The organism is Actinocorallia libanotica (assembly GCF_039525175.1).
Lineage (GTDB): Bacteria > Actinomycetota > Actinomycetes > Streptosporangiales > Streptosporangiaceae > Actinocorallia > Actinocorallia libanotica.
In genome coordinates this window covers 26,327-136,962 of the sequence record NZ_BAAAHH010000001.1, presented here as the reverse complement: position 1 = coordinate 136,962, position 110,636 = coordinate 26,327, and the positions used below count along the sequence as shown (strand labels likewise).

Here is a 110,636-nt window from a genome sequence, read left to right as displayed (position 1 = left end):
CGGGCTCGGACGCCCGTGACGGTTCTTGACTGCGGCGAATCGGAAGAGATTCGCGGTGGGGTCTCCGGCGACGGTCAGGATCAGTGCCGCGTCTTCGGAGACCTGGCCCTTGAGTTCGGCCATCCCCTGCGGGTAGCCCGCCTTGCGGGGGACCATCGTGTGGGCCAGGGCGATCACGGCCGTCTCGTACCGGCCGGCCATCTGCTTGAGGATGTTGGCGGCTTCCTGGTCGCGCTGGTGGCGCTCCCCCTGACCGCCGGAGAGGTCTTTCAGGTTGTCGAGCCAGACGGCCGCCGGCGGGCACCCGTGTACCTCGACCACAGCTTGAACGAGCTCATCGAGATCCGAGAGTGTCGGCCCCGTCTCGTGGGCGAGCCAGAGATGCGAGGCATCACGAGCGATGAGGTCACGGAGTTGCTCCTTAGGCCAGCCCCCGACTTCTTTGTTGGGTCTCCCCGTGAGGATCGACCCCACCTTGATGGAGGACATATGCGGTCCCATGTCGCACAGCACGTACAGCTGAGGGACCTTCATCTGAACCGCGAGCTGGAGGGCGAGGGTGGACTTGCCCCCGCCCGGGGGGCCGGCGATCTGCGCCAGCTCCCCCCGGCGGAAGCGCACGTCCGCTTGCGTGAGCGTGTCCAGCACCCCGGGAAGGGGTTCCCCCGACTCCGTGACCCGGTCCAGGGATCTGAACGCGGGGAGCACGGTCTCTTACTGCTCGTAGACCAGGCCCACGGGGGGCTGCTGCCCCGTCTGCTGGGTGTAGGCCGCCTGGGCGCTCCGGAAGATGGGGGTCCGGCACCAGACGCCCTTGTGGCGCTGGCCCTTCATGCAGTCGTGGACGTTCAGCTTCTTGCCCGCCCGGCTCTCCACCACCTTGTGGACGGTGGGACCGCCGCAGTCGGGGCAGATGCGGTTCTTGCCGCAGGCCCAGCAGTTGCCCGTGTCGCCGGTGGCCGCGGGCGCAGGAGCCGCCGGGGCGGCTCCCTGGGCCTGGGGGTAGGCCGGGGCCTGCGCGGGGGCCTGGTGGACGTAGCCCTGCGCCTGAGGCTGCCCCGCCCACTGCGGGGCGGGCGCCGGAACCATGTCCGGGCCGGGGGCCTGGTGGTAGTGCGGCTGCGCCTGCACCGGGGGCTGGCCGAACTGGTTCGGCCACTGGCCCTGGGCGAGCTGCTGCTCGGGGGTGGGCATCGGCGCCGGAGCCGTCGCCTGCGGGGCGGGCACCTCCGCGATGACCACGGCTCCCAGCTCCTGCTGGAGCAGCTCCACCGCCGTGGCGGGGGCCTCCTTGAGGCCCTGCGCCAGGGCCTTCACGGGGCCGGCCAGCTCCAGGAGGGCCTTGGCGAGGATGGCCTTCGCGAGGTCCACCTCGGCGAGCGTCGTGGGGCGGACGACGACCTGGTATTCGTCGGTGGCGCGGATGGGGGTCGAGAACTGGACGAGGGGCTGGTCGGTCACTGACCGGTCTCCTTAGTTAGAGGTCGATGAAGCGGGTGTCAATGGAGGTCTCGCGTTCGATGGCCCGTGCGAGGAGGTCCATCAGCTCGGGGAGGCCCTCCTCTCGGGCCTCCCTCAGGGCCAGCGCCGCCTTGACGGCGTCGCCCGACTCGTGGAGGACCACCGTCACGGACGGTCTTTCGTTCGGCCCGTGCCGGAAGGGCGTGTTGAACCGGATCTCCATGAGGGCTCCTTGAAGGCGAGGTAGAAGCAGAGGGCGGAGATAGCGAGCAGGGGGCTCGCCCCGTAGAGCAGGGGCAGGAAGTCTGCGAAGGTCACGGCTCGCGCCTCCAGGCGCGGGCCTCCTTGCGCTTGGCGCTGCGCTTGACGTAGCGCGCAGCGGAGCGGGGGTTGCAGCATCGGCAGGTGCGGTACTTCATGGCCGCCACGCGGCCCAGGAGCTTCACTCCAGCCCGGCCTTCTTGCGCCAGAAGCTCGTGAGGCGCTGGGCGCTGGAGCAGTGGGCGGCGTAGCCGCACCGGAAGGCGCACTGCTCGCCGGGGCGGGCGAGGTACTCGCCAGCGTCGGCCTGGGTGATGAAGGTCGAGACCCGCTCCATGGTGTCCGTGACGTGCTCCACGTCCAGGCGCTCCAGGTAGACCTTGTCGCCCTTGCGGCAGTTGAAGAAGGCGCCCAAGGTCGGGCGAACCCCGTACTCGATCTCCATGCAGCCCGCGTAGATGAGCAGCTGGTCCAGCAGGTCCGGAGCGGAGCTCCCGGCCTTGAGGTCGATCACTGCGACCTCTCCGGCCTCGTTGACCATGACCCGGTCCACGTAGGCCCGAAGGCCCGCTCCCCCGAAGTCCTCCAGGTTGAACTCCAGCTCGATCGCCGGCTCCCGGGAGGGGGTCCCCCAGATGGACCACTGGGGGTTCTGGGCCCTCCACAGGGCCCAGTTCTTGGCGTACTGGGGGCCGTTGGCCCGCCAGAAGGCCTCGTCCTCGGTCACCCTCCGGGCGTTCGAGGCGCCGGCCGCACGCCACTCGGAGGTGGCGACGCCGGTCTTCTCCTGCGTCTCCTCGACCTGGCGGTCGAAGAATCCCTTGAAGCTTCCCTCCCACGAGAAGCCCTCAACGGCCTCCGGGGAGGGAGCCGTCAGGTACCAGCGGTCGAACTCCTCGGTCACGGAGTGCACCGCGGTACCGCCTGCCGACCACCAGGCCGGCGTCTCCTTGCGCTTGAGGATCCTGGACTGCCGGAACTTCTCCGGGCAGCTCAGGAAGTCACTGAGCGCGCTGTGGGAGGTCCTGAGCAGTGCGCTGGGCTTCTGCTCGGCCTCCCCGTTGCTTGTCGCTTGGGGCATGTCCAAGACACTAGCGGCACATCACCAGTCGTTCACAACGTCTGGCGCCTTTCGTTACCGGTCCGTTATCAAGTGCCCTGGATCGGGAATGACGAAGCCCCGGCCATAGGACCGGGGCGCTCCTTGCGTGCCTGGTTCAGGCCAGCTCGAAGAGGTCGCAGTCCTCATCGAAACCCGCGCTGACCAGGCGCTGGGGGCTGAATCCCCAGCTTCGGAGGAGCTCGTTGGCCTCCTCCAGATCGGCGACGTAGAGCGCCTGCTCCTCGTCGCCGTCATCGGACCTCAGTAGGTGCAGCGTGACCGCACCGTCATCAACGTCCACCCAGGACCCGTGGGTCAGGGCCCACGTCCCGTCCTGGGTGCACGGCCGCCCTTGCTCTACGGCCATGAGGCCCCTCATCTCTCCCGTGCCCCGGCGGTGAGACCGCCGGCACCTCCGCCCATGCCCATCCCCGAATGCGGAGGCATTTCGGACTGGTGACGGTACTCCTGGGCCTCTTTTGGGACAAGGCGTCTCGGAGAGAGCCCAGTGAACTCTGTTCACCTAGGAGTGATCGAAATGACGTTCGGTCGGCCTCGATACGGTGTGTCCGAAACACAGGGTTGGGAATTTCGGCATCCGGTGCCCACCGGGTAAGCCCTGCCTAACGGCAGGGCGCCCCCTGGCGATGGTCACCTGCGAGAAGGGGTAGACCGAGAGGCCGACCCCGTCCGCAATGGCGGACGATCGGTTACGGACGGGAGCGCCTTTATGGTGCTTCCGTAGCGAGGGCTACTCTCCGGTAAAGATCTCGGCCGCCTGCGTGACGGCCTGGAATCTTTACCTCGCCGTGATGTTCCTTGAGTCCTCAAGTACTGTGTCCGTAATGGACCCAGTCCGTTCCGTAACCATGATGACGACGGAATCGGTCGTCAGTTTGCCCGTTTCGCCCCAGAAAGCAAGAGAGCCAGCCCTCAAGGCTGGCTCTTCCGGCGACCAGGAACTGTTCCCTCGCGCGCGCATGCGCGGGGTAAGGCCCGCCGGAGGCGGGCCGTCCCGGTAGACCCCCGACCCCCAGGGAGGGGGTCGTCCAGGGCCCTTGTGAACACAGAGTCCGGCCCTTGAGGGCCGGAGCTCTCTGATGACCAAGGGGTTCCAGGGGAGAGTCCGGCCTTCAAGGCCGGAGCTCTTCGACGACCAGAAGGTTCTCAGCGGCAGCCCCTCAAGGGCTGGCGCCTTGAGGTCTGGTTCCACAAAATCCCAGGTCGCCTAGCGAAGATCGAAGATCTTCGCGTCTACCCGTGTCCGCCGGAGGCGGACACCCTTAAAAGCAGAGAAGCGGGCTTGATGCCCGCTTCTTCCTTAGAGCCTTTGTTCTTGTTCTCCTGGGCGCCTTGGCCCTTGAGGGGCCAAGCGCCGGTTACCGGGGTTCGGTGTTGGTCTAGGCTCGCTGGGCTCCTGCGTCGCCGACGCTTCGCGCCCCCACCCCCAAACCCCCTCCCCCAGAGACTAGCGGGCATCACCAGCCGTTCGCAACGGCTGGTGAGAATCAGTGCCAGATCTCCCAGGCCGTCAGGCTGTAGGGCAGGACGAAGACGATGAGCAGGAACCAGAAGATCGCGAAGAGCCGCACCAGGGTCCGCTTCATCCGAGCTCCTCAGCTGCGTCGGCCAGGGCCTTGGACCACATCTGGCGGTGAGCCTCGGTCACCGCGAACCCCAACTGCCCCTCTACGGCCCTGAGAGCGTCGTAGAGGGCCTGAACCCATGCCTCGGGCCTCTCCCTGTGGGCAAGGTAGTCCCCGGCCTCCCAGGGCCACGCGGGACGCGTGTAGAGCCCATCGGCCTCGGAGTAGTCCAACACGTCACCGAAGTGCTTGAGGTCCTCCACGAGGCGCTTGCCCCCTTGGGCCCTGGGCGCGCCGGCCTCCAGGAGGCCGGCCTCGGCTCGCTCGTAGGCCGTCGCCAGGTTCCAGTAGTGGGTCCTGGTGTGCTCGGCCTTGATGGGCCCGAGCCTTTCTGCGACCTGGTAGCGCTGCCTGGTGCGGGCTCCCGCGGTGCCCGCCCTGGGCAGGTCCGACCACCCGTAGCGCTTGGCCATGCCCCGGATGGCGGGGGGCGAGAGCGTGATCCCGGTGACCTCCAGGACCTCCGCGGCGACCTCGGCCGCCGTGGCGGGGCGGCCGAGCCGCTCGGCCAGCTTGGCGAACTGCGCCCGGACGATCTCCGGGGCGACTTTGGGCGGGGGTGGCATGGGAAGGAGCCCCTGCTTCCTTGCTAGTCGTCTCAAACGGCTGACACGCAGACACTAACGCTCTGCGTTATTCACCAAAAGACGGGGGTGGTAACAACCGCCCCCGTTATCCAAATGTGACACCACCAGGGGAACCTGCGGGTCCCGGCGGGGCTAGCCTCGCCATCGAGGGCGATATCACCACCCCTAGGCGGGTCTGACCTGCGGTCGGCCTGACTTGAAGGCGGTGTCCCCGGATTTCGAGTAATCCAGGACGAACAGACCGGCTTCCCCTACCCTCGCGGGTGAACGAAAGGAGGCCGGTCCATGAGCAGACCCGCAATTTATCCGATAGTGCCCTATCGGGATCTACGCGGCGCCCTCACCTTTCTGTGCGACGCCTTCGGGTTCACCACGCACTTCCTGGTCGAGGGGCCCGGCGGCGGCATCGAGCACGTCGAGCTCGCACTGGGCGACGGCGGGATCATCATGCCGACGCGCGGGAACGACCCGGCCGCGATGTGGTTGTGCGTCCGGGTCGACGACCTCGACGCCCACCACGAGCGGGCCGTGCGGGCCGGAGCCCGCATCGTCGACGACCTCCACGAGACGCGGCACGGGTCGCGCGACTACAGCGCCCTGGATCCGGCGGGCCACCGCTGGACGTTCACCACCTACGACCCCTACGCGCCGTCCGCCGACGCCTAGGGCGGTCCGCCGGGGCCTAGGGCAGCTCGCGGCAGCGGGCGGCGATCGCCTCGAAGACCGCCGTGTCGGCGTCCCAGGCCGAGTCGGGGCGCGGCCAGTGCAGGGCGATGTCGGTGATGCCGGCCTCGGCGCAGGCGCCGTACAGGTCCTCGAAGGCGGCGACCGAGGCGGGCCACGGGTCGGGGGTGAAGCCGGTGAGCAGGAGCCTGGTGACGGACGCCGGGTCGCGGCCCTCCTCCCCGCAGATCTCGGTGAAACGGGCGAGCTGCGACCTCAGCAGCGGCAGCATGGGCGCATCGGGGCTGCGCGGGTTGGCGATCCAGCCCTGGCCGAGCCGCGCCGCCAGCCGCATGCCGCGGGGCCCCTCCCCCGCGATGAGGAACGGCGGGCGGGGCCGCTGCACCAGCCCCGGGGAGACGGTGACGCCGCGCGCCGTCCAGTACTCGCCCTCATGGGAGACGTCCGTGCCGGTGAGCAGGGCGTCGAGCAGGCCCGTCCACTCGGCGAACCGGTCGGCGCGCCGCCGGGGCGGCCACTCCTCGCCGAGCACGTCGCCGTCGGAGGTGTGCGCCGTGCCGCCCGCGCCGATCCCCAGGGTGAGCCGCCCCCCGCTGATCCGGTCGATCGTCTTGACCGCCTGGGCGGTGGGGACGGGGTGGCGGAAGTTCGGCGACGTGACCATCGTGCCCAGCCGCATCGTCGACGTCACGGCCGCGGCCGCCGCCAGGGAGGTGTAGGCGTCGTCCCAGGGCGTGTGCCCCCGCCACGCCAGATGGTCGTACAGCCACCCGGTGTGAAAGCCCAGCTCCTCCGCCCGCTTCCACTGCTCGCCCATCTCCGGCCAAGGGAGGATCGGCCACATCACCACGCCCACGTTCATGGTCACCATCGTGCCAGGAAGGTGCGCAGCGCCCACCACAGGCGGAGGGCCTCGGGTGCGCTCGGCCGGTCCGCGGCGTGGCCGGTGAGCCGGCGGAAACGGCGCAGCCGGTACTTCACGGTGTTGGGGTGGACGTGCAGCGCCTCGGCGGCGGGCTCGATCCGGCAGGCGTGCTCCAGGTGGGCCAGCGCGGTCGCGGCCAGCGCCCGGTGGAAGGGGTCGGCGGCGTCCAGGCCCGCCAGCAGCTCGCCGGCCAGCAGGGAGCCCAGCTCCGGCTCGGCCGCCAGCGCGACGGGCAGGGCCAGCTCCGCCAGCGGGCGCATGCCGGGCTCGCCCAGCTCCAGGGCCCTGCCGCACAGCCGGTACATGGCGGGGACGCGCTCGGGCGGCACCAGCGGCGAGACCACCCCGCGCGGCCCGCCCTGCGGCATGGCGGCCGGCGGGGCCGGGACCAGCGCGGCCAGCCTCCCGTCGACCAGGCCGGCCAGTCCGGACGGGCCGGCCAGCACCGGCTCCAGCAGCCGCGCCTCGGCCGGGTCGCCGACGTCGGTGACGACCACCCGCCGCGGCCGGTCGCCGGCCTGCTCGCCGTGCAGCAGCCGGCGCAGCCGCTGGACCCGGATGTCGCGGGCGGTGCCGGCCAGCTCCAGTTCGGCGACGCGGTGGGCGTGCACCATCCGGTGCTCCAGCGCCGTGGCGATGGCGTCGATGCGGGTGACGGCCTCCAGCAGGTCGTCGGCGGGCACGCCCTCGCGCCTGCCGCGGTCCACGACCGTGCGCACGAGGAGGGAGCGGCCCGCCTGGAAGCCGTCCAGCAGCGCCACCAGCGGCACGCCCTGCCGGGCGCGGGCGGCGCCCAGCTCCTCGGCCGCCCGCAGGTCCGTGCGCTCGGGGTCGCCCGAGGCCAGCGCGGCGAACGCCGCCCCGACCAGGGCCCGCACGTGCCGCCGCACCTCGTCCTCGGGCAGTTCGGCGACCAGCGGCGAACGGGTCCTGGCCGCCCGTACCGCCTCCTCGACCAGGGCGGGGTCCAGGCCCGCCTCCCCCAGCAGTCCCAGCAGACGTTCCACGACCGGCTCCTTGTCCTCTGCGGACAATCTCACCACCTCGGGTTGGGTGCGCGGGGCCTAGCCAAGCAGCCGCCCATACGGTTCAGTGGAGCTGTAGTTGGACGCCTCAGGACAAAGGAGCCCCGGAGATGTCGCAGGAAGAGGAGTTCCTGAACAAGCTGGCGACGGACCTGGTCTACCGGTTCCCGCCGACCTTCGACAAGGTCGAGGACGAGCGGCGGCACCGCAAGGAGCGCCTGGCGGTCGCCCTGCGGGTGTTCGGGAAGTTCGGGTTCGAGGAGGGCGTCGCCGGGCACATCACCGCCCGCGACCCCGAGCACACCGACCACTTCTGGGTGAACCCGTTCGGGATGTCCTTCAAGCACATCAAGGTCAGCGACCTCATCCTGGTCAACCACGCGGGGCAGGTCGTCCAGGGCCGCTACCCGGTCAACGAGGCGGCCTTCGCGATCCACTCCCAGCTGCACCAGGCGCGGCCTGATGTGGTGGCCGCCGCGCACAGCCACTCCACCTACGGCCGCGCGCTCTCCGCGCTCGGCCAGAAGCTGGCTCCCATCACCCAGGACGCCTGCGCGTTCTATGAGGACCACGGCCTGTTCGACGACTACACCGGCGTCGTCACCGACCTGGAGGAGGGCAAGCGCATCGCCGCCGCCCTCGGCGGGAGCAAGGCGGTCATCCTGCGCAACCACGGCCTGCTGACCGTCGGCGACAGCGTGGACGCCGCCGCCTGGTGGTTCGTCACCATGGAGCGCTCGTGCCAGGTCCAGCTGCTGGCCCAGGCCGCCGGCACCCCGGTGCCCGTCGAGCACGAGAACGCGGTGCTCACCCGCGGCCAGCTCGGCAACGACCTGGTGGCCTGGGTGAACTACCAGCCGATCGCCGACCAGGTCGTCCGGGAGCAGCCCGACCTGTTCGAATGACCCCGCGGACCGGTGGCCCGGCCCGCGGGCCGGGCCACCGGCTCACACCGTGAGCTGCTCCCAGGTGGGGACGGAGGGGGCGACCGCCAGGCGCATCCCGCACTCGTGCAGCAGCACGTCGGCCTTGCGGTGGTTGCAGCGGGTGCAGGCCAGGACGGTGTTCTCCCAGGTCGACTCCCCGCCCCGGGACACCGGGACGATGTGGTCGATGGAGTCGCCGGGCCGCCCGCAGTAGCCGCACCGGCCCCGGTCGCGCTTGTAGACGCCGGCCTTGCTCCAGCCGGGCCGCCGCGAGTACCGCCACCGCATCGCCACGTACCGCACCAGCCGCAGGACCTTCGGCTCGGGGAACGCCCCGAAGCTCCGGCCGTCCACGGCCTCCTCGATGACCGCCACGCCGCGCACCAGCATCCGGATCGCGTGCCTCAGATCCACGCGCTGTAAAGGCTCGTACGAGGCGTTGAGCACCAGGACGCGCGCCATCGTCACACCCCCTTTCCTGGAGAACCCCGTTCGGGGCCCTGAAGCAGGGTGCCGACCGAGGGGGGTTCACGGCAACGGGTTTTTGCCGCGCAGGAGCGTCTCCAGGGGGTCGGCGAGGACGTCGGCGAAGGCGAGCTCGGCGGCGCCCATGAGGATGGCCTCCTCGCCCAGCGCCGAGGTGCGCAGCCGCACCCGCTCCCGGGCGACGCCCAGCCCCGCCAGGGCGAGCCGGCTGCGGACCTGGGCGGCGGCGCCCAGGTAGATGTCGCGCAGCACCCCACCGAAGATCACCATGGCGGGGTTGAAGATGTTCACCAGGTTGGCCACGCCCTGGCCGAGCCAGCCGCCGACCCGGTGCAGCGCGTCCCTGGCCGCCACGTCGCCGCGGTCGGCGGCGTCCACGATGGCGGCGACGCCCTCCCTGCCCCCCGGGCCCCGGCGGCCCGCCGCGTCCAGCAGCGCCAGCTCCCCCGCCTCGGCCTCCAGGCAGCCGCGGGAACCGCAGCCGCAGGGGCGCCCGCCGGGGTTGACGACCATGTGGCCGACCTCGCCGCCGTATCCCCCCTCGCCGCTCAGCAGCCGCCCGCCGACGATGATGCCGCCGCCGATGCCGACGTCGCCGTGCAGGTAGATGAGGTCGTCCAGGCCGGCGCCCGCGCCGCGCTCCCGCTCGGCCAGCGCGCCGAGGTCGGCGTCGTTGCCGACCGACACGCTCAGTCCCATGCCGAGCCGGCGGCCCAGCTCCGCGCCGAACGGCACGTCCCGCCACCCGATGTTGGGGCTGAGCCGCACCACGCCGTCCTCGCGCCGCACGATGCCCGAGAACGCCGCCCCGATGCCCACGCAGACGGTGTCGGGCCGCGCCGCGCGCACCAGCCTGCGCGCCTGGGCCGCCAGCTCGGCCACGACGGCGTCCGGGTCGAACGGGTCGGGCGGGCGTGGCACGTTCCCACGGGCCAGGACCACCCCGCCGAGCCCGACCCGTGCCGCGGTCAGCCGGTCCGCGCCCACGTCCAGGGCGAGCACGTAGACCCGTGAGCTCTCCGGGCGCACCACCAGGGAGGGCCGGCCCGCCCGGCCCGTGGTGCGGGGCAGCTCCTCGCTCACCAGCCCGGCGGCGGTGAGGTCGGCGGTCAGCGCCAGGATGGTGCTGCGGTTGAGCCCCATCCGCTCGGCCAGTTCCGCGCGCGAGGCCTGGCCCGTCAGGTGCACGTGGCGCAGCAGGGTGCCCAGGTTGTGCCGGCGGATCTCCTCGGGCGAGGGCGCGGCTTTCACGGGAGGAGGGTCCTTTCTATCTTCCCGGCAGCGTGCGTTTGCGGGAGAGCGCGTCCACGCCCGCGGCCAGGAGCAGGACCAATCCTGTCACGATGAACTTGGTGCCCGCGCTGTAACCCATGAGGCCCATGCCGTTGTCGATCACCGCGATGACCATGCCGCCGAGCACCGCGTCGATCATCCGGCCGCGGCCGCCGAAGAGGCTGGTGCCGCCGATGACCGCCGCGCCGACCGCCTTGAGCAGCACGTCGCTGCCGCCGGTGTTGGGGTCGACGGAGTTGGCGCGGGACGCGGCGATGAGCCCGCCGACCGCGGCCATCGTCGAGCACAGCACGAACGCCGCGATGCGGATGCGGTTCACGTCGATGCCGGCGCGGCGCGCGGCCTCCTGGTTGCCGCCGACGGCGTAGATGTGCCGTCCGAAGGAGGTCCGCTTGAGGACGAAGGTCCAGACGACCAGCAGCACCGCCACGAGCGGCACCACGATCGGCATGCCCTTGAGCGAGGCGAACGCGGGGTTGCGCCCGCGCTCCATGCTGAGGACGAACACCAGGGCGGCCAGCAGCAGCGCCACCCCGGCGATCCGGAGGCCGATCACCACCGGGCTCTCCGCCGCCAGCCCGCGCCGCACCCGGCCGCGGTGGCGGCCCAGCTGCGCCGCGGCGTAGCCCAGGACCGCCGCGGCGCACAGCGCCCAGCCGAGCACGACCGGGACGTTGTCGTTGGCGATCGCCAGCACCGTCGGGTCCTGGATGGAGATGTTGGTGCCGTTGTCCATGATCTTCAGCGCCACGCCCTGCAGCGCCAGGAACGCCGCGAGCGTCACCACGAACGACGGGATGCCGATGCGCACCACGACCAGGCCCAGCGCCAGGCCGATGACCATGCCGGTGAGCAGGGAGACCGCGACCGCCGAGTACCAGGGCCAGCCCTGCTCGGTGAGGGCGACCGCCAGGACCGCGGCGCACACGCCGCTGGTGAACCCGGCCGACAGGTCGATCTCGCCCAGCAGCAGCACGAACACCAGGCCCATCGCGATGACGATGCCCGCGGCGCCCTGGGTGAAGAGGTTGGCGAAGTTGCCCTGGGTCATGAAGGACGGCTGCGCCGCCCAGAAGAACAGGCACAGCGCGACCAGCGCGGTGACCGCGGGCAGCGAGCCCATGTCCCCGCCGCGGATGCGGTCGAGGTAGCCGCCGGCGAGGCCGGACAGCGCGCCGGTCTCCCCCTCCGGCTTCTGCTTGGCGAGCACGGCGTTCATGCGCCGCCTCCGTTCCCGTTCGTGCCGGTGAGGCCCAGGTCCCCGCTGCGGCCGGAGGTGATCAGTTCGACGACCTGCGCGTGCGTCACGTCGCAGGTCCGCACCTGGGCGGCCGTGCGCCCCAGGTAGAGGGCGGCGATCCGGTCGGACACCGCGAAGACGTCGTTCATGTTGTGCGAGATGAGGACGACGGCCAGCCCCTTGTCGGCCAGGCGGCGGACCAGCTCCAGCACCTGCTGGGTCTGCGCCACGCCCAGGGCCGCGGTCGGCTCGTCCAGGATGACGACCTTGCTGTTCCACAGCACGGCCTTGGCGATGGCGACGGTCTGGCGCTGGCCGCCCGACAGGCTCGACACCTGCTGGCGGACGGACTTGACGGTGCGCACGGACAGCCCGGCCAGCGTCTCGGCGGCCAGCTCCTCCATCCGGTACTCGTCCAGGACGACGCCCTTCTTCTCCTCGCGGCCGAGGAACATGTTCTGGACGATGTCCAGGTTGTCGCACAGGGCGAGGTCCTGGTAGACGATCTCGACGCCCAGCGCGGCGGCGTCGCGCGGGCTGCCCACCTGGACGGGGCGGCCCTCGAAGAGGTACTCGCCGGAGTCGATGGGGTGGATGCCGCCGACGCACTTGACCAGGGTGGACTTGCCCGCGCCGTTGTCCCCGACGAGGGCGGTCACCTCCCCCGGGTAGGCCGAGAAGGCGACGTCGTGCAGCACCTGCACGGGCCCGAAGCTCTTGTCGAGCCCGCGCAGTTCGATCACGGGGGTGCGCGGGTCGGGGGGCGCGGTCATGGGTCTCCTCACGAAGGTGGCCCCGGCCGCCGCGGGGACGGCGGCCGGGGCGCGGAACGGGTCCTACTGGATGCCCGCTTCGGTGCACTTGTCGGCGAAGTCGCCGGTGCAGAGCTCTTCCTTGGTGACGTAGCCGTCGGCGACGACGTCCTTGACGTTCTCCTTGAAGATCGCCTGCGGCTCGAGCAGCACCGAGGGCACGTCCTTGCCGGTCTCGGGGTCCTTGACCGCGTTGTTGGTCGTGCCCTTCTCCCCGGTGGCCAGGGCGATGGCGAGCTCGGCGGCGGCGTCCGCCTCCTTCTTGATCGCCTTGTAGACGGTCATGCACTGGTCGCCCGCGAGGATGTGCTGGAGGCCCTGGACGGTGGCGTCCTGGCCGGTGACGGGCACCTGGCCGTTGAGCTTCTGCTTCTTCAGCACCGCGATGGCGGCGTTGCCCAGGCCGTCGTTGGCGGCCAGCACGCCGGCGATCTTGGGCTCGCTGGTGAGCATCTGCTCGAAGATCGTGCCGGCCTTGGTGTTGTCCCACTCGGGCACCGACTGGTCCGGGCCCTTGACGTACTCGCCGGAGTCGTACTTGGGCTGCAGGACCCCGTCGTAGCCGTTCTTGAACAGGGTGGCGTTGTTGTCGGTCGGGGAGCCGTTGAGCTCGGCGACGATCGGCTTCTCGACCTTCTTGTCGGTCAGGCACTTGACCAGGCCCTCGCCCTGGAGGGTGCCGACCTTGGTGTTGTCGAAGGAGACGTAGTACTGGGCGCCGCCGCCCAGGGTGAGCCGGTCGTAGTCGATGACCGGGACGCCCTGGGACTGGGCCTTGGCGATGACGGCCTTGCCGGTGCCGCTGTCGAGGTTGACGATGAGCAGGACGGTGGCCCCGTTGGTGATCATCTGGTCGGCGATGGTCTGGAAGGCCGACTTGTCGCCCTGGGCGTTCTGGATGTCGGACTCGATGCCCGCGGCGTCGAACGCCTCCTTGAGGTACTTGCGGTCGGCGTTCTCCCAGCGGGCGGAGGACTTGCTGTCGGGCAGGATCACGCCGATCCTGCCCTTCTTCTTCTCGGGTGCGGCGCCGCCCTCGGTGTCGTCACCGCAGGCGGCGACGGTGCCGAAGAGCAGGAGGGTCATGGCGCCGAGCGTGAGGATCCCCTTGCGCATGGTGCGTGGGTCCTTTCGGAGACTGCCGCCGACGGGGGGCGGCGCGGGGGGTGGGTGTCGCCGGTGAATGTTGTTTGCTGCAACTTATGCCAGAGTGACCCGCGACACAACAGGCGGCGGGGCCCAGTTTGTTGTCTCAAATAACAATCGAACAACGCGCCCTCCCCCCTGCCAGGACGCCGGGCGCGGGCACCGGGAAGACGAAGAGGCCGCCGTCCCGGGTGGGACGGCGGCCTCGTGGGGGCGTGCGGCTAGTGCCGTTCGGGCGGCCCGGCCGCGCCGCGGTCGGCCAGGGACGCCAGCGCCAGGCCGATCGCGGTGTCGAGCTGGGGGTCGCGCCCGTTGACCCAGTCCTCCGGGGTCATCACGACCTCCAGGTCCGGGTCGACGCCGTGGTTCTCCAGGCCCCAGCCGTAGGCGTCGAACCAGGTGGCGTAGCGGGGCACGGTGATGGAGGTGCCGTCGGCCAGCCGGTGCCAGCCGTCGATGCCGATGACCCCGCCCCAGGTGCGGGTGCCCACGACCTTGCCCAGGCCCATCACCTTGATCGCGGCGGAGATGATGTCGCCGTCCGAGCCCGCCCGCTCGTCCACCACCGCCACGATCGGGCCGCGCGGGGCGTTCTCGGGGTAGGACGAGGGCAGCGCGCCGCGCGGCACGTCCCAGCCGATGATCTTCCGGGCGAGCTTCTCCAGCACCAGCTGGGAGGTGTGGCCGCCGCGGTTGCCCCGCAGGTCCAGCACCAGGCCCTCGCGCGCCACCTCCACCCGCAGGTCGCGGTGGAGCTGCGCCCAGCCGAACCCCACCATGTCGGGGATGTGCAGGTAGCCCAGCCTGCCCTCGCCGGCCTCCCGGACGTGCCTGCGCCGCTCGGACACCCAGTCCTGGTAGCGCAGCCGCTCCTCGTCCGGCAGCGGCACCACCGCCATCCGGCGCGGCGGCCCGCCCTCCCGGGGCCCGACCGTCAGCTCGATCGGGGTGTCGGCCATGCCCGCCAGCAGCGGCCCCGGACCGGAGACCGGGTCGACCGGGCGTCCGTCCACCTCCAGCAGCGCGTCGCCGGGGCGCACCACGATGCCGGGCCCGGCCAGCGGGGCGCGGGCGCGCGGGTCGGAGGACTCCCCGGGCAGGACGCGCGTGATCCGCCAGACGTCCCCGTCCCGGCGCAGGTCCGCGCCGAGCATGCCCAGCCACTCCCCCTCCCGGTCGTAGCGGGCCCGGGCGACGTAGGCGTGGGAGGTGCCCAGCTCGCCCATCACCTCCCACATGAGGTCGGCGAAGTCGTCGGGGGTGGCCGCCCGCTCCAGGACGGGGCGGTAGCGCTCCAGCGCGGCGTCCCACCCGGCCTCCGCCAGGGCGTTCTCGCTCCAGAACTCGTGGCGCACCACGCGGGCCGCCTCGGCGTAGGCCAGCCGCCTGCGGGCCACCGGGTCGATGGCCGTGCGGGCCCGGGAGAGGTCGACCTTGACGGTGTCGTCGTCGGAGGAGCCGGACGAGGAGACCACCTGCAGCCTGCCCCGGTCGCGGATCACCAGGCGCTCCCCGTCGCCGCTGACGGCGTAGGCGTCCAGCGGGTCGACGATCTCCTCGCACTTGCGCGAGCCCAGGTCGAAGCGCTCCAGGGACGGGCGCAGCGGCGCGGCGTCGGGCTGGGGGCCGCTCTCGCCCAGCGAGCCGGACAGCGGCAGCTTCATCCACACCACCCCGCCCTTGACCGCGCTCATCGCGGCGTAGCGGGACGCCTCCACGGGGAAGGGCACGACCCGGGTGGACAGCCCCTCCAGGTCGACCCGGGTGCCGCCCTTCTTCCCGGGCTTCTCCGGCTCGCCGCCCTCGCCCTCGCCGGCCTCGGCGGAGTCGCCGTTCTCGTCGTCGCCCTTGTCGTCCTTCTCGTCGTCCTTGCCGTTCTTGTCGTCCTCCGAGCCCACCGGGCGGCCCTCCACGGAGGGGGCGAACGGCGACGGGGTGACGGCCGCCAGCGGCACCAGGTAGGGGCGGCACCCGAACGGGAACGACAGGTCGAACACGTGCTGGTCGTAGACCGGGTCGAAGCCCCGCCACGACAGGAACGCCAGGAACTTCCCGTCCATCGTGAAGCAGGGCGAGCTGTCCTCGAACCTGCCGTCGGTGACGTCCACGACGAGGCGGTCGGCCAGGCGCGCCATCCGGATCCGGCGCAGCGGCGAGGCCTCCGGCTCCGACCAGGCGATCCAGTCCGACTCCGGGGCGTACGCCACGTCCTCGATCCTGCCCTTGCCGGTGGCCGCCAGCTCCACGACCTCCCCGGACTCCAGGTCCACCAGCAGCAGCCGGCCGTCCCGGGTGGTCACCGCGGCGCCGCGCCCGTCCGGGGCGGGCACCAGGTCGTCGACCCAGCCCAGCCGGCCCGCGGCCAGCCGGCGCGGGGACGTCCCCGGCTCCAGGCCCGCGGCGGGGGCGACCTCCAGCGCGTCGCCGGGCAGCTCGGTGCCCGCGTCGACGATCCAGGCGACGTTCCCGTCGGCCAGCACCCGGGGCAGCCGGGCGCGGGCGCGCGGGTCGGAGGCCAGGGTGCGGGCGGGGCCGTCGCGGTGGGTGATCCAGTGGACGGTGCCGGCGACCTCCACCGCGCCCGCGCGGCCCGTGCGGTCGCAGGAGAAGTCGCCGAGGACGTCCTCGCCGGTCAGCTGGAAGGGTCGGCGGGCCGTGCCCGCGCCGCCCAGCCGCACCTCCAGCGGCCGCGGCTCGTCCTCCAGGCTCTCCAGCAGCCAGATCCGCCCGGCCGAGGCGTAGACCACCCGGGTGCCGTCCGTCGCCGCCTGCCGGGCGTAGAACTCCTGTTCGCCGCCGTGGCGGCGCAGGTCCGAGCCGTCGGGGGCGCAGGAGTACAGGGCGCCCACGCCCTCGTGGTCGGACAGGAAGGCCACGCGCCCGGACACGAGCATGACGCTGTCCAGATGGCCGCCCAGGTCGGCCAGGATCCGGGTGAAGTGGCCGTCGGCGATCGCCTGGCCGCCGTCGGGGCGGTACTCGGCGGGTTCGAGCGCCTCGCCCGTCCACAGCCGGCCCATGCCGCCGCCCCGGTAGCGCTTCCAGCGCGCCGGTTCGCTCGCCCCTCCGGTCAGCAGCGCCACCCGCTCCGAGCGGTGCTCCCCCGACAGCGCCAGGTCGTCCACCGGACCGTACGGCAGGCGCGCCGCGGTGCTGCCGTCGACCGGCACCGCGTAGGCCCAGGCGAAGTGGGAGAAGGGCTGGGCCACGGAGCTGGTGGCCAGCACCCGGCCGCCGGGCGTCCAGCCGCGCACCCGGGTGGAGGCCGTGCCCCAGTAGGTCAGCCGCTCGCCGGGACCGCCGTCCACCGAGGCCAGGTACACCTCGGGATCGCCGTCCCGCCAGCTCGTCCAGGCGACCTTGCTCCCGTCCGCCGAGAGCCGCGGATGGCTGACCGGAGCGCGGTCGGCCGACAGCCGCCAGGCGCGCCCGCCGTCCAGCGGCGCCACCCACACGTCGTCCTCGGCCGTGAAGGCCAGCAGTTCACCCCGAAGGTGCGGAAATCGAAGATAGTCTCCCGAAGTCACCCCTCCATCGTAGGGTTTCCCCTGCCACAGGGATGATCCTCTAGGGCAGATCTCGGGTGACCGCCTGATATTCCCGGTATTCCCGCAAGGGGCGGAAGCCCAGGGTCTCGTTGACGGCGAGCATGTGCGCGTTGTCCCCGGCGTTGTCGGTCTCGATCTCCACGACCTCCGGGCGCTCCTCGGCCAGCCAGCGCAGCATGGCCGCCTTCATCCACAGGCCCAGCCTGCGGCCCCGGTGCTCGGGGACGACCGCGGTGTCGTACTGGAAGGCGCAGGCGGGGGCGTCGCCGGGCACGACGATCTCGGTGAACCCGGCGAGCGAGGGCCCGCGCAGGGCCGCCACGGTGTAGAGCTCGTCGCCCCGCTTGGCCACCTGCTCGGCGGTCTCCCTGACCCGCTGGGGGGTCCAGGCCGACTCGCCCTCCTCGTGGTCGGCCATGGCCCGCTTGGCGCGGGCGAAGGCCGCGGCGAGGCGGTCGGGCACCACGCCCGTCCAGCGGATCAGCCGGTAGCCCGGCGGGTTCAGCGCGGCGAACACCGCCGTGGCGGGCCCCGCCTCGGCGGTGTCCAGCACCAGGCCCCGGGTGGTCAGCACGCACCCGAACCCGCGGGACTCCAGGAACGGCACGGCCGGGGTGCCCGCCAGCGCCTGGGCGATCGCGGTGGCCCGCAGGTCGGCCCGCAGCGCCCCGGCCGCCGAGCGCAGCAGGCGGGTGCCCACCCCGCGGCGGCGCAGCCCCGGATGCACGTGGATCTCGATCTCCCCGGCCCGCTCGGCGGCCTCGCCGGGCAGGCGCAGGCCCGCCACCGCGCCGAACCCGTCACCGTGCGGCACCGCCCACAGCCTCCGGCGCACCCCTCCCAGCAGCAGGCCGACGGTCTGGGCCGGCTCGGGAGGGGCCTCGTCCGGGTGGTCGTGGAGGTGCGCCGCGGACACCAGCGCGTGCCAGGCGTCCAGTTCCCCGTCCGCCGGATCCCTCACCTCGATGACGTCCATCTTCGGAGTTCTACCCGAAGACGGGGCCTGACGAGCGGTCAACCGCGAACTGGGTACGGTTCAGGGCGCGGCGGGCGTGGTGGGCGCGGCCGCCGGGGCCGAGGGAGCGGCCGGCGTCGCGGGGGCGCCCGGCTCGGGACCGGTGGCGACCTCCTGGTCCAGAGCGCCGCCCTTGACCCACTTCTTCCACGGCATCTCGTAGTACGACCAGCCGTTGTTCCACTCCACCCGGCGCTTGGTGCCGGTGACGTCGACGATGTCGCCGCGCTGGAAGTTGTTGTAGTACCACTGGGCGAACTCCGGCGGCGCGTTCACGCAGCCGTGGCTGAGGTTGTACTGGCCCATCGCCCACACCCGGCTGGCCATGGAGTGCACGTACTCGCCCGAGTTGGAGATGCGGACGGCGAAGGGGATGACCTCCTTGTAGCCGCCGTTCTTCTTGTCCTCGGGGTCGACGCCCATCCACTCCGACGTCATGATCTCGACGCGGTGCCGGGACATGGTCAGGTGCACGCCGCTGGTGGTCAGGTAGGTGTCGACGCCGTTGACCACCCGGCCGCCCTTGCCCGCGCTGATCGGGACGCGCTTGACCTTCTTGCCGTTGCGCACGACGGTGATGTGCTTGGTCTTGGTGTCCACCGTGCTGATCTGCGAGTCGCCGATCTTGAACTGGTGGCTGCGGTCCGCGGTGCCGTAGACGTTCTTGGCGCCGCGCACCCCGGTCAGCCGCGCGGACAGCTTGATCTTCTGGTGCGGCTCCCAGTACTGCTTGTTCTTGGTGCGGAAGATGACCTGGTTGGCCGCGGTCCAGTACCAGGCGCCGACCGCCGGCTTCTCCGAGCGCACCGTCAGCGCCTTCTCCACCGCTTTCTTGTCGGTGATGTCCCGGTCGAAGGTGAGCGTGATCGGCATGCCCACGCCGACGGTCTCCCCCGCCATGGGGGTGATGTCGGTGATCGCGAAGGTGCCCGCGGGCTTCAGCGTGGTGAAGGTGCTGGCGGCGTTGGCCGTCTGCACCTGGTTGGCGGCGGTGGCCGACACCTGGTAGGTGGCGCCGGGTTTGAGGTTCCAGGTGGAGGTCCAGGAGGTGCCGTCGGCCGACAGCTCTCCGGCCACCTCCTTCTTCCCCGCCTTCACCGTGACGTTCTGCAGGGTGCCGTCGGTGACGGTGACGGTGATCTTGCTGTCCGGCTTGACCTTGCCGGTGCCGTCGGCGGGGGTGATGGTCACCTGGGGCGCGGCCGGTTCGGTGCGCGCCTTCTCGCTGATCTCGGCGGTGTTGCCCGAGCAGGCGGTGACCAGGAGGAGCGCCGCCGTGCCGGTCAGCGCGGTAGTGGTGCGACGGATCATGGAGTGGTGCTCTCCGCGGGAGTCGGGGGGGTGGAGGCTGCGTTGCCGGGGGTCTCGGCCTGGCCGGGAGCGGTGGAGACGGCCTGGTCGAAGGCGCTGCCCGTCACCCAGTCCTTCCACGGCTTCTGCCAGTAGCCGTAGCCGTTGTCGAACTCCAGTTCCCGGTCGGTGCCCGTCACGTCGACGATGTCGCCCCACTTGGACTGGTTGTAGTACCACTGGGCGAAGGCCGGCGGCGCGTTCACGCAGCCGTGGCTGACGTTGGCCCGGCCCTGGGAGCCGACGGACCACGGCGCGGAGTGCACGTACTCGCCGCTGTAGGAGATGCGGACCGCGTGGGGGACGACCTCCCGGTAGTAGCCGGGCTCGCCCTTCTCGATCCCCGGCGAGATCATGATCGCCGGGTTCTCCTTCTCCATCGTGACGTGGGTGCCGCTGGTCGTGGTGTACTTGCGCTCGGTGGCCTTGCCCGCGCTGATGCCGACGTCGTACTTCTTCTTGCCGTCGACCTTGACGACCATCCGGTGGGTCCTGGTGTTGATCGTGCTGATGTTCGACGAGCCGACCTTGAACTTGATGGTGAAGTCCTTCATGCCGTACACGCCCTTGGCGGCCTTCACGCCGGCGAACCGTCCGGTGACCTTGATGTCCTGGTAGGCCTCCCAGTACTTCTTGGCCCGGAAGATCACCTGCTTGTCGGTGTACCAGTACCAGGCGCCGGTGTTCGGCTTCTCCGACTCGACGGTCAGCGCGCTCTCGACCGCCTTCTTGTCCTTCACCGGCTGGTCGAAGTGCAGGACGATCGGCATCCCCACGCCGACCGTCTGGCCGGTCCAGGGGATGTTGGCCTCGAGGCCGAAGCTCGCGGCCGGCTTGAGGGTCTTGAAGCTGCTGGTCGTGGTGGAGGTCTGCCCGTCGTTCTCGGCGACCGCCTCCACGGCGTAGGAGGCGTTGGGCTTGAGGTTGCCGGCGGACTTCCAGAGCTTCTTGTCCGCCGACAGGGTGCCGGGCACGTCCTTGCCGCCCAGCTGGACCTTCACCGTGGTGAGCTCGCCGAGCGTGGCCTGGACCGTGATGCCCTGCTCGGGCTTGGCCTTGCCCGACCCGTCGGCCGGGCTGATCGCGACGACCGGCGCCTTCGCCTGCTCCTTCTCCGGACCGGTTCCGCCGCCCCCGCCGCCGCTGCAGGCGGCGACCAGGGCAGCCGTACTGGCCAGGCCGATAAGTCGCAACCCCCGCAAGTCCTGCCGCACCGCAACAACCCTCCGTTGACAACCCCGTATCGGCCGGTGACCCCTTACCGGCCAAAGACCCATACGAGAGACATTAACGGTTAAGACGAGGGATGATGCCATACAGTTCGGCATCCACAAGACTTCGATAAAGAATCGTTGCCCCTCGGCCAGACAGGTGTGGCGCGCAGGTCAGACGCCTGCCGCGACCGGCGCGGCGGCCTCGCCGCCGACCCGGTCCACGATGCGCCGGAACCCCACGAGGGACACCGCTCCCGCCGCCACCCAGGCGGCGGCGACCACCGAGGTGCGCAGCCACAGGAACGTCTCCAGTGATTCGTGCCACAGCAGCCACAGGCTGAACACCGCGTTGGCGAAGAAGACCAGCGACCACAGCAGGGAGACGCGCAGGAAGAACCGGCGCACCCGGTCGTGGGCGAGGAAGGCGTCGGGCAGCGGCACCAGGTCGGTGGCGACCTTCTGGGCCATCGGGCGGCCCAGCGGCACCGAGGCCAGGAAGACCCCGCTGACCAGCAGGGTGCCCAGCGTCGGCTGGAGGAAGAAGAGCTTGGGGTTGCCGGTGCCGAACGCCAGCACCGCGCGGGCGCTCACGCCCAGCGCCGCCAGCAGGAGCGTGCCGGGCACCGGGTGGCGGCGCGCCGCCCGCAGGGCGATCCCGCCGAAGACCCACACCACCGCGACGACGACCGCGCCGGTCTGGCCGAGCAGCACCAGCGCCGCGTAGAAGACGGCGACCGGAGCGATCACGCCTTCGACGAAGCGGGGCAGGGCGTGCCGCAGCAGCACCCGGAAGCCGGGGAGTTCGAAGGCATGGCCGGTGACGTGCAGATCCATCCACGTGCCCCCGAGACACCATGAGCGAAGAAGGAAGGGAGCCACCCACGTTACGTGAAGATCTGATGTGGGTTATGCCGATTCGCGAAGACGCACAGAAGCGGAGAACGCGCGTCTGCGCGCGTTCTCCGCCCTGTTCATCACCGGACTCGGCGGACGGCCGCCCGTCCGCCCGGCACCCGTGGTCAATAACCGCTGGTGCCCCCGCGGCCCTTGGGCCACAACCCCGCCACGATGAACACGGCGAGGGCCGCGATCCCTATCTGGAAGAGCAGCTCCCAGAAGTTGAAGCCCTTGGTGCTGAGGTTGAACAACCGGGCCAGCGCGGTGCCCGCGAAGGCCGCGACGATGCCCACCAGCACGGTCAGCCAGATCGGCATGTTCTGCTTGCCGGGGATCAGGAGGCGTCCCACCGCCCCGATGATGGCGCCGAAGATCACGGCGCTGATGATCCCTGTGATGGTCATATCGTGCGCCTCCCTTCCATGGCGACGTCCATGGAAGGTCACTACCCGGGCGATTCCGGCAGGACACCGCAGGTCCGGCTTCCTTAACAAATCCATACTTGCGGGAATGTCCCCGCCGTGGAAGCGGAAACGGCCGGCCCCGGGGGGCCGGCCGGACGCACCGCGGGATCAGGCGTAGAGCGCCTCGATGGCCTCCTGGTACTTGGTGTGGACGACCTTGCGCTTGAGCTTGAGGGTCGGGGTGAGCTCCTCGGTCTCGGCGGTCCACTCCGCGGGCAGCAGCGCGAACTTCTTCACCTGCTGGACCCGGGCGAGCCTGGCGTTGGCGTCGTTGACCGCCTTCTCGATCTCCTCGCGCACCAGCGGGTTCACCGCGAGCGAGGCCAGGTCGGCCTGCTCGATGCCGCGGGTGGCCGCCCACACCGGGGCGACCTCGCCGTCCAGGGTGATGAGGGCGGTGAGGAAGGGCCGCTGGTCGCCGTAGGCCAGCGCCTGGCCGACCAGCGGGTGCTCCTTGAGCAGGTTCTCGATCAGCGAGGGCGCGATGTTCTCGCCGCCCGCGGTGATGATGATCTCCTTCTTGCGGTCGACGACCTTGAGGAACCCGTCCTCGTCCACCTCGCCGATGTCGCCGGTGTGCACCCAGCCCTCGTCGTCCAGCAGCTCGGCCGTGGCCTCGGGCCGGTTGAGGTAGCCGGGGGTGCAGGTGGTGCCGCGGAAGAGGATCTCGCCGTCCTCGGCCAGGCGCATCTCGATGCCGGGGAACGGGCGGCCGACCGTGCCCAGCTTGAAGGAGCCGTTGATGTTGGCGGTCGCGGCGCCGGTCGTCTCGGTCATGCCGTAGACGTCCAGGATGGCGATGCCCAGGCCGGAGAAGAAGCGGGCGACCTCGATCGGCAGCGGGGCCGCGGCGCTCATCGCGTGCACCACCCGGTCCAGGCCGAGCAGGGCGCGGATCTTGGACAGCACCGCCTCGTCCATCGCGGCGTACCTGGCGGCCAGCTCCTCGGAGGTGGTGCCGCCGAACTCGCGGCTCGCCACGTACTCGCGGCCCACGGCCATGGCCGCCTCGATGCCGGCCTTCTTGGCCTCGTCGCTCTCCATGGACAGGACGGCCTGGATGCCCGCCATGACCTTCTCCCAGATCCGCGGGACGCCGAAGAACGCGTTCGGGCGGACCTCGCGCAGCAGCGCGGTCAGCTGGGTGGGGTCCGGGCAGAAGTAGATGTGGGCGGCCCGGTCGATCGCCAGGTAGTACGAGACGACGCGGTCGGCGATGTGCGCGAACGGCAGGTAGGAGACGCCGATGTTGTGCTCGGGCAGGCCGGAGGTCGCCGAGGAGCACTCGCCCTCGTACATCGCCATCTGGTGGGTGATGATGACGCCCTTGGGGTTGCCGGTGGTCCCCGAGGTGTAGAGGATCGTCAGCGCGTCCGTCGGCTTGATCGCCTCCAGGCGCGCCTCGACCTCGGCCTTGCGCTCGGCCAGGGTCTTGCGGCCCAGCTCGACGAAGTCGGCCCAGGACAGGTAGAGGTCGCCCTCGGGCACGTCGTCGATGACGATGACCCTGCGCAGGCTGGGCAGCCTGTCGATGATCGGCTGCCAGCGCGCGAGCTGGTCCTTGCCCTCCAGGACCGCGACGACCGCGTCGGAGTTCTCGGCGATGAAGTGCACCTGGTCGGGCGCGAGGGTGGCGTAGACGGTGCTGGGCACGCCGCCGGCGTGCATCGCGCCCAGGTCGGCCAGGATGTGCTCGGAGCGGTTGGAGATCATCAAGGAGACGACCTCGCCCTGCCGCAGCCCCAGGGCCAGGAAGCCGGCCGCCAGCTCCAGCGCGCGCTCGCGGACGTCGCTCCAGGTGAGGGTGGGCCCGTGGAGGTCGGTGTAGGCGGGGCGGTCCCCGAAGTTCCGGGCGGTGTCGCGCAGGACTCCACAGATGGTGCGGCCCGCGATCTTCGCGTCGAACCTGGCCCGCTCCTCCAGGATGGCCGTGGTGCTCATGGGTGCGCGCCTCCATGTAAACGTTCACTTATCCGGGAGGCCATGGGACCACGCCCCCGCCATCGGGGACAAGGTTTCACGAGCGAAAACCCGGGATCGTAAGTAACTAGTTACTTTGTGAGCGTCCTCACACCGGCCACCTTACCTTTCTCTTGGCATTTTGTGACTCTCCGTGCACTTTTTTCGGGGTACCGGCAGACCGTGCGCCCCTCTTCCAGCTCGCCGGAGAAGACCTTCTTCGGGCATCCGAGAGCACTGGTCACGCTCTTCATGACCGAGGTGTGGGAGCGGTTCAGCTTCTACGGGATGCGGGCGATCCTGGCGCTGTTCCTTTCCGCCGCCGTCATCGACGGCGGCCTGGGGCTGAGCACCGGCACCGCCGCGGCCGTCGTCGGCGTCTACAACGCCATGGTCTACCTGGCGGCGCTGCCCGGCGGATGGCTCGCCGACCGGGTGCTGGGGCCCCGCCGCGCCGTCCTCGTCGGCGCGCTGGTCATCATGTCCGGGCACATCTCCCTGGCGATCCCGGCCGGCGCGGGCTTCGTCTACCTGGGCCTGGCGCTCATCGTCTGCGGCACCGGGCTGCTCAAGCCCAACATCTCCAGCATGGTCGGCCACCTGTACGAGCACAGCGACGCCGCCCGCAGGGACGCCGGGTTCTCCCTCTTCTACATGGGCATCAACCTCGGCGCGCTCTCCCCGTTCGTCGTCGGGGCGCTCGGCCAGAAGGTCAGCTACCACCTGGGCTTCGCGGTCGCCGCGGTCGGCATGCTGTTCGGCGTCGTCCAGTACGTCGCGGGCGGCCGCGGCCTGCGCGGCATCGGCGCCCGGCCCGCGCACCCGCTGACCCCCGCGGAGCGGACCCGGGCCCTGAAGGCCGTCGGGGCCGCCCTCGCCACCCTGGCGCTGCTCGTCCTGGTCGCCGGCCCGCTGGGCGTCCTCACCCTCGACGCCGCGACGGTGTTCCTCACCGTGCTGGCGGTCGTGGTGCCCGCCTGCTACTTCGCCTACATCCTGGGCGGCGACCACGGGCTGACCGAGCTGGAGAAGGCGCGAATGCGGGTCTACCTGTGGCTCTTCCTCGCCGCCGCGGTCTTCTGGATGATCTTCGACCAGGCGGCGACCACGCTGACGATCTTCGCCGCCACCTCCACCGACCTGACCGTGGCGGGCTGGGCGATGCCCTCCAGCTGGACCCAGAACATCAACCCGATCTTCATCATCCTGTTCGCCCCGCTGATGGCCGCGCTGTGGGTGCGGCTGGGCGACCGGGTCGGCACCCCGGTGAAGTTCGCCATCGCGCTGGTCCTGGCGGGCCTGAGCTTCGTGGCCATGGCGCTGGCCGCCACCGCGGCCGCCGGCGGGGCGAAGGTGTCGATCCTGTGGCTGGTGGCCGTCTACCTGATGCAGACCATCGGCGAGCTGTGCCTCAGCCCGGTCGGCCTGTCGGTGACGACGCGGCTGGCCCCCGCCGCCTTCGGCTCGCAGATGATGGGCGTGTGGTTCCTGGCGGTCTCGGTGGGCGACTCCGTCGGCGGCCAGGTGGCACGGCTGTCGGACGGCGGCTCCAGCCCCGCCTACTACCTGTGGTCCGGCGCCTTCGCGGTGCTCGTCGGCCTCGTGCTGTTCCTGTTCGCGCCGCGGCTGCGGCGGATCATGCGCGAGGGAGCACTTGACACTTCGCGAAATTTGTCAGGCTCAGACAGGCCGCCCGGTACCCCTTTGTCATGAACCGCAGTGGCACCTCCCCGGCACGTCCGGCATAGTGCGAGTCTGTCGTGACGGATGAGGCAACGATGACGCGCGGAGGATCCATGGGCCTGCCCTCTTTCGAGGTGGACGAACGGCACCCGCCGATCAAGCCCAGGCGCGTGAGCTTCGACTGGGAGAACACCCCCCTGCACTGGATCCCGGGCAACGCGGTGGCGACCCACATGATCAACTCCTTCCACCTGGTGCTGCCCGAGGGCGAGCGCTGGTTCATCCAGTGCGTCCAGGACGCCCGGCCGCAGATCACCGACGAGGTGCTGCTGGAGGAGATCAAGGGCTTCATCGGCCAGGAGATGGTGCACGCCAGGGCGCACAACTCCTTCCTGGCCGACCTGCTGGAGCGGCACGGCATCGACCACACGCCGATCACCGAGATGGGCCGCCAGGGCAACGAGAACCGCCCGGCGGACCGGGCGAAGCTCAAGCCCCGGGCGCGCCGCCGGATGCTGCGGTTCGAGCTGGCGGCGGTCTCGGCGATCGAGCACTACACCGCGGTCCTGGGCCAGTGGATCCTGGACAACGACAGGCTGGACGCCGCCGGCGTCGACCCCACCATGCTGGACCTGCTGCGCTGGCACGGCGCCGAGGAGGTCGAGCACCGCTCGGTGGTCTTCGACGTCTACCGGAAGATGGGCGGCGGCTACCTCCTGCGGGTCGGCGGCTGGCTGGTGTCGCTGTCCTTCCTGTACTGGGCGCTCATCGGCGGCGCCCGCTTCCTGCTGAAGCAGGACGGCACGATCGGCCGCAAGCCCACCCTGCGCTGGATGTACCGCGAGTACCGCCGGGCCGCCAAGGCGGGCCTGGTGCCGGGCCTCTTCCGGCTGCTGGTGGTCGAGGGCCTGGTCTACCTCAAGCCGAACCACCACCCGTCCCAGATCGGCGACACGCGCCAGGCGCTGGAGTACCTGCTGCGGTCCCCCGCCGCCAAGGCCGCGGGGTACGACCCGTACTGAGCGCGCGGGACGTCCCTCCCGCCCGGGAGGGACGTCGGGCGTCAGCTGTGGATGTAGCCCACCAGCTGCTCGCGTTCGGTCTCCAGCTGGTCGATGGCGCTCTTGACCACGTCGCCGATGCTGACGATGCCGGCCAGCCGCCCCCCGGCGACCACCGGGAGGTGGCGGACGCGGTGCTCGGTCATCACCCGGCGCAGGCCCTCCACCGCGTCGCCCGGCGCGCAGGTGCGGACGGGACTGCTCATGATCGCCGAGACCGGGGAGTCCAGCAGGGCCGCCCCGTGCTCGTGCAGGCGGCGCACCACGTCGCGTTCGGAGACGATGCCCTCGATCACGACGCCGTCGGGGGAGACCACGACGGCGCCGATGTTGTGGCCGGCCAGCGCCGCGAGCAGGTCCCGCACGGTGGCCTGCGGGGGTACGGTCGCGACCTGGTCTCCTTTGGCGCGAAGAATATCGGCTATACGCATGTATCACCCTTCCCTCATCGTCGATGGGGTCCTGGGCACACCGTCGCATGCCGGAAGGATTCCGTGAAGGCCCCCTTACAGGGGTTTTGCTCAATCCCAGGCGGTACGTTCCCCCACCGCTGCGAGCAGCAGACCCTCGGGCAGCACCGGCGTCCGGCCGTCCTCCCCCTGCTCCAGCGGAGTCAGCCCGCCCTGCCGCCACCAGTACAGCCGCCGGCTCAGCGAGCCGGGCCCCTCCCGGAAGCCGCGGTCCGCCCGCGCGTGCAGGCGGGCGGCGGCGCGGGCCAGCACCTCCCCGTCCCGCGCCGGGCGCAGCGCGAGCGCCAGGACCATGCCGCGGCCGGGCAGCGCCACCAGGGCGCCGAGCGGCCCCAGCGGCAGGTACTCCTCCAGCCACAGCACATGGGTGGCGGCGTAGAACGTCCAGTCGTGCAGCACCGTGACCGCGGGCTCCTCCGGGGAGCCCGCGGGCAGCTCCTCCCGCTGGAGCAGGCCGTCGGCGTGCACGTTGGCCCGGCCCAGCGCGAAGAGCTCCTCGTCCGGCACCCGCCAGCGCGCCACCTCCGCCCGGGTGAGCGTGCGCACCGTGGTGGGGGTGTCGACCACGACCGCCTCGATGAGGCCGGGCGCGAACGGGCGGGCGGCCAGCAGGCCGGGATGGGCTCCGGCGGGGTGGACGCGGGTGCGCAGCAGGTGCCGGATCACCGCGAAGTCGCTCAGGTCCAGCGGCTCCTCCACCGCGGTGACGACCGTGGTGACATGGTCGGAGACCACCGCGGGCCAGTCGCCGCGGGGCATCAGCCGGGCCAGCTGCCACAGGTCGCGCAGGCCGACGCGCACCCGGTGCCGCCCCTCCAGGGCCAGCACGTCGCCCGGCAGCCGGGCGCAGGAGTAGCCGAGGCTCTCGGCCACCAGCACGGCCAGCGAGACCAGCGCCGACTCGTCCTCCCGCAGGTCCCCGCTCATGGGTCCTCCTCCCGCCGCGGCCGCCGACGGCCCCGCAGGCAGCTTGACAGGAGAGGACCGGGCCGGGGAAGACCCGGCATCGCGGATCTCGCCCGTCCCTCGCCGGATTCCGGTCCTTTCAGTGGGACACTGGAGGCAATCATGAGGCAGACCCCGCACATTCTCGTGGTCAACGGAACCAAGGTCCGCCGGCCGGTGTTCCTGCTGGGTGCTCCGCACTCGGGCACGGACCTGGTCGCGCGGGCGCTGCGGCATTCCCCCGGCGTCCATGTGACCAGGGGCAGGGCCGCGGTCACCAAGCTGGTGTACGCCTTCGCCCGGCGCCCGTCCATCGCGACCGAGCGCGGCAGGGGCGCCGCCCGCGTGCTGCGCGACGCCTACGCCGAGTCCTGGCAGCTGGCCCGGCACGGCTGCCGCGACTGCCCCGCCGAGTGCTGGGAGCTGTCGGGGTACACCGCCGCCGACCGGCGCCCCGACGGCCCGTGCGCCGATCCCGCGGAGCCGCGCCGCTTCGCCGACGCCTCCCCCGACCTGCTCTACAGCGCCGACGTGCTGCTGGACGCCTTCCCCGACGCCCAGCTCGTGCAGGTGATCCGGGACGGCCGCGACGCGGTGGCCGGGATGCTCGGCGACGAGCGCGTGATGGCCTGGTTCAAGCCCGGCATCCTCGATCTCACCGAGGTGTTCCCCCACCCGTTCCTGGGCGTGGACGAGCCGGCCTGGCGCCGCCGCTGGCCCGAGGCCTCGCCCGCGATCAAGTGCGCCCTGCGGTGGCGCGGGGCGGTGCGGCTCAGCGCCACGCTGCGCGCCCAGGTCCCGGAGGAGCAGCTGCTCACGCTGCGCTACGAGGACCTGGTCGCCGACCCGCTGGCCGGCGCCGACCGGCTCGCGGAGTACCTGGGCGAGCGGGTCTCCGGGGACGCGCTGGCCTTCGCGGCCGGTCCGCTCGGCGCCGGCTCGCGGCCGCTGCCCGCGCTTCCGGGCGAGGAGGAGGACCGCGGGCGGCCGCGGCTCACCGCCCGCCAGACCGCCCAGGTGGAGAAGGTCGCCGGACGGGAGCTGCGGACGCTGGGCTACCTGCCGAATCCCGCGACGGACTGAACCGCCGGGCGCAGGTCGTCGGCGATCCAGCCGATGGCGACGCCCGCGGCGCCCAGGGCGACGAGGATCGTGGTGTACCGGACGATGAACTGCCGCATCGTGCCTCACTCAAGAAGAAAAGGATGATGAGGTCGATCAGGGTCGATACTCCCCGACCCCGGTGACCGGGAGGTTGCCGTGGCCGCACCGCCGGACGAACGCGGCGGAGCGCTCAGCGGGCCTTCCAGACGGGGGTGCCGCCGCCGTCGGCCGCGCACTCGTACGGCCGGTACCCGTCGGTGCCGCGCGCTCCCTGCGCGGGGCAGGCGCGGCCGGGCTTGACCGTGCCGTCGGGCTGGGACCCGGCGTCCATGATCCAGCGCGCGGTGTCCTCACCGGCGCGCTTCACGCAGCGGGCCGTCCGGCCCGCCATCGTCCGGCCCACCTCGCCCTCGATCGGGCACTCGGCGCCCACCCGCACGTCCTGGCGCACCGGCGGGTTCACCGTCACCGTCCCCGCCGCCGCGGTGACGGTGACGGTGGGCTGGGCCGCCTTCTCCAGCGGACCGGTGAAGTTGGGACGGGGCGTCTGCGCGTTCGGGATCGTGGTCCCCTCGGTACAGCCCGCCAGCGCGAGGACCAGGCACAGCACCGCCCCCGTGGACTTGATCATCGCTCCCCCGAACGATCGCCCTCAGTGATCAACTATTAGCACTATGTCACTTCAGGGCGGTGGGGTCCAGAGTCTCCTGGGCGGCGAACTGGGTGCGGTAGAGCTCGGCGTACAGGCCCCCGCGGGCCAGCAGCTCCTCGTGGCGGCCCCGGTCGGCGATCCTGCCGCCCTCGACCACCAGGATCTGGTCGGCCTCCCGGATGGTGGACAGCCGGTGCGCGATCACCAGCGAGGTGCGCCCGGCCAGCGCGGTGCGCAGCGCCCGCTGGACGGCGGCCTCGGACTCGGAGTCCAGGTGCGCGGTCGCCTCGTCCAGCACCACCACGGCCGGCGCCTTGAGCAGCAGCCGGGCCAGCGCCATGCGCTGCTTCTCCCCGCCGGACAGCCGGTAGCCGCGGTCGCCGACCACGGTGTCCAGGCCCTCGGGCATGGCCTCCACCAGGGCGCGGATCTGGGCCCCCTCCAGCGCCGCCCACAGCTCCTCGTCGGTGGCGCCGGGGCGTGCGTACAGGAGGTTGCTGCGGATGCTGTCGTGGAAGAGGTGCGCGTCCTGGGTGACCACGCCGACCGTCTCGCCCAGCGAGGCCAGCGTGACGTCCCGCACGTCCCGCCCGCCGATGCGCACGGCGCCCTCGCTCACGTCGTACAGGCGCGAGACCAGGTGGGTCATGGTGCTCTTGCCCGCGCCCGAGGGGCCCACCAGCGCCACCATCTGCCCCGGCTCCACGGTGAAGTCGACGCCGTGCAGCACCTGCTTGGCCGGGGAGGTGTCGGTGCGGGCGATCGACTCCAGGGAGGCCAGCGAGACCTCCTCGGCGGCCGGGTAGCGGAAGACCACGTGGTCGAAGTCGATGCCGGGGGCGCCGTCCGCCTCCAGCGGGCGGGCGTCGGGCCGCTCGGCGACCATCGGCTTCAGGTCGAGCACCTCGAAGAGCCGGTCGAAGCTCACCAGCGCGGTCATCACGTCCACCTGCACGTTGGACAGCGCGGTGAGCGGCCCGTACATGCGGTTGAGCAGCGCCGCCAGCGCCACCAGGGTGCCGATCTGCAGGCCGCCGCCGACCGACAGCACGCCGCCGATCCCGTAGACCATGGCGGTGGCCAGCGAGGCGACCAGGGTCAGCGCGGTGAAGAAGACACGCCCGTACATGGACGAGACGATGCCGATGTCGCGCACCCGGCCGGCCCGCCGCGAGAAGCGCTCGGACTCCTCCTCGGGGCGCCCGTAGAGCTTGGCCAGCATCGCGCCGGAGACGTTGAAGCGCTCGGTCATCAGCGAGCCCATCTCGGCGTCCAGCACCATCTGCTCGCGGCTGACCTTCTGCAGCCGGCGCCCCACCAGCTTGGCCGGGATGATGAACACCGGCAGCAGGAGCAGCGCCACGAGGGTGACCAGCCACGACAGGTAGAACATCGCCAGCAGCACCAGCACGAGGCTGATCACGTTGGAGACCACCGACGACAGCGTCGTGGTGAGCGCCCGCTGGGCGCCGATCACGTCGCTGTTCAGGCGGGAGACCAGGGACCCGGTCTGGGCGCGCATGAAGAACGCGACGGGCATGCGCTGCACGTGGTCGAAGACCTGGCTGCGCAGGTCGTAGATCAGCCCTTCGCCGATCTTCGCCGAGTACCACCGCTGCACCAGCGAGAGCGCGGCGTCCACCACCGCCAGGCCGGCCAGCCCGAGCGCCAGGCCGATCACCAGCCCGTTGTTCTTGGGGATCACGCCCCGGTCGATGATCGCCTGGATGAGCAGGGGCCCCGCCACCACGCTCACCGCGGCCAGGGAGTTGAGCAGCAGGAAGAGCACGAGATCGCGCCTGTAGGGGCGGGCGTACCCCAGGATGCGGCGGAACGTGCCGGGCGGCAGCTTCACGTGCTTGACCGACGGGTCCCTGCGGAAGGACGCCATCATCGAGAAGCCGTTGTTGCCCGGCATGCTCATAAGGCCCGACTCCTTTGTCGCTCGGTAACGCTCCGCTCAGGGACAAGCGAGGAACATGACCGAATATTCCTCACTTTCCACGGGCGCCCAGCAGCCGGCCCGCCTGCGCCCGCCGCTCGGCCAGGCACTGCTCGTCCAGGGTGTTGCCCGGGGCCTGGACCAGGAGCTCCTTGGTGGCGCGGGCGGCGCCCGCGTCGACCTGCAGCAGCGCGGTGACCAGCTCCTCCACCGCCCCGTCCAGCTCGCCGGACTTCACGACCCGCTCCACCAGGCGCAGCTCGTACGCCTCGTCGGCGGGAACGACCCGGGCGGTCAGGCACAGCTCCAGCGCCCGGGGCAGCCCGACGATGTCCACCAGCGGCTTGGTGCCGGTCAGGTCGGGCACCAGGCCCAGGGCCGGCTCCTTCATGCAGAAGCGGGCGTCCTCGGCGGCGATGCGCATGTCGCAGGCCAGGGCCAGCTGGAAGGCGGCGCCGATGGCGTGGCCGTGCACCGCCGCGATGCTGGTGAAGCGCGGGTCGCGCAGCCAGCGGAAGCCCTCCTGGTAGACGCCGATGAGGTCGACGAGCTCCTCGGCGCCGATGCCGGCGGGCAGGGCCGAGCCCTCGCCGGGGATCCCCTCGGCGGTGAAGGCCCGCAGGTCCAGGCCGGCCGAGAAGGAGGGCCCGGCGCCCTTGAGCACCACGACGCGCACGCTCTCGGGCAGCTCCCCGCCCAGGTCGGCGAGGCCCTTCCACATCGCCGGCGACTGCGCGTTGCGCCGCTCGGGACGGTTCAGGGTGATGGTGGCCACCGTGTCCTCGTGGCCGAGTTCGAGCAGCAGGCCCGCCTTCGCCAGATCCGCCATGTCGCGCCCTCCTCCAGACCGCCGGTCCTCCTCCGGAACCGGTCGTACGGGCGCGGGGCCGACCTTGCGGCCCGCCGCCGCGACCGTGACCGAATATTACTCGGTAGTAGTCGAAGCGGCGGGCCCGGACGCGGGACGCGTACCGCCCGTCCTCCCCAGGGGCCGGGGCCCCTTTCGCCGGAAGGCCGCGGGTCAGGCCTTCTTGCCTCGGGTCGCCCCGCCGCGCCCGCGCAGGTTCACGCCGGACTCGGTGAGGATGCGGTGGATGAAGCCGTAGGAGCGGCCGGTGGCGGCAGCCAGGGCGCGGATGCTCTCGCCGGAGTCGTACCTCTTCTTGAGCTCCTGCGCCAGCCTGTCGCGCTCGGCACCGGTCACGCGGGTGCCCTTCTTCAGGGTCTCTGCCACGAGTACCTCCCGTAGTGGTGTGGTGACCGCTGCGTTATCTCCTGCCATGATCAGACATCTTCGCCGTCTCGGCTACCCACTACGCCAGAAAAGATCTGCTTCCTTGCTCAGAAGGTCAAGCCAGAGCCACCAGATCGGCAAATTCATCGCTCCAGATGTCTTCCACACCATCGGGTAGCAAAATCACACGTTCTGGCTGAAGCGCCTGTACCGCCCCCTCGTCGTGGGTGACCAGCACGATCGCCCCGGCGAAGGTGTTGATGGCCCCCAGGATCTCCTCGCGGCTGGCCGGATCGAGGTTGTTGGTGGGCTCGTCCAGCAGCAGCACGTTGGCCCGCGAGACCACCAAGGTGGCCAGCGCCAGCCGCGTCTTCTCGCCGCCGGAGAGCACGCCGGCGGGCTTCTCCACGTCGTCGCCCACGAACAGGAAGGAGCCCAGGACCTTGCGGGCCTCGACCTCCGGCAGGTCCGGCGCGGCGGACTTCATGTTCTCCAGCACCGTGCGGTCGTGGTCGAGGGTCTCGTGCTCCTGGGCGTAGTAGCCCAGGCGCAGGCCGTGGCCCGCGATCACCTCGCCCGTGTCGGCCTTCTCGACGCCGCCCAGCAGCCGCAGCAGTGTCGTCTTCCCCGCTCCGTTGAGTCCAAGCACGACCACCCGGCTGCCCCGGTCGATCGCGAGGTCGACATCTGTGAAGATCTCCAAAGATCCGTACGATTTAGACAAACCCTCCGCGAGCAGGGGGGTTTTGCCACAGGGCGCCGGTTCCGGGAACCGGAGTTTGGCAACCCGGTCGGCCTGGCGCTCGCCCTCCACGCCCGACATCAGGCGGTCGGCCCGCTTGAGCATCTGCTGGGCGGCCTTGGCCTTGGTCGCCTTGGCCCGCATCTTGTCGGCCTGGGCGGTCAGCTGGCTCGCCTGGCGCTGGGCGTTGGCGAACTCCCGCTTGCGGCGCTTCTCGTCGGTCTCGCGGGTGGCCAGGTACTTCTTCCAGCCCACGTTGTACATGTCGATCACGCAGCGGTTGGCGTCCAGGTGGAAGACCCGGTTGACCACGGCCTCCAGCAGGCCCACGTCGTGGCTGATGATCACCAGGCCGCCCTGGTGGCCCTTGAGGAAGTCGCGCAGCCAGACGATCGAGTCGGCGTCCAGGTGGTTGGTCGGCTCGTCCAGCAGCAGGTTGTCGGCGCCCGAGAAGAGGATGCGGGCCAGCTCCACCCGGCGGCGCTGGCCGCCGGACAGGGTGCTCAGCGGCTGGCCCAGCACCCGGTCGGGCAGGCCGAGGCTGGAGGCGATCGCGGCGGCCTCGGACTCGGCCGAGTAGCCGCCCAGCACGTGCAGCCGGTCCTCGGCCCTGCCGTAGCGCCGCACCGCCTTGTCGCGGGCCGCGCCCGTCTGGGTGGCCATGGCGTGCTCGGCGGCGCGCAGCTGGCGGAAGACCTCGTCCAGGCCGCGGGCGGCCAGGATGCGGTCGCGGGCCAGCACCTCCAGGTCGCCGCTGCGCGGGTCCTGGGGCAGGTAGCCCAGGGTGCCCGAGCGGGTCACCTCCCCGCCCGCGGGCAGGGTCTCGCCCGCCAGGACCCTGGTGAGGGTGGTCTTGCCCGCGCCGTTGCGGCCGACGAGGCCGACCCGGTCGCCGGCGTTGACGCGGAAGGTGGCTTTCTCGATGAGGAGCCGGGAACCGGCGCGCAGCTCGAGGTCATTGGCGATGATCACAGTGGTGGGTTCTCCCCCGGGGACACGGAAAGCTCCGCTCGACGCCCTTGGCGGAGGCACGGGAGCACCGGCCAGTCTACGGGCCGCGGCTTCCCGCTCGCGAACGGTTTCCCGCCGGGCTCAGCGGGACATGCCGCGGATCAGGTCCGAGACGCGCACGATGCCCAGGCAGCGGCCGATCTCGTCGGTCACCACGAGGTCGTCGTACACCCGCTCCTCCTCCCGGCCCGCCGCGCGCAGGGCCGCGATCGCCGGGACGCTGCGCGGCACCAGCCGCGGCTCATCGGCGAGCCGGGCGGCGGGCTTGCGCGCGTGCAGGGCGTGGCCGTACGCGCCGGAGAACGCCAGCAGGAACCGGGCGCGGTCCACGGTGTAGCGGGGGCGCTGGCGCGCGTCGACCAGCACGATGCTGGACGGGCTGCGCTCGGTGGAGAGCACCTCCAGCACCTGGGCGGCGCTGGCGTCGTCCGGCATGGTCACCGCGGGCAGGACGTACTCCGACACCCGGGGCCCCAGGTCGGCCGCCGCGTCCGGCCGCGGCGGCCCGCCGGGCGGGACGAGCGCCTTGACCGGCCGGCCGGGCCGCCAGTCCGGCGGGGTCAGCAGCGGCCCCTGGGCCAGCCGCACGCCCAGCGCGTGCAGGCGGGTGAGCTGCTCCTCGTCGCGCACTCCGGGGGCCAGCACGTGGGTGCCCAGGCTCCGGGCGACGGTGACGAGCGCCTCGACCAGGGACGCCCTGCGGCCGCCCGAGGCGGCGTGCCCGGCCAGGTCGGCGTCCAGGCTCACCAGGTAGGGGGTGCCCTCGACCAGGACGTCCAGCGGCGCGTGGGTGGTGCCCAGGCCGCCGAAGCCCACCAGGTAGCCGGCGTGGCGCAGGTCGGACACCCCCGCGCTCACCGGCCCGCGCAGCGCCGGGGCGAAGCCGCCGGTGATGCAGACGATCACCTCCTGCGGGCGCCTCCCGGCGTCGTGCAGGCCCTGGTGGAGCCGGTTGAGCACACTCCTGCCCAGGCCGACCGTCTCGGCGCGCACGGTGATCTTCAAGGGGAGGCGGGTGGCCTGGCCGGCCAGCGCCCTGGCCCCCTCCACCGCGCGGTGGACGTCCACGGCGGCGGGGTCGGCCGGGCCGTGCCCCTCGGGCGGCGGGCCCAACCGGGTCTCGACGGCGACGACGGAGCCCGAGCCGAGGTCGACCACGGGCTGAAAGAGCGCGTTCTCGGCGACTCCCACCGGAGGCCGGGTGTCAAGCACTGCCACGGGAGTCATGATGCCGCCCCAGACCCGGAAAAACCGGACAGCACAGGGCCGTTCATCAAGAATTCGCCGTCGTCACACGAACCCCGCGGGCGCGCCGGCCCCGGTGCTCACATGTCGCTGGTGACGAAGATCGACACCAGGTAGGTGAGCGCCGCCAGGCCGGCCAGCCAGGGCAGCGGGCCCAGCGGCTGCTCGCGCAGCGCCTGCACCACGATCGCGGCGACCAGCCCGGCCACCAGCACGTCCCCGGTCATCGCCGCCGAGCGCAGGTGGCTGCGCCCGTTGCGGCCCCGCCCGAACGCCTCGCTGATCACCAGCGCCGACTCGTCCCTGCGGTAGGCCAGCTGCAGCCCGTAGGCCACCAGCACCAGGCCGGCGACGACGCCGGCGGTCATCGCCTCCCGCGAGTACAGCAGCGCCGCGATCCCGACGCCCGCGAGCATCGCGAAACCCGGCACCAGCCACCCTTGACGTCCACGTCGTTCCGGAGCAAGCCACATGGTCCTCATCCTCCCCCAGATCCGCTCCCGATGCGGATCTTTCCCCTCCGACACGGCGCCGTGTCGGACGCCGGGGCGATGCGCCTCGTCCTGCGGGGTGAGGCCGAGCTCCGTCCACAGGCCGGTGCGACCAGGGCCGTCCAGTGGTTAGGGTGCTGAGCGTGGCGCAGTTTCGGATGAACGGTTCCCGCATGCTGGCGGTCGACCTGAGGGGCGAGACGATCCGCGCCCTCAACGGGTCGATGGTCGCCTACGAGGGCCAGATGCAGTTCAAACGCCAGGGCATGACCGGCGGCGAGGGGCTCATGGGCGCGGTGCGCCGGCGGGTCGCCGGCGAGTCGGTCACCCTGATGGAGATCACCGGCCAGGGCACCGTCTACCTGGCGCACGAGGCGACCGAGGTCAACCTGGTGCCGCTGCAGGGCGACACCCTGCTGGTGGAGTCCGAGAGCCTGCTGGCCCTGGACGGCCAGCTGCGCACCGGCGTGCAGTTCACCGGGCTGCGCGGCATGACCACCGGGCAGGGCCTGGCCACCACCAAGGTCGAGGGCCACGGCACCGTCGCGATCCTCTCCGACGGCCCGGCGATCGCCCTGGAGGTGGTGCAGGGCCAGCCGCTGAGCGTGGACCCGCAGGCCTACGTCGCCCACCGCGGGCAGCTCCAGCAGGACTTCGTCACCGACGTCAACTGGCGCACCATGCTGGGCCAGGGCTCGGGCGAGAGCTTCCAGCTCAGGTTCAGCGGACACGGTCTTGTCTACATCCAGCCCGCCGAGCGCGGCGAGGGCCTGGGGGCGGAGGTCTGATGCCCGGGTACAGCCCCGTCAACCACAAGATGCTCCAGGTGCCGGTCGGACCGGGCCAGGAGGTGTACAGCAAGCGCGGCGCGATGCTCGCCTACACCGGCGCGGTGCGCTTCGCCCCCACGACGACCGCGGGCGGCGGGATCGGCGGCGCGATCCGCACCACGATGGCCGGCGAGAGCACCCCGCTGATGCACGTCACCGGCCAGGGCAGCGTCATGCTCGGCCACCACGGCCTGCACGTCGAGGTCGTCGACCTGCAGGGCGACACCCTGTACGTCGAGGCCGAGCGGCTGCTGGTCTACGACGCCTCCCTGCAGAGCGGCACCATGTTCCTGGGCGAGCAGGGCGGCCTGTCCGGGGTCATCCGCGGCCAGATGACCGGCCAGGGCCTGTTCACCACCACGCTCACCGGGCACGGCTCGTGCGCGCTGCTCTCGCACGGCGGGGTGGTGCAGCTGCCCGTCCAGCCGGGCCGGGCGATCTACGTCGACCCGCAGGCCTACGTCGCCCACCGGGGGCAGATCCAGAACAAGCTGCACACCGCGCTGGGCCTGCGCGACCTCATCGGCCGCGGCTCCGGCGAGGGGTTCCAGCTGGAGCTGACCGGCCAGGGCGTGGTGTACGTCCAGGCCAGCGAGAGGAAGTTCTGAAGATGGGATACCCGCCGCAGCCCCCGTACGGCCAGCAGCCCGGCTACCCGCCGCCGGGCGGACACCCCCAGCAGGGCGGATATCCCCCGCAGCCGGGCTACCCCCAGCAGGGCGGCTACCCGCCCCAGCAGCCGGGCTACCCGCCGCAGGGCGGCTACCCGCCCCCGCCCCCGCCGGGCGCCCCCGGCGGGTACGGCGCGCCGCCGGCACCCACGCCGGTCGCCACGTTCAGCGCCGCGACGCTGCCGGACGACGACAACGTCAACCCGTACGCCTTCTCGGTGAACCTCAACGGTCAGTGGTTCATCCAGAAGGGCAAGATGATCGCCTACTACGGGCAGATCCAGTTCGAGGCGCTGTCGGCCGGGCCGCTGGACTCGCTGGTGGCCGGGCACTTCCACTCGCCGCTGTACGCCCACGACTGGGTGGTGGCCCAGGGCCAGGGCAAGCTGCTGCTGGGCGACCGGGGGTTCGACCTGAACTCCTTCGACCTGGAGGACGGAAACCTCACCATCCGGGCGAACAACCTCCTGGCGTTCGACCCCCGGCTGACGCTGAAGCAGTCGATCATCCCGGGCTTCCTCACGCTGCTGGGCACCGGCAAGTTCATCGCCTCCTCCAACGGCCCCGTGCACTTCGTGGAGCCGCCGCTGCGGGTCGACCCGCAGTCGCTGCTCGGCTGGGCCGACCTGCCCTCGCCCTGCCACCACTACGACCACTCCTACATGCGGGGCGTGCTGGGCATGGCCCGGGGGATGTTCGGCATCGGCGGCACCTCCGGCGAGGAGCACCAGTTCGAGTTCACCGGCCAGGGCACCGTGCTCATGCAGTCCTCCGAGCAGGTCAGGGACAACCCGGCCATGCTCCGGGAGCTGGAGGCCCAGGTGGGCATGCTCGGCGTGGGCGGCCTGCAGCGGCTCAACCAGGTGATCAGCCAGCGCCTCTCCGGCGAGCAGGGCGGCGGCCGCTCCTCCGGCAGGTCGGGCCTGATGGATCTGCTGGACTGATCCCGCGCCAGCCGATTTTTCCGGAACAGCACCGGAAAGTTGACGTTTCGGCGGTCCTTCCCGAGCATCGGACTGTGCATCCGTGACTCGGGAAGGAACCCGCCATGCGCACCCGCCCGGCCCACGACGTCATCGCCCTGCTCGCCCGGTGCGCGGTGGGCGTCGTCTTCCTCGTGCACGGCTGGCAGAAGGTGGAGGCGGGCGTCAACGCCACCGCCGCGTCCTTCGACGCCATGGGCGTGCCCCTGGCCAAGGCGGCCGCCGTCTACGCCACCTTCGCGGAGCTGCTGGGCGGCGCCGCCCTCATCGCCGGTCTCGGCCTCCCCCTCATCGGCGCCCTGCTCTTCCTGGACATGGCCGGCGCCTTCGCCTTCGTCCACTACGGCGGGAACCTGACCGGCCCCCAGGGCTCGGAGCTGGTGCTCGTCCTGGCCGCCGCCGCCCTGCTCTTCGCCGCGGGCGCGGGCGGCCGCCTCACCGTCGACCACGCCCTCTCCCCCCACCGGAGCCGCACCGCCGAGATCGCCGAGGACTTCCCCCTCCCGCCCGACACCGACGCGACACCCGGCGCCGCCGCCCGGCCCGAGCCCGCCGCCATCCCGGCCGCCTCCCCCACCGCGGACCCCGCCACCGCGCCGGCCGCCGCGGGCTCCCCCGCCGCACCGGCCGCTTCTCCCGCCAAGGCCCCCGCCGCCGGCTCCTCCGGCGGCGACACCGTCCCCGAGATCCCGCTCCCCGCGCCCGGCGACGTCCTCGTCGCGGGCCCCGCCTCCGACGAGGACCCGGCCCCCAGAAGCCGGAGCCGGCGCAAGAAGACGACCTGACGCCCGGACGGCCTCCAGAGGACGATCCGACACCTGGACCGCCATCCGGGGACGTCCCGCCGCCCGGACCGCCTCAGGAGGGCGCTGACGCCCCGCTCCGCGCCGGGAGAGGTGCCCGGCGGCCTGGACACCGCCTCAGGACGCCCCAACGACCTCGGAAGGACGTGCCCGCCGTCCGGACGGCCTCCGGCCTCAGGAGAAGGAGGCGTAGTAGGAGGCCGCCATGTCCTCGGCCGCGTGGCCCGCGGCCGCGGCCTTGCGGAAGCGCTCGGCGCCCGCGGCGACGAGGGGGAGGCTGATGCCCGCCTCCTCGGCGGCGGCCAGGATGAGCTCGGTGTCCTTCTCGGCGGTCCTGACCGCGAAGCTGGGGGTGAAGTCGCGCGAGCGGATCGCCGCGGCCTTCAGGTGCAGGTAGCCGGCGTCCAGGCCGCCGCCCGAGACGGCGTCCAGGAAGTCGTCGGGATCGACGTCGAGCGCCTCGGCCAGCGAGATGGTCTCGGCCACGCCGTGGTTGAGCACGAGCACCCAGTTGTTGATCACGAGTTTGAGGCGGGTCGCGCGGCCCGGCTCGGTGCCGACCCAGAGCGCCTTGCGGCCGATCGCCCGGAAGACCGGGTCCAGCGGGGCGCGGGCCTGCTCCGGCCCGGCGGCCAGGACGACGAGCTCGCCCTTCTCGGCGGGCTGCCTGGTGCCCAGGACGGGGGCGTCCACGTAGACGATGCCGTTCTCCCGGGCGAAGTCCGCCAGGACGGGGGCGTCGTCGAGCGCGGCCGTGGACGACTGCATCCACAGCGTGCCGGACCGCAGCTCCGGCGCGGCCTCCCGCATGACCGCGAGCGCCGTCTTCCCGTCGAACAGCGCGGTCTGCACCACCTCGGCGCCCGCGACCGCCCCGCCCGGCGTGTCCATGACCACGGCGCCGTCCTCGGCCAGCGGCGCCGCCTTGTCCCGCGTCCTGTTCCACACCCGCACCCGGTGCCCCGCGCGCACCAGGTTGCGCGCCATGGCCCCGCCCATGATCCCGGTGCCCAGTACCGCCACTTCCATGGCCGCCACCCCCCTTTCCCGGACCCTTCCCTAGATCACGTCAGATGACACGAAAGGCCCGAGCCGTTACGCTGGGGAGAGAAGTGCCCTTCCGGGATGCCCTCCAGGCGCCCCCGCGGGGATAGGTGTGCCGGGAAGTCTGGTCGGCGATGCCATCGGCTATGGCCGTATCGACCACCAGAGACCGGGTTCTTCCATGCGCCTTCCCTTCCTCAAGTCCGCCCGAACGCCCATCGATGACGAGGGCGACGGCCGCCGGAGAGGCGACCTGGGCGAGTTCCTGCGCGAGGAGACCACCGGCGGGCGCCTGCTGCTCGCCGCGACCCTCGTGGCACTGCTGTGGGCCAACCTCGCGCCCGGGACCTACGAGCGGCTCTGGGGCCTGGAGTTCGGCCCCCACTGGGCGCACCTGCACCTGTCGCTCTCCCACTGGGTGGCGGACGGGCTGCTGGCCGTCTTCTTCTTCGTCGCGGGCATGGAGGTCAAGCGCGAGCTGACCGTGGGCGAGCTGGCCGGCTGGAAGGCCGCCGCGCTCCCATTGCTGGCGGCCGCCGGCGGCATGCTGATGCCCGCGCTGATCTCCCTGGGCGTCTCCCGCGGCGCGACCGCCGAGGGCGGGGCCTGGGCCATCCCGGTGGCCACCGACATCGCCTTCGCCCTGGGCGTGCTGGCGCTGGCGGGCTCGGCGCTGCCCAGCGGGGTGCGCGTCCTGCTGCTGTCCATGGCCGTGATCGACGACCTGGGCGCCATCGCGCTCATCGCCGTCCTGTTCACCAAGGGTTTCGGCCTGCTGTGGTTCCTGGCCGGGATCGCCCTGTGCGGCCTCTACTGGCTGGCCCACCGCCGCCGGTGGACGCCTCCGGCACTGATGATCCCGCTGGCGCTGGCGGCCTGGGTCTGCATCCACGCCAGCGGCGTGCACGCCACCGTCACCGGCATCCTGCTGGGCCTGCTCACCCCGGTGGTCGCCCGCGCGGGCGAGGAGGAGTCGGCCGCCGAGCGGCTGGAGCACCGGCTGCACCCGCTCTCGGCGGGGTTCATCGTGCCGCTGTTCGCCTTGGCGGCCGCCGGGATCGGCCTGGGCTCGCTCGGCGACACCGTCCGCGACCCGATCGCCCAGGGCGTCTTCTTCGGGCTGCTGGTCGGCAAGGTGGTGGGCGTGTTCGGCGGCGCCTGGCTGGCCGTGCGGCTGCGGCTGGGCGAGCTGCCCGGCGGGATCGGCTGGGCCGACGTGCTGCCGGTGGCGGTCCTGGCCGGCATCGGGTACACCGTCTCCCTGCTGGTCTCCCAGCTGACGAACGACGATCCGGACGCCGTGGCCCGCTCCTCCACCGCGGTGCTGGCCGCCTCGTTCCTGGCCTCCCTGCTGGCCCTGGTCCTGCTGCGGATCCGGACCCGCGCCCATCACGAGGGCTCTTCCTCCTGATCCGGAACGTCGGTGATTGTTGATACCTTCGTCGCCGACAGTTCGAAGGGGGAGACCGTGACACCGGTACTGGCCAGGGCCGACGGGCCGGTCTGACGATGCCGGTCCTCAGACATCCGGCGCAGATCATCGTCGGCGGGTTCGCGATCGCGATCCTCATCGGGACGCTCCTGCTCATGCTGCCGGTCGCGACCACCGACGAGGCCGCGGCCACCCCGCTGACCGCGCTGTTCACCGCGACCTCGGCGATCTGCGTGACCGGTCTGGTCGTGGTGGACACCGAGACCCACTGGTCCACGTTCGGCGAGATCGTGCTCATGGCGCTGTTCCAGGTGGGCGGGCTCGGCATCATGACGCTGGCCACCCTGTTCGCGCTGCTGGTCTCCGGCCGGGTGGGGCTGCGCGCCCGGCTGCTCGCCCAGGCCGAGACCAAGACGTTGTCGGCCTCGGACGTGCGGCGCGTGGTGCGCAATGTGGTGATCTTCAGCCTGGTGTCGGAGGTGCTGCTCACCTCGGTCCTGACGCTGCGCTTCCTGCTGGGCTACGGCGAGGGCTTCGGCCGCGCCTTCTACCTGGGCGCCTTCCACGCGGTCTCGGCGTTCAACAACGCCGGGTTCGCCCTGTGGCCCGACAGCCTCGTGCGGTTCGCCTCCGACCCCTGGATCTGCCTGCCGATCGCGCTCGCCGTGGTGATCGGCGGCCTGGGCTTCCCCGTGGTGTTCGAGCTGGCGCGCTCCTGGCGGCGGCCGAGCCGCTGGTCGGTGCTGACCAGGATCACCCTGGGCGTGACGGTCACGCTGCTGGCGCTGGGCACCGCCACCTTCACCGTCTTCGAGTGGGGCAACCCCGGTACCTTCGGCGCCCTGCCCGAGTCCCGGCGGGTGATGGCCGGCTTCTTCACCGCGGTCATGCCGCGCTCGGGCGGGTTCAACCTCATCGACCTCAACGAGATGCGCTCGGAGAGCTGGCTGGTCACCGACATCCTCATGTTCATCGGCGGCGGCAGCGCCGGCACCGCCGGCGGGATCAAGGTCACCACCTTCGGGCTGCTGGCCTTCGTCATCTGGGCCGAGCTGCGCGGCGAGGACCAGGTCAACGTCGGCCACCGCAGGGTGCCCGGCTCGGTGCAGCGCCAGGCCCTGACGATCGCGCTGCTGGGCGTCGGGCTGGTGGCCGCGGGCACCTTCCTGCTGCTGACGATCTCCCAGCTGACCCTGGAGCGGGCGGCCTTCGAGGTGATCTCGGCGTTCGGCACCGTCGGGCTGTCCCTGGGCGCCACCACCACGATCCCCACCTCGGGGCAGGCCATGCTCGTGGCGCTGATGTTCATCGGCAGGGTGGGGCCCGTCATGCTCTTTTCCGCGCTGGCCATGCGGGAACGTACCCGTCATTACGAACTACCCGAGGAGCGACCGATCGTTGGCTGACAGAGACAACCTCCCCGTCGTGGTCATCGGCCTCGGCCGGTTCGGCAGCTCGCTGGCGCTGGAGCTGACCCGGCTGGGCACCGAGGTGCTGGCGATCGACCACCGGCCCAAGATCGTGCAGTCGCTGGCGGGCGAGATCACCCAGATCGTCACCGCCGACGCCACCGACCTGCAGGCCCTCCACCAGCTGGGCATCCCCGACTTCCAGCGCGCCATCGTGGCCATCGGCAGCGACATCGAGGCCAGCATCCTCACCACCTCCCTGCTGGTGGAGGTGGGCGTGGAGAACATCTGGGCCAAGGCCATCAGCCGCCAGCACGGCCGCATCCTGGAGCGCATCGGCGCCACCCACGTGGTCCTGCCCGAGCACGACATGGGCGAGCGCGTCGCCCACCTGGTCAGCGGCCGGATGCTCGACTACGTGCAGATCGACCCGGACTTCGTCCTGGTCAAGACCCACCCGCCCCGCGAGCTCGTCGGCGTCCCCCTCGCCGAGACCCGCCTGCGCCGCAAGTACGGCGTCACCATCGTCTGCGTCAAGAGCAAGGGCGAGGACTACACCTACGCCACCCCCGACACCGTCCTGCAGTACGGCGACATCATCCTCGTCGTGGGCCCCACCTCCAAGGTCGAGCGCTTCACCGCCCTGTGAGACGGCGGAACCCCGGCCCTTCGCGAGGAAGGACCGGGGTCCGGTGGCGCGGATCCGTCAGACGTTGAAGCCGAGGGCGCGCAGCTGCTCGCGGCCGTCTTCGGTGATCTTGTCGGGGCCCCACGGCGGCAGCCACACCCAGTTGATCTTGAGCTCGTCGACGAGGTCGGCGGTGGCGCTCTGCGCCTGGTCCTCGATGACGTCGGTGAGCGGGCAGGCGGCGCTGGTGAGCGTCATGTCGACGGTCAGCAGCCGGTGGCCGTCCTGCTCGGCGAGGTTGACGCCGTAGACCAGGCCGAGGTCGACGACGTTGATGCCCAGCTCGGGGTCGACGACGTCGCGCAGGGCCTCGAGGATCTGCTCCTCCTCGTCGGAGCCGCCGGTCAGGGCGTCCAGGACCGCCTCCTCCGACGCCGCGTCAGCGGCCGAAGCGGCGGCGGTCTCCGCCTTGATCTCGCTCATGGTGTCCTCTCCAGGGTCTGGGCGGTCGCGTCCTTCCAGGCCATCCAGCCGAGCAGGGCGCACTTGACGCGGGCGGGGTACTTGGAGACGCCGGCGAAGGCGACCGCGTCCTCCAGGACGTCCTCGTCGGGCTCCAGCTCGCCCCGCGACTGCATGAGCGCCAGGAACTCCTCGCTCAGGCGCATCGCGTCCTTGACGGTGCGGCCGATGATCAGCTCGGTCATGACCGAGACGCTGGCCTGGCTGATCGAGCAGCCCTGCCCCTCGTAGGAGACGTCCGCGATCAGGGAGTCCTCGCCGCCGGCGCCCTCGCCGTCCAGGTGCACCCGCAGGGTGACCTCGTCGCCGCAGGTCGGGTTCACATGGTGCACCTCGGCCTCGTACGGCTCCCGCAGCCCGCGATGCTGCGGGTTGCGGTAGTGGTCCAGGATGATCTCCTGGTACATCGATTCCAGCTGCACTGTCTCAGACCGTCCCGAAGAACTTCTGCGCCTTGCGGATGCCCTCGACGAGGGCGTCCACCTCACTCAGGGTGTTGTACACGTAGAACGACGCACGGGTGGTCGCGGGTATTCCGTACCGGCGGCACAGCGGCCACGCGCAGTGGTGGCCGACCCGCACCGCGATGCCCTGGTCGTCCAGGACCTGGCCCACGTCGTGCGGGTGGATGTCCGCCACGACGAAGGCGACCGTGGCGCCGCGGGCCGCGGTGTCGGCCGGGCCGATGAGCCGCACCCCCGGCAGCGAGCCGACCTGCTCCAGGGCGTAGGCGGCCAGGGCGTGCTCGTGCTCGACCACCTTGTCCATGCCCAGCGCGCTCAGGTAGTCGCAGGCGGCGGCCAGGCCGACCGCCTGGGCCGTCACCGGCACCCCCGCCTCGAACCGCTGCGGCGGCGGCGCGTACGTGGAGTGCTCGAGCTGCACGATCTCGATCATCGAGCCGCCGGTGATGAACGGCGGCATCGACTCCAGCAGCTCGCGGCGGCCCCACAGGACGCCGATGCCCAGCGGGCCCAGCATCTTGTGGCCGGAGAAGACCAGGAAGTCCGCGCCCAGCTCGGCCACGTCCACCGGCAGGTGCGGGACCGACTGCGCCCCGTCCACCAGGACGAAGGCGCCGAACCGGTGCGCCCGCTCGGCGATCTCCTTGACCGGGTTGACCGTGCCCAGCACGTTGGACTGCTGGGTGAGCGCCACCAGTTTGGTGCGCTCGCCGATCAGCTCCTCGATGTTCGACAGGTCGAGCCTGCCGTCATCGCTCAGCCCGAACCAGCGCAGCTTCGCGCCGGTGCGCCGGCACAGCTCCTGCCACGGCACGAGGTTGGCGTGGTGCTCCATCTCGGTGACCACGATCTCGTCGCCGGGGCCCACCCGGAAGCGCTCGGCCTCCGGCCCGAAGGTCGCGGCGTTGCTCAGCGAGTAGGCCACCAGGTTGATCGCCTCGGTCGCGTTCTTGGTGAACACGACCTCGCCGGCCGGGGCGCCGATGAAGTGCCCGATGGTGGCGCGGGCCGCCTCGAAGGCGTCCGTGGCCTCCTCGGCCAGCAGGTGCGCGCCACGGTGGACGGCGGCGTTGTGCCGCTCGTAGAAGGCGCGCTCGGCGTCCAAGACCTGGCGCGGCTTCTGCGAGGTCGCGCCGGAGTCCAGGTACACCAGCGGGTGACCGTTCCGGACCGTGCGGTCCAGGATCGGGAAGTCCTTCCTGATCTCCTCCGACAGCAGGGCCATGGCTCAGACGCCCGCCTTCGTGTACTTCTCGTAGCCCTCGGCCTCGAGCTCGTCGGCCAGCTCGGGGCCGCCCGCCGCGACGATGTGGCCGTCGGCGAAGACGTGCACGAAGTCCGGCTTCACGTACCGCAGGATGCGGGTGTAGTGGGTGATGAGCAGGACGCCGGTCTCGCCGGCGGCGCTGAAGCGGTTGACGCCCTCGGAGACGACCTTGAGCGCGTCGACGTCGAGGCCGGAGTCGGTCTCGTCCAGCACCGCGATCTTCGGCTTGAGCATCTCCAGCTGGAGGATCTCGTGGCGCTTCTTCTCACCGCCGGAGAAGCCCTCGTTGACGCTGCGCTGCGCGAACGCCGGGTCCATCTGCAGCTCGGCCATGCGCTCCTTGAGCTCCTTGGAGAACAGCCGGAGCTTGGGCGCCTCGCCCCGCACCGCGGTGACGGCGGTGCGCATGAAGTTGGACACCGAGACCCCGGGGACCTCCACCGGGTACTGCATCGCCAGGAACAGCCCGGCGCGCGCCCGCTCGTCCACCTCCATCGCCAGGACGTCCTCGCCGTCCAGGGTGACGGAGCCGGACGTCACGGTGTACTTCGGGTGGCCCGCGATGGCGTAGGCCAGAGTGGACTTGCCGGACCCGTTCGGGCCCATGATGGCGTGCGTCTCCCCCGCCTTCACCGTCAGGTTGACGCCCTTGAGGATCTCCTTGTCGGCGACCGTCACGTGCAGGTCGCGGATCTCCAGCGTGGCCATGTCAGGACTCCCCATATTCGGACGGCTCGTCGAGGTTCACATAGACCCCGCCGTCCTCGATCTTCACTCGGTAGGTGGGCACCGCCTGCGTCGCGGGCGGGCCGGTGGGCTTGCCGGTGCGCAGGTCGAAGCAGGACCCGTGCAGCCAGCACTCCAGTGTGCCGTTGTAGACCTCGCCCTCGGACAGGGCGACGGCGGCGTGCGAGCACAGGTCGTTCATCGCGTAGACCTCGCCGCCGGACCTCACCACCACGACGGGCGTGCCGTCGATGTCGGCGGCCAGCGGCGCCTCGTCGGGCAGCTCGGCCAGCGGGCAGACCTTCACGAAGCTCATTTGGCGAGCTCCACGTCGATCGCCGCCTCCACCCGCTCACGCACCTCTTCGACCTCGATCTGCTGCACCAGCTGGCCCAGGAAGCCGCGCACGACCATGCGCTTGGCCTCGGCGGCCGGGATGCCGCGGGCCTGGAGGTAGAACAGCTGCTGGTCGTCCAGGCGGCCCGACGCCGAGGCGTGGCCCGCGCCGGCGACCTCGCCGGTGAGGATCTCCAGGTTCGGCACGGAGTCCACCCGGGTGCCGTCGGTCAGCACCAGGTTGCGGTTGAGCTCGTAGGTGTCGGTGCCCTCGGCCTCGGCGCGGATGACGACGTCGCCGATCCACACGGCGTGCGCGTCCTCGCCCTGCAGCGCGCCCCGGTAGTCCACCCGGGAGCGGCAGTCGGGCACCGAGTGGTCGGCCAGCAGGCGGTGCTCCAGGTGCTGCCCGGCGTCCACGAAGTACACGCCGTACAGCTCGGCGTCGCCGCCCTGCCCGTGGTAGGAGACCGACGGGCGGATGCGCACCAGGTCGCCGCCGAGGGTGACGTTGAAGCCCTTGAAGCTCGCGTCCTTGGCCAGGTGGGCGTGCTGGTGGGAGACGTGCACCGCGTCGGCGCGCCACTCCTGCAGCGAGAGCACCTTCAGCGAGGCCTGCTCGCCGACGATGAACTCCACGTTGTCGGCGTAGACGGCCGATCCGGTGTGGTCCAGGACCACGGTGGCCGAGCCGAACGCCTCGACGATCACCGTGAGATGGCCGTAGGCGGCCTGCTCGGCGCCCTCGCCGCGCAGGCGCACGGTGATCGGCCGCTCCACGGACGCCTCCCGCGGCACGGTGATCACCGTGGCGGTGGTGAAGGAGCTGTAGGCCTGCGCGGAGATCCGGTCGGTCGGGGTGTAGCCGGAGCCGACCCGCGGGTCGTCCCGCCCGACGGACTCCACGCGCACCCCGGGGTCGGCGTTGACCTCGACGACGACCTTGCCGTCGCCGGCGGCGGTGCCGTCGTGCAGGCCGCGCAGGCGGCTCAGCGGCGTGAACCGCCACTCCTCCTCGCGGCCGGTCGGCACCGCGAAGTCCGCGACATCGTAGGACGCCTTCTCCGACAGGGTGGAGACAGGCTTGACATCCAGGCCCATCAGCCGACGGCCCCTTCCATCTGCAGTTCGATGAGCCGGTTGAGCTCGAGTGCGTATTCCATCGGCAGCTCCCGCGCGATCGGCTCCACGAACCCGCGGACGATCATCGCCATGGCCTCGTCCTCGGTCATGCCGCGGCTCATGAGGTAGAAGAGCTGGTTCTCCGAGACCTTGGAGACGGTGGCCTCGTGGCCCATCTCCACGTCGTCCTCGCGGACGTCGACGTAGGGGTAGGTGTCGGAGCGGGAGATCTGGTCGACCAGCAGCGCGTCGCACTTGACCGTGGACTTGCTGTGCTCGGCGCCCTCCTGGACCTGGACCAGCCCGCGGTAGGAGGTGCGGCCTCCGCCGCGCGCCACCGACTTGGAGATGATCGAGGAGGAGGTGTGCGGGGCGCAGTGCACCATCTTGGCGCCCGCGTCCTGGTGCTGGCCCTCGCCGGCGAAGGCGATGGACAGGGTCTCGCCCTTGGCGTGCGGCCCCATCAGGTAGATCGCCGGGTACTTCATGGTGACCTTGGAGCCGATGTTGCCGTCGACCCACTCCATGGTGGCGCCCTCGTAGGCCACGGCCCGCTTGGTCACCAGGTTGTAGACGTTGTTCGACCAGTTCTGGATCGTGGTGTAGCGGCAGCGGCCGCCCTTCTTCACGATGATCTCGACCACGGCCGAGTGCAGCGAGTCGGACTTGTAGATCGGCGCGGTACAGCCCTCGACGTAGTGGACGTAGGCGTCCTCGTCGACGATGATCAGGGTCCGCTCGAACTGGCCCATGTTCTCGGTGTTGATCCGGAAGTACGCCTGGAGCGGGATCTCCACGTGCACGCCCTTGGGGACGTAGATGAAGGACCCGCCGGACCACACCGCGGTGTTCAGCGCGGCGAACTTGTTGTCGCCGACCGGGATCACCGAGCCGAAGTACTCCTGGAACAGCTCCGGGTGCTCGCGCAGCCCGGTGTCGGTGTCCAGGAAGACGACGCCCTTCTCCTCGAGGTCCTCACGGATCTTGTGGTAGACGACCTCGGACTCGTACTGGGCCGCGACACCCGCGATCAGCCGCTGCTTCTCCGCCTCGGGGATGCCCAGCTTGTCGTAGGTGTTCTTGATGTCCTCGGGAAGGTCCTCCCAGGACTCCGCCTGCTTCTCGGTGGAGCGGACGAAGTACTTGATGTTGTCGAAGTCGATCTCCGACAGGTCCGACCCCCACGTGGGCATGGGCTTCTTGCCGAAGAGCCGCAGTCCCCTCAGGCGGAGGTCGAGCATCCACTCGGGCTCGTTCTTCTTCGCCGAGATGTCGCGGACGACGTCTTCGGAGAGGCCGCGTTTGGCCGCGGCTCCCGCCGCGTCCGAGTCGGCCCAGCCGTACTTGTAATTGCCCAGACCCTCGAGCTCGGGGTTGGCTGCCGTAGTCATAGGGAGATCCCTCCGGACTCCTCGTCAATTGCCTTGACCGGTGAAACGTGGGTGGTGCAGACGCCGTCGCCATGGGCGATGGTCGCCAGCCGCTGCACCGGGGTGTCGAGCATCCGCGCGAAGGCCTCGGTCTCGGCCTCGCACAGCTGGGGGAACCGCGCGGCCACGTGCGCGACCGGGCAGTGGTGCTGGCACAGCTGGATGCCGCCCAGGAGACCGGGGCCCTTGCCGGCCGAGGCCGCGTACCCGTCCGCCGACAACGCCTCGACCAGCGCGTGGACCCGCTCCCGTGGGGGCAGGGCGCGCAGCCGCGGGGCGTAGCGGGCCTCGAGGTCGGCGAGCTGGCGCCGCGCGAACTCCGACACCGCGTGCTCTCCGACCGTCTCGGCCAGGAAGCTCAGCGCGCTCGCGGCCAGGTCGTCGTAGGCGTGGACGAACGCGGTGCGGCCCTGGTCGGTGATCGCGAAGAGCTTGGCGGGGCGGCCCCGCCCCCGGGACGCCGTCGGGCGGGCCCGGCGGGTCTCGATCATGCCCTCTTCGAGCAGCGCGTCGAGGTGCCTGCGCACCGCCGCCGGGGTGAGCCCGAGCCGTTCGCCCAGTGCGGACGCCGTCACCGGCCCGTGTTCGAGGATGAGCCGCGCCACGCGGGCGCGGGTGTCACGCTCGGCCCGGGGCACGCCGGAACCGGCCGCGGCGTCGGCCGCGCGGCCTGCCGCTCCGGGAGGCGATGACTCGGGCATGTTTTTCACAACATCAGTGTGCCGTAATTCCTTCCGCCGACACAAACAGAGATGCGTAATCCGCCTCACGCAGGCAAGCCTTACCTAACGTCGGCCTTGCCCCGCCGGGGGACGACCATGACGGGGCAGGGCGCGGATCGGACGATCTTCAGCGACATGTCGCCCATGAAGACGCGGCGCAGCGGGCCGGCCTCGCTGGAGGAGCAGACCAGCAGCTCGCCCTGGGTCCAGTCGGCCCCGCTCACCGCGTGGGCGGCGTCCCAGCCGGTGGCCACCGCGGTCAGGACGTCGCGCCCCCGCAGCGAGCCGCGCACCGTCTCCCGAACGGCGTTCGCGGCGTCGGCGAGATCGCTCTCCAGCGCCTCGACGAGCCGGTGCAGCTGCTCCTCGGCCAGGGCCGCCGCCCTCCCCCCGGCCGAGGGGCCCACCGCAAACGTCAGCAGCCGCAGCGGGACGCCGTGCCGGACCGCGATGGCCGCGGCCGCCTCCACCGCGGCCATCGCCCCGGGACGGCGCACGTAGGCGGCCGTCACCCGGTCGAAGCCCGTGCGGTCCCGGTCGGCGTAGCCCTTGGGCGCGATGAGGACCGGCAGGTGCGAGCCGTGCAGCAGCTGGTCGGCGGTGCTGCCCAGGGAGATGCCGGTGCGGGACCCGCCGGGGGCCGAGCCGATGACGATCACCGCGGTCTCGACGCCGGCGGCCAGCGCCGCCAGGCCCTTGCCGCTGCCCCGGTCCTCCACCGGCGGCAGCGCCCCGGCCGTCACGCCCCGCGCCGCCGCCAGCTCCACGCCCTCCTCCAGCGCCCGCAGGGCGCGGTCCTGCAGGTAGCTCTCCCATTCGGCGTCCACCGAGCCCGGGCCCCGGGCCGGCCAGGCGGGCGGGCGCACGTGCCCCACCAGGAGCCCGCCGCCCCCCGCCGCGGCGCTCACCCCCAGGGCGACGGCGTCCGCGCCGCGGCGGTCGGCCACGTATCCGACGAGGATCTTCTCACCGGGCATCGGAGACCTCCTCCGGCCGCCGCAGCCGCGAGTGCCTCCGGCTGTAGGCGAAGTAGAACACCAGGCCCACCGCGATCCACAGGCCGAACACCATCCAGGTGACCGGCCGCAGCCCGCGCATCACGTAGAGGCAGAAGAAGACGCCGAGGACCGGGGTGAGCGGATACAGCGGGGCCCGGAAGGAGCGCGGCAGGTCGGGCCGGGTGCGGCGCAGCACGATCACGCCCGCGTTGACCAGCGCGAAGGCGAAGAGGGTGCCGATACTGGTGGCGTCGGTGAGGTGGTCCAGCGGGACGAGCGCGGCCAGCACCGACACGAACACCCCGACCATGATCGTGTTGGCCGCCGGGACGGAGTACCTGGGGTCGACCCTCTCGAAGATCCGCGGGATCAGGCCGTCCCGGGACATCGCGAACAGGATGCGGGTCTGCCCGTACAGGACGGTCAGCACCACGCTGGTGATCGCCACGACCGCGCCCGCCGACAGCAGCAGCGACGGCCAGGTCGCGCCCGTGACGTCGGCCAGGATCGCCGAGAGCGACGCCTCGGTGTCGCCGGTGAGCTCCTGCCAGGGCATCGCCCCCACCGAGGCCAGCGCCACCAGCGCGTACATCGCGGTGACGATCGCCAGGGACAGCACGATCGCCAGCGGCAGGTCGCGGCGCGGGTTCTTGGCCTCCTCGCCCGCGGTGGAGGCGGCGTCGAAGCCGATGTAGGAGAAGAACACCTGGGCGCCCGCCGCGCTCACCCCCGCCATGCCCAGCGGCAGGAACGGCTCCAGGTTGCCCGACTCGAACCCGGTGAAGGCGACCGCGCAGAAGAAGAGCAGCAGGGCGATCTTGAAGAAGACCATGAAGGTGTTGACCCTGGCGCTCTCGGAGGCGCCGCGCAGCAGCACCAGTGTCATCGCCGCCACCACCAGCACCGCCGCCAGGTTGAGCACCCCGCCCTTGTCCGGCGCCTGCGACCAGGCGTGCGGGATGGTGAACCCGAACGCCTTGGCCAGGAAGTCGTTGAGGTACTGCGCCCAGCCGACCGCCACCGCCGAGACCGACACCCCGTACTCCAGCAGCAGGCACCAGCCGCACACCCAGGCCACCAGCTCGCCCATCGTGGCGTAGGTGTAGGAGTAGCTCGAACCCGAGACGGGGATCGTCCCGGCCAGCTCGGCGTAGGACAGGGCCGAGAACAGCGCGGTCACCGCCGACAGCAGGAACGCCAGCACCACCGCCGGGCCCGCCAGCGGGGTGGCCTCCCCCATCACCACGAAGATCCCGGTGCCCAGGGTGGCGCCGACGCTGAAGAAGGTCAGCTGGACCAGGCCCATGGAGCGGCGCAGGCGGCCGCCCTCGCCCCCGCCGCCCTCGCCGACGATCAGGTCGACCGGCTTGGTGCGCCACAGGCTGTGCCAGAAGGTCGTTGCCATGCGGGTCCCCCCGAAACCGCAGGCGCAGCGGGGCTACCCGTCGCGTTCCATCGGACAGGACATGCAGCGGGGCCCGCCCCTGCCGCGGCCCAGCTCGCTGCCGCGGATGGTGAGCACCTCGATGCCCTTCTTGCGCAGGAAGTTGTTGGTCGTGGTGTTGCGCTCGTAGGCCACGACCACGCCCGGCTCCAGCGTGAGGACGTTGCAGCCGTCGTCCCACTGCTCGCGCTCGGCCGACAGGACGTCCTGGGTGGCGGTGTAGACCTCGATCTCGTCGATGCCGATCGCCCGGCCGATGGCCTTGTGCATGTCCTCGGGCGGGTGGTCGGTGACCTTCAGCTCCCGCTCGTTGTCGCCGGGCTCCACGGTGTAGGAGGCGAGCATCCCCATGCCCGCGTACTTGGTGAAGACGCCGGGGGCGATGTTGGTCATGACGGTGTCCAGGTGCATGAACACCCGTGCCTTCGGCATGTCCAGCGCGACGATCTTCCGCGCGGCCCCGGCCTGGAAGAGGCGCCGCGCCAGCATCTCCACCGCCTGGGGCTGGGTGCGCTCGCTCATGCCCACCAGGACCGCGCCGTCGCCGAGCACCAGGATGTCGCCGCCCTCGATGGTGGCCGGGGCCATGGGGCTGCCGTGGTTCCAGACGTGGAAGCCGCCGTCTTCGGGACGGTCGTAGCCGCCGGCGAACAGGGGGTGCCAGCGGTAGATCGCCTCCATGATCACCGTCTCGCGGGTCCGGGCCTTGCGCCGCATCACGTTGATGGACAGGCCGTCGTAGATCCAGCAGGAGGTGTCGCGGGTGAACAGGAGGTTGGGCAGCGGGGGCAGGACGAACCCGTCGGGGTCCATGGAGTGGAAGGCGATCGACTTGGGCTCGGCGATGCGCAGCAGCAGCTCGCGCTTGGTGATGCCGCCGGTCAGCGTCAGCGCCAGCTCCGGGCCGGGCAGCGCCTCCAGCGCCGCCCAGATCGCGTCGGTGGCCAGCGGGCCGAACCAGCGCTCGTCCACCACCCTGCCCAGGATGTGCTTGCGCGCGTCGGGGATCTCCACGGTCTGGCGCAGCAGGTCCATCAGGAGGTGGACCTCGATCCCCCGGCCCTGCATGAGCCGGCGGAACTCGTCGTGCTCCTCGCCGGCGCGCTCGACCCACAGCACGTCGTCGAAGAGCAGGTCGTCCTTGTTGGACGGGGTGAGCCGCTTGAGCGCGAGGTCGGGGCGGTGCACCAGCACCCGCCGGAGCGCGCCCGTCTCGGAATCGACGTGGAACGTCATGCGATCGCCATGCCTGCCTCCCTGGTCCGGCATGATCGGCTTCCCCGGCCGCGATCACCGCGAAACGCCCTCATTCGGTGTCGGCGCCCATCTCGGCCAGCGCGTTGGCGCCGCCCACGATGTCGCTCAGCTCGTTGGTGATCTCGGCCTGGCGCGCCTCGTTGGCGCGGCGGCTCAGCTTGAAGATCAGCTCCTGGGCGTTCTCGGTGGCGGCCATCATCGCCTGCCTGCGGGCGGCGTGCTCGGAGGCCGCCGACTCCAGCAGCATGTTCCAGATCCTGCCGTGCACGTACTGGTGGATCAGCGCGTCCAGCACGTCGCCCACCGAGGGCTCGAAGTCGTGCGAGGCCGCCACGCCGCCCTCGGGCAGCGCCTCGACCTCCTCGACCTCCAGCGGCAGGATGCGGCGCACGGTCGTCCGCTGCGTGATCATCGAGACGAACTGCGTGTAGACGACGTGCACCTCCCCGACGCCGCCCTCCTCGTCGGGCGTCTCGAAGGCCTCGACGAGCAGGCGGCCGATCTCGGCGGCCAGCGCGTAGGAGGGCTCGCCGGACCGCCCGGTCCACTGGCCCGCCAGGGGGCGCCTGTTGAACAGGAAGTTGTCGACGCCGCGGCGGCCGCAGACGTAGTAGACCGGCTCCTTGCCCTCGGCGGCCAGCAGCTCCGACAGCTGGCGGCCGGCCCGCAGCACGTTGCTGTTGTAGCCGCCGCAGAAGCCGCGGTCGCTGGTCACCAGCAGGACCGCCGCCCGCGTGGCGCCGGGCTTGCGGTCGAGCAGCGGGTGGTCGACGTGGGCGTTGTGCGTCAGCAGCGCGCTGACCGCCCGGGTGATCTGGCGCGCGTACGGCACCGAGGCCGCCTGGCGCGCCTGCGCCTTGGTGATCTTGGAGGTGGCGATCAGCTCCTGCGCCCTGGTGATCTTGGCCGTGGAGCGGATGGACCTGATGCGGCTCCGCAACTGCCTGAGTTCTGCCCCCATGACTGCACGATGCCCGACGAACGCCGCACCGGTCACCGAACCGGCGGAGAATTGCACGCCGGCTTACCGGCCTCCTCACTTTCTTTACCCGCGGGGAGCCGTCGGGCCGCCACCCGCGGCAGGGCCCCCGTCCACCCGGCCCTAGACTCGTGACCATGGCAGCGCCCCCCGCACTCGAGATCACCGGCCTGGTCAAACGCTACGGAACGGCCACCGCGGTGGACGGGCTGTCCCTCACCGCCGCCCGCGGCGAGGTCACCGCGCTCCTGGGTCCCAACGGGGCGGGCAAGACCAGCACGATCGAGATCTGCGAGGGCTTCCGCTCCCCCGACGCCGGCACCGTCCGTGTCCTCGGGCTCGACCCGCGCGACCGGGCGCTCAAGGCGCGCATCGGGGTGATGCCGCAGACCGGCGGGGTACCCGGCACCGCGCGCGCCGGGGAGTTCCTGCGGCTCATGGCCGCCTTCCACCGCGACCCGCTGGACCCGGACGCGCTGATGGAGCGGCTCGGCCTCACCGCGCACGCGCGCACCCCCTACCGGCGCATGTCCGGCGGCCAGCAGCAGCGGCTGTCCCTGGCCGCCGCGCTGGTCGGCAGGCCCGAGCTGGTCTTCCTCGACGAGCCCACCGCCGGGCTCGACCCGCAGGCCCGGCACGCCACCTGGGAGCTGGTGGGCGAGCTGCGCGCCGCGGGCGTCGCGGTGCTGCTGACCACCCACTTCATGGACGAGGCCGAGCAGCTCGCCGACCGCGTCGTGATCGTCGACCACGGCCGCGTCGTCGCCGAGGGCACCCCCGCCGAGCTGACCGGCGCCGAACGCCAGCTGCGCTTCCGGGCGCGGCCCGGCCTCGGCCTGGACGAGCTGCTCAGCGCGCTGCCCGTCGGCAGCGCCGCCAAGGAGTCGCCGGCCGGGCACTACCTCGTCGAGGGCGACGTGCGCCCCGAGCTGCTGGCCACCGTCACCGCCTGGTGCGCGGCGCACGGCGTGCTCGCCGAGGACCTGCGCATCGAGCGGCGCACCCTGGAAGACGTGTTCCTCGAACTGACCGGCAGGGAGCTGCGGGGATGACCACCAAGAGCGTCCTGGACCTGACCCCGCGGCCCGCGGCCGCCCCGCTGCCGGCGATGATCGCCGCGCAGACCTCCTACGAGGTCAAGGGCGTGCTGCGCAACGGCGAACAGCTGCTGCTGACGCTGGTCATCCCGGTGTTCCTGCTGGTGCTGTTCAGCGTCACCAGCCTGCTGGACCTGGGCTCCGGCGCGCGGGTGGACTTCCTGGCCCCCGGCATCATCGCGCTGGCGGTCATGTCGACCGCCTTCACCGGCCAGGCCATCGGCACCGGCTTCGAGCGCCGCTACGGGGTGCTCAAGCGCCTGGGCGCCACGCCGCTGCCCCGCGCCGGCCTGATCGGCGCCAAGACCCTGACGGTGGTGCTCATCGAGCTCCTCCAGGTGGCCGTCATCACCGCGGTCGCCCTCGCCCTGGGCTGGAGCCCCGCGGGCAACCCCGCCGCCGCGCTCCTGGCCGTGCTGCTGGGCACCGCCGCCTTCAGCGGCTTCGGGCTGCTCATGGCCGGCACCCTGCGCGCCGAGGCCACCCTGGCGGCCGCCAACCTGGTGTACATCCTGCTGCTGCTCCTGGGCGGCGTGGTCTTCCCGCTGAGCAAGTTCCCCGAGGCGATGCGCCCGGTCCTGGAGTACCTGCCGATCACCGCCCTCACCGAGGCGCTGCGCGCCGTCCTGGCCGACGGCGCCGCCCTGCCCGGCCGGGAGCTGCTCGTCCTTGCCGTCTGGGCCGTCGCGGGCCTGGCGCTGGCCGCCCGGTTCTTCCGATGGGAGTGACCGGGTCCGCCGCTCCCGCCCGCCTGGGACTGGGCCTGGGGAGCATGCCGCCCTCCCTGCTGGTGCTGGGCGGGATCGTCTCGGTGCAGGCCGGGGCGGGCATCGCCAAGGGCATGTTCGACCGGGTCCCGCCCACCGTGGTGGTGGTGATGCGGCTGCTGGTGGCCGCCCTCGTCGTGGGGTTCCTGGCCCGCAGGGCGCTGCGGCGGGTGCGGCGCGACCACGGCGTGCGGGACCTGGGCGCCGCGGCGGGCCTGGGTCTGTCGCTGGCGCTGATGAACTTCTCGATCTACCAGTCGATCCAGCAGATCCCGCTGGGCGTCGCGGTCACCATCGAGTTCCTCGGCCCGCTGCTGGTGTCGGTGGTCGCCTCGCGGCGCGCACTGGACCTGCTGTGGGCGTTCCTGGCCTTCGGCGGGGTGGTGCTGCTGGCGCGGAGCGACGGCGACATCACCCTCTCCGGGGTGCTGTGGGCGCTGCTGGCGGCCGTGGGCTGGGCCTCCTACATCCTCTTCGCCGCCGCCACGGGCAAGCGGATCCCCGGCAGCACGGGGCTGGCGTTGGCCAGCGCCGTGGCGACCGTCGTGATGCTGCCGATGGGCCTGCACGCGCTCGGCGAGGCGGGCGGCCCCGAGATCCTCACCCCCGCCGTGCTGGCGATGGGGCTGGGGGTGGGGCTGCTGTCCTCGGTGGTGCCCTACACGCTGGAGCTGGAGGCGCTGCGGCGCATCCCGCAGCGGGTCTTCGGCATCCTCATGAGCGCCGAGCCCGCGGTGGCGGCGCTGATCGGCGTGGTGCTGCTCGGCGAGTTCCTCGCGCCCGCCCAGTGGGCGGCCGTCGGCGCGGTGATCATCGCCTGCGCGGGCGCCACGCTCACCGCCCGGGACGCCGCCGGAACCTGACCCGGATCGGACCACCGGCGAGGCGGTCCTACGATGAGGCCGTGGCTGTGACGACCCCTGAGAACAAGACCTCCCTGCTGCTCAAGGCCAGGGACGCGGTCTGGAATCCCACCCCCGCATCACTGCGGTTCCTCGCCCTGCTGGGCGTGGTCACCAACGCGGGGATCATCCTCACCGGCGCGGCCGTCCGGCTCACCAAGTCGGGCCTGGGCTGCCCGACGTGGCCCAAGTGCACCGGCGACAGCCTGCTGCCGCACGCCTCGCCCGAGCACTCGCCGGTCAACATGGCCATCGAGTTCGGCAACCGGACCCTGACCTTCCTGGTGCTGGCCGTCGGGTTCGCCGTCTACATCGCGGCCCGCCGGCTCTCCCCCAACCGGCCGGACCTGACGAGGCTGGCGGTGTGGCAGCCGATCGGCGTCGTCTTCCAGGCCCTGGTGGGCGGCCTCACCGTGCTGACCAAGCTGCACCCGACCATGGTCTCCCCGCACTACCTGTTCTCCATCGCGCTGATCTTCGTGGCGCTCCTGCTGTACGTGCGCGCCGGGGAGGGCGACGGGCCCGTCGAGCGGAGGGTCGACCCGCTGGTGCACCGGCTCACCCTGGCGCTGGTCGGGGTGGTCGTCGCCGTCCTGGTCGTCGGCACGTTCGTCACCGGCTCCGGGCCGCACGCGGGCGACGCCGAGGCCACCCGCCTGCCCTTCCCGATCGTGGACATCACCCGCGCCCACTCGCTCCTGGCCTGGGTGACCGTCGCCCTGACCGCCGCGCTGCTCGTCCTGCACCGCAGGACCGGCGCCCCCGCCGGGGTCCGCCGGGCCGGGAACGTCCTGCTCGGCACCATCCTGCTGCAGGGCCTCATCGGCTACGTGCAGTACTTCCTGGGCGTCCCCGAGCTCCTGGTCGCCGCGCACGTGCTCGGCTCGGCCCTGCTGTGGATCGCCACCCTGAACCTCCTGTACGCCGGGCGCGTCCGGCCCGTCGTGGAAGACTCCGCGGCGGCCTCCCCGGCCGTGCGGACCACCGCCTAGCCGGGCGGCGGGGCGAACCCCGAGGGGCCCCAGGGGGGCGGGGCCGCCGGGCCCGCCGGGATGCGGCTGATGGCCAGCGCCTGGCGGGCCACGACCATCAGCCGCAGCAGCTCGCCGCGGCGGCGGGCGAAGAACGGGACGTCGATCACCCCGTTGTCCATGCGCCGGTGCAGCAGGACCAGCTCGGTGGCGGCCAGCTGGTAGTCGCTCATCGCGCGGGCCGCGCCCTTGCCGCCGATGGAGCGCGCCCAGCGGCGCGCCTCGCGGCGCAGCGGGATGCGGCCCAGCATCACGATGTCCTGCGGCGTGACCAGGCCGGTGTGCAGGTAGCCCGGCAGGTAGTGGCCGATCTGGCGGACCAGCGTGCGGCGCTCCAGGAAGACCAGGGTGAGCAGCACGACGAGCAGGACGAAGTTCAGCGCGTAGACGACCGCCAGCCCGCCGGCGCCCATCAGGGTGCCGGCGTTCCACAGCGCGTGCAGCAGCATGGCCGCCAGCAGCCCCAGCACCAGCGCGGTGACCCGGCCGGTGCGCCGGTTGGCCGCGTACGCCACGCCCAGGCCCGTCATGGCGGTGAACAGCGGGTGGCAGAAGGGCGCGACCACGCCGCGCAGCACGAACACCGCCTCCAGCCGCTGGGTGCCGCCGCCGTCCAGCGCCTGCAGGTAGTAGGAGACGTTCTCCATCATCGCGAAGCCCAGCGCGACCATCGCCGCGTAGACGAAACCGTCGGTGACGCCGTCGATCTCGTTGCGGCGGAACCACAGCAGGACGAACAGGACGGCGCCCTTGAGGGCCTCCTCCACCACGGGCGCGCCCGCCACCGTGGTCCAGAACCTGCCCTGGTCGCCGAAGACCGGCTCGGTGACGTACTTCAGGCCGAGCGTGTTGAGGACGAGCGCGCCCAGCACCGCCACGCCCGCCCCCCACAGGAAGGCGAAGACCAGGTCGCGGGTGGGCTCGGGCTCCAGGCGGTCCAGCAGCAGCACCGCCGCGACCATGATGGGCACCGGCAGGACCGCCAGGCCCACGCAGACGAAGAAGTTCGCCCCGCCCCCCAGCAGGGCGAACAGGACCAGGGCCGTCAGCGCGCACAGCGAGGTGACGACCATGCCGACCATCAGCTTGATCGAAGGCCGTCCGGGCGTGCGGCCCGCCAGGATCGCCTGCGGATCAAGGGTCGTCATGCGGTGAGCGTAGTCGAGCGGGCACGGGGGCGTTAAGCCCGAGAAGCCCGGTCACTGGAAGAGGAAGTCGACCGCCACGGCGGTGAACAGCAGCGCCAGGTAGCTGTTCGACAGGTGGAAGAAGCGCATCGGCCGCAGCAGGGCGCCGGTCAGGCCGCGGTTGACCCGGGCCAGCAGGCGGTGCCCCTCGAGCAGGAAGACCGCGCCCAGCAGCAGCGCGACCGCGCCGTAGACCGGGGTCAGGCCCGCCACGGGCCACAGCAGCAGCGAGCACAGCACGGTGGCCCAGGTGTAGACCAGGCTCTCCACCACGACCCGCTTCTCCCCCGCCACCACCGGCAGCATGGGGATCCCGGCCAGGGCGTAGTCCTCGCGGTAGCGCATGGCCAGCGTCCATGTGTGCGGCGGCGTCCACAGGAAGACCACGCCGAAGAGCACGAACGGGGCCCAGGCCAGGGAGCCGGTGACGGCGGCCCAGCCGATGAGGACGGGCATGCAGCCGGCGATGCCGCCCCACACCACGTTCTGCTTGGTGCGCCGCTTGAGCAGCAGCGAGTAGACGAAGACGTAGAAGAGGATGGCGCCGACCGACAGGGCCGCGGCCAGGGTGTTGACCGTGAGCAGGAAGCCAGCCGTGGAGATCACGCCGAGGGCCACGCCGAACACCAGGGCGGCGCGCGGGCTCACCTGGTGGCGGGCGAGCGGGCGGCGGCGGGTGCGGCGCATCTTGGCGTCGATGTCGCGGTCGATGAAGCAGTTGACGGCGTTGGCGCTGCCGGCCGACATCGTGCCCCACAGCAGGGTGAACAACACCAGGCCGAGGTCGGGCACACCCTTGGCGGCCAGGAACATCACCGGTAGCGTGGTGATCAGCAGAAGTTCGATGACCCGCGGCTTGGTCAGGGCCACGTAGGCCTTGATCCGGGCGCCGAGCGTACGGGCCTGGCCGTCGTCCGTGAGAAGGGCGGCGGGCGGATCCGCTTCGAGCTCGACACCGGTCGTGCCGCCGAGCCGGTTACTGAGCACCGTCACAACTGGGAAGCCTTCTGGTGAGGGAAATCATCATGCCGCGGACGCCCCTTGCGGCCGCGCCCTCACTGTAGTCCCGACCTGGGGGGGACCCGCCACCGGGTGCGGTGTTTCACCTGTCTTCTCCCCCTCTCCGGGGAACCGGCGCAGGGTTAGGCGGGGAATCATCGGGCATGTGCCCTGTGTTCTGGGTGAAGAACCCAGTGGTTTAGACCAATCCTTCCGGGCGTCATAATGAGTAGGCTCGGAGAGATCACCGCCCCGGGGCACGGGCGTGGTCGACCTGACATCCCAAGATCTTGGAAGGACCTGAGCGTTCCGGTGACTACCGACATCAACCACCTTGACTGGTCCGAGCTGGACAACCGGGCCGTGGACACCGTCCGCGCCCTCGCGATGGACGCCGTCGAGAAAGTGGGTTCCGGACACCCGGGGACCGCCATGAGCCTCGCCCCGGCCGCGTACCTGCTCTTCAACAAGGTGATGAAGCACGACCCCGCGGACCCGGCCTGGCCCGGACGCGACCGGTTCGTGCTCTCCTGCGGGCACTCCAGCCTCACCCTCTACATCCAGCTCTACCTGTCGGGCTACGGTCTGTCCCTGGACGACCTGAAGGCCCTGCGCACCTGGGGCAGCAAGACCCCGGGCCACCCCGAGCACGGCTTCACCGAGGGCGTCGAGACCACCACCGGCCCGCTGGGCCAGGGCTTCGCCAACGCCGTCGGCATGGCCATGGCCGCCCGCCGCGAGCGCGGCCTGTTCGACCCCGAGGCACCCGTCGGCGCCTCGCCCTTCGACCACACCATCTGGGTCGTGTGCTCCGACGGCGACGTCCAGGAGGGCATCAACCACGAGGCGGCCGCGATCGCCGGCCACCAGCGGCTGGGCAACCTCGTGGCGATCTGGGACGACAACCGCATCTCGATCGAGGACGACACCCAGATCGCGATGTCCGAGGACGTCATCGCCCGCTACGAGGCCTACGGCTGGGACGTGCACCGCGTCGACTGGCTGAAGACCGGCGAGTACGTCGAGGACGTCGAGCGGCTGCACGCCGTGCTGCAGGCGGCCAAGGCCGAGACCGGCCGCCCCACCCTCATCGCGCTGCGCACCGTCATCGGCTGGCCCGCGCCCAAGAAGAAGAACACCGGCAAGATCCACGGCTCGGCGCTGGGCGCCGACGAGGTCGCCGCCACCAAGAAGATCCTGGGCATGGACCCGGAGGCGACCTTCGCCGTCGACGCGCAGGTGCTCGAGCACGCCCGCAAGGTCAAGGAGCGCGGCGAGGCGCTGCGCGCCGAGTGGGACGAGGGCTACGCCGCCTGGCGCGAGGCCAACCCCGAGCGCGCCGCCGAGTACGACCGCATGGCCGCGCGCGAGCTGCCCGAGGGCTGGGCCGCCAAGCTGCCGTCCTTCCCCGCGGGCAAGGACGTGGCCACCCGCGCCGCCTCCGGCGAGGTCCTCAACGCCGTCGGCCCGGTCCTGCCGGAGCTGTGGGGCGGCTCGGCCGACCTGGCCGAGTCCAACAACACCACGATCAAGGGCGAGCAGTCCTTCATCCCGACGGAGTTCCAGACCGAGACGTGGAAGGGCGGCCCCTACGGCCGCACCCTGCACTTCGGGGTGCGCGAGCACGCCATGGGCGCGATCCTCAACGGCATCGCCCTGCACGGCGGCACCCGCCCCTACGGCGCCACCTTCCTGGTCTTCTCCGACTACATGCGCCCGGCCGTCCGGCTGGCCGCGCTGATGGAGCTGCCCGTCACCTTCGTGTGGACGCACGACTCCATCGGCCTGGGCGAGGACGGCCCGACCCACCAGCCGGTCGAGCACCTGTGGGCGCTGCGCGCCATCCCGGGCCTGGACGTGGTGCGCCCCGCCGACGCCAACGAGACGGCCGTCGCCTGGCGCACCATCCTGGAGAACACCGGCCGCCCGGCGGGCCTGGCGCTGACCCGCCAGAAGCTGCCGGTCCTCGACCGCGAGAAGTACGCCTCCGCCGAGGGCGTCGCCAAGGGCGGCTACGTGCTGGCCGACGCCGCGGGCGGCACGCCCGAGGTCATCCTCATCGCGACCGGCTCCGAGGTCGAGATCGCCCTCGCCGCCCGCGAGTCCCTGGAGGCCGGGGGCACCCCGACCCGCGTCGTCTCCATGCCGTGCGTGGAGTGGTTCGCCGAGCAGGAGCAGTCCTACCAGGACCAGGTCCTGCCGCCGGCCGTGCGCGCCCGGGTCTCGGTCGAGGCGGGCATCGCGCTCGGCTGGCGCCAGTTCGTCGGCGACGCCGGCGAGTCGGTCAGCCTCGAGCACTACGGCGCCTCCGCCGACTACCAGACCCTTTACAAGGAGTTCGGTATCACCCCCGACCACGTGGCGGCCGCCGCGCGGTCCAGCCTCACCAAGGCCAAGGGATAACGCATGTCCGAGAATCTGAAGAAGCTCTCCCAGGAGGGCGTGTCCATCTGGCTCGACGACGTCAGCCGGGAACGTCTGCGCTCGGGCAACCTCGAGCAGCTCGTCAAGGACAAGAACGTCGTCGGGGTCACCTCCAACCCCACGATCTTCGCCGCCGCCGTCGGCAAGGGCGACGCCTACGACGGCCAGCTGCGCGACCTGGCGGTGCGCGGCGTGGACGTGGAGGAGGCGGCCCGCGCCGTCACCACCTACGACATCCGCTGGGCCTGCGACGTGCTGCGCCCCGTCTACGACCGCACCGGGGGCGTCGACGGCCGGGTCTCCCTGGAGGTGGACCCGCGGCTGGCCCGCGACACCGAGGCCACGGTCGCCGAGGCCAAGGCGCTGTGGTGGCAGGTCGACCGCCCCAACCTGATGATCAAGATCCCGGCGACCCGGGAGGGCCTGGCCGCGATCACCGCGGCGCTGGCCGAGGGCATCAGCGTCAACGTCACGCTGATCTTCTCCCTGGAGCGCTACGGGGAGGTCGTCGACGCCTACTTCGCCGGGCTGGAGCAGGCCAAGGCCGCCGGCCACGACCTGAGCCGCATCTCCTCGGTCGCCTCGTTCTTCGTCTCCCGCGTGGACACCGAGATCGACAAGCGGCTGGAGAAGCTGGGCCGCGCCGAGCTCAAGAGCAAGGCGGGCGTGGCCAACGCCCGGCTCGCCTACGAGCTGTACGAGCGCAAGACCGCCTCCCCCCGCTGGCAGGCGCTCGCCGAGGCCGGTGCGCTCCCGCAGCGGCCGCTGTGGGCCTCCACCGGCGTGAAGGACCCGGCGCTGCCCGACACCCTGTACGTCACCGAGCTGGTGGCGCCCGGCACCGTCAACACGCTGCCCGAGGCCACCCTCGACGCCGCGGCCGACCACGCCGAGATCACCGGCGACACCGTGACGGGCGCGTACGCCGACGCGCACGCCGTCTTCGCCGCGCTGAAGGACGCGGGCGTCGACTACGACGACGTCGTGCGGGTCCTGGAGGACGAGGGCGTGGAGAAGTTCGAAGCCTCCTGGAAGCAGTTCCTCGACACCCTGAAGGGCGAACTGGAGGACAAGGCGTGACATCAGTGGTCACCGCCGCGGGCGTCTCGGTCACCCTGCGCGGCGACGCCGCCGAGGAGGCCGAGACCGCCCTGCAGAGGCTGATCTCCGACGGCGTGCCCGGTGCGCTCGCCGCCAAGAACGCCAGCCTCTGGGGACCGGACGCGGTGTCGGAGGCCGGCCGGCGGCTGGGCTGGCTGGACCTGGCCCAGACCTCGCGGCCGCTGGTCGGCCCGCTGAACGAGCTGGCCGCCGACTACCGCGCCGAGGGCCTGGACCACTTCGTGCTGGCCGGCATGGGCGGCTCCTCGCTGGCTCCGGAGGTGATCACCCGCACCGCCGGGGTCGAGCTGACCGTCCTGGACACCACCGACCCGCACCAGGTCGGCCGCGTCATCGCCGACCGGCTGGAGCGCACGGTCGTGGTGGTGGCCTCCAAGAGCGGCGGCACCATCGAGACCGACAGCCACCGGCGCGTCTTCGAGCAGGCCTTCGCCGACGCCGGGATCACCGGCGACGCGCTCAAGCGCCGCTTCGTGGTGATCACCGACCCGGGTTCCCCGCTGGAGAACACCGCGCGCCAGGCCGGCTACCACGTGGTGCTGGCCGACCCCGACGTCGGCGGGCGCTACAGCGCGCTGAGCGCCTTCGGCCTGGTGCCCTCGGCCCTGGCCGGCGCCGACGTGGGGCGGCTGCTCGACGAGGCCGCCGAGCTCACCCCCGCGCTGCGCCAGCCGTACGACAACCCGGGCCTGGCGCTGGGCGCGGCGCTCGGCGCGGCCGCGGCCGGCGGGCACGACAAGCTGCTGCTGGCCGACGCGGGCTCGGGCATCACCGGGTTCGGCGACTGGGCCGAGCAGCTCATCGCCGAGTCCACCGGCAAGGAGGGCAAGGGCATTCTGCCCGTGGTGCTGGAGGGCGTCGACGCGCCCGGCTTCGCGCCCTCCCCGGACGCGCGGGGCGCGGTGCTGGGCTCCTACGACGCCTCGGCGATCACGGTGCGGGGCCCGCTGGGCGCCCAGTTCCTGCTGTGGGAGTACGCCACCGCCGTCGCCGGCCGGGTCCTGGGCATCAACCCCTTCGACCAGCCCAACGTCCAGGAGTCCAAGGACAACACCGGCGCCCTGCTCAAGGCCGCCGAAGAGCAGGGTCCCGCCGCCGCGCTGGCGGCCGGGGAGCCCGACCTGGTCTTCGGCGCCGTGGAGGTCCACGCCGACGGCGCGATCAAGGCGGGCTCCCTGTCCGGCGCGCTGGAGGAGCTGCTGGGTCTGATCCCCGCACACGGCTACCTCGCCGTGATGGCCTACCTCGACCGCACCGGCCGCGACGCCGGGGCCGCCGCGCTCCGGGAGCTGCTGGCGGTGCGCGCGCAGCGGCTGCGGGGGCAGCAGAGCACCGCCCACGTCACCTTCGGGTGGGGCCCGCGGTTCCTGCACTCCACCGGCCAGTACCACAAGGGAGGCCCGCAGAACGGGGTGTTCCTGCAGCTCACCGGCGAGGTGGAGAGGGACGTCCCGGTGCCGGGCCGCCCCTACACCTTCGGCACGCTGCAGCTGGCCCAGGCCGTCGGCGACCTGCGGGCCCTGCGCTCGCGCGGGCGGCCGGCGGTGCGGATCCATCTGCGCGACCGCGCCGAAGGACTCGCGCAACTGCTCGACGCACTGGAAAACTGAGAACACCCAGCGCACCGGACCGCTCCTCGTCCACCCCGTGGACGAGGAGCGGTCCGGTCGCAGAAGGCAGACCGGTCGATCCCCTCCTGAAGACCGTGCTCCATGCTCCGCCAGTCGAACGACTCGTAGGAAAGGGACCGGGCATGCCATCGCCCGCTGAACTGATCGGGATCGACGGGAACCCCCTGCGGGACCCTCGTGACAAGAGACTGCCCCGCGTCGCCGGACCCAGCGTGCTGGTCCTCTTCGGCGTCACCGGCGACCTCTCGCGCAAGAAGCTCCTCCCCGCCATCTACGACCTCGCCAACCGCGGGCTGCTGCCGCCCGGCTTCTCCCTGGTGGGCTTCGCCCGCCGGGACTGGGAGAACCAGGACTTCCGCCAGCTCGCCTACGAGGCCGTCAAGCAGAACGCCCGCACGCCCTTCCGGGAGGAGGTCTGGAACCACCTGTCGGAGGGCATGCACTTCGTGCCCGGCGAGTTCAGCGACCCCGGCGCGTTCGACGCGCTGGCCATGGCCGTGAAGGAGCTCGACGAGACCCGCGGCACGGGCGGCAACTACGCCTTCTACCTGTCGATCCCGCCGAAGTTCTTCGACGTGGTCGTGGAGCAGCTGCAGCGCAGCGGGCTGGCCGAGCGCTCGGAGTCCTCCTGGCGCCGGGTGGTGATCGAGAAGCCCTTCGGACACGACCTGGCCAGCGCCCAGGAGCTCAACAACATCGTGCACCGCGTCTTCCCCGAGGAGTCGATCTTCCGGATCGACCACTACCTCGGCAAGGAGACGGTGCAGAACATTCTGGCGCTGCGCTTCGCCAACACGATGTTCGAGCCGGTCTGGAACCGCTCCCACATCGACCACGTGCAGATCACGATGGCCGAGGACATCGGCATCGGCGGCCGGGCGGGCTACTACGACGGCATCGGCGCGGCCCGCGACGTCATCCAGAACCACCTGCTGCAGCTGCTGGCGCTGGCCGCGATGGAGGAGCCGACGTCCTTCAGCGCCGAGGCGGTGCGCGCGGAGAAGGCCAAGGTGCTCTCCTCGGTGCGCCTGCCCGACGACCTGTCGCTGACCACGGCCCGCGGCCAGTACGCGGCGGGCTGGCAGGGCGGGGTGAAGGTGCGCGGCTACCTGGAGGAGGAGGGCATCCCCGAGGCCTCCACGACCGAGACCTACGCCGCCGTCAAGCTGGAGATCGCCTCCCGCCGCTGGGCCGGGGTGCCGTGGTACCTGCGCACGGGCAAGCGGCTGTCGCGCCGCACCACCGAGGTGGCGATGATCTTCCAGCGGGCGCCGCACCTGCCGTTCTCCCAGACCGAGACCGAGGAGCTGGGGCAGAACGCCCTGGTCTTTCGGGTGCAGCCCGACGAGGGCATCACCGTGCGGTTCGGCTCCAAGGTGCCGGGCACCTCGATGGAGGTGCGCGACGTCAACATGGACTTCGCCTACGGCGAGTCGTTCACCGAGTCCTCGCCGGAGGCGTACGAGCGGCTGATCCTGGACGTCCTCATCGGCGACCCGCCGCTCTTCCCCCGCCAGGAGGAGGTCGAGCTGTCGTGGCAGATCCTCGACCCGATCGAGGAGTTCTGGGCCGGGCGCGGTCGGCCCGAGCAGTACAAGTCCGGCGGTTACGGTCCCAAGTCCGCCGATCTGATGATGAAGCGCGACGGCAGAGCGTGGCGGAGGATCTGACGTGAACATCGATCTCACCTCGACCACCACCAGGCGCATCCAGGAGGCGCTGACCCAGGCGCGCCACCAGATGGGCGGTCCCACCATAGGGATGGTGCTGACCCTGGTGATCGTCACCGACGAGTCGGCGCAGTACGACTCGCTGCGCGCGGCCAACGAGGCGGCGCGCGAGCACCCGTGCCGCATCCTCACCGTCATCTCCCGCGACCCGCGGGGCAGCTCCTCGCGGCTGGACGCCGAGATCCGCATCGGGGAGACGGGGCCGGGCGAGACGGTGCTGCTGCGCATGTACGGGCCGCTGGCCCAGCACGCCGATTCGGTGGTGGTGCCGCTGCTGGTGCCGGACGCGCCGGTCGTGGTCTGGTGGCCGGGCCAGCCGCCGGAGGACCCGGCGGAGGACCCGCTGGGCGCGCTCGGCCAGCGCCGGGTCACCGACTGCTACGCCGCGCAGGACCGGATGGAGACGCTCTGCCGGCTCAGCCGCGCCTACGCCCCGGGCGACACCGACTTCGCCTGGACCCGGCTGACCCCGTGGCGCACCCTGCTGGCCGCCTCGCTGGACCAGCCGACGCCGTCGCTGCGCTCGGCCGAGGTGCTGGGCGAGGCCGACAGCCCCAGCGCCGAGCTGCTGGCCGCCTGGCTGGAGGTGCGGCTGGGCATCCCCGCCCACCGGCGGGTCTCCGAGGGGCCCGGCATCACCGCGGTGGTGCTGCACAGCGACGGGGGCGAGCTGACCATCACCCGGCCGGACGGGCGGGTGGCCACGCTGGGGCGGCCGGGCCAGCCCGACCGGTACGTGTCGCTGCTGCGCCGGCCGATCGCCGAGCTGCTCGCCGAGGAGCTGCGGCGCCTGGACCCCGACGAGGTCTACCACGAGGCGGTGACGCGCTTCGAGAAGGAGCAGAGCCGGCGGAGCGCCCTGCAGGCGGTCCCCGCCGAGACCCCCCTTCCCGCTGTTCCCGCCGCGCCCTCCGAGGAGGGTGCGGCGGCCGAACAGGAGCAGGCCGCCGAGCCCGCGCCCGAGACGCGGTCCTCCGCGCCGGGCAAGGGGCGGCAGCACAACAGGAAGAAGGCGGGTTCATGAGCGCACCGAAGGTCCTGGTCCACCCGGACGCCGAGCTGCTGGCCGCCGGGGTGGCCGCGCGGCTGGTCAGCCGTCTGATCGAGGTGCTGGCCGAGAAGGAGAGCGCCTCGGTCGTGCTCACCGGCGGCGGTTCCGGGCTGGCGGCGCTGGCCGCCGTGGCGGCCGACCCCGCACGGGACGCCGTCGACTGGTCGCGTGTCGACTTCTGGTGGGGCGACGAGCGCTTCCTGCCCGAGGGCGACCCCGAACGCAACGAGACGGGCGCGCGCGAGGCGCTGCTGGACCGGATCCCGGTCGACCCGGCCCGGGTCCACGTGATGCGCGGCCCCGACGGCCCGGACGGCGACGACGCCGACGCCTCGGCCGCCCGGTACGCCGCCGAGCTCGCCGCCGCCGCGCCGGGCCGCACGCCCGCGGTCCCGGCGTTCGACGTGCTGATGCTGGGGGTGGGCCCCGACGCCCACATCGCCTCGCTGTTCCCCGGCCACCCGGAGGTCCACGAGAGGAGCCGCACGGCGGTGGGCGTGCACGACTCGCCGAAGCCGCCGCCCACCCGGATCTCCCTCACCGTCCCGGCCATCCAGGCCGCCGAGGAGGTGTGGGTGATCGTGGCGGGCGCGGGCAAGGCCGAGGCCGTCCGCCTCGGCCTCTCCGGCGCCGAGGCGGCCAAGGCCCCGGTCGCCACCGCCCGCGGCCGCCGCGCCACCTACTACTTCCTCGACCGGGAGGCGGCCTCCGCCCTCCCCGCCTGACCCCTCTCGGACGGACTCCCGTCACACCCGGAACGGCCCCGCCGCACGCGGCGGGGCCGTTCCGCGTCCGGCATGTCCGCTCCGCCCGGCACGCCCGTGCCGCCCCGGCGCGTCCGGGTTCCCCGGTGGGGCCGTCCACGCGCCCGGCGGGGCGGGTCAGGACTCGGCGGGCCTGATCCAGAACTCGCGGCCGTTGGTGTAGCCCATCAGGGGGGTGCCGAGGGCCTCGGAGGTGCGGGTGGTGACCTCGCGGAACATGCGCTGGAGGGGTTCGGTGTCGGCGCTGATGCGGAAGGTGCGGTTCGCGCCGACGGCCGCGGCGACGACGGGGACCATCTCGCGGACGAAGCGCTCCTCCTCTTCGGCGCTCAGGGGGGCCGGCTGCCACTGCGTACGCTGGGGGTGCGTCATGGGCGTGACGATACCGGCTTGCGGCGCAGGACGGTGATGAGCCGCCAGGCCGACGGGTCCGCGGGCGGGACGTCGGAGAAGTCGCCGTACTGGGCGATGATCTCCAGGGCCGCCGCGGGGTGCTCGGCGGCGGCGACGCGCACGGCGGCCGCCAGCTCGGTGGCGGTCCAGAAGCGGTAGGGCACGGTGCCCTCGACGACCCGGACGCGGGCCGGGCCGCCGAGGCGCGCGGGCGGCTCGGTGACCTTGATGAGGACGTGGTCGTCCACCAGCTGGGTGAGCGGGTCCAGCACGTCGTCGAGGGAGCCCCAGCTCACCTCGGCGGTGGTGCCGTCGCGTTCGGCCGTCCACCGGGTGGAGGTGGAGGGCTCGGGGCCGAGCCGGTCGCCCGGGTGGCTCATCTCCAGGATGTAGACCGCGCCGTCGGCCAGGTGCTCGGCGGCGCGGACGAAGTGCGCGGCCATCGCGTCGAGGGTGTGCAGGTGGGCGGTGCTGTCGAGCATCGTGACCACGAGGTCGAAGCGTTCGTCGAGGTCGAAGTCGGTCATGTCCGCCTGGACGACGGTCAGCCGCGGCTCCCGGGCGGCGGCGTAGGCGCACATCGCGGGGCTCAGGTCCAGGGCCGTGGCGCGCAGGTCGCGGCGGGCGAACTCCCTGGCGTGCTCCGCGGGGCCGGCCGCCAGCTCCAGGACGGTGCGCGGTGTCCGTCCGTGCCGTGCCGACCAGCGCAGGAGCGCGTCCACCTCGGCGGGGACGTCGCGGAAGGCGCAGGAGAGTTCGTAGGCTGCCGGGTCGTCGTAGATGGCCACCCCGCCATGGTCTCAGCCCTGGAACGTTCCGGTCACCCGGTCTCGGCCTCCCGCAGCACGATCGTGAGCTCCAGGACGGTCGGGTCCTCGGTGCGGCGGGTGCGGCCGCCCAGGGACGTCAGCAGCCTGCGCATCCGGGCGTTCTCGCTGAGCACGCTGGCGTTGAGCTCCGCCAGGCCCAGTTCGCCGCCGAGGTCGAGCATCCGCTCGGCCAGGGCGCGGCCCAGGCCCCTGCCCTGCCAGCCGTCCTCGACGAGGAAGGCCAGTTCGGCGGTGCCGGGCTCGGCGGCGTACATCAGGTGGCCCAGCGCGACCACCTTCCCCAGCTGGCCCTCCACCACCAGGGTGACGCCGCGGGAACGGTCCAGGAAGAGGGCGAAGAGCCGGGGCGGCAGGCCCGGCTTGGCGCTGAAGTAGCGCATCCGGCGGCTGGCCGTCGAGCAGCGGCCGTGCATCTCCTCGACGGCCCGCCGGTCGCGGGCGTGGAGCGGGCGCATGGAGGTGCCGACGGACGGCGGAGCCTTGATGAGTACTGCCATGAGAAACCCCCCTTTTCTGCGGTGCCTCCAGCCTCTCCGGCCCGTGTTACGGGACCGTGTGTCGAGGGTTTCCGCTGATGAAAGGGGGCCGTGATGTCCGTCTCCCCGGTGCCGCCGGCCCGTCCGCCGGGCCGGCGGCACCGCCGGGGTCAGGGGGTGGGCGCCCAGCCCGGCATCGGACGGGCGGCCATGAACGCGCCGATCTCCGCGGCGGTCCGCGCCAGCAGCGCCTCGTCCTCGTGCGCCTTGACGACCTCGTCGATCCAGCCCGCGACGCGCGGCATGTCGGACTCGGTGAGGCCGCGCGTGGTGATGGCGGCGGTGCCCAGCCGCAGGCCGGACGGGTCGAAGGGCTTGCGGGTGTCGAAGGGGACGGTGTTGTGGTTCAGCTCGACGCCCGCGGCGTCCAGCGCCTTGGCCGCGGGCTTGCCCGCCACGCCCCTGTTCGTCAGGTCGATGAGGATGAGGTGGGTGTCGGTGCCGCCGGAGACCAGGTCGAACCCGCGCTCCAGCAGAGCCTCGGCCAGCGCGCCGGCGTTGGCGACGACCTGGTGGGCGTAGGCGGCGAACTCCGGGGCCGCCGCCTCCTTCAGCGCCACGGCGATCGCGGCGGTGGTGTGGTTGTGCGGGCCGCCCTGGAGGCCGGGGAAGACCGCCCTGTCCACGGCGGAGGCGTGCTCGGCCGTCGTCATGATCATCGCGCCGCGCGGGCCGCGCAGCGTCTTGTGGGTCGTGGTGGTGATCACGTCGGCGTGCCCGGCCGGGGAGGGGTGGGCGCCGCCGGCGATGAGGCCCGCCACGTGCGCGATGTCGGCGACGAGCACCGCCCCGGCCTCCCGGGCGATCTCGGCGAAGGCCGGGTAGTCGGTGGTGCGGGGGATCGCGGTGCCGCCGCAGAAGATCAGCCTCGGCCGCTCCCGCAGCGCCAGGTCGCGCACCTCGTCGAGGTCGACGCGGCCGGTGTCGGCGCGCACCCCGTAGCGCACGGGGGTGAACCACCGGCCGGTGGCGCTGACCGACCAGCCGTGGGTGAGGTGGCCGCCCATCGGCAGGGCCATGCCCATCACGGTGTCGCCCGGCTCCAGGAACGCCAGGTAGGCGGCGAGGTTGGCGGGCGAGCCGGAGTAGGGCTGGACGTTGGCGTGCTCGACCCCGAACAGGCTCCTGGCCCGCGCGGCGGCGAGGTCCTCGACGGGGTCGACGAACTGCTGGCCCTCGTAGTAGCGGCGGCCGGAGTAGCCCTCGGAGTACTTGTTGGTCAGCACCGAGCCGGTGGCCTCCAGGACCGCCGGGGAGACGTAGTTCTCGGAGGCGATCAGCCGCAGCTTGCCGTGCTGGCGGGCGGCCTCGCCCTCGACCAGGGCGGCGACGTCCGGGTCGGCGGCGTGCAGATGGGACAGGGCGGGGACGTGCATGGCGCTCCTCCACGAGCTCGCGCGGGAGGCACCCAGGCGCGCGGTGCCCGCTCGAACTCGCTCCCCGGTGGTGCTCCACCTTGACTGCGCCAGTCGCTTTGTCTTCAACGATCCTAGCGGAGGGGATGATGGAGGGACCATGGAGCTGATCCTGATCCGGCACGGAGAGAGCGCGGGGAACGTGGCGCGGCGCGCGGCGCTGCGGGCGGGCGCCCAGGTCATCGAGATGCCCTGCCGCGACCCGGACGTGCCGCTGTCGCCGCGCGGGCGGGAGCAGGCGCGGCTGCTCGGCCGGTTCCTGGCCGGGCGCAGGCCGCCGGACCTCATCGTCTCCTCCCCCTACACGCGGGCGCTGGAGACCGTCCGGCTGGCCACCGGGAGCGGCGACGTCCGGGTGGACGAGCGGCTGCGCGACCGGGACATGGGGGCGTTCGACCGGCTGACGCCCGCGGGGATCCGGGCGCGCTTCCCCGAGGAGTGGCGGCGGCAGCGGGAGCTGGGCAAGTTCTACCACCGGCCGCCCGGCGGGGAGTCGTGGGCCGACATCGCGCTGCGGCTGCGCTCCTTCCTGCGCGACCTGCCCCCCGAGGGCACGGTGCTGGTCTCGGCGCACGACGCGGTGATCCTCGTCTTCGCCTACCTCCTGGAGGGCCTGACCGAGGCCGAGCTGATGGAGCTGGAGCGCACGACGGTCGCCAACTGCTCGGTCTCACACTGGCGGGACGGGGAGCGGCTGGCCTTCAACCAGGTGTCCCACCTGGAGTGAGCCCTCAGACCCCGAAGACGCGGGCGCACAGCTCGGTGCAGCGGTCGGCGAGCTCCTCGGGCGCGGCGGGGTACCGTCCGGCGAGCCAGGCGGAGATGAGGCCGCCGACGCCGCCGACGCAGAACAGGGCGGGGCCGCGGAAGTCCCCGGGCGCCACCGAGCTCACGCCCGCGGCGACGGCGTCGGCGACGGCCAGGAGCGCGTCGTGGCGGCGGGTCTCCAGGGCGGGGCTGCCGGCGGGGTCGGTGAAGGCGACCCTGGCGTAGCGGGGGTCCTCGGCCAGCGCGGTGAACAGGGCGAGGAACAGCGTGCGCATGACGGCGCGGGGCTCGCCGGTGAACGGGGCGGCGGGCAGCCCGCCGGTCAGCTCGTCCCTGACCCGGTCGAAGACCGCCAGGAGCAGGGCGTCGCGGTCGGTGAAGGACTCGTAGAAGTAGCGGTCGGTCAGCCCCGCGCGGGCGCAGACGCCGCGGACGGAGACGCCGGACCAGCCCAGCTCGCTCCACAGGTCCAGGGCCGCCGCCAGCAGCCGCTCCCGGCGCTCGGCGACGCGCTCCTGGGGGCTGCGGCCCCGGTAGGCCCGTGTGCTCATCTCGGGGATCATCTTGCCCCAAGTTATTGACGACAGGCGTCGTCAGATTAAAGGCTGTGCCGCATGACCTACGGCGTGTTCGAACCCCTCCTCGAAGAGCGCTCCTACGACGTCACCGAGATCGACGGCACCGTCCCCCTCGACCTGCGCGGGGCCCTCTACCGCAACGGGCCGGGCAAGTGGCAGGTCGGGACCACCCTCCTGGACTGCCTCTTCGACGGCGACGGCATGGTGTCGCGGTTCGCCTTCGACCAGGGGCGCGTCTCCTTCCGCAACCGCTACCTCGACACCCCCCAGTACCGCGCCAAGCGGCGCTGGCGGGCCGGTGTCGGCACATCCGCCGGCTTCCCCATGCCGCCCGCCAACACCGCCAACACCAGCCTGTCGTTCCACTCCGGCGACCTCTTGGCCCTGTGGGAGGGCGGCAGGCCCACCCGGGTGGACCCCGACACTCTGGACACCTACGGGCTCCACGGCTTCGAGGGCGGGCTCAAGGGCCTCGGCATGTGGTCGGCCCACCCCCGCTTCGACCCCGCCACCGGCGAGATGTTCAACTTCGGGCTGAGGTTCGCGCCGACGCCCGGCGTGCACTGCTACAGGGTCGACCGGAGCGGGAAGCTGACCCGCGCCGCCTCCGTCCGGCTCAAGGGCATCCCCTGGATCCACGACTTCGGGCTCACCGAACGCCACATGGTCTTCGTCCTCGGCCCCGCCACCCCCGACGTCGGGAGGATCCTGCGCGGCGATTCCGCGCTCTCGGCGCTGCACTACAGGCCCGAGAACCCGCTGCGGTTCCTGCTCGTCCCCCGCGACGGCGGGCCGGCACGGATCGTCGAGCACGACGCCGCGATGGCCACGCACATCACCAACGCCTACGAGGACGGCACGGACACCGTGGTGGAGGTCGTCGCCTATCCCGACTTCACCCTGCTGAAGGAGGACATCCTCAACTTCCGGGACCGCGCGCACCAGGCCCGCCCCAACAGCCTCACCCGCTACCGCATCACCCCCTCCCGCGTCGTGGAGGAGCGGCTCAGCGAGCACGCCTGCGAGCTGCCCCAGTTCGACCAGCGCGCCTCCACGCGCCGGCACCGGTACAGCTACCTGAGCGGCAGCCACGCCGCCTCGGGCCTCTTCGACGCCGTGCTGAAGGTCGACCACGACACCGAGGAGGTCACCTCCCGCCCGCTCGGCGACTGCGTGGGCGAGCCCGTCTTCGTCCCCCGCGCCCCGGACTCCGCCGAGGACGACGGATGGCTGCTCTCCGTCGTCTACCAGGAGGCCGGGCACCGGTCGGGACTGGCGGTCCTCGACGCGCGGGACCTCGGCCTCCTGGCGACGGCGTGGCTGCCCCACCACATCCCCTTCGGCTTCCACGGGCTCTTCACCGGACGGCTGCCCCGGACGTGAGCGCGGCGTGTTCGCCGACGGCGGCGGCGCACGAGACAATGGTCGGCGACCGACGACCCGAGGAGCCGTAGATGCGCACGTTCACCGACCTGGACGAGTTCGCCGCCGCCGTGGGAGAGGAGCTCGGCCACAGCGAGTGGCAGGAGATCACCCAGGAGCAGGTGGACAAGTTCGCCGACGCCACCGGCGACCACCAGTGGATCCACGTCGACCCCGAGCGCGCCGCGGCCGAGGGCCCCTTCGGCGGCACCATCGCCCACGGCTACCTCACCCTCAGCCTGGTGACGGCGCACGTCATGCAGACCTTCACCATCGAGAAGCTGACCATGGTCGTCAACTTCGGCCTCAACAAGGTGCGCTTCCACACGCCCGTCCCCGTCGGCGCCAAGATCCGCGCCAAGGCGACGCTGGTGGACCTGAAGAACTCCCCCGCCGGCCGCCTGGGCACCCTCAAGGTCACCATGGAGATCGACGGCCAGCGCCGCCCCGCCTGCGTCGCCGAGGTCCTCGCCCTCTACCGCAACGACGAGTACAGCGCCGGCTGACGCCGCGCGCCGGTCAGCCCTTCCCCAGGTCGGCCAGGGCCGTCTCGATCGCGCGGTGGAAGGTGGGGTAGGCGTAGATCATGTGGGTCAGCGACGAGACGGGCACCCGGCCGTGGACCGCGACGGCCAGCGCGCTCATCACCTCGCCGCCCGCCGGACCCGCGGTGGTGGCGCCCACCAGTTCGTCACCGGCGGCGACCAGCTTGATGAAGCCCTCCGCCTCGTGGATCCAGCCGCGGCTCGAGGACGACAGGGGCGTGTACCCCGTGCGCACGTCCAGGCCCTTGTCGCGGGCCTGCGCCTCGGTGAGGCCCACCGCGCCGACCTCCGGGTCGGTGAACGTCACCCGGGGCAGCGCCCGGTAGTCGGCAGGCGGACCGTCCTCGCCGAGGATGTCGCGGACGGCGATCCCCGCCTGGTACATCGACACATGGGTGAAGGCGCCCTTCCCGGTGACGTCCCCGATGGCCCACACGCCGTCCGCGGCGCGCATCCGCCCGTCGACGGGGATCGCCCGGGCGGACTCGTCCAGGCCCGCCTTGCCCACGCCGAGCCGCGCCAGGTCCGTCTTGCGGCCGGTGGCGACCAGGAAGCGCTCGGCCTCGAACGCGTTACCGCCCGCCTCCACGGTGAACCGGCCGTCGGCGTAGCGCACCCGCTCCACCTTCTGCCCGGTGCGGACGGCGATGCCCTCCTGCTCGAAGACCTTCGTGATGAGCTCGGCGGCCTCCGGCTCCTCCCGCGAGACCAGCCGTTCGCCGCCCTCCAGCACGGTGACCCGGCTGCCGAACCGCGCGAACGCCTGGGCCAGTTCCACGCCGATCGCCCCGCCGCCCAGCACCAGCAGCGACTCGGGCGCCCGCGTCGTCTTGACCGCCTCCCGGTTCGTCCAGAAGGGCGTGTCCTCCAGCCCCTCGATCGGAGGCACCACCGGCTCCGTCCCGGGGTTGAGCACGAGCCCGCGCCGCGCCCGCAGCACCCGCTCCCCCACCGTCACCTCGCGGGGACCGCTGACGCGCCCGAATCCCCGGACGAGCCGTCCCCCCTTCCCGGTGAACCTGTCGGCGGCGGCCTTGTCGTCCCAGTCCGCCGTCGCCTTCCGCAGCCGCGCGGCCACCGGATCCCACGACGCCCGGATCTCCGCCTTCCCGGCCAGGCCGTTCACCCGCCGCCCCTCGGCCAGCGCGTCCCCCGCCCGGATCATCATCTTGCTCGGGATGCACCCGTAGTACGGGCACTCCCCGCCGACCAGCCCCGCCTCGACCCCGATCACGTCCAGCCCGGCCTCGGCCAGCCGCCCGGCCGCGTCCTCCCCACCGGGCCCCATTCCCACGACCACGACATCCACTTCAGTGACTTCAGCCATGACCGGTCCCTACCCGCTCGCGGCGGCCCGCCCCCGCGAACCCGGGGAGGGACGCGGCACATTCCGGAGACGACGAAGACCCGGTCTCCTGGAGGGGAGCCGGGTCCTGCGGAGGCGGGGGCGCCTAGTTGCGGGCGGCCGCGGAGGCCATGGCGGCCTGGACGAGGCGGCGCTTCTCGCGGAGCTTGCCCAGTGCCTCCTCGAGGATGGCCTGGCCGTCGGCGTCGGAGCGGCGCTCCTTCACGTAGGCGAGGTGGGTCTTGTAGGGCTCGTTCTTGGGGGCCGCGGGGGGGTTCTGCGCGTCGGTGCCGGCGGGGAGGCCGCAGCGGGGGCAGTCCCAGGTCTCGGGGACCTGGCAGTCACTGGCGAAGCTGGGGCGGGTCTCGTGCTTGTTGGCGCAGTAGAAGCTGATGATGACGCGGGGGGCCGCCTCGCCGCGCTCCGCCTCGCCCATCGGGCCGGCGCCGACCCTGCTGCCGCGAATGGCACTGCCACTAGCCACGAAAACTCCTTGATTGGGAAACACGCGCCGGGAGCCGAGGCTCCCGGCGCGCCACTGTCGTACGTCCTCGGCGCGGGCGCCGACGGGGGGTCAGTTGCCCTGTGCCTTGAACAGGAAGCCGAGCACCACGATCGCGGCGAACCAGATGACGCCGGTGCCGATCGTGAGGCGGTCCAGGTTGCGCTCGACCACCGAGGAACCGCCGAGCGAGGAGGAGATGCCGCCGCCGAACATGTCGGACAGGCCTCCGCCCTTGCCCTTGTGCATCAGCACGAGCAGGATCATGAGCAGGCTCGTGATCATCAGCACGATGGAGGTTGCAAGAATCACAGCGTCAGCGCCTTCTGGCCATCCCCGCGCCGGACGCGGGACTCGAATAGTAGGACGACGGACAGGCGAATCGGTTTACCTGTCGCTATGAAGGGTACGACGAACGACCCCGTGGTTCAGCAGAACCCACCCGTCACACGGGCAAGTTTGGCTCAACCCGCCACCGAGATCTCCCGGTATCGGCAGATCTTAACGAATTCCTCGGCGTCGAGCGCGGCTCCGCCGATCAGGCCGCCGTCCACGTCGGCCTGCGCCATGAGACCCGCCACATTCGAGGACTTCATCGAGCCACCGTAGAGGATGCGCACGCTCTCGGCCACTTCGGCGTCGTAGAGCTTCTCCAGGCGGCCGCGGATCGCGCCGCAGACCTCCTGCGCGTCCTCGGGGGTGGCGACCTCGCCGGTGCCGATCGCCCAGACCGGCTCGTAGGCGATGACGACGCCCTTGGCCTGCTCGGCGGTGAGCCCCTCCAGCGCGCCGTCGACCTGCGCGAGGGTGTAGGCCACCTGCTCGCCGGCCTTGCGCACGTCCAGGCCCTCGCCGACGCAGACGATCGGGATGAGGCCGTTGGCCAGCGCGGCCTTGGTCTTGGCGTTCACCAGCGCGTCGGTCTCGTGGTGGTACTGGCGGCGCTCGGAGTGGCCGATGGTGGCGTAGGAGCACTTGAGCTTGGCCAGCATCGCGCCGGAGATCTCGCCGGTGTAGGCGCCCGAGGCGTGCGCGGAGACGTCCTGCGAGCCGTAGGCGATCTTCAGCCGGTCGGCCTCGACGAGGGTCTGCACCGAGCGGATGTCGGTGAAGGGGGGCAGGACGGCGACGTCGACGGCGTCGTAGTCCTTGTCCTTGAGCGCGAACGCGAGCTTCTGCACCAGCGCGATCGCCTCGAGGTGGTTGTTGTTCATCTTCCAGTTGCCGGCCATCAGGGGCTTACGGGCCATGTCTTTCAGTCCTCCAGAGCTTCCAGGCCGGGCAGGGTCTTGCCTTCGAGGTACTCCAGGCTGGCGCCGCCGCCGGTGGAGATGTGGGAGAAGGCGTTCTCGTCGAAACCGAGGGTGCGGACGGCCGCCGCGGAGTCGCCGCCGCCGACGACCGTGAAGGCGTCGGAGTCCAGGAGGCCCTGGGCCACCGCGCGGGTGCCGTGCGAGTAGGGCTCCATCTCGAACACGCCCATCGGGCCGTTCCAGAAGATGGTCTTGGCGTCGGCGAGCCGGGAGGCGAAGAGCTTGCCGGACTCGGGGCCGATGTCCAGGCCGAGCCGGTCGGCGGGGATCGCGTCGGCGGGCACCACGTCGTGCTCGGCGTCCGCGCTGAACGCGGTCGCGGCGACGATGTCCACGGGCAGGACGAACTCCACGCCCTTGGCCTCGGCGCGCTCGAGGTACTCCAGGACGGTGGGGATCTGGTCCTCTTCGAGCAGGGACTTGCCGACCTCGTGGCCCTGGGCCTTGAGGAAGGTGAAGAGCATGCCGCCGCCGATGAGGATGCGGTCGGCGGTCTCCAGCAGGTTGTCGATGACACCGAGCTTGTCGGAGACCTTGGAGCCGCCCAGCACGACCGCGTACGGGCGCGCGACGTCCTCGGTCAGCTTCTTCAGCACGTCGACCTCGGTGGCGATGAGCCCGCCCGCCGCGTGCGGCAGGCGCTTGGGCACGTCGTAGACCGAGGCGTGCCTGCGGTGCACCGCGCCGAACCCGTCGCCCACGTACACGTCGGCCAGCGCCGCGAGCTCGTCGGCGAACGCGCCGCGCTCGGCGTCGTCCTTGCTGGTCTCGGCCGCGGCGAACCGCAGGTTCTCCAGCAGCGCCACGTCGCCGTCGCCCAGGCCCGCCACGGCGGCCTTGGCGGAGTCGCCGACGGTGTCGGTGGCGAAGGCGACGTCCTTGCCCAGCAGCTCGCCCAGCCGCACCGCGACCGGCGCCAGGGAGAACTCCGGCTTGGGCTCGCCCTTGGGGCGCCCCAGGTGCGCCACGACGACGACCCGCGCGCCCTTGTCGATCAGCTTCCGGATCGTCGGCAGGCTCGCCCGGATCCGCCCGTCATCGGTGATGACGCCGTCCTTGAGCGGCACGTTCAGGTCCGTCCGGACGAGGACCCGCCTGCCCCTGACCTCGAGATCGTCAACAGTCTTCATTACCCCACCTGTTCGTCCTGCCGCTTCGCACCGCGGCGCTCCCGACGCTCAAAGCCGACGTCGTGCCGTGCTCCCCGGGGAGCACGGCACGACGTCGCACGATCACTTACAGGCTCGCGCCGACGAGCTTGATGAGGTCGACGAGGCGGTTGGAGTAGCCCCACTCGTTGTCGTACCAGCCGACGACCTTGACCTGGTCGCCGATGACCTTGGTCAGGCCGGCGTCGAAGATGCAGGAGGACGGGTCGGTCTCGATGTCCTTGGAGACGATCGCGTCCTCGGTGTAGGTGAGGTAGCCCTTGAGCGGGCCCTCGGCGGCGGCCTTGAAGGCGGCGTTGACCTCTTCGACGGTGGTCTCGCGGGAGAGGGTGACGGTGAGGTCGGTCGCCGAGCCGGTGGCGATCGGCACGCGCAGCGCGTAGCCGTCGAGCTTGCCCTGCAGCTCGGGCAGGACCAGGCCGATGGCCTTGGCGGCGCCGGTGGAGGTCGGGACGATGTTCAGGCCGGCGGCGCGGGCGCGGCGCAGGTCGCTGTGCGGGGCGTCCTGGAGGTTCTGGTCCTGGGTGTAGGCGTGGATGGTGGTCATCAGGCCCTTCTCGATCCCGAAGGAGTCGTTGAGGACCTTGGCCAGCGGCGCCAGGCAGTTGGTGGTGCAGGACGCGTTGGAGATGACGGTGTGGTTCGCCGGGTCGTACAGGTCGTCGTTGGCGCCCAGGACGATGGTGATGTCCTCGTTCTTCGCCGGGGCGGAGATGATGACCTTCTTGGCGCCGTTGTCGGCGTGCACCTTGGCCTTGGTGGCGTCGGTGAAGAAGCCGGTGGACTCCACGACGATGTCGACGCCGACGTCGCCCCACTTCAGGTTGGCGGGGTCGCGGTCGGCGAAGACCTTGATGCTCTTGCCGCCGACGATGATCTCACCCGCGCCGGCCTTCACTTCCTCGGGGAAGCGGCCGAGGATGCTGTCGTACTTGAGCAGGTGGGCGAGGGTAGCGGTGTCGGTCAGGTCGTTGACCGCCACGATCTCGATGTCGGCGCCGCTGGCCTTAACGGCGCGGTAGAAGTTGCGGCCGATCCGGCCAAAGCCGTTGATGCCTACTCGGATGGTCACGACTCTCCTCAAGCGTTGCGTCTACTACCAGGACCCTGACGCGCCCTGTTCCAGACCCGACCCTACCGAACGGGCCGCGTGAACTCCGCCACTGGTCCGGGGTGAAGTCCGGGGTGGGCGCACCGCCCCGGACCAGGGGAGACCCCCTCCCCGCACGGGTGATCCAGGAGGTCTAGACCGTATTGGTATAGAAGATCGGTCTAGACCAAGCGGATGAGCAGGAGCCCTGCACGCGCCCGCCCCGCGCACCGGAAGCAGTGACACGGGGCGGATGGGAAATTCGTCACGGTACAAGCATGTCCGGGGTGAGATTCGCCTCCGTCCCCGGAAGTCCGAGATCGGCCGCGCGCTTGTCGGCCATCGCCAGCAGCCGCCGGATCCGCCCGGCGATCGCGTCCTTGGTCAGCGGCGGCACCGCCAGCTGGCCCAGCTCCTCCAGCGAGGCCTGCTTGTGCTCCAGCCGCAGCCGCCCCGCGGCGATCAGGTGCTCGGGCGCGTCGTCGCCGAGGATCTCCATCGCCCGCGCCACCCGGGCGCCCGCCGCGACCGCCGCCCGCGCCGAACGGCGCAGGTTGGCGTCGTCGAAGTTGGCGAGCCGGTTGGCCGTCGCCCGCACCTCGCGGCGCATCCGCCGCTCCTCCCAGGCCAGCACGCTGTCGTGCGCGCCCAGGCGGGTCAGCAGCGCCGAGATCGCGTCGCCGTCGCGCACCACCACCCGGTCCACCCCGCGCACCTCGCGCGCCTTGGCGTGGATCTTCAGCCGCCGGGCGGCGCCCACCAGCGCCAGCGCCGCCTCGGGCCCGGGGCAGGTGACCTCCAGGGACATCGAGCGGCCCGGCTCGGTCAGCGAGCCGTGCGCCAGGAACGCCCCCCGCCAGGCGGACTCGGCGTCGCAGGCCGCGCCCGCCACCACGTGGCGGGGCAGGCCGCGCACCGGGCGCCCGTGGTTGTCGATCAGGCCGGTCTGGCGGGCCAGGGACTCCCCGTCCCGGATCACCCGCACCACGTACCGGTTGCCCTTGCGCAGCCCGCTGGGCGCCAGCACGATCACGTCCGAGGTGTGCCCGAAGACCTCGGAGACGTCCTTGCGCAACCGCCGCGCCGCCGAGCCGGTGTCGAGCTCGGCCTCGATGACGATCCGCCCGCTGACCAGGTGCAGGCCGCCGGCGAACCGCAGAATCGTGGAGACCTCGGCCTTGCGGCAGCAGGGCTTCAAGATGGTGAGCCGGCTCAGCTCGTCCTTCACCACGCCGGTCATCGCCATGATCGATCCCTTCCTCCCGCGCCGGCCCGATCCTGACCGGGCCCGTCAGACAGCTTCACCAGTCTCCCGGATTCCGTGATCCCCCGGTGCCGGTGGCGAAGATCTGTACGAAAGCTTGGGCCAGCAGCGCCGGATCATGACGCGGAGAGCCGTCCTTCATGGCGACCTCGGCCAGCACCAGGGAGCCGCCGAGCTCCTGCACCGCCTTGTCGAGCGCCTCCGGCTCCTCCACGACGCCGGCGTCCGCCAGCACCACGTCGATCCGCAGGTCCGGCGCGTGCTCGGCCAGCACCTCCAGATGCGCCTGCTGGGAGAAGTCGTCGGTCTCGCCGGGCTGCGGCGCCAGGTTCAGCGCCACCACCCGGCGGGCGGGGGTCTCCACCAGGGCCCGCTGCAGCTCGGGCACCTTCAGGTGCGGCAGCACGCTGGTGAACCAGGAGCCCGGCCCGAACACCACCCAGTCGGCCTCGTGGATGGCCTGCAGCGCCTCGGGGCTGGCCGGGGGGTCCGGGGGGACCAGGGAGACGCCCAGCACCTTGCCGGGGGTGCTCGCACAGGCGACCTGCCCGCGCACCTGGGAGATCCGGTCGGGCTCGGCCGGGTCGGCGCCCAGCACGTCGGCGACGATGTCCAGCGGCACCGTCGCCATCGGCAGCACCCGGCCCTGCGCGCCCAGCAGCCTGCCCACCCAGCCCAGCCCCGCGACGGTGTCGCCCAGCAGCTCCCACAGCGCGACGATGAGGAGGTTGCCCACGGCGTGCTCGTGCAGGTCGCCCTCGCTGCGGAAGCGGTGCTGGATCACCTCGCTCCAGGTGCGGCCCCACTCGTCGTCGCCGCACAGGGCGGCCAGGGCCATGCGCAGGTCGCCGGGCGGGATGACGCCCAGCTCGCGGCGCAGCCGCCCGCTGGACCCCCCGTCGTCGGCGACCGTCACCACGCCGGTGAGCCGGTCGGTCACCGTGCGCAGCGCCGACAGCGAGGCGTACAGGCCGTGTCCGCCCCCCAGGGCGACCACCTTGGGGTTCTTCACTTATTCCCTGCCGAGGTCTCGATGGGTCACCTGGACGTCGATCCCCTCGTCGCGCAATCGCTGGCCCAGCTGCTCGGCCATCGCCACGCTGCGGTGCTTGCCGCCGGTGCAGCCCACCGCCAGCGTCACGTAGTGCTTGCCCTCGCGCTCGTATCCGGCGGCCAGCAGCCGCAGGACCTCGGTGTAGGAGTCGAGGAACTCCTTGGCGCCGCGCTGGCCCAGCACGTAGTCGCGGACCGGGGCGTCCCTGCCGTTCTGCGGGCGCAGCTCGGGCACCCAGTGCGGGTTGGGCAGGAAGCGGCAGTCCACGACGAGGTCGGCGTCCACCGGCAGGCCGTACTTGTAGCCGAAGGACACCACGGTCGCGCGCAGGCTGGACTCGTCGCCCGGCTCGCCGAAGTAGCCGACGACCTTGGCCCGCAGCTGGTGCACGTTCAGGTTGGAGGTGTCGACCACCAGGTCGGCCTCGGCCCTGATCTCCAGCAGCAGCGCGCGCTCGCGGGCGATGCCCTCCACGACCCGGCCGTCGTCCTGGAGCGGGTGCGGGCGGCGCACGCTCTCGAACCGGCGCACCAGCACCTCGTCGGCGGCCTCCAGGAAGAGCACCCGGGGCCGCACCCCGCGCTGCTCCAGGTCCTTGATCGCCGACTCGAGGTCGGAGGTGAAGGCGCGGCTGCGCACGTCCACCACCACCGCGATGCGCGGCACCGCGTTCTGCACCCGCCCGCCGAGGTCGGCCATGGTGGCCAGCAGCCCCGGCGGGAGGTTGTCGACCACGAACCAGTCGAGGTCCTCCAGGGCCTTGGCCGCGGTGCTGCGGCCCGCCCCGGACATTCCCGTGACAATGACTATGTCCGGAAGATGGGTTGTCATCCCGCTCCCCCCTGGAGGGCTTCTCTGATGGTCTGCGCGGTGCGGAGCCCGATGCCCGGCACCTCGGCGATCTGCTCGGCCGTCGCCTCCTTCAGCCGGCGCACCGAGCCGAAGTGCTTGATCAGCGCGGCGCGCCGGGCGGGGCCCAGGCCCGGCACGGCGTCCAGCTCGCTGGTGGTCATCTTCTTGGAGCGCCTGGCCCGGTGGAAGGTGATCGCGAAGCGGTGCGCCTCGTCCCGCGCCCGCTGCAGCAGGTAGAGGCCCTCGCTGGTGCGCGGCAGGATCACCGGGTCGGCGTCGCCGGGCAGCCACACCTCCTCCAGCCGCTTGGCCAGGCCGCAGACGGCGACGTCGTCGATCCCCAGCTCGTCCAGGGCGCGCTGGGCGGCGGCGACCTGGGGCGGGCCGCCGTCGACCACCACGAGGTTCGGCGGGTAGGCGAACTTACGGGGCCGGCCCGTCTCGGGGTCCAGCGGGCCGCGCGGCGTCTCGTCCTCCTCGCCGGCGTCGCCGAAGCCGTAGGACGCCAGGAGGCCCGCGCTGCGCTCGCCGCCCTCGCCGTTCTCGGGAGAGGGCTCCCCCGCCTTCTGCGACTCGGCCAGGTAGCGCTTGAACCGGCGGGTGATCACCTCGTGCATGGCGCGCACGTCGTCCTGGCCCTGGAACGACTTGATCGTGAAGCGGCGGTACTCGGGCTTGCGGGCGAGGCCGTCCTCGAAGACGACCATCGAGGCGACCACCTCGGTGCCCTGGAGGTTGGAGACGTCGAAGCACTCGATGCGCAGCGGCGCCTGGTCCAGGCCGAGCGCCTCCTGCAGCTCCTGGAGGGCGCGGCTGCGGGCGGTGAGGTCGGCGGCGCGGCGGGTGCGGTGCTGGCGCAGCGCCTCCTGGGCGTTGCGCTCGACCGTGGCCAGCAGGTCCTTCTTGTCGCCGCGGCGGGGCACCCGGATGCGCACGCGGGTGCCGCGGGCCTCCGACAGCAGCTCGTCCATGGCCTCGCGGTCCGGCGGCTCCTCGGGGACCAGGACCTCGCGCGGCACCACGTCGTCCTCGCCGTAGCACTGCAGCAGGAAGTCCTCGACGAGCTCGCCGGTGGTGCGCTCCTCCACCAGGTCGACCACCCAGCCGCGCTGGCCGCGGATGCGCCCGCCCCGCACGTAGAAGACCTGGACGGCGGCCTCCAGCCGGTCGCGGGCGAAGGCGATCACGTCGCAGTCGGTGTCGTCGCCCAGCACGACCGCCTGCTTCTCCAGCGCCCGCTCCAGGGCGCGCAGGTCGTCGCGGCGGCGGGCGGCGACCTCGAACCGCTCGTCCTCGGCGGCGGCGAACATCTCCCGCTCGACCCGCTTGAGGAAGCGGCCGGTGTTGCCCGCCATGAAGTCGCAGAAGTCGTCGGCCAGCGCGCGGTGCTCGGCGGCGCTCACCTTGCCCGTGCAGGGCGCCGAGCACTTGCCGATGTAGCCGAGCAGGCAGGGGCGGCCGATCTGGCCGTGCCGCTTGAAGACCCCGGCGCTGCACGTGCGCACCGGGAAGACCCGCAGCAGGAGGTCGACGGTCTCGCGGATGGCCCAGGCGTGGGAGTAGGGGCCGAAGTAGCGCACGCCCTTGCGCTTGGCGCCGCGCATGAGCGTCACCCGGGGGTACTCCTCGTTCAGGGTGACGGCCAGGTAGGGGTAGGACTTGTCGTCCCGGTAGCGCACGTTGAAGCGCGGGTCGTACTCCTTGATCCAGGAGTACTCCAGCTGGAGCGCCTCGACCTCGGTGCCCACCACCGTCCACTCCACGGACGCCGCGGTGGTGACCATGCTCTGGGTGCGCACGTGCAGGCCGGCGTGGTCGGCGAAGTAGGAGTTCAGCCGGGCGCGGAGGTTCTTGGCCTTGCCCACGTAGACGACCCGGCCGTGCTCGTCGCGGAACCGGTAGACCCCCGGGGTCTCGGGGATCGTCCCGGGGGCCGGCCTGTAGGACGCGGGATCTGCCATCCCGCCAGAGTAAGGGTTCAGATGACCGCGGCGCAGCGAGGATCATCCGAACCCGCCGCGGGGGTCCGGGGGCCGCTCTCTCCGGAAGGACACGGCTCAGATGACGACTACGGCTCCGTTCTTGACCTCGGCGGGGTACTCGCGCAGACCCGTCTTGGCGGGGCCCTTCTTGACCGAGCCGTCCGTGATGTCGAACTCACTGCCGTGGCAGGGGCAGTCGGCGATGCCGTCCTTGGGGACGCCGACGCCGCAGCCCTGGTGGGGGCACTTGGAGGTGAAGACCTTGAAGACCCCCTCGGTCGGCTGGGTGACGAGGAGCTTCAGCTCCCCGTTCAGCCGCCCGCCTCCGACGGGCACCTCGGAGACCTTGGCGACCTCCTTGCCGGAGAGGTTGGCGGGTGCCTCCGGGCCGCTCCCGGAGGCGCAGCCGGCGACGCCCGCCAGCCCCGTCAGACCGGCCACTCCCAGGGCCGCGCGTCGTGTGAGTTCTTCAGCCATGCGCCCCATCTTGGCCGATGGTCCGCAGTGCCCCGCACCGGGTCGGGTGTCGGCCGTGTCTCAGTACCTGGCGGTCTTGCTGACGGCGCGCTTGGTGCCGGTGAAGACCGCGCGGTAGGCGCCCTTCTTGGCGACCTTGGCCTTGGCGGTGCCGTTCGCGGACGTCAGAGCGGACGCGACGCGGACCCACTTGCCCTTCTTCTTCAGCTCGAAGTACACGCGCTGGCCGCGCCAGGCCGCCTTCCGGCCGTCCAGGGTGTGGGTGAGGACGACGTTCAGCTTGCCCTTCTTGGCGCCGAGGCGGCCGAACTTCGAGGAGCCGAGGCGGCCGACGCGGGCGGGGACCAGGACGTCCTGGCCGCGGTCGTCGGTGGCGAAGTGGTCGTTGCGGCTGGCGATGACGCACTTGACCTTGGTGCAGTCCAGGCCCTCGCCCCTGGCCTCCAGGGTCAGCTTCACGCTGAAGGAGCCCTTGGCGTTCAGCTTGGCGGCGCCCATGGACTGCGACAGCGCCGAGCCGCTCAGCCACGCCTGGCTCGTGCCCTCCCGGCCGCCGTAGCAGGGGCCGGGCTTCTTCCCGGCGCCGTTGTCCTGGCAGAGGGCGACATAGACGCCCTTCTTCGCGTCGTAACCCGAGCCCTTCACCGTGACGGCGGTCCGGCCCTGGGGGGCGATGACGTCGGTCGAGACGGTCAGCTTGGGCTTCTTGCCCGCCTCGGTCTCCGCCTGGGCCGCGCCCTGCACCGTCACCGACAACAGGGCGGCCGCTCCGGCCACCACCAGTACGCGCTTCATACGAGCCACTCCTTCAAATTAGGCTCGCCTAACCTAATTTAGGTAAGGCTTACCTTTCAAGGTGAAGGGCACTTTTCTCGTCAACTATCACTTTTAGCGACATAACGGGCACTCTTTCCGCCCGCGGCCCCGCTGCCGGACCCCTCGTCGCGGGACGCGAGCGCCCTGACGGCGTCGTAGGCCGTGACGACGCCGTCCACGACCAGGACCACCGCCCACAGCCCGGCCAGGTGGAGGAGCGGCCGGGTCCGCTCGGCGTCGCCGACGTACCAGACGCCCAGCATGAGCAGCGCCGAACCGACCGCCCAGGCGGCCACGTGCCGCCCGAACTGCGCGGCCTCGTGGCGGGCGCGCGCCGGGCCGCCCTTCGCCGGCTTGGCGGGGCGGGGCGCCCCGTCGAAGCGGTACGCGGCCCAGGCGTCCATGCGCCCGATGATCCGGTGCCCGAAACCGACCGAGACGCCCAGGTAGACGGCCGCGAGGCCGTGGGCGACGCCCACCTCGCCGCCGCCGCGCAGATCGAGGAAGGCGACGGCCAGCAGGAACAGGTCGACCAGCGGGACGGCCAGCAGCAGCGCGCCGCCCAGGCGCGGCATGCGCAGCGCGTACCGGGCCAGCAGGCCCAGGGCCAGGACCACCCAGAAGGCGGCCTCGGCGCCGACGATCATCGCGACCAGCATGGGGACCTCCCGTTTTCGCACAGTTGTACTTTTCAGATTAAAACACAACTGTGCTATAAAAAAGGCATGCCCAGGATCGTCGACCACGAGGCCCGGCGCAGGGAGCTCACCGAGGCCCTGTGGCGGGTGATCCACCGCGACGGCATCGAGGCGGTGTCCGTGCGGACCGTCGCGGCCGAGGCCGGCTGCTCGCCCGGCGCGCTGCGCCACTACTTCCCCGAGCAGAAGGACCTCATCGTCTCGGCGATGGACCGGATGAGCGAGCGGGCGGGCGCGCGCATCACCGCCCTGGAGCCGACGGGGAGCCCGGTGGACCGGCTCCTGGCCTACTGCGAGCAGCTCGTCCCGGTGGACGACGAGCGCCGGTTCGAGGCGGGGGCCTGGCTCGGCTTCATCACCCGCGCCCGGCGCGACCCCGAGCTGCGGGAGCTGTCCGACCGCGTGCAGCGCTCCCTGCGCGGCTTCCTGTCCCAGGCCCTGGACGGCCTGGGCTTCGACGCCGACGAGGTCGTGCGGCTGCACGCCCTCGTCGACGGACTCACCCTGCACCTGCTGCTCCACCCCGGTCAGATCACCCCCGAGGAGGTGCGCGCCCGGCTGCGCGCCCACCTGGAGGGGCTGCCCCGGCGCTCCGTCTAGATGAGGTGGGCGCTGCGCAGGTCGAGGCGGAGGAGGACCTCGTCGGCGAGCTCCGGGTCGACCCCCGGCTCGCTCCTGGCGAGGAGGATCTCCCGGCGGGAGGCGGCGAGCATGTCCGCCTCCGCCCGCTTCACCGTCCGCATGCTGCCGCGGCGCTCGGCGTACCCTTCGCCCAGCTCCTCGGGGGAGGGGTCGCACAGCTCGTCCACCAGCGACCACTGGGCGAACTCCAGCCGCCGGACGGAGCCGGGGGGAAGGCTCTCCTCGGCCTCCAGCTCCCGCAGCCGCCGCAGCGCCGCGTCGGAGGCGCGCAGCGCCAGGTCGCGGACGGCCCGCTCGTCCTCCCCCTCCTCGGCCCGCACCCCCAGCACCCGCGTCACCCAGGGCAGGCACAGCCCCGGCAGCACCAGGGTCAGCAGGATCACCATGAACGCGAGGAAGAGCAGCTCCTCCCGCTGCGGCGTCTCCAGCGGGAGGGCGAGCGCCAGGGCCAGGGTGGCGAGCCCGCGCATGCCGCAGAAGGCCAGGACGAAGTCCTCCCGCCAGCCGTGCGCCACGCCCTCGTGGACGGCGCCGCGGGCCATCCGCCGCCGCAGGAACGTGCCGAACCCCGTGAACCACAGGAAGCGCAGCCCGAACAGCACCGCCCACACCAGCAGCGCGTGCAGGACGTAGCCGCCCAGCCTGCCCCCTCCCGGGGGCAGGACCTCGCGCAGCTCCAGGCCGATCAGCCCGAACGCCAGCCCGGTGATGAGCAGCTCCAGGGTGTCCCAGAAGGCGCGTCCGGCCAGCCGGTCGCTCACCCCGGACACGCCGGCGCCCGTCTGGCCGAGGTAGAGGCTGACCACCAGCACCGCCAGCACGCCCGAGGAGTGCACGCGGTCGGCCAGGAGGTAGGTGGCGAAGGGGAAGACCAGGGTCAGCGCGTTGCGGGCGATGACGTTGGCGAGGCGCTTCTGCCAGGCCGTGGCCAGCCAGCCCAGGAAGAGCCCGAGCAGCACGGCGCTGGCGACCTCCCAGCAGAACAGGAGGAGCGCCTTCTGCGGGGAGTACTCGCCGCTGCGCACCGCGGCCGCGGCCACCGCGAAGATCACCAGCGCGGTCGCGTCGTTGCACAGTCCCTCCACCCGCAGGATCGTGATCAGCCTGCGGGGCAGCCGCAGCGGCCCGGCGACCGCCTCCGCCGCCACCGGGTCCGGCGGGGAGACCGCCGCGCCGAACGCGACGGCGGCGGCCACGGAGATCCCGGCGACCGCCCAGTGCACGGCGGCGGCCGCGCCCGCGACGGTGGCGAGCACCAGCACCACGGCCAGGCTCACGATCACCCGGCGGCGGGACACCAGCATCCGCCAGGAGGTGCGCTGCGCCATGGCGTAGATCAGCGGCGGCAGGAACAGCGGGAGGATGAGGCCGGGCGGGATCCGCACCGCGGGGATGGCGGGCACCAGGGCCAGGAGCAGCCCGAACAGGCTCACCAGCACCGGGTAGGGGCGGTGGATCCGCTCCCCCACGCCCACCGCCAGCACGGTGACCAGCAGGAACACGACGATCACCGCGAACGGGGCCAGCGGATCTTCCACGCCCGGACTCCTCCCCGCCTCCGGCCGGAAGAAAGCATCCGCCGCTGCGGCGTATCGGTGGCGGACGCCTTTCGAACACGTGTACGGTGACAACCGGCGCACCCGGATGTGGGACGAAACCGTCGGTCCCGCTGGTTAGCCTGTTCGCGGCCTCCCTTTTCGCTCCGGAGGCATCTCGATGAGCTGGGGAAACAACACCGTGCATGATCGTCTTGTCGTTCGCGGCGCGCGCGAGCACAACCTCAAGGACGTCTCGCTGGACCTGCCGCGGGACTCCATGATCGTGTTCACCGGGCTGTCGGGCTCGGGGAAGTCCAGCCTGGCGTTCGACACGATCTTCGCCGAGGGCCAGCGCCGGTACGTGGAGTCCCTGTCGGCGTACGCCCGGCAGTTCCTGGGCCAGATGGACAAGCCCGACGTCGACTTCATCGAGGGCCTGTCCCCCGCGGTGTCCATCGACCAGAAGTCCACCTCCAAGAACCCGCGCTCCACCGTGGGCACCATCACCGAGGTCTACGACTACCTGCGGCTGCTGTACGCCCGCGTCGGCCGCCCGCACTGCCCCGAGTGCGGCAGGGCCATCGCCCGGCAGACCCCGCAGCAGATCGTCGACCGGGTGCTGGAGCTGGCCGAGGGCACCCGGTTCCAGGTGCTGGCGCCGGTGGTCCGCGGCCGCAAGGGCGAGTACCTGGAGCTCTTCCGCGAGCTGCAGAGCAAGGGGTTCTCCCGGGCGCTGGTCGACGGCACCGCGATCCGGCTGGACGACCCGCCCAAGCTCAAGAAGCAGGAGAAGCACGACATCTCGGTGATCGTCGACCGGCTGTCGGTCAAGGAGTCCGCGCGGCACCGGCTCGCCGACTCCGTCGAGACCGCCCTCGGCCTGGCGGGCGGCACCCTGATCCTGGACTTCGTCGACCTCCCCGAGGACGACCCGGGCCGCGAGCGCATGTACTCCGAGCACCTGTACTGCCCGTATGACGACCTGTCGTTCGAGGAGCTGGAGCCCCGCTCGTTCTCCTTCAACTCCCCCTACGGCGCCTGCCCCGACTGCGCCGGCCTGGGCACCCGCATGGAGGTCGACGCCGAGCTGGTCGTCCCCGACGAGGAGCGCTCCCTGGAAGACGGCGCGATCGGGCCGTGGTCGGGCGGGCACTTCAGCGACTACTTCCAGCGCCTGCTGCAGGGGCTCGGCGCCGAGATGGGCTTCGCCCTGGACGAGCCGTGGCGGCAGATCCCGGCCAAGGCGCGCAAGGCGATCCTGCACGGCAGCAGCACCCAGGTCCACGTCTCCTACAGCAACCGCTACGGCCGCAAGCGCTCGTACTACACCGAGTACGAGGGCGTCATCCCGTGGATCCAGCGGCGGCACGCCGAGGCCGACAGCGACGCCACCCGCGACCGCTTCGAGGGCTACATGCGGGAGATCCCCTGCCCCGCCTGCCACGGCGCGCGGCTCAAGCCGCTGATCCTGGCGGTCAAGGTGGCGGGCCGCTCGATCGCCGAGGTCTCGGCGATGCCGATCGGCGAGTGCGCGGCCTTCCTGCGCTCGATGGAGCTGAGCGACCGCGACCGGCACATCGCCGAGCAGGTGCTCAAGGAGGTCAACGCGCGGCTGGGCTTCCTGCTCGACGTCGGCCTGGACTACCTCACCCTGGACCGCGCCTCGGCCACCCTGGCCGGCGGCGAGGCCCAGCGCATCCGGCTGGCCACCCAGATCGGCTCCGGCCTGGTCGGCGTGCTGTACGTGCTGGACGAGCCCTCCATCGGGCTGCACCAGCGCGACAACACCCGCCTGCTGGAGACGCTGCTGCGGCTGCGCGACATCGGCAACACCCTGATCGTGGTGGAGCACGACGAGGACACCATCCGCGCCGCCGACTGGGTGGTCGACATCGGCCCCGGCGCGGGCGAGCACGGCGGCCAGGTCGTCGTCTCCGGCCCGGTGGAGGAGCTGCTGGCCTCCGAGCGGTCGCTGACCGGCCAGTACGTCTCGGGGCGGCGCGCGATCGAGGTGCCCGCGGTGCGGCGGCCCCGCGAGAAGGGCCGGGAGATCACGGTCAAGGGCGCCGGTGCCAACAACCTGCAGAACGTGGACGTGGCGTTCCCGCTCGGGATCTTCACCGCGGTCACCGGGGTGTCGGGCTCGGGCAAGTCCACGCTGGTCAACGACATCCTCTACAACGCCCTGGCCAAGCAGCTCCACGGCGCCAAGACGGTGCCGGGCCGCCACCGGCGCATCCTGGGCATGGAGCAGCTCGACAAGGTCGTGCACGTCGACCAGTCGCCGATCGGGCGCACGCCGCGCTCCAACCCGGCCACGTACACCGGGGTGTTCGACCACATCCGCAAGCTGTTCGCCTCCACCACCGAGGCCAAGGTGCGCGGCTACCAGCCGGGCCGGTTCTCGTTCAACATCAAGGGCGGCCGCTGCGAGAACTGCTCCGGCGACGGCACGATCAAGATCGAGATGAACTTCCTGCCGGACGTCTACGTGCCGTGCGAGGTCTGCCACGGGGCGCGCTACAACCGCGAGACCCTCGAAGTGCACTACAAGGGCAAGACGATCGCCGACGTGCTGGACATGCCGATCGAGGAGGCGGTCTCCTTCTTCGAGCCGATCACCGCGATCCACCGGCACATGAAGACCCTCAACGACGTGGGCCTGGGCTACGTCCGGCTGGGCCAGCCCGCGCCGACCCTGTCGGGCGGCGAGGCCCAGCGGGTGAAGCTCGCCGCGGAACTGCAGCGCCGCTCCACCGGCCGCACCATCTACGTGCTGGACGAGCCGACGACGGGCCTGCACTTCGAGGACATCCGCAAGCTGCTGGGCGTGCTGGGCGGGCTGGTCGACAAGGGCAACACGGTGCTGGTGATCGAGCACAACCTCGACGTCATCAAGACCGCCGACTGGGTCATCGACATGGGCCCCGAGGGCGGTTCGCGGGGCGGCACCGTGGTGGCGACCGGCACGCCCGAGGAGGTCGCGGCGGTGGCCGAGAGCCACACCGGCCGGTATCTGGCGAAGATCCTGGGTTGATCACGGCGGGGCCGCGCCACGGCCACAAGCGGCCCCGTCGCTCCCGGAGATCTTCTCAGCACGGCTCTTCGCGTTTACGGTCCCCTTTACACCAGTCACTCGGGGATCCATTCGCGAGGAGCCTTACCATGCGCAATTTCCGGCGCAGGGGTTTGTTCGCCGCCTCTGCCACCGCCCTGATCATGGCCGCCGCCGCGGTCTCCCCCGTCGCGGCGGCTCCCGATCCACTCGCCCAGGCCGCCGCCGTCAAACCGGACGCGGTCCAGCGCCACCTGCGGGCGCTGCAGAAGATCGCCGAAGCCCACGGCGGCACCCGCGCCTCGGGCACCCCCGGCTACGCCGCCTCCCGCGACTACGTCGTCCGCCAGCTGCGGCAGGCCGGGTACAAGCCGACCGTGCAGGAGTTCCAGTTCCCGTTCTTCTCGGAGAACTCCCTCGCCGCCTTCGCACAGCTCACCCCCGACGCGGTCACCTACGAGCCGACGCCCCTGGACGGCAGCTCGCTGGGCGACTTCTTCACGATGGAGTACTCCGGTTCCGGCGACGTGACGGGAACCGTCCGGCCCGTGGACGTGCAGATCCCGCCGGGCGCCGAACCGAACTCCTCCACCTCCGGTTGCGAGGCGTCCGACTTCGCCGGCTTCCCCGCCGGCGCCGTCGCCCTCGTCCAGCGCGGCACCTGCACCTTCTATGACAAGGCGGTCAACGCACAGGCCGCGGGCGCGGCCGCGGTGATCCTCTTCAACGAGGGGCAGCCGGGCCGTGCCGAGGTGCTCACCGGCACCCTGGGCGCGCCCGACGTGACCATCCCGGTCATCGGCACCAGCCACGCCATCGGCGTGGACCTCGCCGACCCGGCCGGCACCACGGTCCGCGTCAGAACCGACACCACCAGCGACACCCGCACCACCTGGAACGTGCTCGCCGAGACCAAAAAGGGCAGCCGGGACGACATCGTCATGTCGGGGGCGCACCTCGACAGCGTCCCGGTCGGCGCCGGGATCAACGACAACGGCTCGGGCAGCGCCGCCCTGCTGGAGCTGGCGCTGAAGTCCAACAAGCTCAAGCTGAAGAACAAGCTGCGGTTCGCCTGGTGGGGCGCCGAGGAGAACAACCTGCTGGGCTCCACCCACTACGTCGGCGCGCTGAGCGAGGCCGAGTCCGCCCGCATCGCCATGTACCTGAACTACGACATGATCGGCTCGCCGAACCACGTCTACTTCATCTACGACGGCGACGACTCCGACGCGACCGGCGCCCCCGCGGGCCCCGAGGGCTCCGCCCAGATCGAGAAGGTCCTCGAGAAGTACTTCGACCGGCGCGGCCTGCCCCACAAGGGCACCGACTTCGACGGCCGCTCCGACTACGGCCCGTTCATCGCGACCGGCATCCCCTCGGGCGGCCTGTTCACCGGCGCCGAGGGCATCAAGACCGCGGAGGAGGCCGCCCTGTTCGGCGGCACCGCCGGCCAGGCCTACGACCCCTGCTACCACGCCCCCTGCGACGGCACCGCCAACATCAACCCCACCGCGCTGAAGCACAACCTCGCCGCGATGGCCTTCACCGCCTACACCTTCGGCAGCGCCGCCGAACTCCCCGGCACCCGCGCCCGCAAGGGCGCCCGCTCCTTCGCCGCCCCCGCCGACCAGCACCGCCCCGCCCGCTGACCCCCGCCTCCCCCGGCCGGGCGCCCTCCAGGGGCGCCCGGCCTTCCGCTTCCCGCCCATCCGGCACCGCCGCGCCGATCGGAGGCGCACCCGGCCCGCGACCGACCGGCAGACGAACCCGTGCCCGCACCACCGGGTGCGCGGCTTCCCCGGCCGGATGATCGGACCAGGGACGCCACGTTCGGCCAGGGACACCGTGTTAGGCGAGGACACCGTGTTAGGCGGGGACGCCGTGTTAGGCGGGGACGCCGCGTTAAGCCAGGGATGCCGCGTTCAGGCGGGAAAACCGTGTTAGGGCGGAGACGCCATACTCAGGCGGGAACGCCGAGTTCAGGCGGATACGCCGCGTTCAGATAAGAACGCCGCGTTCAGACGGAGACCCCCTGTTCAGATGGAGACACCGCATTCGGGCAGGAACGTCACGTTCGGGCGGGTCAGAAGAGGGGGGCGGGGAGGACGCCTTCGAGGGCGAGGAGTGCGCGTTTGGCGTCGAGGCCCCCGCCGAAGCCGCCTATGTCGCCGGTGGCGGTGACGACGCGGTGGCAGGGGACGACGACGGGGAGGGGGTTGGCGCCCATGGCGGTGCCGACGGCGCGGGAGGCGCCGGGGTCGCCGGTCCAGCGGGCCAGCTCGCCGTAGCCGGTGACCTGCCCGTAGCCGACGCGGGTGAGCAGCAGGCGCAGGACGCGTTCGTTGAAGCCCGAGGTGAGGCGCCAGTCCAGGGGGAGGGCGAACGCGGTGAGGTCGGCGGCGAAGTAGGCCGACAGCTGGGCGGTGGCCTCGCGCAGTCCGCCGCGCACCGGCCGGAGGGCGAGGCGCTCGGCCAGGCGGTGCGCGTGGTACTCGGCGTCGTGGGCGTGGAAGCGCACGTTGACCAGGCCGCGCTCGGTCTCCGCCAGCAGCAGTGGACCGATGGGGGTCTGCAGGATGGTCCAGCCGAAACTCTCCACGCCACCAGGGTAGGAGAGGCCACCGACATTTCCCGCCGGTTCAGCCGGGCCAGCGTCGCAGCGCGGTGATCTGCCGCCGGGTCCGCGCCGCCTCGTCCGCCGGCCCCAGCGCGTCCTGGCAGTCGGCGAGGGCCTCGAGCGCCTGGATCCTGCCGCCGTGGTCGGCCATCACCGCCCGCAGCTCCGCCTCGTGCCCGAAGTGCCCGGCGGCCTCCCCGTGGCGCTCCTCGCGGACGAGCACCAGGCCCAGGACGTGGTGGGCGGCCGCCTCGTTGCGGCGGTCGCCGAGCTCGGCGGCCAGGGCGAGGGCCTGTTCGGCGCACGCCCTGGCGGCCGCGGCGTCGTCCAGGTGCAGCCGGGTCTCGGCGAGGTTGACCAGTGCGGCGCCCCGCCCGTGGTGGTCGCCGGCCTCGACGAGCACGGCCAGCGCCTCCTGCGAGATCTCCGCCGCCCGGTGCGGGCGGCCCACCCGCCGCAGGATCAGCGCGTAGGTGTCCAGGGCGCTGCCCATCCCGTACCGGTCACCGGTCCTGCGCCGGATCTCCAGGCCCAGCTCGGCCGCGTTCAACGCCTCCTGGAGCCAGCCGATCCGCAGATAGGTGCGCGCCAGGCTGCCCAGCGCGCCCGCCTCGCGTTCGCGGGCGCCCAGTTCCTGGGAGAGCGACAGGCCCTCCAGCCCGAGCAGGACCGCCTCATCGGTACGGCCCGTCCGCCGGGCGACGCGGCCCAGGTAGTCCAGGTCGTGCGCCTCGCCGTGCAGGTCGCCGATCTGCCTCCGGACCTCCAGGGCGCGCTGCAGGTTCTCGCGGGCCTCGGGATAGCGGCCGAGCCAGTAGTAGGCGATGCCGAACAGGGCGGTGGCCTCGGCCTCGCCCGGCCGGTGGCCGATGGCCCGCAGGACGGGCAGCGCGTCGGCGCAGTGGGTGATGGCCTCCATGTGCCGGGTCTCGCCGATCGCGATGCGCGCCAGGATCACCAGCGTCTCGCCCTCGCCGTGCCGGGCGCCGACCGAACGGTAGATCTCCAGGGCGCGGGCGGCGTCCAGACGGGACAACTCACGGTTGCCCAGCTGCTGATGGACGCGGGCGAGCTCGGTGCGCGTCTCGGCCTCGCCGTGCCGGTGCTCCAGCTCCTGGTCGACGTCCAGCGCCTCCAACGCGACCACCGCGGCCTGCTGGAAGCTGCCGCGGTAGCGGTGGACGCGGGCGAGGTTGAGCAGCGTCTCGGCCTCACCGCGCCGGTCGCCGAGCGCGCGGCGCAGGTCGAGTGCCCGGTGGGCGTGCTCGTAGGCCTCGTCGTAGCGGCCGAGCCGCTGCAGGTTGCGGGCCAGGGTGTCCAGGGCGCGCGCCTCGCCGTCCGGCTCGCCCAGTTCCCGGTGCAGCGCCAACGCCTGTCCGGCGTGCTCCAGTGCCGCGGGATGGCTGCCCAGGTCGGTGTAGACGAGGGCGAGCGTGTCCAGGACGGCGGCCTCCCCGGAGCGGTCGCCGAGCACCTGGAAGGTCCGCCGGGCGTCCTCGCCGTAGCCGATCGCGCGGACGCAGCGCCCCAGTTCCCGGTGGGCGGCCGACAGGTGGTGCAGCATCACCGCGGCGTCCGCCCAGGCGTCGCCGGTCTGCGCGGAGGCCAGCCCGATGCGGTGGACGGTGATGTTGTCCTCGCTGTAGCGGCGGAACTCCAGGAAGTCGTACAGCGCGGCGGCCAGCCCGTACGCGGTCGGATGCAGGCCGAGCCGGGCGGCGTGGCGGACGGCCGAGACCAGGCAGCGCCGTTCCGTCTCGAACCATGTGATCGCCTCGGTGCGCCCGTGCCCCTTCAGGGACTCCTCCGCGGCCTTGGCCGTACGCAGGTGGTGCGACAGCAGGCGGTGGCGCACGGCCCTGCGGTCGGGTTCGGTGTCCTCCTGCTCCGCCAGCTCCCCGGCGAAGTCGCGCAGCAGGTCGTGCATCCGGTACCTGCGGCGGTCCTCGGTGGCGGAGACGACGAGGAAGGCCTGTTCGAGTTCCCGGACGCGGCGCGCGGCGGTCTCCTCGTCCGTGCCGAGCAGCGCGGCGGCCGACGGGATCGAGAAGTCGGGGCCGACGTTCAGCCCCAGACGGCGGAACGCGGTGCGCAGCACCGGGCTCAGCGTGTCGTAGGAGATCTCGAAGGCGGCGCGCAGCGCCCCGTGCGGGTCCTCGGGCAGCGCGAACGCCGACAGGCGGTCCCTTCCCGACAGCTCCCGCACGGTGGAGGCGATGCTCTCGCCGGGACTGGCGGCCAGCCGCGCGGCCGCGATCCGCAGGGCCAGCGGCAGGTGGGCGCACGCACGCGCCAGCTCCTGCGCCGCCTGCCACTCCGGCTCCACCCGGTCGCGCCCGACGACCTCCGCGAGGAGCTCGACGGCCTCCTGCGGCGCCATCTCCCCCAGCTCCAGCACGGGAAGGCCGGATCCCGCCAGCCGCTGCCGTGCCGTCACCAGCACGAACCCTCCGGGCCCGGACGGAATCAGCGGCCGTATCTGCTCCTCGTTCCCCGAGGCGTTGTCCAGCACGATCAGCACCCGCCGGTCGGCCAGCAGCGACTGGTAGAGCGCGACCAGCTCGGCCTCCTCGGCGGGCAGCTGGTCGCCGGGCACCCCGAGCCGGCGCAGGATCTGGCCGAGCGCCTCGGCCGAGGTGACCGCCTTGCCGGGCCCGCGCAGGTCCACGAAGATCCGCCCGTCGGGGAAGCGGCCGGACTCCAGGTGCGTCCAGTGCAGGGCCAGCGCGGTCTTGCCGACCCCGGCCATGCCCTGGACCACCGCTCCCGGCGGCCGGGCGGCCAGCACGAGGCTGAGCCGCGCCAGCTCGGCCCGCCGTCCGGTGAAGTGCTCTCCCCCGGCGGGCAGCCAGGTGCGGTCGGTGGCGACCGGTGGCCGGACGGCCAGGCTCACCCCGGGCCCGGACGGGGTCCGTTCGTGCGCCTCCCCCTCCTCCTCCGCCCAGGGCCCGGCCTCCTCGCGCAGCCCCTCCAGGTCGGGCAGCAGCAGCAGGCGCGGCCGGGAGGTGTCGATGAGCCTGCCGCGCCAGCGGGCGTAGCAGCGCACCAGCGACTCACGCGAGATCCCCACCCAGTTGGCCAGCTCGGACTGGCTGAGCGGCATCGGGACGCGGGTGCCCTGGGGGCCCACCCGCCCCGTGCGCAGCGCCAGGTCCAGCAGGTAGGCGGCGACGCGGGCGCCGGGCCTGACGGCGCGTCCGGCGCCGTTCATCGCGAGCCTGCGCCCGGCCCTGGCCCAGCGGTGGGCCAGGGCCTCCATCAGGGCGTCGGTGACCCGGGGGCTGCCGGTCACGAACCGTGCGAACTTCCGGCTGTCGACGCGCAGGACCGCGAGGTCGGTCAGCGCCACGACGGACGCGCGCTGGGGGTGCCCCCACACCGCCAGGTCGCCCTCCAGCTCGCCGGGGCCCAGCAGTTCGAGGATCGCCTCGGTGCCGTCCCGCGCGTCGAACTGTTCCTTGGCGTGGCCGTCGAGGATCAGCAGGACGTCGCGGGCCGGTATGCCCTGGTTGCACAGGGTGCCGCGGGCGGGCACCGCGGTCCGGTGGCCGATCGCGAGCAGGGCCTTGCGGTCGGACTCGCCGAGCGCCGCCCAGAACGTTCCCTCGCCGGGGTTCCTGATCATGTCGGTGTCCCGTTCCTCAGGGGGAATTCCAGGAAACCCGACAAAGGGGACGGGCAACGTAGCACATGCCGCATTTCTCCAGAGTCCGGAGACACATCCGGTGGCGCGGCGGCCCCCGCGGTGCGGGAGGATGAGGGACATGCAGGATCACAGCCCGACCGAGACGACCGACGTGGACGTCACGACCGTCCTGGCGGAGGTCGCCGCCTCGCAGCGGCGGCTGGAGCAGACCGTGGCGGGCCTGGACGAGGCGGCCGTGCGCGCCCCGTCCCCGCTGGAAGGCTGGACGCGCGGCCACGTCCTCACCCACATCGCGCGCAACGCCGACTCCTACTGGCGCCTGCTGGAATGGGCGCGGACCGGCGTGGAGCACCCGCAGTACGCCGGTGTCGAGGCACGCGAGGCCGAGATCGAGGAGGGCGCGGACCGCTCCCCGGCCGAGCTCGCCGCCGACGTCCGCGAGTCCGCCGCCCGCCTCGCCGCGCTGGCCGAGAGCCTGCCGCACCAGGCGTGGGGCGCGACGGTCCGCGCGCTGCAGGGCTGGGCCCATCCGGCCTGGTACACCCTGTACCGGCGCTGGCGCGAGGTCGAGGTCCACCACGTCGACCTCGACGCCGGCTACACGCCCGCGGACTGGCCCGCCTCCTACGTCCGCTGGGAGCTGGCCGACTCGCTGCTCCCGCTGCACGCCGAGCTCCCGTTCTCCCGCGTCACCGCCACCGATCTCGGCCTCACCCTCCGGCTGCACGACAACGGCCCGGCGCTGGAGGGCGAGGGGCGCCACCTGCTGGCCTGGCTGACCGGCCGGGCCGCCGACTCACCGATCACGGCGACCGCCCCGCAGTGGCCGTCCGTGCCGGCCTTCGAGGGGAGCCAGGTTCCATGAGCTACACCGGCGACGTCACCGTCGGCGGGCCCGCCGACACCCGGGAGATCGCGCCCGGTCTGGTGCTGCGCAAGCTCGCCGTCGGCCCGTACGACAACAACGCCTACCTGCTGCACGACCAGGAGTCGGGCGACCAGATCCTCATCGACGCCGCGGCCGAGCCGGCCCGGCTGCTGGAGCTGGTCGGCGACCGCCCCCTGTCCCGTGTCGTCACCACCCACCGCCACCAGGACCACTGGCAGGCGCTGGAGGACGTGGTCCGCGAGACCGGCGCGGCGACGCTGGCCCACCCCCACGACGCCGAGCCCCTGCCCGTCCCGGTCACCGCCCCGGTCGAGCACGGCGACACCATCTCCCTGGGCTCCCACACCCTGGAGGTCATCCACCTGCGCGGGCACACCCCCGGCAGCATCGCCCTCCTCCTCCAGGCGCCCGACCGCCCCCACCTCTTCACCGGCGACAGCCTCTTCCCCGGCGGAGTGGGCAACACCTGGGGCGACGCCGCCCTCTTCGAGCAACTCCTCACCGACGTCACCGAGCGCGTCTTCGACCGCCTCCCCGACAACACCTGGTTCTACCCGGGCCACGGCGGCGACTCCACCCTCGGCAAGGAGCGCCCCGCCGTCCCCTCCTGGCGCGAACGCGGCTGGTGACCGTCCGGCGCGCTCACCGCTCCTTGGCGTAGTCCACCCTGGTGGTGGCGGTGAAGGTGCCGACCAGGATCTTGCGGACGAACGTCCCGCGATTCAGATAGACGTCCACCGTGAACTGCTGACCGGGCCGCAGCCGCCGTCCGTGGACGTCGATCTCCCGGTGGACCTCGTAGACCGCCGCCCAGGGGCAGACGTGGAAGCCGCCGAGGAGCTCTCCGTCCGCGCCCCTGGCGTGGGAGACGGCGCCCGCCCTCCTGGCGGCGTCGATCTGTCGCTGGATGTCCCGGATGATCCGGGGCTCGGGATCCCCGGCCCACAGTTCCTCGATGGCCCGGCGCGCACGGGGGTCGGCCTTCCAGTGCTCGCGGTCGCGGGGCGAGGTCAGGAACCAGGGATCGAAGGCGGAGACCGCGGGCCCCTCCTCCCCGACGGCCGCGAGGTCGAGCTCTCCGGTCTCGTAGGCGGAGATCAGGGCGGGCATCGCGACGAGCTGGCCGAGATGGTGGTAGGTCTCCAGTGACCGCTGGAGGCGCTGCTCGATCTCCTCGTGCGGGCCGTCCTGCGGAGCGTCTCCCAGCAGTCCTTCCGCGTAGTCGGCCGCGGTCGCGGCCTTGGCCGCCAGCCGGCGCAGCACCCGCAGATCGTCCCGCACCGCCGGGTCCTCGTCCCGGACCGCCGCTTCGAGCTCGCCGAGCGCGACCTCCGCGTACCCCCGGACCGTACGGGTCGCCGCCTGCAGGCCGCGCAGGTACGGGAACGGGCACGGATCCGTCTCGACCCACTCGGGCAGGTCCACCGGGAGCCGGAGGGACGCGTCGAACTCGAACCCGTCGTCGCAGGCCGCCTGGCGGGCCAGCGACGTCCAGTGCTCGACCGGGTCGAAGCAGGCCGCCACCTGGGTGTGGGTGACCGGAGGGACGTACCCCGGGGTCCGGGGATCGGCGGCGTAGTCGGCGTCGAGGAGATGCTCGCCGATCGCCTGCAGCACGAAGGCGTTCCACGCGCACAGCAGCTGGCCCGAGACGCCCGGTTCCACCCGCCAGGGGTGCGCGCCCTCCGCCGCGAGCCTTCGCCGCAGTGCCTCGGCGTGGTGCAGCTCCTCGTAGGCGATGCCTCCCGCCCGCCGGAACGACTCCAACGTGTCGGCCTTGACCTCGCCCTTCAGCCTGGCCGCCACCCTGATCATCATCGGCGTTCTCTCACTCCTCGCTCGTTCCGCCCCGCGCTCCTGTGACGTGTCCGGGGCCTGGACGGTGCGGTCCGTCCGCGGTGGTTCCAGGATCGCGGAAACACGCCGGGAAAGGGCGCGAATCGATCATCACGCGGCGCCCCGCGGTCAGACGTGCAGGGAGCGGGCGGGGAAGGAGGGGCGGACGCCCGTCAGGGCCTCGGACTTCAGCCACAGGTCGCGGGCGAGCGCGTGGTCGCGGGCCACGCGGGGCAGCGGGGCGGGGCGCGGCGTGCCGCGCCGGCCCAGCAGGCCCGAGGCGGTGTAGTAGCCGCCGGGCACCACGTCGGGGGAGGTCGCCCCGTACAGGATGACGGACGCGGCGTTCTCGGTGTCCCGGCCCAGCACCCGGTCCAGCCCGCGGTTCAGGCCCCGCACCGGGGCGGGGCCGTGCCGGTACAGGCCGGTGGAGGCGTTGCCCGGGTTGACCGCCACGCTGGTCAGCGCCCGGGTCGCCCGGCGCTGGAGTTCGAGGGCGAACAGCAGGAGGGCGGTCTTGGACTTGACGTAGGCGCTCAGGGGCCGGTAGTTGCGCTCGTTCATCAGGTCGGACAGGTCGAGGACGGGCACCTTGGCGGTGAGCGAGCACACCGTGGCCACCCGGGGCGCGGGCGCCCGCAGCAGCAGGGGCACCAGCCGTCCGGTCAGCGCGAAGTGGCCGAGGTGGTTGGTCGCCATGATCAGCTCGAAGCCGTCCTCGGTGAGGGTGCGCCGCTGGGTGTAGAGCACCGCGGCGTTGTTGACCAGCAGGTCCAGGGGACGGCCCCGACCGGTGAGGCGGGCGGCGAAGTCCGCGACCGAGGCCTGGGACGCCAGGTCCAGCCGCTCGCCGCGGACCGGCGCGGCGGCGGGGTGCCGCTCGCGGATGCGCTCGGCGGCCAGCCGCAGCCGTTCGGCGTCCCGGCCGGCGATGACCACCTCGGCGCCCGCCCCGGCCAGGCCCGCCGCGGTGGCCAGGCCCAGGCCGCTGCTGCCGCCGGTCACCACCGCCAACTTGCCTGACATATCCGGTATGTCATTTCGTGTCCAATGGTGCGCCACGGATCCCCCGATCTCCGGCCGTTATCCCTAGTGATTGCCTTCTGTGTCCGTTTCTATGCGATTCCCCGCGGGGAACGACGAACGGCGCCGCCGCGTTTCATCGAGGGACGTGATGAGGACCATCACGGAAGAAGGGAGACATGCCGGAGCAACGGGATCTGGTCTTTCCACCGGGTTCACTGGTCCTGGTAGCCGGGCTTCCCGGCGCCGGGAAGAGCACGCTGCTGCGCCGACTGTACGGGCTGACCGACACCGAGACCGAACCCGTGCCGATCGGCGGCGCGGTGGTGATCGACTCCACCCAGGCCCGCAACTGGTGGTCCTCCTACCTCCGGCCGCTGCCGCCCCGCGGCCGCATCCCCTTCGTCTACGCCACCCACGTGTGGCGGATCGGCCGCGCCCTGACCGACGGCCGGTCCGTCGTCGCCCACACCCGCGGCACCTGGCCCCACCTGCTGTACGGCTTCGGCTGGCTGGCCCGCAGGGGCGGGTCCGGGCTGCACCTGGTGCTGCTGGACGTCCCCCCGACCCTGGCCCGCGCCGGGCAGCACGAACGCGGCAGGGTGCTGACCGGGCCGGTGTTCGCCCGGCACGTGCGGCGCTGGCACAAGCTCGTCGGCCGCGCCCACGACGGCTCGCTCCCGCCGGTGGCCTCCGTCACCGTGCTGCGCAGGGAGGACGCCGACCGGGTGCGGATCATCCGGTTCGGCTGACCGCGAGCGCTCCCGCCGGGCCCCGAATTATGTTTGACTGGGTCAATGAAAACTGAGATCGAGGTGGTCAGGACCTTCAACCGCGACTACACCCGGCTGCTGGGCGTGCTCGACGAGGGGCTGCTGGACAGCCCCTACTCGCTGACCGAGGCCAGGCTGCTGTTCGAGCTGTCGGGGGGCGCCGAGCTGGCCACCCTCGGGCTGCGCGAGGCCCTCGGCCTGGACCCGGGCTACCTGAGCCGGCTGCTGGCCCGCCTGGAGGCCGACGGGCTGGTCGTACGCTCCCGCTCCGGCGCGGACCTGCGCCGCCAGCTCGTCCGGCTCACCCCGCGCGGCAGGGAGATCTTCACCGACCTGGACGCCCGCTCGGCCGCCCAGGTCGAGGGGCTGCTGCGGGAGCTGCCCGCCGACCGGCGCCACCGCCTCGTGCAGGCGATGCGGGCCGTCGGCGGCATCCTGGCGGGCGCCGCCCCCGAACCGTACGTCCTGCGCCCGCTGCGGCCGGGCGACCTGGGCTGGGTCGTCTGGCGGCACGGGGTGTTCTACGCCGAGGAGCGCGGCTGGGACGCCACCTACGAGGCGCTCGTCGCCCGGATCACCGCGGGGTACGGCGAGCACCACGATCCCGCCCGGGAGAACGCCTGGATCGCCGAGATCGACGGGGAGCCGGTGGGCAGCATCTTCTGCGTGCGGGCCGACCGGCCCGGGGACGTCGCCCAGCTGCGGCTGCTGCTGGTGGAGCCGCAGGCCCGCGGCCTCGGGCTGGGGCGGCGGCTGGTGGAGGAGTGCCTGGCCTTCGCCCGTGGCGCCGGCTACCGGGAGATGGTCCTGTGGACGGTCGCCGGGCTGGCCGCCTCCCGCCACCTGTACGTGAAGGCGGGGTTCGAGCTGGAGTCCGAGCGGGACGAGGAGCGGTTCGGCGAGGAGATCACCGCCCAGTGGTGGCGGCTCGAGCTCTGATCGCCTTTATCAACCGCGCCAGTCCCGCGTCCAGCGGAGTAAGAGCGCTCTTACCCCACGGCAAGGGAAATATCACCGGTTCGCGGCATTGACCGGGTGGTCAATCAGGAGGACTTTCGAGGCAGGACGAAGAAGTCCCGATCCCCGGAGGTGGCGGATGTCCCTGAAGTACTCCTACGAAGCCGCGGTGGCCTTCCTGGCCGGGCTGGCCGCCCTGCTCGCCCCGGACCTGTGGGCCGACGGCGCGGGTCGCGCCCCGCTGATGGTCCTCGGCGTGCTGCTGGTGCTGGCCGGCCTGTACGGGCTGCTCGGCGCGGCCGGTCCCGGCGCGTGGACCGTGACGGCGTTCGCCGCGCTCCTGTTCACCGCTCCCTGGGCCTGGCAGTTCACCGGTCACGACGGTGCCGCCTGGACGGCATGGATCGCGGGCGGCGCGGCGGTTATCGTCGCCCTGTACACCCTGTACACCGCGAACCGGACCAGCGAGGCCTGACCCGCCGGCCGCGCCGCCCGCGCGGCCGGCACGATCGAGGTGGTCCCCGGCACCCCCGGTGTCCGGGGACCACGCCCGTTCGGGGGGACCGCCGATGAACGACTCACGCACCCGCATCCTCGACGCCGCCGAGGCGCTGTTCGCCGAGACCGGCTACGAGGCGACGTCCACCGCCCGCATAGCCCTGGCCGCCGACGTCCCCAAGGGCCTGGTCTTCCACTACTTCCCGCAGAAGATGGACGTCCTGCTCACCCTGATCGACGAGCGCACCGAGATCGAGGAGCCCTGCGAGGAGCCCCTGCCCCCCGACCCGGCCGGCGCCCTGCGCCGCCTGGCCGCCCGCCTCCCGCTCCGCGCCTCCCCCAGCATGCGCCGCATCCTCTTCCGCGAGGCCGACACCCACCGCACCGCCCGCGACCGCCTCACCGCCCTCAACCGCGAGCTCGTCCGCCGCGCCCGCCGCACCCTGGAGCTCACCCTCCCCGGCGCCCGCGGCGACGCCGCCCGCCTCGAGATCGCCGCCGCCACGTTCGCCACCGTCCTGCTCTACCAGGAGAACCTCTTCCACCTCACCGGCGACCGCATCGATCCCGACGCCCTCGCCGACCTCCTCACCCAGGCCCTCACCTGACCCGCCAGGACACCCCGCAGGACGCCTTCTCCAGGCGGGCCCGCCAGGGCGCCCCACGACACAGGTCAGTCGACCGCGGCGAAGCGAGGATCGATCGACCCGGCGACGACCGACCGCGGCGAAGCGGATCGGTTGCCGCCTCCGCGGGGATCCGGGGTCACCCCCCGGACGGATAACGCGAGGAGTTCGACGAAGTCGGCCAGCTGGGTGAGGTTGCGGCACTCGTGCATCTCGATGACCTCGCCGTAGGCCGAGGCGGCGGAGTCGCCGGTGTCCCAGTCGCGGGTGGGCTCGGGGTTGAGCCAGTAGGCGTGGCGGGCGGTGCGGGCCATGTCGCGGACGAGGGGCAAGGAGAGCGGGCCGTAGTTGGAGCGGGCGTCGCCGAGGATGAGCAGGGCGGTCTTGGAGGTGATCGCCTCGGGGTACTTCTCGTCGAAGGTCTTGAAGGCGTGGCCGTAGTTGCTGCGGCCGGTCAGCCAGACGAGGTCGGCCTCGCGGGCCATGCGGGCCATGGCGTCGACGACGTCGGCGCCCGGCTGGAAGAACCTGGTGATCTCGTCGGTGGCGTCGATGAACGCGAACGCGCGGACCTTGGTGAACTGCTCGCGCAGCGCGAAGGTGAGCAGCAGGGTGAAGTGGGCGAACGCCTGGCAGGAGTCGCTGGCGTCGCAGAGGACGACCAGCTCGGGCTTGTGCGGCCGCCGCGGCTTGAAGTAGGTGTTCAGCGGGACGCCGCCGGTGGACAGGGAGGCGCGGACGGTGCGGCGGAAGTCCAGCCGGCCCCGGTCTCCGTGCCGGTTGCGCTGCACGAGGCGGGCGGCGAGCCGGCGGGCCAGCGGGTGCACCTCGCGGCGCAGCGCCGCCAGGTCGGCGCGGTTCGCCCGGTTGAAGTCGAGCTGCTCCAGCGGCGGCCGGGTGGTGGCCCGCGACGTGCGCTCCACCCCGGTGTCCTCGGCGATCCGGCGGCGCACCTCCGTCGCCACCGCCTGCTCGAACCCGGTGATCCGGGTGCGGAACGTCTGCCGCGCCGCCCGCTCCTCCAGGCCGCCGCGCTCGCTGAGCACGGCCTGCAGCAGCCGCGCCATCAGGGTGTCCGCCGACATCGCCCGCACCACCGGGGAGGACAGCCACGACTGGCCGCCCCCGGTGCGCCCGAACCTGCCGACGGCCATCCGCGCGAACTGCCGCACGCCCGCCTCGTCGCCGGTCAGCAGCAGGTCGAACAGCTCCTCGCGCAGCCGCTGGACCTCCGGGTCCAGCGCGGGCGGCGTCGTGGGGCGCCCCTCGCCGGGGTCGCGGTCGGTGTTGCCCGCCCCCGCGCCCAGCGCCGCCGGGAACCACAGGTCGAAGAGCACGTCGAACTGCTGCCGGTGCGTCGGCCGCTTCACCAGCGTCGCCGCGTAGAGGGCGCGCAGCATCTCCCGCTCCAGCAGGTCGATGTGCCGCAGCGCCCGCGCGGCGTCCAGCCCCTCGGCCGGCGACACCGGCAGCCCCGCCTCCCGCAGCGCCTGCACGAAGCCGGTGTGCCGGTCGACCAGGCTCATCAGCCGCCGTCCAGATGAAGCTCCTTGGCCGCCCTGCGCTGGTCGGCGACGTGCTTGAGCACCACGCCGAGGGTGGCGCGCACGGTCTCCTCGTCCAAGGTGTCGCGGCCCAGCGCCAGCAGAGTGCGGGCCCAGTCGATCGTCTCGGCGATGGACGGCGGCTTCTTGACCTCCAGGGAGCGCAGCGTGCCGACGACCTTGACGAGCTGCTCGGCGAGGCCGGCCTCCAGGTCGGGGACGCGCGACAGGACGATGTCGCGCTCCCGCTCCAGCGTCGGGTACTCCAGGTGCAGGTAGAGGCAGCGGCGCTTGAGCGCCTCCGACAGCTCACGCGCCGCGTTGGACGTCAGGACGACGAACGGGCGGTGCACGGCGGTGATCGTGCCGAGCTCGGGGATGGTCACCTGGAAGTCCGACAGCACCTCCAGCAGCAGGCCCTCCACCTCGACGTCGGCCTTGTCGGTCTCGTCGATGAGCAGGACCGTCGGCCCGTCCCGGCGGATGGCCGCCAGCAGGGGCCGCTCCAGCAGGAACTCGTCGGTGAAGATGTCGTCGTGGGTGGCCTCCCAGGAGGCGTCGCCCGCCGCCTGGATGCGCAGGAGCTGCTTCTTGTAGTTCCACTCGTACAGGGCGCGCGCCTCGTCGAGGCCCTCGTAGCACTGCAGGCGGATGAGCTCGGCGCCCGTCGCGGCGGCGACCGCCTTGGCCAGCTCGGTCTTGCCGACGCCCGCGGGGCCCTCCAGCAGCAGGGGCTTGCCGAGGGCGTCGGCGAGGAAGACCGTGGTGGCGATGGCCTCGTCCGCGAGGTACCCGGTGGTGGCCAGTGCCCCGGAGGCCTGCTCCGGGGAGGTGAAGAGCGTCATGCTGCCGGTTTCTTCGTGGTGTCCGCCGCGGCGGGCTTCTTGACCTTCTTGTACACCTGGGCGTTGGCGGCGAAGGTGATCTCGTTCCCCTCGTCGTTCAGCTCGACCTGCCAGTAGGCCGCGCCCGGGTCGGTGCCCTGCCAGGAGAGCCGGAAGATCTTCTTGCCGGCGGGGATGACGGTGCCCGACCACAGCTCCTTGCCGGAGGCGATCAGCTTGCCCGATCCGTCGGCGGTGAAGACGAAGTGCTCCTTGGCCGGGGTGTCGCCCTGCCAGGTGCCGACCAGCGCCTTGACCTGGTTGGGCTTGGGCGCCGGCGCCGGCTTGCCGCTCTCGGTGGGCTCGGCCAGCGGGGTGCCGCTCTTGGGCGACAGGCCGGGCGCGCCGGAGTCCTGGGCGGCGGGCTGGGAGGCCTGGGCGGACGCGGACGTCTCGGGCTCGGCGTTCTGGCTCTCCCCGCCGCAGGCGGAGAGGGCCAGCATGCCGGCCAGGACGAGGGCGAGGGGTTTCACGTGGCCTCCGGGTGGGACTGTGGGGGGCGTCGGGTCCGGGCGTGAAGTGTACCCATCGGTAGAGGCGGCGTCATGATCCACAGCCTTTTCCGAGAGGTTCCCCCGCTCCCGCCACCGAGGCGGACAGGGGTCGGCGGCCCTGCGGCCGGGCCCGGCCCCGCTCCCGGGCGGGAGCGGGGCCGGGGTGCCTTGG

General features: G+C 72.1%; 105 protein-coding genes, 1 pseudogene and 1 riboswitch (1 of these 107 cut by a window edge). Of the genes and pseudogenes, 34 read left to right on the top strand and 72 right to left on the bottom strand.

Features of this window, described 5'->3' with window-relative positions:
• The 7 genes from ABD140_RS00645 to ABD140_RS00615 form a co-directional block, all read right to left on the bottom strand.
• Positions 1-648 carry the 5' portion of an AAA family ATPase gene (locus tag ABD140_RS00645; RefSeq protein ID WP_344235486.1) on the bottom strand. Its footprint begins 120 nt before the window's first position, so only the first 648 of its 768 coding nucleotides appear in the window; its start codon is at positions 646-648; its stop codon lies beyond the left edge, outside the window.
• A gap of 66 nt (positions 649-714) precedes the next feature.
• The gene (locus ABD140_RS00640) at positions 715-1,461 is read right to left on the bottom strand and encodes a hypothetical protein (RefSeq protein WP_344235484.1); all 747 of its coding nucleotides are present in this window, start codon (positions 1,459-1,461) and stop codon (positions 715-717) included.
• A 16-nt stretch (positions 1,462-1,477) separates the two neighbouring features.
• Positions 1,478-1,684, bottom strand: a complete 207-nt coding sequence (locus ABD140_RS00635) for a hypothetical protein (RefSeq protein ID WP_344235482.1) — start codon at positions 1,682-1,684, stop codon at positions 1,478-1,480.
• Positions 1,685-1,775: 91 nt separating this feature from the next.
• Positions 1,776-1,907 (bottom strand): hypothetical protein, encoded by a 132-nt coding sequence (locus ABD140_RS00630; RefSeq protein WP_344235480.1) that lies wholly within the window; start codon positions 1,905-1,907, stop codon positions 1,776-1,778.
• On the bottom strand, positions 1,904-2,803 hold the full coding sequence (locus ABD140_RS00625) for a RecB family exonuclease (protein WP_344235478.1): 900 nt from the start codon (positions 2,801-2,803) through the stop codon (positions 1,904-1,906). The genes ABD140_RS00630 and ABD140_RS00625 overlap by 4 nt, the downstream gene beginning before the upstream one ends.
• 136 nt (positions 2,804-2,939) lie before the next feature.
• Positions 2,940-3,191, bottom strand: a complete 252-nt coding sequence (locus ABD140_RS00620; protein WP_344235476.1) for a hypothetical protein — start codon at positions 3,189-3,191, stop codon at positions 2,940-2,942.
• A gap of 1,236 nt (positions 3,192-4,427) precedes the next feature.
• Complete coding sequence (locus ABD140_RS00615; RefSeq protein WP_344235473.1) at positions 4,428-5,036, bottom strand: hypothetical protein; 609 nt, start codon at positions 5,034-5,036, stop codon at positions 4,428-4,430.
• Positions 5,037-5,342: 306 nt separating this feature from the next.
• Between ABD140_RS00615 and ABD140_RS00610 the strand changes: the two genes are divergently transcribed.
• Entirely contained in the window at positions 5,343-5,723 is a 381-nt protein-coding gene (locus ABD140_RS00610; protein ID WP_344235471.1) for a VOC family protein, read from the top strand.
• A gap of 16 nt (positions 5,724-5,739) precedes the next feature.
• On the opposite strand, the gene ABD140_RS00605 is transcribed toward ABD140_RS00610, so the two are convergent.
• Together ABD140_RS00605 and ABD140_RS00600 are read right to left on the bottom strand one after the other, a co-directional pair.
• Entirely contained in the window at positions 5,740-6,603 is an 864-nt protein-coding gene (locus ABD140_RS00605) for an LLM class flavin-dependent oxidoreductase (RefSeq protein WP_344235469.1), read from the bottom strand.
• Between the two features lie 2 nt (positions 6,604-6,605).
• Positions 6,606-7,673 carry a helix-turn-helix domain-containing protein gene (locus ABD140_RS00600; RefSeq protein ID WP_344235467.1) on the bottom strand — a complete coding sequence of 356 codons (1,068 nt, stop codon included), beginning with the start codon at positions 7,671-7,673 and terminating at the stop codon, positions 6,606-6,608.
• Positions 7,674-7,801: 128 nt separating this feature from the next.
• Between ABD140_RS00600 and ABD140_RS00595 the strand changes: the two genes are divergently transcribed.
• Positions 7,802-8,596, top strand: a complete 795-nt coding sequence (locus ABD140_RS00595) for a class II aldolase/adducin family protein (RefSeq protein WP_344235465.1) — start codon at positions 7,802-7,804, stop codon at positions 8,594-8,596.
• Positions 8,597-8,638: 42 nt separating this feature from the next.
• Here ABD140_RS00595 and ABD140_RS00590 read toward each other — a convergent pair whose 3' ends face one another.
• From ABD140_RS00590 to ABD140_RS00535, 12 genes are all read right to left on the bottom strand, one after another.
• Positions 8,639-9,079, bottom strand: coding sequence for an HNH endonuclease (locus tag ABD140_RS00590; protein WP_344236413.1), 441 nt, complete (start codon positions 9,077-9,079; stop codon positions 8,639-8,641).
• A gap of 66 nt (positions 9,080-9,145) precedes the next feature.
• Positions 9,146-10,354, bottom strand: coding sequence for an ROK family protein (locus ABD140_RS00585; protein ID WP_344235463.1), 1,209 nt, complete (start codon positions 10,352-10,354; stop codon positions 9,146-9,148).
• A 16-nt stretch (positions 10,355-10,370) separates the two neighbouring features.
• Positions 10,371-11,615 (bottom strand): sugar ABC transporter permease, encoded by a 1,245-nt coding sequence (locus tag ABD140_RS00580; protein WP_344235461.1) that lies wholly within the window; start codon positions 11,613-11,615, stop codon positions 10,371-10,373.
• Positions 11,612-12,409 (bottom strand): ATP-binding cassette domain-containing protein, encoded by a 798-nt coding sequence (locus ABD140_RS00575; RefSeq protein ID WP_344235459.1) that lies wholly within the window; start codon positions 12,407-12,409, stop codon positions 11,612-11,614. The genes ABD140_RS00580 and ABD140_RS00575 overlap by 4 nt, the downstream gene beginning before the upstream one ends.
• 63 nt (positions 12,410-12,472) lie before the next feature.
• Positions 12,473-13,564: a sugar ABC transporter substrate-binding protein gene (locus tag ABD140_RS00570; RefSeq protein ID WP_344235457.1), complete on the bottom strand. Its 1,092-nt coding sequence runs from the start codon at positions 13,562-13,564 to the stop codon at positions 12,473-12,475.
• Between the two features lie 251 nt (positions 13,565-13,815).
• Positions 13,816-17,121, bottom strand: coding sequence for a S41 family peptidase (locus ABD140_RS00565; RefSeq protein ID WP_344235455.1), 3,306 nt, complete (start codon positions 17,119-17,121; stop codon positions 13,816-13,818).
• A gap of 40 nt (positions 17,122-17,161) precedes the next feature.
• The gene (locus ABD140_RS00560) at positions 17,162-18,118 is read right to left on the bottom strand and encodes a GNAT family N-acetyltransferase (RefSeq protein WP_344235453.1); all 957 of its coding nucleotides are present in this window, start codon (positions 18,116-18,118) and stop codon (positions 17,162-17,164) included.
• 60 nt (positions 18,119-18,178) lie between these two features.
• Positions 18,179-19,468 carry a L,D-transpeptidase gene (locus ABD140_RS00555; RefSeq protein WP_344235451.1) on the bottom strand — a complete coding sequence of 430 codons (1,290 nt, stop codon included), beginning with the start codon at positions 19,466-19,468 and terminating at the stop codon, positions 18,179-18,181.
• Positions 19,465-20,721: a L,D-transpeptidase gene (locus ABD140_RS00550; RefSeq protein ID WP_344235449.1), complete on the bottom strand. Its 1,257-nt coding sequence runs from the start codon at positions 20,719-20,721 to the stop codon at positions 19,465-19,467. Before ABD140_RS00550 ends, ABD140_RS00555 begins: the two co-directional genes overlap by 4 nt.
• A 171-nt stretch (positions 20,722-20,892) precedes the next feature.
• Entirely contained in the window at positions 20,893-21,555 is a 663-nt protein-coding gene (locus ABD140_RS00545) for a VC0807 family protein (protein ID WP_344235447.1), read from the bottom strand.
• A gap of 185 nt (positions 21,556-21,740) precedes the next feature.
• Positions 21,741-22,022 (bottom strand): GlsB/YeaQ/YmgE family stress response membrane protein, encoded by a 282-nt coding sequence (locus ABD140_RS00540; protein WP_344235445.1) that lies wholly within the window; start codon positions 22,020-22,022, stop codon positions 21,741-21,743.
• A gap of 168 nt (positions 22,023-22,190) precedes the next feature.
• Positions 22,191-24,023 (bottom strand): AMP-dependent synthetase/ligase, encoded by a 1,833-nt coding sequence (locus ABD140_RS00535; RefSeq protein ID WP_344235443.1) that lies wholly within the window; start codon positions 24,021-24,023, stop codon positions 22,191-22,193.
• 201 nt (positions 24,024-24,224) lie between these two features.
• On the opposite strand from ABD140_RS00535, the gene ABD140_RS00530 reads away from it, so the two are divergent.
• Positions 24,225-25,754: a peptide MFS transporter gene (locus tag ABD140_RS00530; protein WP_344235441.1), complete on the top strand. Its 1,530-nt coding sequence runs from the start codon at positions 24,225-24,227 to the stop codon at positions 25,752-25,754.
• 65 nt (positions 25,755-25,819) lie between these two features.
• Positions 25,820-26,746 (top strand): metal-dependent hydrolase, encoded by a 927-nt coding sequence (locus ABD140_RS00525; protein ID WP_344235439.1) that lies wholly within the window; start codon positions 25,820-25,822, stop codon positions 26,744-26,746.
• A 41-nt stretch (positions 26,747-26,787) separates the two neighbouring features.
• Here ABD140_RS00525 and ABD140_RS00520 read toward each other — a convergent pair whose 3' ends face one another.
• Positions 26,788-27,216 (bottom strand): CBS domain-containing protein, encoded by a 429-nt coding sequence (locus ABD140_RS00520; protein ID WP_344235437.1) that lies wholly within the window; start codon positions 27,214-27,216, stop codon positions 26,788-26,790.
• Between the two features lie 90 nt (positions 27,217-27,306).
• A complete protein-coding gene (locus ABD140_RS00515) occupies positions 27,307-28,182 on the bottom strand; it encodes a hypothetical protein (protein ID WP_344235435.1) in 876 nt (291 codons plus the stop codon).
• A 141-nt stretch (positions 28,183-28,323) separates the two neighbouring features.
• On the opposite strand from ABD140_RS00515, the gene ABD140_RS00510 reads away from it, so the two are divergent.
• Complete coding sequence (locus tag ABD140_RS00510) at positions 28,324-29,283, top strand: sulfotransferase family protein (RefSeq protein WP_344235433.1); 960 nt, start codon at positions 28,324-28,326, stop codon at positions 29,281-29,283.
• Here ABD140_RS00510 and ABD140_RS00505 read toward each other — a convergent pair.
• From ABD140_RS00505 to ABD140_RS00470, 8 genes are all read right to left on the bottom strand, one after another.
• Positions 29,256-29,381 carry a hypothetical protein gene (locus ABD140_RS00505; protein WP_344235432.1) on the bottom strand — a complete coding sequence of 42 codons (126 nt, stop codon included), beginning with the start codon at positions 29,379-29,381 and terminating at the stop codon, positions 29,256-29,258. The genes ABD140_RS00510 and ABD140_RS00505 overlap by 28 nt on opposite strands.
• Positions 29,382-29,494: 113 nt before the next feature.
• Positions 29,495-29,935 (bottom strand): hypothetical protein, encoded by a 441-nt coding sequence (locus ABD140_RS00500; protein ID WP_344235430.1) that lies wholly within the window; start codon positions 29,933-29,935, stop codon positions 29,495-29,497.
• Positions 29,936-29,981: 46 nt separating this feature from the next.
• The gene (locus ABD140_RS00495; RefSeq protein WP_425544070.1) at positions 29,982-31,880 is read right to left on the bottom strand and encodes an ABC transporter ATP-binding protein; all 1,899 of its coding nucleotides are present in this window, start codon (positions 31,878-31,880) and stop codon (positions 29,982-29,984) included.
• A 70-nt stretch (positions 31,881-31,950) separates the two neighbouring features.
• Positions 31,951-32,727 carry an enoyl-CoA hydratase/isomerase family protein gene (locus ABD140_RS00490; RefSeq protein WP_344235428.1) on the bottom strand — a complete coding sequence of 259 codons (777 nt, stop codon included), beginning with the start codon at positions 32,725-32,727 and terminating at the stop codon, positions 31,951-31,953.
• 192 nt (positions 32,728-32,919) lie between these two features.
• A complete protein-coding gene (locus ABD140_RS00485) occupies positions 32,920-33,132 on the bottom strand; it encodes a helix-turn-helix domain-containing protein (RefSeq protein WP_106402697.1) in 213 nt (70 codons plus the stop codon).
• A gap of 115 nt (positions 33,133-33,247) precedes the next feature.
• A complete protein-coding gene (locus ABD140_RS00480) occupies positions 33,248-34,846 on the bottom strand; it encodes an ABC-F family ATP-binding cassette domain-containing protein (protein ID WP_344235424.1) in 1,599 nt (532 codons plus the stop codon).
• A 120-nt stretch (positions 34,847-34,966) separates the two neighbouring features.
• Positions 34,967-36,103 carry an EAL domain-containing protein gene (locus ABD140_RS00475; RefSeq protein ID WP_344235422.1) on the bottom strand — a complete coding sequence of 379 codons (1,137 nt, stop codon included), beginning with the start codon at positions 36,101-36,103 and terminating at the stop codon, positions 34,967-34,969.
• A gap of 107 nt (positions 36,104-36,210) precedes the next feature.
• Positions 36,211-36,561, bottom strand: a complete 351-nt coding sequence (locus ABD140_RS00470; protein WP_344235420.1) for an ABC transporter permease — start codon at positions 36,559-36,561, stop codon at positions 36,211-36,213.
• A gap of 203 nt (positions 36,562-36,764) precedes the next feature.
• Between ABD140_RS00470 and ABD140_RS00465 the strand changes: the two genes are divergently transcribed.
• The 4 genes from ABD140_RS00465 to ABD140_RS00450 all read left to right on the top strand — a co-directional run bounded on the left by ABD140_RS00465 (position 36,765) and on the right by ABD140_RS00450 (position 39,890).
• Positions 36,765-37,409, top strand: coding sequence for an AIM24 family protein (locus ABD140_RS00465; protein ID WP_344235418.1), 645 nt, complete (start codon positions 36,765-36,767; stop codon positions 37,407-37,409).
• On the top strand, positions 37,409-38,059 hold the full coding sequence (locus tag ABD140_RS00460; protein WP_344235416.1) for an AIM24 family protein: 651 nt from the start codon (positions 37,409-37,411) through the stop codon (positions 38,057-38,059). The genes ABD140_RS00465 and ABD140_RS00460 overlap by 1 nt, the downstream gene beginning before the upstream one ends.
• A 2-nt stretch (positions 38,060-38,061) precedes the next feature.
• The gene (locus tag ABD140_RS00455) at positions 38,062-39,066 is read left to right on the top strand and encodes an AIM24 family protein (RefSeq protein WP_344235414.1); all 1,005 of its coding nucleotides are present in this window, start codon (positions 38,062-38,064) and stop codon (positions 39,064-39,066) included.
• A gap of 104 nt (positions 39,067-39,170) precedes the next feature.
• Entirely contained in the window at positions 39,171-39,890 is a 720-nt protein-coding gene (locus tag ABD140_RS00450; RefSeq protein WP_344235412.1) for a DoxX family protein, read from the top strand.
• Positions 39,891-40,082: 192 nt separating this feature from the next.
• Here ABD140_RS00450 and ABD140_RS00445 read toward each other — a convergent pair whose 3' ends face one another.
• On the bottom strand, positions 40,083-40,937 hold the full coding sequence (locus tag ABD140_RS00445) for an NAD(P)-dependent oxidoreductase (protein WP_344235410.1): 855 nt from the start codon (positions 40,935-40,937) through the stop codon (positions 40,083-40,085).
• 196 nt (positions 40,938-41,133) lie between these two features.
• On the opposite strand from ABD140_RS00445, the gene nhaA reads away from it, so the two are divergent.
• From nhaA to ABD140_RS00430, 3 genes are all read left to right on the top strand, one after another.
• Positions 41,134-42,363: a Na+/H+ antiporter NhaA gene (gene nhaA / locus ABD140_RS00440; protein WP_344235408.1), complete on the top strand. Its 1,230-nt coding sequence runs from the start codon at positions 41,134-41,136 to the stop codon at positions 42,361-42,363.
• 98 nt (positions 42,364-42,461) lie between these two features.
• Positions 42,462-43,790, top strand: a complete 1,329-nt coding sequence (locus ABD140_RS00435) for a TrkH family potassium uptake protein (RefSeq protein WP_344235406.1) — start codon at positions 42,462-42,464, stop codon at positions 43,788-43,790.
• The gene (locus tag ABD140_RS00430; RefSeq protein ID WP_344235404.1) at positions 43,783-44,442 is read left to right on the top strand and encodes a potassium channel family protein; all 660 of its coding nucleotides are present in this window, start codon (positions 43,783-43,785) and stop codon (positions 44,440-44,442) included. Before ABD140_RS00435 ends, ABD140_RS00430 begins: the two co-directional genes overlap by 8 nt.
• A 57-nt stretch (positions 44,443-44,499) precedes the next feature.
• Here the strand turns inward: ABD140_RS00430 and ABD140_RS00425 are convergent, their stop codons facing one another.
• From ABD140_RS00425 to ABD140_RS00370, 12 genes are all read right to left on the bottom strand, one after another.
• A complete protein-coding gene (locus ABD140_RS00425) occupies positions 44,500-44,904 on the bottom strand; it encodes a metal-sulfur cluster assembly factor (RefSeq protein WP_344235402.1) in 405 nt (134 codons plus the stop codon).
• Positions 44,901-45,365: a Fe-S cluster assembly sulfur transfer protein SufU gene (gene sufU, locus ABD140_RS00420; RefSeq protein WP_344235400.1), complete on the bottom strand. Its 465-nt coding sequence runs from the start codon at positions 45,363-45,365 to the stop codon at positions 44,901-44,903. The genes ABD140_RS00425 and sufU overlap by 4 nt, the downstream gene beginning before the upstream one ends.
• A 4-nt stretch (positions 45,366-45,369) precedes the next feature.
• The gene (locus ABD140_RS00415) at positions 45,370-46,632 is read right to left on the bottom strand and encodes a cysteine desulfurase (protein WP_344235398.1); all 1,263 of its coding nucleotides are present in this window, start codon (positions 46,630-46,632) and stop codon (positions 45,370-45,372) included.
• Between the two features lie 3 nt (positions 46,633-46,635).
• Positions 46,636-47,382 carry a Fe-S cluster assembly ATPase SufC gene (gene sufC / locus ABD140_RS00410; protein ID WP_344235396.1) on the bottom strand — a complete coding sequence of 249 codons (747 nt, stop codon included), beginning with the start codon at positions 47,380-47,382 and terminating at the stop codon, positions 46,636-46,638.
• A 1-nt stretch (position 47,383) separates the two neighbouring features.
• Entirely contained in the window at positions 47,384-47,716 is a 333-nt protein-coding gene (locus ABD140_RS00405; RefSeq protein ID WP_106402712.1) for a non-heme iron oxygenase ferredoxin subunit, read from the bottom strand.
• The gene (gene sufD, locus ABD140_RS00400) at positions 47,713-48,837 is read right to left on the bottom strand and encodes a Fe-S cluster assembly protein SufD (protein ID WP_344235392.1); all 1,125 of its coding nucleotides are present in this window, start codon (positions 48,835-48,837) and stop codon (positions 47,713-47,715) included. The genes ABD140_RS00405 and sufD overlap by 4 nt, the downstream gene beginning before the upstream one ends.
• Positions 48,837-50,249 (bottom strand): Fe-S cluster assembly protein SufB, encoded by a 1,413-nt coding sequence (gene sufB, locus ABD140_RS00395; RefSeq protein WP_344235390.1) that lies wholly within the window; start codon positions 50,247-50,249, stop codon positions 48,837-48,839. The genes sufD and sufB overlap by 1 nt, the downstream gene beginning before the upstream one ends.
• Positions 50,246-50,989 carry a helix-turn-helix transcriptional regulator gene (locus ABD140_RS00390; RefSeq protein ID WP_344235388.1) on the bottom strand — a complete coding sequence of 248 codons (744 nt, stop codon included), beginning with the start codon at positions 50,987-50,989 and terminating at the stop codon, positions 50,246-50,248. Before ABD140_RS00390 ends, sufB begins: the two co-directional genes overlap by 4 nt.
• An 80-nt stretch (positions 50,990-51,069) precedes the next feature.
• Positions 51,070-51,987 (bottom strand): universal stress protein, encoded by a 918-nt coding sequence (locus ABD140_RS00385; RefSeq protein ID WP_344235386.1) that lies wholly within the window; start codon positions 51,985-51,987, stop codon positions 51,070-51,072.
• A complete protein-coding gene (locus ABD140_RS00380) occupies positions 51,977-53,413 on the bottom strand; it encodes an amino acid permease (protein WP_344235384.1) in 1,437 nt (478 codons plus the stop codon). Before ABD140_RS00380 ends, ABD140_RS00385 begins: the two co-directional genes overlap by 11 nt.
• A 33-nt stretch (positions 53,414-53,446) precedes the next feature.
• On the bottom strand, positions 53,447-54,688 hold the full coding sequence (locus ABD140_RS00375) for an arginine deiminase (protein WP_344235382.1): 1,242 nt from the start codon (positions 54,686-54,688) through the stop codon (positions 53,447-53,449).
• 70 nt (positions 54,689-54,758) lie between these two features.
• Positions 54,759-55,670 carry a F0F1 ATP synthase subunit gamma gene (locus ABD140_RS00370; protein ID WP_344235380.1) on the bottom strand — a complete coding sequence of 304 codons (912 nt, stop codon included), beginning with the start codon at positions 55,668-55,670 and terminating at the stop codon, positions 54,759-54,761.
• 155 nt (positions 55,671-55,825) lie between these two features.
• Between ABD140_RS00370 and ABD140_RS00365 the strand changes: the two genes are divergently transcribed.
• Genes ABD140_RS00365 through ABD140_RS00350 form a run of 4 tightly spaced genes read left to right on the top strand, consistent with a single transcriptional unit; the run spans position 55,826 to position 59,446 of the window.
• Complete coding sequence (locus tag ABD140_RS00365; RefSeq protein WP_344235378.1) at positions 55,826-56,740, top strand: ABC transporter ATP-binding protein; 915 nt, start codon at positions 55,826-55,828, stop codon at positions 56,738-56,740.
• Positions 56,737-57,513: an ABC transporter permease gene (locus ABD140_RS00360; RefSeq protein ID WP_344235376.1), complete on the top strand. Its 777-nt coding sequence runs from the start codon at positions 56,737-56,739 to the stop codon at positions 57,511-57,513. The genes ABD140_RS00365 and ABD140_RS00360 overlap by 4 nt, the downstream gene beginning before the upstream one ends.
• The gene (locus ABD140_RS00355; RefSeq protein WP_344235374.1) at positions 57,504-58,415 is read left to right on the top strand and encodes an EamA family transporter; all 912 of its coding nucleotides are present in this window, start codon (positions 57,504-57,506) and stop codon (positions 58,413-58,415) included. Before ABD140_RS00360 ends, ABD140_RS00355 begins: the two co-directional genes overlap by 10 nt.
• 41 nt (positions 58,416-58,456) lie before the next feature.
• Entirely contained in the window at positions 58,457-59,446 is a 990-nt protein-coding gene (locus tag ABD140_RS00350; RefSeq protein ID WP_344235372.1) for a COX15/CtaA family protein, read from the top strand.
• Here the strand turns inward: ABD140_RS00350 and ABD140_RS00345 are convergent.
• Together ABD140_RS00345 and ABD140_RS00340 are read right to left on the bottom strand one after the other, a co-directional pair.
• Positions 59,443-60,633, bottom strand: coding sequence for a PrsW family intramembrane metalloprotease (locus ABD140_RS00345; protein ID WP_344235370.1), 1,191 nt, complete (start codon positions 60,631-60,633; stop codon positions 59,443-59,445). The two genes, ABD140_RS00350 and ABD140_RS00345, sit on opposite strands and share 4 nt — an antisense overlap.
• A 51-nt stretch (positions 60,634-60,684) precedes the next feature.
• Complete coding sequence (locus ABD140_RS00340; RefSeq protein ID WP_344235368.1) at positions 60,685-61,665, bottom strand: heme o synthase; 981 nt, start codon at positions 61,663-61,665, stop codon at positions 60,685-60,687.
• A 318-nt stretch (positions 61,666-61,983) separates the two neighbouring features.
• Here ABD140_RS00340 and tkt point away from each other — a divergent pair, with 318 nt between their 5' ends.
• The 6 genes and pseudogenes from tkt to pgl all read left to right on the top strand — a co-directional run bounded on the left by tkt (position 61,984) and on the right by pgl (position 70,354).
• The gene (tkt, locus tag ABD140_RS00335; RefSeq protein ID WP_344235366.1) at positions 61,984-64,074 is read left to right on the top strand and encodes a transketolase; all 2,091 of its coding nucleotides are present in this window, start codon (positions 61,984-61,986) and stop codon (positions 64,072-64,074) included.
• 3 nt (positions 64,075-64,077) lie between these two features.
• Positions 64,078-65,175: a transaldolase gene (gene tal / locus ABD140_RS00330; RefSeq protein WP_344235364.1), complete on the top strand. Its 1,098-nt coding sequence runs from the start codon at positions 64,078-64,080 to the stop codon at positions 65,173-65,175.
• Positions 65,172-66,827 carry a glucose-6-phosphate isomerase gene (locus tag ABD140_RS00325; RefSeq protein WP_344235362.1) on the top strand — a complete coding sequence of 552 codons (1,656 nt, stop codon included), beginning with the start codon at positions 65,172-65,174 and terminating at the stop codon, positions 66,825-66,827. The genes tal and ABD140_RS00325 overlap by 4 nt, the downstream gene beginning before the upstream one ends.
• A gap of 143 nt (positions 66,828-66,970) precedes the next feature.
• Positions 66,971-68,518 (top strand): glucose-6-phosphate dehydrogenase, encoded by a 1,548-nt coding sequence (gene zwf / locus ABD140_RS00320; RefSeq protein WP_344235359.1) that lies wholly within the window; start codon positions 66,971-66,973, stop codon positions 68,516-68,518.
• A 1-nt stretch (position 68,519) separates the two neighbouring features.
• Positions 68,520-69,401, top strand: a pseudogene (locus tag ABD140_RS00315) (glucose-6-phosphate dehydrogenase assembly protein OpcA); the annotation flags it as partial.
• A gap of 197 nt (positions 69,402-69,598) precedes the next feature.
• A complete protein-coding gene (gene pgl / locus ABD140_RS00310) occupies positions 69,599-70,354 on the top strand; it encodes a 6-phosphogluconolactonase (protein ID WP_344235355.1) in 756 nt (251 codons plus the stop codon).
• Between the two features lie 156 nt (positions 70,355-70,510).
• Here the strand turns inward: pgl and ABD140_RS00305 are convergent, their stop codons facing one another.
• From ABD140_RS00305 to ABD140_RS00290, 4 genes are all read right to left on the bottom strand, one after another.
• Positions 70,511-70,765, bottom strand: a complete 255-nt coding sequence (locus ABD140_RS00305; protein ID WP_344235353.1) for a hypothetical protein — start codon at positions 70,763-70,765, stop codon at positions 70,511-70,513.
• A complete protein-coding gene (locus tag ABD140_RS00300; protein WP_344235351.1) occupies positions 70,762-71,574 on the bottom strand; it encodes a class I SAM-dependent methyltransferase in 813 nt (270 codons plus the stop codon). Before ABD140_RS00300 ends, ABD140_RS00305 begins: the two co-directional genes overlap by 4 nt.
• A gap of 32 nt (positions 71,575-71,606) precedes the next feature.
• Positions 71,607-72,113, bottom strand: a complete 507-nt coding sequence (locus ABD140_RS00295; RefSeq protein ID WP_344235349.1) for a GNAT family N-acetyltransferase — start codon at positions 72,111-72,113, stop codon at positions 71,607-71,609.
• A 149-nt stretch (positions 72,114-72,262) separates the two neighbouring features.
• A complete protein-coding gene (locus ABD140_RS00290) occupies positions 72,263-73,528 on the bottom strand; it encodes a serine hydroxymethyltransferase (protein ID WP_344235347.1) in 1,266 nt (421 codons plus the stop codon).
• A 23-nt stretch (positions 73,529-73,551) separates the two neighbouring features.
• A riboswitch (ZMP/ZTP riboswitch) is annotated at positions 73,552-73,635 on the bottom strand.
• Positions 73,636-73,667: 32 nt separating this feature from the next.
• On the opposite strand from ABD140_RS00290, the gene ABD140_RS00285 reads away from it, so the two are divergent.
• Positions 73,668-74,294 carry a histidine phosphatase family protein gene (locus ABD140_RS00285; protein ID WP_344235345.1) on the top strand — a complete coding sequence of 209 codons (627 nt, stop codon included), beginning with the start codon at positions 73,668-73,670 and terminating at the stop codon, positions 74,292-74,294.
• A 4-nt stretch (positions 74,295-74,298) separates the two neighbouring features.
• Here the strand turns inward: ABD140_RS00285 and ABD140_RS00280 are convergent, their stop codons facing one another.
• Positions 74,299-74,886, bottom strand: coding sequence for a TetR/AcrR family transcriptional regulator (locus ABD140_RS00280; protein ID WP_344235343.1), 588 nt, complete (start codon positions 74,884-74,886; stop codon positions 74,299-74,301).
• Positions 74,887-74,949: 63 nt separating this feature from the next.
• Here ABD140_RS00280 and ABD140_RS00275 point away from each other — a divergent pair, with 63 nt between their 5' ends.
• The gene (locus ABD140_RS00275) at positions 74,950-76,296 is read left to right on the top strand and encodes a carotenoid oxygenase family protein (RefSeq protein ID WP_344235341.1); all 1,347 of its coding nucleotides are present in this window, start codon (positions 74,950-74,952) and stop codon (positions 76,294-76,296) included.
• Between the two features lie 71 nt (positions 76,297-76,367).
• Positions 76,368-76,841, top strand: a complete 474-nt coding sequence (locus tag ABD140_RS00270; RefSeq protein WP_344235339.1) for a MaoC family dehydratase — start codon at positions 76,368-76,370, stop codon at positions 76,839-76,841.
• A 13-nt stretch (positions 76,842-76,854) separates the two neighbouring features.
• On the opposite strand, the gene ABD140_RS00265 is transcribed toward ABD140_RS00270, so the two are convergent.
• From ABD140_RS00265 to ABD140_RS00205, 13 genes are all read right to left on the bottom strand, one after another.
• Positions 76,855-78,207 carry a dihydrolipoyl dehydrogenase family protein gene (locus ABD140_RS00265; RefSeq protein WP_344235337.1) on the bottom strand — a complete coding sequence of 451 codons (1,353 nt, stop codon included), beginning with the start codon at positions 78,205-78,207 and terminating at the stop codon, positions 76,855-76,857.
• Between the two features lie 124 nt (positions 78,208-78,331).
• Positions 78,332-78,709, bottom strand: coding sequence for an RNA polymerase-binding protein RbpA (locus ABD140_RS00260; RefSeq protein WP_344235335.1), 378 nt, complete (start codon positions 78,707-78,709; stop codon positions 78,332-78,334).
• A gap of 90 nt (positions 78,710-78,799) precedes the next feature.
• Positions 78,800-79,039: a preprotein translocase subunit SecG gene (secG, locus tag ABD140_RS00255; protein WP_344235333.1), complete on the bottom strand. Its 240-nt coding sequence runs from the start codon at positions 79,037-79,039 to the stop codon at positions 78,800-78,802.
• A 152-nt stretch (positions 79,040-79,191) separates the two neighbouring features.
• The gene (gene tpiA / locus ABD140_RS00250; RefSeq protein ID WP_344235331.1) at positions 79,192-79,977 is read right to left on the bottom strand and encodes a triose-phosphate isomerase; all 786 of its coding nucleotides are present in this window, start codon (positions 79,975-79,977) and stop codon (positions 79,192-79,194) included.
• Positions 79,978-79,982: 5 nt separating this feature from the next.
• Positions 79,983-81,170 carry a phosphoglycerate kinase gene (locus ABD140_RS00245; protein WP_344235329.1) on the bottom strand — a complete coding sequence of 396 codons (1,188 nt, stop codon included), beginning with the start codon at positions 81,168-81,170 and terminating at the stop codon, positions 79,983-79,985.
• Between the two features lie 106 nt (positions 81,171-81,276).
• Entirely contained in the window at positions 81,277-82,281 is a 1,005-nt protein-coding gene (gene gap, locus ABD140_RS00240) for a type I glyceraldehyde-3-phosphate dehydrogenase (protein WP_344235327.1), read from the bottom strand.
• Between the two features lie 283 nt (positions 82,282-82,564).
• Entirely contained in the window at positions 82,565-83,545 is a 981-nt protein-coding gene (gene whiA, locus ABD140_RS00235) for a DNA-binding protein WhiA (protein ID WP_344235325.1), read from the bottom strand.
• A 55-nt stretch (positions 83,546-83,600) separates the two neighbouring features.
• The gene (locus tag ABD140_RS00230; RefSeq protein ID WP_344236409.1) at positions 83,601-84,560 is read right to left on the bottom strand and encodes a gluconeogenesis factor YvcK family protein; all 960 of its coding nucleotides are present in this window, start codon (positions 84,558-84,560) and stop codon (positions 83,601-83,603) included.
• Between the two features lie 15 nt (positions 84,561-84,575).
• Complete coding sequence (gene rapZ / locus ABD140_RS00225; RefSeq protein WP_344235323.1) at positions 84,576-85,448, bottom strand: RNase adapter RapZ; 873 nt, start codon at positions 85,446-85,448, stop codon at positions 84,576-84,578.
• Positions 85,445-87,430 (bottom strand): excinuclease ABC subunit UvrC, encoded by a 1,986-nt coding sequence (uvrC, locus tag ABD140_RS00220; protein WP_344235321.1) that lies wholly within the window; start codon positions 87,428-87,430, stop codon positions 85,445-85,447. The genes rapZ and uvrC overlap by 4 nt, the downstream gene beginning before the upstream one ends.
• Positions 87,431-87,526: 96 nt before the next feature.
• Entirely contained in the window at positions 87,527-87,928 is a 402-nt protein-coding gene (locus ABD140_RS00215; RefSeq protein ID WP_344235319.1) for a Rieske (2Fe-2S) protein, read from the bottom strand.
• A gap of 60 nt (positions 87,929-87,988) precedes the next feature.
• Positions 87,989-88,723, bottom strand: a complete 735-nt coding sequence (locus ABD140_RS00210; protein WP_344235317.1) for a hypothetical protein — start codon at positions 88,721-88,723, stop codon at positions 87,989-87,991.
• Between the two features lie 80 nt (positions 88,724-88,803).
• Positions 88,804-89,403, bottom strand: coding sequence for a hypothetical protein (locus ABD140_RS00205; RefSeq protein ID WP_344235315.1), 600 nt, complete (start codon positions 89,401-89,403; stop codon positions 88,804-88,806).
• Positions 89,404-89,469: 66 nt separating this feature from the next.
• Between ABD140_RS00205 and ABD140_RS00200 the strand changes: the two genes are divergently transcribed.
• Positions 89,470-90,042, top strand: coding sequence for a TetR/AcrR family transcriptional regulator (locus ABD140_RS00200; RefSeq protein ID WP_344235313.1), 573 nt, complete (start codon positions 89,470-89,472; stop codon positions 90,040-90,042).
• Here the strand turns inward: ABD140_RS00200 and ABD140_RS00195 are convergent.
• Positions 90,039-91,622 carry a cation:proton antiporter gene (locus ABD140_RS00195; protein WP_344235311.1) on the bottom strand — a complete coding sequence of 528 codons (1,584 nt, stop codon included), beginning with the start codon at positions 91,620-91,622 and terminating at the stop codon, positions 90,039-90,041. The genes ABD140_RS00200 and ABD140_RS00195 overlap by 4 nt on opposite strands.
• Before the next feature lie 199 nt (positions 91,623-91,821).
• Here ABD140_RS00195 and uvrA point away from each other — a divergent pair, with 199 nt between their 5' ends.
• Both uvrA and ABD140_RS00185 read left to right on the top strand, forming a co-directional pair.
• On the top strand, positions 91,822-94,659 hold the full coding sequence (uvrA, locus tag ABD140_RS00190) for an excinuclease ABC subunit UvrA (RefSeq protein WP_344236407.1): 2,838 nt from the start codon (positions 91,822-91,824) through the stop codon (positions 94,657-94,659).
• Between the two features lie 128 nt (positions 94,660-94,787).
• A complete protein-coding gene (locus tag ABD140_RS00185; protein WP_344235309.1) occupies positions 94,788-96,326 on the top strand; it encodes a M28 family peptidase in 1,539 nt (512 codons plus the stop codon).
• Positions 96,327-96,760: 434 nt separating this feature from the next.
• Here the strand turns inward: ABD140_RS00185 and ABD140_RS00180 are convergent, their stop codons facing one another.
• Both ABD140_RS00180 and ABD140_RS00175 read right to left on the bottom strand, forming a co-directional pair.
• The gene (locus tag ABD140_RS00180) at positions 96,761-97,276 is read right to left on the bottom strand and encodes a methylated-DNA--[protein]-cysteine S-methyltransferase (protein WP_344235307.1); all 516 of its coding nucleotides are present in this window, start codon (positions 97,274-97,276) and stop codon (positions 96,761-96,763) included.
• 40 nt (positions 97,277-97,316) lie between these two features.
• Positions 97,317-100,919 carry a tetratricopeptide repeat protein gene (locus tag ABD140_RS00175; RefSeq protein ID WP_344235305.1) on the bottom strand — a complete coding sequence of 1,201 codons (3,603 nt, stop codon included), beginning with the start codon at positions 100,917-100,919 and terminating at the stop codon, positions 97,317-97,319.
• A 139-nt stretch (positions 100,920-101,058) separates the two neighbouring features.
• Between ABD140_RS00175 and ABD140_RS00170 the strand changes: the two genes are divergently transcribed.
• The gene (locus tag ABD140_RS00170; protein ID WP_344235303.1) at positions 101,059-101,805 is read left to right on the top strand and encodes a maleylpyruvate isomerase family mycothiol-dependent enzyme; all 747 of its coding nucleotides are present in this window, start codon (positions 101,059-101,061) and stop codon (positions 101,803-101,805) included.
• A complete protein-coding gene (locus tag ABD140_RS00165; RefSeq protein ID WP_344235301.1) occupies positions 101,802-102,458 on the top strand; it encodes an MBL fold metallo-hydrolase in 657 nt (218 codons plus the stop codon). Before ABD140_RS00170 ends, ABD140_RS00165 begins: the two co-directional genes overlap by 4 nt.
• 13 nt (positions 102,459-102,471) lie before the next feature.
• Here ABD140_RS00165 and ABD140_RS00160 read toward each other — a convergent pair whose 3' ends face one another.
• Both ABD140_RS00160 and ABD140_RS00155 read right to left on the bottom strand, forming a co-directional pair.
• Positions 102,472-103,647: a hypothetical protein gene (locus ABD140_RS00160; RefSeq protein ID WP_344235299.1), complete on the bottom strand. Its 1,176-nt coding sequence runs from the start codon at positions 103,645-103,647 to the stop codon at positions 102,472-102,474.
• A gap of 147 nt (positions 103,648-103,794) precedes the next feature.
• Positions 103,795-104,691, bottom strand: a complete 897-nt coding sequence (locus ABD140_RS00155; protein ID WP_344235297.1) for an SDR family NAD(P)-dependent oxidoreductase — start codon at positions 104,689-104,691, stop codon at positions 103,795-103,797.
• Positions 104,692-104,867: 176 nt separating this feature from the next.
• Here ABD140_RS00155 and ABD140_RS00150 point away from each other — a divergent pair, with 176 nt between their 5' ends.
• The 4 genes from ABD140_RS00150 to ABD140_RS00135 all read left to right on the top strand — a co-directional run bounded on the left by ABD140_RS00150 (position 104,868) and on the right by ABD140_RS00135 (position 107,524).
• The gene (locus ABD140_RS00150) at positions 104,868-105,440 is read left to right on the top strand and encodes an AAA family ATPase (RefSeq protein ID WP_344235295.1); all 573 of its coding nucleotides are present in this window, start codon (positions 104,868-104,870) and stop codon (positions 105,438-105,440) included.
• A gap of 45 nt (positions 105,441-105,485) precedes the next feature.
• Complete coding sequence (locus ABD140_RS00145) at positions 105,486-106,400, top strand: GNAT family N-acetyltransferase (protein WP_344235293.1); 915 nt, start codon at positions 105,486-105,488, stop codon at positions 106,398-106,400.
• Positions 106,401-106,557: 157 nt separating this feature from the next.
• A complete protein-coding gene (locus tag ABD140_RS00140; protein WP_344235291.1) occupies positions 106,558-106,893 on the top strand; it encodes an SPW repeat protein in 336 nt (111 codons plus the stop codon).
• Between the two features lie 94 nt (positions 106,894-106,987).
• Positions 106,988-107,524 carry a TetR/AcrR family transcriptional regulator gene (locus ABD140_RS00135; protein WP_344235289.1) on the top strand — a complete coding sequence of 179 codons (537 nt, stop codon included), beginning with the start codon at positions 106,988-106,990 and terminating at the stop codon, positions 107,522-107,524.
• Between the two features lie 65 nt (positions 107,525-107,589).
• Here ABD140_RS00135 and ABD140_RS00130 read toward each other — a convergent pair whose 3' ends face one another.
• Genes ABD140_RS00130 through ABD140_RS00120 form a run of 3 tightly spaced genes read right to left on the bottom strand, consistent with a single transcriptional unit; the run spans position 107,590 to position 110,443 of the window.
• Positions 107,590-109,068, bottom strand: coding sequence for a vWA domain-containing protein (locus tag ABD140_RS00130; RefSeq protein ID WP_344235287.1), 1,479 nt, complete (start codon positions 109,066-109,068; stop codon positions 107,590-107,592).
• The gene (locus ABD140_RS00125; protein ID WP_344235285.1) at positions 109,068-109,931 is read right to left on the bottom strand and encodes an AAA family ATPase; all 864 of its coding nucleotides are present in this window, start codon (positions 109,929-109,931) and stop codon (positions 109,068-109,070) included. Before ABD140_RS00125 ends, ABD140_RS00130 begins: the two co-directional genes overlap by 1 nt.
• On the bottom strand, positions 109,928-110,443 hold the full coding sequence (locus ABD140_RS00120) for a hypothetical protein (protein WP_344235283.1): 516 nt from the start codon (positions 110,441-110,443) through the stop codon (positions 109,928-109,930). The genes ABD140_RS00125 and ABD140_RS00120 overlap by 4 nt, the downstream gene beginning before the upstream one ends.
• Positions 110,444-110,636 lie beyond the last annotated feature (193 nt).

What these genes read in the sequence shown, in the direction of transcription:
- ABD140_RS00215 (WP_344235319.1), bottom strand. Translation starts at nt 87,928, where the DNA reads ATGGCTGAAGAACTCACACGACGCGCGGCCCTGGGAGTGGCCGGTCTG.
- ABD140_RS00140 (WP_344235291.1), top strand. Translation starts at nt 106,558, where the DNA reads ATGTCCCTGAAGTACTCCTACGAAGCCGCGGTGGCCTTCCTGGCCGGG.
- ABD140_RS00415 (WP_344235398.1), bottom strand. Translation starts at nt 46,632, where the DNA reads ATGGCCCTGCTGTCGGAGGAGATCAGGAAGGACTTCCCGATCCTGGAC.
- ABD140_RS00280 (WP_344235343.1), bottom strand. Translation starts at nt 74,886, where the DNA reads ATGAGCACACGGGCCTACCGGGGCCGCAGCCCCCAGGAGCGCGTCGCC.
- ABD140_RS00370 (WP_344235380.1), bottom strand. Translation starts at nt 55,670, where the DNA reads ATGGGGGCAGAACTCAGGCAGTTGCGGAGCCGCATCAGGTCCATCCGC.
- ABD140_RS00360 (WP_344235376.1), top strand. Translation starts at nt 56,737, where the DNA reads ATGACCACCAAGAGCGTCCTGGACCTGACCCCGCGGCCCGCGGCCGCC.
- nhaA (WP_344235408.1), top strand. Translation starts at nt 41,134, where the DNA reads ATGCGCCTTCCCTTCCTCAAGTCCGCCCGAACGCCCATCGATGACGAG.
- ABD140_RS00390 (WP_344235388.1), bottom strand. Translation starts at nt 50,989, where the DNA reads ATGCCCGAGTCATCGCCTCCCGGAGCGGCAGGCCGCGCGGCCGACGCC.
- ABD140_RS00245 (WP_344235329.1), bottom strand. Translation starts at nt 81,170, where the DNA reads ATGAAGACTGTTGACGATCTCGAGGTCAGGGGCAGGCGGGTCCTCGTC.
- ABD140_RS00170 (WP_344235303.1), top strand. Translation starts at nt 101,059, where the DNA reads ATGCAGGATCACAGCCCGACCGAGACGACCGACGTGGACGTCACGACC.
- ABD140_RS00450 (WP_344235412.1), top strand. Translation starts at nt 39,171, where the DNA reads ATGCGCACCCGCCCGGCCCACGACGTCATCGCCCTGCTCGCCCGGTGC.
- ABD140_RS00200 (WP_344235313.1), top strand. Translation starts at nt 89,470, where the DNA reads ATGCCCAGGATCGTCGACCACGAGGCCCGGCGCAGGGAGCTCACCGAG.
- sufB (WP_344235390.1), bottom strand. Translation starts at nt 50,249, where the DNA reads ATGACTACGGCAGCCAACCCCGAGCTCGAGGGTCTGGGCAATTACAAG.
- ABD140_RS00135 (WP_344235289.1), top strand. Translation starts at nt 106,988, where the DNA reads ATGAACGACTCACGCACCCGCATCCTCGACGCCGCCGAGGCGCTGTTC.
- ABD140_RS00540 (WP_344235445.1), bottom strand. Translation starts at nt 22,022, where the DNA reads ATGACCATCACAGGGATCATCAGCGCCGTGATCTTCGGCGCCATCATC.
- ABD140_RS00385 (WP_344235386.1), bottom strand. Translation starts at nt 51,987, where the DNA reads ATGCCCGGTGAGAAGATCCTCGTCGGATACGTGGCCGACCGCCGCGGC.
- ABD140_RS00295 (WP_344235349.1), bottom strand. Translation starts at nt 72,113, where the DNA reads ATGGCAGTACTCATCAAGGCTCCGCCGTCCGTCGGCACCTCCATGCGC.
- ABD140_RS00535 (WP_344235443.1), bottom strand. Translation starts at nt 24,023, where the DNA reads ATGAGCACCACGGCCATCCTGGAGGAGCGGGCCAGGTTCGACGCGAAG.
- ABD140_RS00555 (WP_344235451.1), bottom strand. Translation starts at nt 19,468, where the DNA reads ATGATCCGTCGCACCACTACCGCGCTGACCGGCACGGCGGCGCTCCTC.
- ABD140_RS00605 (WP_344235469.1), bottom strand. Translation starts at nt 6,603, where the DNA reads ATGAACGTGGGCGTGGTGATGTGGCCGATCCTCCCTTGGCCGGAGATG.
- ABD140_RS00515 (WP_344235435.1), bottom strand. Translation starts at nt 28,182, where the DNA reads ATGAGCGGGGACCTGCGGGAGGACGAGTCGGCGCTGGTCTCGCTGGCC.
- ABD140_RS00560 (WP_344235453.1), bottom strand. Translation starts at nt 18,118, where the DNA reads ATGGACGTCATCGAGGTGAGGGATCCGGCGGACGGGGAACTGGACGCC.
- ABD140_RS00460 (WP_344235416.1), top strand. Translation starts at nt 37,409, where the DNA reads ATGCCCGGGTACAGCCCCGTCAACCACAAGATGCTCCAGGTGCCGGTC.
- ABD140_RS00185 (WP_344235309.1), top strand. Translation starts at nt 94,788, where the DNA reads ATGCGCAATTTCCGGCGCAGGGGTTTGTTCGCCGCCTCTGCCACCGCC.
- ABD140_RS00145 (WP_344235293.1), top strand. Translation starts at nt 105,486, where the DNA reads ATGAAAACTGAGATCGAGGTGGTCAGGACCTTCAACCGCGACTACACC.
- ABD140_RS00615 (WP_344235473.1), bottom strand. Translation starts at nt 5,036, where the DNA reads ATGCCACCCCCGCCCAAAGTCGCCCCGGAGATCGTCCGGGCGCAGTTC.
- pgl (WP_344235355.1), top strand. Translation starts at nt 69,599, where the DNA reads ATGAGCGCACCGAAGGTCCTGGTCCACCCGGACGCCGAGCTGCTGGCC.
- zwf (WP_344235359.1), top strand. Translation starts at nt 66,971, where the DNA reads ATGCCATCGCCCGCTGAACTGATCGGGATCGACGGGAACCCCCTGCGG.
- ABD140_RS00130 (WP_344235287.1), bottom strand. Translation starts at nt 109,068, where the DNA reads ATGAGCCTGGTCGACCGGCACACCGGCTTCGTGCAGGCGCTGCGGGAG.
- ABD140_RS00355 (WP_344235374.1), top strand. Translation starts at nt 57,504, where the DNA reads ATGGGAGTGACCGGGTCCGCCGCTCCCGCCCGCCTGGGACTGGGCCTG.
- ABD140_RS00510 (WP_344235433.1), top strand. Translation starts at nt 28,324, where the DNA reads ATGAGGCAGACCCCGCACATTCTCGTGGTCAACGGAACCAAGGTCCGC.
- ABD140_RS00575 (WP_344235459.1), bottom strand. Translation starts at nt 12,409, where the DNA reads ATGACCGCGCCCCCCGACCCGCGCACCCCCGTGATCGAACTGCGCGGG.
- ABD140_RS00520 (WP_344235437.1), bottom strand. Translation starts at nt 27,216, where the DNA reads ATGCGTATAGCCGATATTCTTCGCGCCAAAGGAGACCAGGTCGCGACC.
- ABD140_RS00620 (WP_344235476.1), bottom strand. Translation starts at nt 3,191, where the DNA reads ATGGCCGTAGAGCAAGGGCGGCCGTGCACCCAGGACGGGACGTGGGCC.
- ABD140_RS00160 (WP_344235299.1), bottom strand. Translation starts at nt 103,647, where the DNA reads ATGATGATCAGGGTGGCGGCCAGGCTGAAGGGCGAGGTCAAGGCCGAC.
- ABD140_RS00525 (WP_344235439.1), top strand. Translation starts at nt 25,820, where the DNA reads ATGACGCGCGGAGGATCCATGGGCCTGCCCTCTTTCGAGGTGGACGAA.
- ABD140_RS00625 (WP_344235478.1), bottom strand. Translation starts at nt 2,803, where the DNA reads ATGCCCCAAGCGACAAGCAACGGGGAGGCCGAGCAGAAGCCCAGCGCA.
- sufD (WP_344235392.1), bottom strand. Translation starts at nt 48,837, where the DNA reads ATGGGCCTGGATGTCAAGCCTGTCTCCACCCTGTCGGAGAAGGCGTCC.
- ABD140_RS00545 (WP_344235447.1), bottom strand. Translation starts at nt 21,555, where the DNA reads ATGGATCTGCACGTCACCGGCCATGCCTTCGAACTCCCCGGCTTCCGG.
- tal (WP_344235364.1), top strand. Translation starts at nt 64,078, where the DNA reads ATGTCCGAGAATCTGAAGAAGCTCTCCCAGGAGGGCGTGTCCATCTGG.
- ABD140_RS00175 (WP_344235305.1), bottom strand. Translation starts at nt 100,919, where the DNA reads ATGATCAGGAACCCCGGCGAGGGAACGTTCTGGGCGGCGCTCGGCGAG.
- ABD140_RS00270 (WP_344235339.1), top strand. Translation starts at nt 76,368, where the DNA reads ATGCGCACGTTCACCGACCTGGACGAGTTCGCCGCCGCCGTGGGAGAG.
- whiA (WP_344235325.1), bottom strand. Translation starts at nt 83,545, where the DNA reads ATGGCGATGACCGGCGTGGTGAAGGACGAGCTGAGCCGGCTCACCATC.
- ABD140_RS00435 (WP_344235406.1), top strand. Translation starts at nt 42,462, where the DNA reads ATGCCGGTCCTCAGACATCCGGCGCAGATCATCGTCGGCGGGTTCGCG.
- ABD140_RS00405 (WP_106402712.1), bottom strand. Translation starts at nt 47,716, where the DNA reads ATGAGCTTCGTGAAGGTCTGCCCGCTGGCCGAGCTGCCCGACGAGGCG.
- ABD140_RS00285 (WP_344235345.1), top strand. Translation starts at nt 73,668, where the DNA reads ATGGAGCTGATCCTGATCCGGCACGGAGAGAGCGCGGGGAACGTGGCG.
- ABD140_RS00290 (WP_344235347.1), bottom strand. Translation starts at nt 73,528, where the DNA reads ATGCACGTCCCCGCCCTGTCCCATCTGCACGCCGCCGACCCGGACGTC.
- ABD140_RS00635 (WP_344235482.1), bottom strand. Translation starts at nt 1,684, where the DNA reads ATGGAGATCCGGTTCAACACGCCCTTCCGGCACGGGCCGAACGAAAGA.
- uvrC (WP_344235321.1), bottom strand. Translation starts at nt 87,430, where the DNA reads ATGGCAGATCCCGCGTCCTACAGGCCGGCCCCCGGGACGATCCCCGAG.
- ABD140_RS00500 (WP_344235430.1), bottom strand. Translation starts at nt 29,935, where the DNA reads ATGATCAAGTCCACGGGGGCGGTGCTGTGCCTGGTCCTCGCGCTGGCG.
- ABD140_RS00495 (WP_425544070.1), bottom strand. Translation starts at nt 31,880, where the DNA reads ATGAGCATGCCGGGCAACAACGGCTTCTCGATGATGGCGTCCTTCCGC.
- ABD140_RS00455 (WP_344235414.1), top strand. Translation starts at nt 38,062, where the DNA reads ATGGGATACCCGCCGCAGCCCCCGTACGGCCAGCAGCCCGGCTACCCG.
- ABD140_RS00425 (WP_344235402.1), bottom strand. Translation starts at nt 44,904, where the DNA reads ATGAGCGAGATCAAGGCGGAGACCGCCGCCGCTTCGGCCGCTGACGCG.
- ABD140_RS00155 (WP_344235297.1), bottom strand. Translation starts at nt 104,691, where the DNA reads ATGTCAGGCAAGTTGGCGGTGGTGACCGGCGGCAGCAGCGGCCTGGGC.
- ABD140_RS00365 (WP_344235378.1), top strand. Translation starts at nt 55,826, where the DNA reads ATGGCAGCGCCCCCCGCACTCGAGATCACCGGCCTGGTCAAACGCTAC.
- ABD140_RS00305 (WP_344235353.1), bottom strand. Translation starts at nt 70,765, where the DNA reads ATGACGCACCCCCAGCGTACGCAGTGGCAGCCGGCCCCCCTGAGCGCC.
- ABD140_RS00595 (WP_344235465.1), top strand. Translation starts at nt 7,802, where the DNA reads ATGTCGCAGGAAGAGGAGTTCCTGAACAAGCTGGCGACGGACCTGGTC.
- ABD140_RS00165 (WP_344235301.1), top strand. Translation starts at nt 101,802, where the DNA reads ATGAGCTACACCGGCGACGTCACCGTCGGCGGGCCCGCCGACACCCGG.
- ABD140_RS00150 (WP_344235295.1), top strand. Translation starts at nt 104,868, where the DNA reads ATGCCGGAGCAACGGGATCTGGTCTTTCCACCGGGTTCACTGGTCCTG.
- ABD140_RS00445 (WP_344235410.1), bottom strand. Translation starts at nt 40,937, where the DNA reads ATGGAAGTGGCGGTACTGGGCACCGGGATCATGGGCGGGGCCATGGCG.
- ABD140_RS00380 (WP_344235384.1), bottom strand. Translation starts at nt 53,413, where the DNA reads ATGGCAACGACCTTCTGGCACAGCCTGTGGCGCACCAAGCCGGTCGAC.
- rapZ (WP_344235323.1), bottom strand. Translation starts at nt 85,448, where the DNA reads ATGACAACCCATCTTCCGGACATAGTCATTGTCACGGGAATGTCCGGG.
- ABD140_RS00580 (WP_344235461.1), bottom strand. Translation starts at nt 11,615, where the DNA reads ATGAACGCCGTGCTCGCCAAGCAGAAGCCGGAGGGGGAGACCGGCGCG.
- ABD140_RS00125 (WP_344235285.1), bottom strand. Translation starts at nt 109,931, where the DNA reads ATGACGCTCTTCACCTCCCCGGAGCAGGCCTCCGGGGCACTGGCCACC.
- tpiA (WP_344235331.1), bottom strand. Translation starts at nt 79,977, where the DNA reads ATGGCCCGTAAGCCCCTGATGGCCGGCAACTGGAAGATGAACAACAAC.
- ABD140_RS00205 (WP_344235315.1), bottom strand. Translation starts at nt 89,403, where the DNA reads ATGCTGGTCGCGATGATCGTCGGCGCCGAGGCCGCCTTCTGGGTGGTC.
- ABD140_RS00265 (WP_344235337.1), bottom strand. Translation starts at nt 78,207, where the DNA reads ATGGCTGAAGTCACTGAAGTGGATGTCGTGGTCGTGGGAATGGGGCCC.
- ABD140_RS00570 (WP_344235457.1), bottom strand. Translation starts at nt 13,564, where the DNA reads ATGCGCAAGGGGATCCTCACGCTCGGCGCCATGACCCTCCTGCTCTTC.
- ABD140_RS00590 (WP_344236413.1), bottom strand. Translation starts at nt 9,079, where the DNA reads ATGGCGCGCGTCCTGGTGCTCAACGCCTCGTACGAGCCTTTACAGCGC.
- ABD140_RS00210 (WP_344235317.1), bottom strand. Translation starts at nt 88,723, where the DNA reads ATGAAGCGCGTACTGGTGGTGGCCGGAGCGGCCGCCCTGTTGTCGGTG.
- ABD140_RS00490 (WP_344235428.1), bottom strand. Translation starts at nt 32,727, where the DNA reads ATGGCGGATCTGGCGAAGGCGGGCCTGCTGCTCGAACTCGGCCACGAG.
- ABD140_RS00275 (WP_344235341.1), top strand. Translation starts at nt 74,950, where the DNA reads ATGACCTACGGCGTGTTCGAACCCCTCCTCGAAGAGCGCTCCTACGAC.
- ABD140_RS00345 (WP_344235370.1), bottom strand. Translation starts at nt 60,633, where the DNA reads ATGACGACCCTTGATCCGCAGGCGATCCTGGCGGGCCGCACGCCCGGA.
- sufC (WP_344235396.1), bottom strand. Translation starts at nt 47,382, where the DNA reads ATGGCCACGCTGGAGATCCGCGACCTGCACGTGACGGTCGCCGACAAG.
- ABD140_RS00610 (WP_344235471.1), top strand. Translation starts at nt 5,343, where the DNA reads ATGAGCAGACCCGCAATTTATCCGATAGTGCCCTATCGGGATCTACGC.
- ABD140_RS00375 (WP_344235382.1), bottom strand. Translation starts at nt 54,688, where the DNA reads ATGACGTTCCACGTCGATTCCGAGACGGGCGCGCTCCGGCGGGTGCTG.
- ABD140_RS00505 (WP_344235432.1), bottom strand. Translation starts at nt 29,381, where the DNA reads ATGCGGCAGTTCATCGTCCGGTACACCACGATCCTCGTCGCCCTGGGC.